The organism is Methylophaga sp. OBS1 (assembly GCF_026319365.1).
The window spans coordinates 1-115,343 of the sequence record NZ_JAPDMS010000003.1; the positions used below are offsets into that span (position 1 = coordinate 1).

At 51.3% G+C, this 115,343-nt stretch carries 106 protein-coding genes and 6 tRNA genes (1 of these 112 running past the window's edge); 48 read left to right on the plus strand and 64 right to left on the minus strand.

The genetic code is table 11. The features are described 5' to 3' along the window. Nucleotides 1-495 precede the first annotated feature (495 nt). Nucleotides 496-1,695, minus strand: coding sequence for a tyrosine--tRNA ligase (tyrS, locus tag OMQ46_RS09360; protein ID WP_266236508.1), 1,200 nt, complete (start codon nt 1,693-1,695; stop codon nt 496-498). Between the two features lie 129 nt (nt 1,696-1,824). On the opposite strand from tyrS, the gene OMQ46_RS09365 reads away from it, so the two are divergent. Further along, nucleotides 1,825-3,414, plus strand: a complete 1,590-nt coding sequence (locus tag OMQ46_RS09365) for an OapA family protein (RefSeq protein ID WP_266236509.1) — start codon at nt 1,825-1,827, stop codon at nt 3,412-3,414. A gap of 4 nt (nt 3,415-3,418) precedes the next feature. After that, complete coding sequence (locus OMQ46_RS09370) at nt 3,419-4,540, plus strand: anhydro-N-acetylmuramic acid kinase (protein ID WP_266236510.1); 1,122 nt, start codon at nt 3,419-3,421, stop codon at nt 4,538-4,540. Here the strand turns inward: OMQ46_RS09370 and gcvH are convergent. The 4 genes from gcvH to glgC are packed head-to-tail and all read right to left on the minus strand — an operon-like array spanning nt 4,516 to nt 9,290. After that, a complete protein-coding gene (gcvH, locus tag OMQ46_RS09375; RefSeq protein ID WP_266236511.1) occupies nt 4,516-4,902 on the minus strand; it encodes a glycine cleavage system protein GcvH in 387 nt (128 codons plus the stop codon). The two genes, OMQ46_RS09370 and gcvH, sit on opposite strands and share 25 nt — an antisense overlap. Next, complete coding sequence (gene malQ, locus OMQ46_RS09380) at nt 4,902-6,350, minus strand: 4-alpha-glucanotransferase (RefSeq protein WP_266236512.1); 1,449 nt, start codon at nt 6,348-6,350, stop codon at nt 4,902-4,904. Before malQ ends, gcvH begins: the two co-directional genes overlap by 1 nt. Beyond that, the gene (locus OMQ46_RS09385) at nt 6,350-8,032 is read right to left on the minus strand and encodes a glycoside hydrolase family 57 protein (RefSeq protein ID WP_266236513.1); all 1,683 of its coding nucleotides are present in this window, start codon (nt 8,030-8,032) and stop codon (nt 6,350-6,352) included. The genes malQ and OMQ46_RS09385 overlap by 1 nt, the downstream gene beginning before the upstream one ends. Next, nucleotides 8,022-9,290 carry a glucose-1-phosphate adenylyltransferase gene (glgC, locus tag OMQ46_RS09390; RefSeq protein ID WP_266236514.1) on the minus strand — a complete coding sequence of 423 codons (1,269 nt, stop codon included), beginning with the start codon at nt 9,288-9,290 and terminating at the stop codon, nt 8,022-8,024. Before glgC ends, OMQ46_RS09385 begins: the two co-directional genes overlap by 11 nt. 100 nt (nt 9,291-9,390) lie before the next feature. On the opposite strand from glgC, the gene glgB reads away from it, so the two are divergent. Both glgB and ppk2 read left to right on the plus strand, forming a co-directional pair. Next, nucleotides 9,391-11,571 (plus strand): 1,4-alpha-glucan branching protein GlgB, encoded by a 2,181-nt coding sequence (gene glgB, locus OMQ46_RS09395; protein ID WP_266236515.1) that lies wholly within the window; start codon nt 9,391-9,393, stop codon nt 11,569-11,571. Nucleotides 11,572-11,582: 11 nt separating this feature from the next. Beyond that, complete coding sequence (gene ppk2 / locus OMQ46_RS09400; protein WP_266236516.1) at nt 11,583-12,362, plus strand: polyphosphate kinase 2; 780 nt, start codon at nt 11,583-11,585, stop codon at nt 12,360-12,362. A 3-nt stretch (nt 12,363-12,365) separates the two neighbouring features. On the opposite strand, the gene pgi is transcribed toward ppk2, so the two are convergent. From pgi to ndk, 7 genes are read right to left on the minus strand one after another with little or no spacing between them, the layout of a single operon-like run. Continuing rightward, nucleotides 12,366-14,003: a glucose-6-phosphate isomerase gene (pgi, locus tag OMQ46_RS09405; protein WP_266236517.1), complete on the minus strand. Its 1,638-nt coding sequence runs from the start codon at nt 14,001-14,003 to the stop codon at nt 12,366-12,368. A 29-nt stretch (nt 14,004-14,032) separates the two neighbouring features. Beyond that, nucleotides 14,033-15,289 (minus strand): histidine--tRNA ligase, encoded by a 1,257-nt coding sequence (hisS, locus tag OMQ46_RS09410; protein WP_266236518.1) that lies wholly within the window; start codon nt 15,287-15,289, stop codon nt 14,033-14,035. Nucleotides 15,290-15,291: 2 nt separating this feature from the next. Then, a complete protein-coding gene (gene ispG, locus OMQ46_RS09415; RefSeq protein WP_266236519.1) occupies nt 15,292-16,416 on the minus strand; it encodes a flavodoxin-dependent (E)-4-hydroxy-3-methylbut-2-enyl-diphosphate synthase in 1,125 nt (374 codons plus the stop codon). Continuing rightward, the gene (locus OMQ46_RS09420) at nt 16,416-17,360 is read right to left on the minus strand and encodes a RodZ domain-containing protein (RefSeq protein ID WP_266236520.1); all 945 of its coding nucleotides are present in this window, start codon (nt 17,358-17,360) and stop codon (nt 16,416-16,418) included. Before OMQ46_RS09420 ends, ispG begins: the two co-directional genes overlap by 1 nt. Continuing rightward, nucleotides 17,360-18,124, minus strand: a complete 765-nt coding sequence (pilW, locus tag OMQ46_RS09425; RefSeq protein ID WP_266236521.1) for a type IV pilus biogenesis/stability protein PilW — start codon at nt 18,122-18,124, stop codon at nt 17,360-17,362. Before pilW ends, OMQ46_RS09420 begins: the two co-directional genes overlap by 1 nt. Then, a complete protein-coding gene (gene rlmN, locus OMQ46_RS09430; RefSeq protein WP_266236523.1) occupies nt 18,121-19,227 on the minus strand; it encodes a 23S rRNA (adenine(2503)-C(2))-methyltransferase RlmN in 1,107 nt (368 codons plus the stop codon). Before rlmN ends, pilW begins: the two co-directional genes overlap by 4 nt. Nucleotides 19,228-19,236: 9 nt before the next feature. Next, nucleotides 19,237-19,668, minus strand: coding sequence for a nucleoside-diphosphate kinase (gene ndk, locus OMQ46_RS09435; protein ID WP_266236524.1), 432 nt, complete (start codon nt 19,666-19,668; stop codon nt 19,237-19,239). 172 nt (nt 19,669-19,840) lie between these two features. Between ndk and OMQ46_RS09440 the strand changes: the two genes are divergently transcribed. Together OMQ46_RS09440 and recN are read left to right on the plus strand one after the other, a co-directional pair. Beyond that, entirely contained in the window at nt 19,841-20,716 is an 876-nt protein-coding gene (locus OMQ46_RS09440) for an NAD(+) kinase (RefSeq protein ID WP_266236525.1), read from the plus strand. Further along, nucleotides 20,710-22,383, plus strand: coding sequence for a DNA repair protein RecN (gene recN, locus OMQ46_RS09445; protein WP_266236526.1), 1,674 nt, complete (start codon nt 20,710-20,712; stop codon nt 22,381-22,383). The genes OMQ46_RS09440 and recN overlap by 7 nt, the downstream gene beginning before the upstream one ends. Here recN and fur read toward each other — a convergent pair whose 3' ends face one another. Beyond that, nucleotides 22,384-22,806: a ferric iron uptake transcriptional regulator gene (gene fur, locus OMQ46_RS09450; protein ID WP_266236527.1), complete on the minus strand. Its 423-nt coding sequence runs from the start codon at nt 22,804-22,806 to the stop codon at nt 22,384-22,386. Between the two features lie 78 nt (nt 22,807-22,884). Here fur and OMQ46_RS09455 point away from each other — a divergent pair, with 78 nt between their 5' ends. Continuing rightward, nucleotides 22,885-23,475 carry an outer membrane protein assembly factor BamE gene (locus OMQ46_RS09455; protein WP_266236528.1) on the plus strand — a complete coding sequence of 197 codons (591 nt, stop codon included), beginning with the start codon at nt 22,885-22,887 and terminating at the stop codon, nt 23,473-23,475. Between the two features lie 50 nt (nt 23,476-23,525). On the opposite strand, the gene OMQ46_RS09460 is transcribed toward OMQ46_RS09455, so the two are convergent. The 5 genes from OMQ46_RS09460 to OMQ46_RS09480 all read right to left on the minus strand — a co-directional run bounded on the left by OMQ46_RS09460 (nt 23,526) and on the right by OMQ46_RS09480 (nt 29,134). Beyond that, complete coding sequence (locus tag OMQ46_RS09460) at nt 23,526-24,158, minus strand: carbonic anhydrase (protein ID WP_323135154.1); 633 nt, start codon at nt 24,156-24,158, stop codon at nt 23,526-23,528. Nucleotides 24,159-24,165: 7 nt separating this feature from the next. Then, a complete protein-coding gene (locus OMQ46_RS09465) occupies nt 24,166-24,813 on the minus strand; it encodes an MBL fold metallo-hydrolase (RefSeq protein WP_266236529.1) in 648 nt (215 codons plus the stop codon). Between the two features lie 110 nt (nt 24,814-24,923). Further along, nucleotides 24,924-26,171: a hypothetical protein gene (locus OMQ46_RS09470; protein ID WP_266236530.1), complete on the minus strand. Its 1,248-nt coding sequence runs from the start codon at nt 26,169-26,171 to the stop codon at nt 24,924-24,926. A gap of 97 nt (nt 26,172-26,268) precedes the next feature. Next, a complete protein-coding gene (locus tag OMQ46_RS09475) occupies nt 26,269-26,616 on the minus strand; it encodes a hypothetical protein (protein WP_266236531.1) in 348 nt (115 codons plus the stop codon). Nucleotides 26,617-26,740: 124 nt separating this feature from the next. After that, entirely contained in the window at nt 26,741-29,134 is a 2,394-nt protein-coding gene (locus OMQ46_RS09480; RefSeq protein WP_266236532.1) for a Lon protease family protein, read from the minus strand. A gap of 80 nt (nt 29,135-29,214) precedes the next feature. On the opposite strand from OMQ46_RS09480, the gene OMQ46_RS09485 reads away from it, so the two are divergent. Next, the gene (locus OMQ46_RS09485; protein ID WP_266236534.1) at nt 29,215-29,520 is read left to right on the plus strand and encodes a PilZ domain-containing protein; all 306 of its coding nucleotides are present in this window, start codon (nt 29,215-29,217) and stop codon (nt 29,518-29,520) included. Nucleotides 29,521-29,531: 11 nt separating this feature from the next. Here OMQ46_RS09485 and coq7 read toward each other — a convergent pair whose 3' ends face one another. The 4 genes from coq7 to OMQ46_RS09505 form a co-directional block, all read right to left on the minus strand. Further along, the gene (coq7, locus tag OMQ46_RS09490) at nt 29,532-30,176 is read right to left on the minus strand and encodes a 2-polyprenyl-3-methyl-6-methoxy-1,4-benzoquinone monooxygenase (RefSeq protein ID WP_266236535.1); all 645 of its coding nucleotides are present in this window, start codon (nt 30,174-30,176) and stop codon (nt 29,532-29,534) included. Nucleotides 30,177-30,198: 22 nt separating this feature from the next. Continuing rightward, nucleotides 30,199-31,257 (minus strand): GGDEF domain-containing protein, encoded by a 1,059-nt coding sequence (locus OMQ46_RS09495; protein WP_266236536.1) that lies wholly within the window; start codon nt 31,255-31,257, stop codon nt 30,199-30,201. A 142-nt stretch (nt 31,258-31,399) separates the two neighbouring features. After that, a complete protein-coding gene (locus tag OMQ46_RS09500) occupies nt 31,400-32,347 on the minus strand; it encodes a chemotaxis protein (protein ID WP_266236537.1) in 948 nt (315 codons plus the stop codon). Nucleotides 32,348-32,674: 327 nt separating this feature from the next. Continuing rightward, a tRNA-Leu gene (locus OMQ46_RS09505) sits at nt 32,675-32,761 on the minus strand. A 42-nt stretch (nt 32,762-32,803) separates the two neighbouring features. On the opposite strand from OMQ46_RS09505, the gene rnr reads away from it, so the two are divergent. The 5 genes from rnr (at nt 32,804) to OMQ46_RS09530 (ending at nt 37,169) form a co-directional block, all read left to right on the plus strand. Further along, the gene (rnr, locus tag OMQ46_RS09510) at nt 32,804-34,972 is read left to right on the plus strand and encodes a ribonuclease R (protein ID WP_266236538.1); all 2,169 of its coding nucleotides are present in this window, start codon (nt 32,804-32,806) and stop codon (nt 34,970-34,972) included. A gap of 145 nt (nt 34,973-35,117) precedes the next feature. Beyond that, nucleotides 35,118-35,193: transfer RNA gene (locus OMQ46_RS09515), tRNA-His, on the plus strand. Between the two features lie 198 nt (nt 35,194-35,391). Then, nucleotides 35,392-35,467 (plus strand) — tRNA-Thr (locus tag OMQ46_RS09520). Nucleotides 35,468-35,778: 311 nt separating this feature from the next. Beyond that, nucleotides 35,779-36,306 carry a SixA phosphatase family protein gene (locus OMQ46_RS09525; protein ID WP_266236539.1) on the plus strand — a complete coding sequence of 176 codons (528 nt, stop codon included), beginning with the start codon at nt 35,779-35,781 and terminating at the stop codon, nt 36,304-36,306. A gap of 50 nt (nt 36,307-36,356) precedes the next feature. Continuing rightward, nucleotides 36,357-37,169: a CHAD domain-containing protein gene (locus OMQ46_RS09530; protein ID WP_266236541.1), complete on the plus strand. Its 813-nt coding sequence runs from the start codon at nt 36,357-36,359 to the stop codon at nt 37,167-37,169. Here OMQ46_RS09530 and OMQ46_RS09535 read toward each other — a convergent pair. The 15 genes from OMQ46_RS09535 to OMQ46_RS09605 form a co-directional block, all read right to left on the minus strand. Next, entirely contained in the window at nt 37,144-37,575 is a 432-nt protein-coding gene (locus tag OMQ46_RS09535) for an RrF2 family transcriptional regulator (protein ID WP_266236542.1), read from the minus strand. The two genes, OMQ46_RS09530 and OMQ46_RS09535, sit on opposite strands and share 26 nt — an antisense overlap. Before the next feature lie 45 nt (nt 37,576-37,620). After that, complete coding sequence (locus OMQ46_RS09540) at nt 37,621-39,348, minus strand: bifunctional protein-serine/threonine kinase/phosphatase (protein WP_266236543.1); 1,728 nt, start codon at nt 39,346-39,348, stop codon at nt 37,621-37,623. A 12-nt stretch (nt 39,349-39,360) separates the two neighbouring features. Beyond that, the gene (locus tag OMQ46_RS09545) at nt 39,361-40,827 is read right to left on the minus strand and encodes a NarK family nitrate/nitrite MFS transporter (protein ID WP_266236544.1); all 1,467 of its coding nucleotides are present in this window, start codon (nt 40,825-40,827) and stop codon (nt 39,361-39,363) included. A gap of 172 nt (nt 40,828-40,999) precedes the next feature. Further along, a complete protein-coding gene (locus OMQ46_RS09550; protein ID WP_266236545.1) occupies nt 41,000-42,238 on the minus strand; it encodes an EAL domain-containing protein in 1,239 nt (412 codons plus the stop codon). 134 nt (nt 42,239-42,372) lie between these two features. Continuing rightward, the gene (locus OMQ46_RS09555; protein WP_266236546.1) at nt 42,373-43,164 is read right to left on the minus strand and encodes an ABC transporter ATP-binding protein; all 792 of its coding nucleotides are present in this window, start codon (nt 43,162-43,164) and stop codon (nt 42,373-42,375) included. A gap of 10 nt (nt 43,165-43,174) precedes the next feature. Continuing rightward, nucleotides 43,175-44,197 (minus strand): ABC transporter permease, encoded by a 1,023-nt coding sequence (locus OMQ46_RS09560; RefSeq protein WP_266236548.1) that lies wholly within the window; start codon nt 44,195-44,197, stop codon nt 43,175-43,177. 72 nt (nt 44,198-44,269) lie between these two features. Beyond that, nucleotides 44,270-45,670 (minus strand): CmpA/NrtA family ABC transporter substrate-binding protein, encoded by a 1,401-nt coding sequence (locus OMQ46_RS09565; protein WP_266236549.1) that lies wholly within the window; start codon nt 45,668-45,670, stop codon nt 44,270-44,272. 291 nt (nt 45,671-45,961) lie between these two features. Then, nucleotides 45,962-46,567 carry an ANTAR domain-containing response regulator gene (locus OMQ46_RS09570; protein WP_266236550.1) on the minus strand — a complete coding sequence of 202 codons (606 nt, stop codon included), beginning with the start codon at nt 46,565-46,567 and terminating at the stop codon, nt 45,962-45,964. Between the two features lie 11 nt (nt 46,568-46,578). Continuing rightward, complete coding sequence (locus tag OMQ46_RS09575; protein WP_266236551.1) at nt 46,579-47,442, minus strand: hypothetical protein; 864 nt, start codon at nt 47,440-47,442, stop codon at nt 46,579-46,581. Nucleotides 47,443-47,861: 419 nt separating this feature from the next. Next, entirely contained in the window at nt 47,862-49,112 is a 1,251-nt protein-coding gene (locus OMQ46_RS09580) for a hypothetical protein (protein WP_266236552.1), read from the minus strand. Between the two features lie 342 nt (nt 49,113-49,454). Further along, the gene (locus OMQ46_RS09585; protein ID WP_266236553.1) at nt 49,455-52,103 is read right to left on the minus strand and encodes a nitrate reductase; all 2,649 of its coding nucleotides are present in this window, start codon (nt 52,101-52,103) and stop codon (nt 49,455-49,457) included. A gap of 14 nt (nt 52,104-52,117) precedes the next feature. Next, on the minus strand, nt 52,118-52,423 hold the full coding sequence (nirD, locus tag OMQ46_RS09590; protein WP_266236554.1) for a nitrite reductase small subunit NirD: 306 nt from the start codon (nt 52,421-52,423) through the stop codon (nt 52,118-52,120). Between the two features lie 8 nt (nt 52,424-52,431). Beyond that, nucleotides 52,432-54,864 (minus strand): nitrite reductase large subunit NirB, encoded by a 2,433-nt coding sequence (gene nirB, locus OMQ46_RS09595; RefSeq protein WP_266236555.1) that lies wholly within the window; start codon nt 54,862-54,864, stop codon nt 52,432-52,434. Nucleotides 54,865-55,081: 217 nt separating this feature from the next. Continuing rightward, nucleotides 55,082-55,519, minus strand: coding sequence for a YybH family protein (locus OMQ46_RS09600; protein WP_266236556.1), 438 nt, complete (start codon nt 55,517-55,519; stop codon nt 55,082-55,084). Nucleotides 55,520-55,572: 53 nt separating this feature from the next. Then, complete coding sequence (locus OMQ46_RS09605) at nt 55,573-56,076, minus strand: MarR family winged helix-turn-helix transcriptional regulator (protein ID WP_266236557.1); 504 nt, start codon at nt 56,074-56,076, stop codon at nt 55,573-55,575. 140 nt (nt 56,077-56,216) lie between these two features. On the opposite strand from OMQ46_RS09605, the gene OMQ46_RS09610 reads away from it, so the two are divergent. Further along, on the plus strand, nt 56,217-56,534 hold the full coding sequence (locus tag OMQ46_RS09610; protein WP_266236558.1) for a PepSY domain-containing protein: 318 nt from the start codon (nt 56,217-56,219) through the stop codon (nt 56,532-56,534). Between the two features lie 7 nt (nt 56,535-56,541). Here the strand turns inward: OMQ46_RS09610 and OMQ46_RS09615 are convergent, their stop codons facing one another. From OMQ46_RS09615 to OMQ46_RS09685, 15 genes are all read right to left on the minus strand, one after another. Then, a complete protein-coding gene (locus OMQ46_RS09615; RefSeq protein WP_266236559.1) occupies nt 56,542-57,864 on the minus strand; it encodes an ATP-binding protein in 1,323 nt (440 codons plus the stop codon). Beyond that, nucleotides 57,861-58,529, minus strand: coding sequence for a response regulator transcription factor (locus OMQ46_RS09620; RefSeq protein ID WP_266236560.1), 669 nt, complete (start codon nt 58,527-58,529; stop codon nt 57,861-57,863). Before OMQ46_RS09620 ends, OMQ46_RS09615 begins: the two co-directional genes overlap by 4 nt. Before the next feature lie 3 nt (nt 58,530-58,532). Further along, nucleotides 58,533-58,850 carry a PepSY domain-containing protein gene (locus OMQ46_RS09625; RefSeq protein ID WP_266236561.1) on the minus strand — a complete coding sequence of 106 codons (318 nt, stop codon included), beginning with the start codon at nt 58,848-58,850 and terminating at the stop codon, nt 58,533-58,535. 80 nt (nt 58,851-58,930) lie between these two features. Next, nucleotides 58,931-59,245 carry a DUF2845 domain-containing protein gene (locus OMQ46_RS09630; protein ID WP_266236562.1) on the minus strand — a complete coding sequence of 105 codons (315 nt, stop codon included), beginning with the start codon at nt 59,243-59,245 and terminating at the stop codon, nt 58,931-58,933. Between the two features lie 181 nt (nt 59,246-59,426). Continuing rightward, the gene (locus tag OMQ46_RS09635; protein ID WP_266236564.1) at nt 59,427-61,418 is read right to left on the minus strand and encodes a BCCT family transporter; all 1,992 of its coding nucleotides are present in this window, start codon (nt 61,416-61,418) and stop codon (nt 59,427-59,429) included. Between the two features lie 33 nt (nt 61,419-61,451). Then, nucleotides 61,452-62,843 (minus strand): hypothetical protein, encoded by a 1,392-nt coding sequence (locus tag OMQ46_RS09640; protein ID WP_266236565.1) that lies wholly within the window; start codon nt 62,841-62,843, stop codon nt 61,452-61,454. 117 nt (nt 62,844-62,960) lie between these two features. Further along, nucleotides 62,961-63,653, minus strand: coding sequence for an endonuclease/exonuclease/phosphatase family protein (locus OMQ46_RS09645; protein ID WP_266236567.1), 693 nt, complete (start codon nt 63,651-63,653; stop codon nt 62,961-62,963). Further along, entirely contained in the window at nt 63,650-65,785 is a 2,136-nt protein-coding gene (locus OMQ46_RS09650) for a VTT domain-containing protein (RefSeq protein WP_266236569.1), read from the minus strand. Before OMQ46_RS09650 ends, OMQ46_RS09645 begins: the two co-directional genes overlap by 4 nt. A gap of 571 nt (nt 65,786-66,356) precedes the next feature. Beyond that, entirely contained in the window at nt 66,357-67,631 is a 1,275-nt protein-coding gene (locus tag OMQ46_RS09655; RefSeq protein WP_266236570.1) for an O-acetylhomoserine aminocarboxypropyltransferase/cysteine synthase family protein, read from the minus strand. A gap of 184 nt (nt 67,632-67,815) precedes the next feature. Further along, nucleotides 67,816-67,891: transfer RNA gene (locus OMQ46_RS09660), tRNA-Gly, on the minus strand. Between the two features lie 14 nt (nt 67,892-67,905). Continuing rightward, a tRNA-Cys gene (locus OMQ46_RS09665) sits at nt 67,906-67,979 on the minus strand. 59 nt (nt 67,980-68,038) lie between these two features. Next, nucleotides 68,039-68,114, minus strand: a tRNA-Gly gene (locus OMQ46_RS09670). A 38-nt stretch (nt 68,115-68,152) separates the two neighbouring features. Further along, complete coding sequence (pgsA, locus tag OMQ46_RS09675; RefSeq protein ID WP_266237040.1) at nt 68,153-68,710, minus strand: CDP-diacylglycerol--glycerol-3-phosphate 3-phosphatidyltransferase; 558 nt, start codon at nt 68,708-68,710, stop codon at nt 68,153-68,155. A 101-nt stretch (nt 68,711-68,811) separates the two neighbouring features. Beyond that, nucleotides 68,812-70,653 carry an excinuclease ABC subunit UvrC gene (gene uvrC, locus OMQ46_RS09680; protein ID WP_266236571.1) on the minus strand — a complete coding sequence of 614 codons (1,842 nt, stop codon included), beginning with the start codon at nt 70,651-70,653 and terminating at the stop codon, nt 68,812-68,814. A gap of 9 nt (nt 70,654-70,662) precedes the next feature. Then, nucleotides 70,663-70,872, minus strand: a complete 210-nt coding sequence (locus tag OMQ46_RS09685; RefSeq protein ID WP_266236572.1) for a hypothetical protein — start codon at nt 70,870-70,872, stop codon at nt 70,663-70,665. Between the two features lie 267 nt (nt 70,873-71,139). Here OMQ46_RS09685 and mfd point away from each other — a divergent pair, with 267 nt between their 5' ends. The 8 genes from mfd to OMQ46_RS09725 all read left to right on the plus strand — a co-directional run bounded on the left by mfd (nt 71,140) and on the right by OMQ46_RS09725 (nt 80,881). Beyond that, nucleotides 71,140-74,625, plus strand: a complete 3,486-nt coding sequence (gene mfd, locus OMQ46_RS09690; RefSeq protein ID WP_266236574.1) for a transcription-repair coupling factor — start codon at nt 71,140-71,142, stop codon at nt 74,623-74,625. Beyond that, nucleotides 74,603-75,412 carry a methyltransferase domain-containing protein gene (locus OMQ46_RS09695; RefSeq protein ID WP_266236575.1) on the plus strand — a complete coding sequence of 270 codons (810 nt, stop codon included), beginning with the start codon at nt 74,603-74,605 and terminating at the stop codon, nt 75,410-75,412. Before mfd ends, OMQ46_RS09695 begins: the two co-directional genes overlap by 23 nt. Nucleotides 75,413-75,498: 86 nt before the next feature. Beyond that, the gene (locus OMQ46_RS09700) at nt 75,499-76,344 is read left to right on the plus strand and encodes an ATP-dependent zinc protease (protein WP_266236577.1); all 846 of its coding nucleotides are present in this window, start codon (nt 75,499-75,501) and stop codon (nt 76,342-76,344) included. A gap of 11 nt (nt 76,345-76,355) precedes the next feature. Then, complete coding sequence (locus OMQ46_RS09705; RefSeq protein ID WP_266236578.1) at nt 76,356-77,864, plus strand: inactive transglutaminase family protein; 1,509 nt, start codon at nt 76,356-76,358, stop codon at nt 77,862-77,864. Beyond that, entirely contained in the window at nt 77,864-78,856 is a 993-nt protein-coding gene (locus tag OMQ46_RS09710) for an alpha-L-glutamate ligase-like protein (RefSeq protein WP_266236579.1), read from the plus strand. Before OMQ46_RS09705 ends, OMQ46_RS09710 begins: the two co-directional genes overlap by 1 nt. A 41-nt stretch (nt 78,857-78,897) precedes the next feature. Next, nucleotides 78,898-79,617, plus strand: coding sequence for an SIMPL domain-containing protein (locus tag OMQ46_RS09715; protein WP_266236580.1), 720 nt, complete (start codon nt 78,898-78,900; stop codon nt 79,615-79,617). Beyond that, on the plus strand, nt 79,617-80,678 hold the full coding sequence (locus tag OMQ46_RS09720) for a PA0069 family radical SAM protein (RefSeq protein WP_266236582.1): 1,062 nt from the start codon (nt 79,617-79,619) through the stop codon (nt 80,676-80,678). The genes OMQ46_RS09715 and OMQ46_RS09720 overlap by 1 nt, the downstream gene beginning before the upstream one ends. Next, complete coding sequence (locus OMQ46_RS09725; protein ID WP_266236583.1) at nt 80,678-80,881, plus strand: DUF2905 domain-containing protein; 204 nt, start codon at nt 80,678-80,680, stop codon at nt 80,879-80,881. The genes OMQ46_RS09720 and OMQ46_RS09725 overlap by 1 nt, the downstream gene beginning before the upstream one ends. Before the next feature lie 207 nt (nt 80,882-81,088). Here OMQ46_RS09725 and OMQ46_RS09730 read toward each other — a convergent pair whose 3' ends face one another. After that, complete coding sequence (locus OMQ46_RS09730) at nt 81,089-82,096, minus strand: Gfo/Idh/MocA family protein (protein WP_266236584.1); 1,008 nt, start codon at nt 82,094-82,096, stop codon at nt 81,089-81,091. Between the two features lie 156 nt (nt 82,097-82,252). Between OMQ46_RS09730 and OMQ46_RS09735 the strand changes: the two genes are divergently transcribed. Next, complete coding sequence (locus OMQ46_RS09735) at nt 82,253-82,765, plus strand: peroxiredoxin (RefSeq protein WP_266236586.1); 513 nt, start codon at nt 82,253-82,255, stop codon at nt 82,763-82,765. Between the two features lie 82 nt (nt 82,766-82,847). Here the strand turns inward: OMQ46_RS09735 and rpiA are convergent, their stop codons facing one another. Continuing rightward, nucleotides 82,848-83,549, minus strand: a complete 702-nt coding sequence (gene rpiA / locus OMQ46_RS09740; protein WP_266236587.1) for a ribose-5-phosphate isomerase RpiA — start codon at nt 83,547-83,549, stop codon at nt 82,848-82,850. Between the two features lie 153 nt (nt 83,550-83,702). Between rpiA and OMQ46_RS09745 the strand changes: the two genes are divergently transcribed. The 3 genes from OMQ46_RS09745 to nhaD all read left to right on the plus strand — a co-directional run bounded on the left by OMQ46_RS09745 (nt 83,703) and on the right by nhaD (nt 86,596). Next, nucleotides 83,703-84,584: a fructosamine kinase family protein gene (locus OMQ46_RS09745; RefSeq protein ID WP_266236588.1), complete on the plus strand. Its 882-nt coding sequence runs from the start codon at nt 83,703-83,705 to the stop codon at nt 84,582-84,584. A 9-nt stretch (nt 84,585-84,593) separates the two neighbouring features. Further along, nucleotides 84,594-85,082 (plus strand): low molecular weight protein-tyrosine-phosphatase, encoded by a 489-nt coding sequence (locus OMQ46_RS09750; RefSeq protein WP_266236589.1) that lies wholly within the window; start codon nt 84,594-84,596, stop codon nt 85,080-85,082. A 95-nt stretch (nt 85,083-85,177) separates the two neighbouring features. Continuing rightward, nucleotides 85,178-86,596, plus strand: coding sequence for a sodium:proton antiporter NhaD (gene nhaD, locus OMQ46_RS09755; protein ID WP_416234841.1), 1,419 nt, complete (start codon nt 85,178-85,180; stop codon nt 86,594-86,596). Between the two features lie 37 nt (nt 86,597-86,633). Here nhaD and OMQ46_RS09760 read toward each other — a convergent pair whose 3' ends face one another. Then, nucleotides 86,634-87,320 (minus strand): MaoC family dehydratase, encoded by a 687-nt coding sequence (locus tag OMQ46_RS09760; protein WP_266236590.1) that lies wholly within the window; start codon nt 87,318-87,320, stop codon nt 86,634-86,636. A gap of 210 nt (nt 87,321-87,530) precedes the next feature. On the opposite strand from OMQ46_RS09760, the gene OMQ46_RS09765 reads away from it, so the two are divergent. The 18 genes from OMQ46_RS09765 (at nt 87,531) to OMQ46_RS09850 (ending at nt 102,867) form a co-directional block, all read left to right on the plus strand. Beyond that, nucleotides 87,531-88,589 carry a 3-deoxy-7-phosphoheptulonate synthase gene (locus OMQ46_RS09765; protein WP_266236591.1) on the plus strand — a complete coding sequence of 353 codons (1,059 nt, stop codon included), beginning with the start codon at nt 87,531-87,533 and terminating at the stop codon, nt 88,587-88,589. Between the two features lie 205 nt (nt 88,590-88,794). Beyond that, nucleotides 88,795-89,376, plus strand: a complete 582-nt coding sequence (gene rsxA / locus OMQ46_RS09770; RefSeq protein WP_266236592.1) for an electron transport complex subunit RsxA — start codon at nt 88,795-88,797, stop codon at nt 89,374-89,376. A gap of 4 nt (nt 89,377-89,380) precedes the next feature. After that, nucleotides 89,381-89,941, plus strand: coding sequence for an electron transport complex subunit RsxB (gene rsxB / locus OMQ46_RS09775; protein WP_266236593.1), 561 nt, complete (start codon nt 89,381-89,383; stop codon nt 89,939-89,941). Next, entirely contained in the window at nt 89,938-91,452 is a 1,515-nt protein-coding gene (gene rsxC / locus OMQ46_RS09780) for an electron transport complex subunit RsxC (RefSeq protein ID WP_266236594.1), read from the plus strand. The genes rsxB and rsxC overlap by 4 nt, the downstream gene beginning before the upstream one ends. A 4-nt stretch (nt 91,453-91,456) precedes the next feature. After that, a complete protein-coding gene (gene rsxD, locus OMQ46_RS09785; protein ID WP_266236595.1) occupies nt 91,457-92,491 on the plus strand; it encodes an electron transport complex subunit RsxD in 1,035 nt (344 codons plus the stop codon). Continuing rightward, complete coding sequence (rsxG, locus tag OMQ46_RS09790; RefSeq protein WP_266236596.1) at nt 92,488-93,123, plus strand: electron transport complex subunit RsxG; 636 nt, start codon at nt 92,488-92,490, stop codon at nt 93,121-93,123. The genes rsxD and rsxG overlap by 4 nt, the downstream gene beginning before the upstream one ends. Further along, nucleotides 93,120-93,806: an electron transport complex subunit E gene (locus tag OMQ46_RS09795; protein ID WP_266236597.1), complete on the plus strand. Its 687-nt coding sequence runs from the start codon at nt 93,120-93,122 to the stop codon at nt 93,804-93,806. The genes rsxG and OMQ46_RS09795 overlap by 4 nt, the downstream gene beginning before the upstream one ends. Continuing rightward, complete coding sequence (gene nth, locus OMQ46_RS09800) at nt 93,803-94,456, plus strand: endonuclease III (protein WP_266236598.1); 654 nt, start codon at nt 93,803-93,805, stop codon at nt 94,454-94,456. Before OMQ46_RS09795 ends, nth begins: the two co-directional genes overlap by 4 nt. Before the next feature lies 1 nt (nt 94,457). After that, complete coding sequence (locus OMQ46_RS09805; protein WP_266236599.1) at nt 94,458-94,889, plus strand: DUF1841 family protein; 432 nt, start codon at nt 94,458-94,460, stop codon at nt 94,887-94,889. Nucleotides 94,890-94,955: 66 nt separating this feature from the next. Next, nucleotides 94,956-95,954 (plus strand): zinc-binding alcohol dehydrogenase family protein, encoded by a 999-nt coding sequence (locus OMQ46_RS09810; RefSeq protein WP_266236600.1) that lies wholly within the window; start codon nt 94,956-94,958, stop codon nt 95,952-95,954. A gap of 91 nt (nt 95,955-96,045) precedes the next feature. Continuing rightward, the gene (locus OMQ46_RS09815; RefSeq protein WP_266236601.1) at nt 96,046-96,525 is read left to right on the plus strand and encodes a c-type cytochrome; all 480 of its coding nucleotides are present in this window, start codon (nt 96,046-96,048) and stop codon (nt 96,523-96,525) included. A 102-nt stretch (nt 96,526-96,627) separates the two neighbouring features. Next, nucleotides 96,628-99,447, plus strand: a complete 2,820-nt coding sequence (locus OMQ46_RS09820) for a monovalent cation/H+ antiporter subunit A (RefSeq protein ID WP_266236602.1) — start codon at nt 96,628-96,630, stop codon at nt 99,445-99,447. Next, nucleotides 99,447-99,818, plus strand: a complete 372-nt coding sequence (locus OMQ46_RS09825; protein WP_266236603.1) for a Na+/H+ antiporter subunit C — start codon at nt 99,447-99,449, stop codon at nt 99,816-99,818. Before OMQ46_RS09820 ends, OMQ46_RS09825 begins: the two co-directional genes overlap by 1 nt. Further along, entirely contained in the window at nt 99,818-101,341 is a 1,524-nt protein-coding gene (locus OMQ46_RS09830; protein WP_266236604.1) for a monovalent cation/H+ antiporter subunit D, read from the plus strand. The genes OMQ46_RS09825 and OMQ46_RS09830 overlap by 1 nt, the downstream gene beginning before the upstream one ends. A 1-nt stretch (nt 101,342) precedes the next feature. After that, on the plus strand, nt 101,343-101,831 hold the full coding sequence (locus tag OMQ46_RS09835) for a Na+/H+ antiporter subunit E (protein ID WP_266236606.1): 489 nt from the start codon (nt 101,343-101,345) through the stop codon (nt 101,829-101,831). After that, on the plus strand, nt 101,831-102,100 hold the full coding sequence (locus tag OMQ46_RS09840; RefSeq protein WP_266236607.1) for a K+/H+ antiporter subunit F: 270 nt from the start codon (nt 101,831-101,833) through the stop codon (nt 102,098-102,100). Before OMQ46_RS09835 ends, OMQ46_RS09840 begins: the two co-directional genes overlap by 1 nt. Before the next feature lie 3 nt (nt 102,101-102,103). Then, nucleotides 102,104-102,424, plus strand: coding sequence for a Na+/H+ antiporter subunit G (locus OMQ46_RS09845; protein WP_266236608.1), 321 nt, complete (start codon nt 102,104-102,106; stop codon nt 102,422-102,424). Further along, nucleotides 102,424-102,867: a YaiI/YqxD family protein gene (locus OMQ46_RS09850; protein ID WP_266236609.1), complete on the plus strand. Its 444-nt coding sequence runs from the start codon at nt 102,424-102,426 to the stop codon at nt 102,865-102,867. Before OMQ46_RS09845 ends, OMQ46_RS09850 begins: the two co-directional genes overlap by 1 nt. Nucleotides 102,868-102,935: 68 nt before the next feature. Here the strand turns inward: OMQ46_RS09850 and OMQ46_RS09855 are convergent, their stop codons facing one another. From OMQ46_RS09855 to OMQ46_RS09870, 4 genes are all read right to left on the minus strand, one after another. Then, entirely contained in the window at nt 102,936-105,035 is a 2,100-nt protein-coding gene (locus tag OMQ46_RS09855; protein ID WP_266236610.1) for a TonB-dependent receptor family protein, read from the minus strand. 113 nt (nt 105,036-105,148) lie between these two features. Further along, entirely contained in the window at nt 105,149-105,721 is a 573-nt protein-coding gene (locus OMQ46_RS09860; protein ID WP_266236611.1) for a YcnI family protein, read from the minus strand. Nucleotides 105,722-105,803: 82 nt separating this feature from the next. Next, complete coding sequence (gene rep, locus OMQ46_RS09865; RefSeq protein WP_266236612.1) at nt 105,804-107,828, minus strand: DNA helicase Rep; 2,025 nt, start codon at nt 107,826-107,828, stop codon at nt 105,804-105,806. Further along, nucleotides 107,825-109,330 (minus strand): YifB family Mg chelatase-like AAA ATPase, encoded by a 1,506-nt coding sequence (locus OMQ46_RS09870; protein WP_266236613.1) that lies wholly within the window; start codon nt 109,328-109,330, stop codon nt 107,825-107,827. The genes rep and OMQ46_RS09870 overlap by 4 nt, the downstream gene beginning before the upstream one ends. 179 nt (nt 109,331-109,509) lie before the next feature. Here OMQ46_RS09870 and OMQ46_RS09875 point away from each other — a divergent pair, with 179 nt between their 5' ends. Then, entirely contained in the window at nt 109,510-110,670 is a 1,161-nt protein-coding gene (locus OMQ46_RS09875) for a DUF481 domain-containing protein (protein ID WP_266236614.1), read from the plus strand. A 172-nt stretch (nt 110,671-110,842) separates the two neighbouring features. Beyond that, nucleotides 110,843-111,481 carry a hypothetical protein gene (locus OMQ46_RS09880; RefSeq protein WP_266236615.1) on the plus strand — a complete coding sequence of 213 codons (639 nt, stop codon included), beginning with the start codon at nt 110,843-110,845 and terminating at the stop codon, nt 111,479-111,481. 61 nt (nt 111,482-111,542) lie between these two features. On the opposite strand, the gene OMQ46_RS09885 is transcribed toward OMQ46_RS09880, so the two are convergent. From OMQ46_RS09885 to ubiK, 3 genes are read right to left on the minus strand one after another with little or no spacing between them, the layout of a single operon-like run. Beyond that, entirely contained in the window at nt 111,543-111,857 is a 315-nt protein-coding gene (locus OMQ46_RS09885) for a pyrimidine/purine nucleoside phosphorylase (RefSeq protein WP_266236616.1), read from the minus strand. Nucleotides 111,858-111,898: 41 nt separating this feature from the next. Beyond that, nucleotides 111,899-112,633, minus strand: a complete 735-nt coding sequence (locus tag OMQ46_RS09890; RefSeq protein WP_266236618.1) for a hypothetical protein — start codon at nt 112,631-112,633, stop codon at nt 111,899-111,901. Nucleotides 112,634-112,655: 22 nt separating this feature from the next. Further along, the gene (ubiK, locus tag OMQ46_RS09895) at nt 112,656-112,904 is read right to left on the minus strand and encodes a ubiquinone biosynthesis accessory factor UbiK (RefSeq protein ID WP_266236620.1); all 249 of its coding nucleotides are present in this window, start codon (nt 112,902-112,904) and stop codon (nt 112,656-112,658) included. A 175-nt stretch (nt 112,905-113,079) separates the two neighbouring features. Between ubiK and OMQ46_RS09900 the strand changes: the two genes are divergently transcribed. Together OMQ46_RS09900 and OMQ46_RS09905 are read left to right on the plus strand one after the other, a co-directional pair. Further along, entirely contained in the window at nt 113,080-113,484 is a 405-nt protein-coding gene (locus tag OMQ46_RS09900) for a YhcB family protein (RefSeq protein WP_266236621.1), read from the plus strand. A 47-nt stretch (nt 113,485-113,531) separates the two neighbouring features. Next, nucleotides 113,532-113,867, plus strand: a complete 336-nt coding sequence (locus tag OMQ46_RS09905) for a hypothetical protein (RefSeq protein WP_266236622.1) — start codon at nt 113,532-113,534, stop codon at nt 113,865-113,867. A gap of 71 nt (nt 113,868-113,938) precedes the next feature. On the opposite strand, the gene OMQ46_RS09910 is transcribed toward OMQ46_RS09905, so the two are convergent. Further along, on the minus strand, nt 113,939-114,307 hold the full coding sequence (locus OMQ46_RS09910) for a hypothetical protein (RefSeq protein ID WP_266236623.1): 369 nt from the start codon (nt 114,305-114,307) through the stop codon (nt 113,939-113,941). Next, nucleotides 114,304-115,343, minus strand: the 3' portion of a protein-coding gene (locus tag OMQ46_RS09915; RefSeq protein ID WP_266236625.1) for a hemagglutinin repeat-containing protein. 4,744 nt of this gene lie beyond the right edge of the window; 1,040 of the gene's 5,784 nt are visible here — the last part of the coding sequence; the start codon falls outside the window, past its right edge; the stop codon is at nt 114,304-114,306. The genes OMQ46_RS09910 and OMQ46_RS09915 overlap by 4 nt, the downstream gene beginning before the upstream one ends.

Genomic DNA, 115,343 nt, shown 5'->3' on the forward strand with positions numbered 1-115,343 from the left:
TGCCGCCAGCGTTCAATCTGAGCCATGATCAAACTCTTCAGTTTAATTTTGGCGAAACCTTATTTAAGTCAAGGCTTCAAAACTTTTGATTGACGTTAGCATGTAAATGCTATCCGTCAGGTTTTCTAGCAACCTAACGTAAGCACCCACACAAATTACTTGATACTGTTTTGTTAAAGAGCGTTGCTTGCAGAACTCGCTGCAGCAAAGAAGCGAGAATTATACAGCTCATCGCCAGACTGTCAAACATTTTTTGTTGCTTGGCTGCCTGATTGTGCTTAGCTGCTTAACAACGAAGAGGCGCATTCTACAGCTTAATCCGGACCGGTCAACAGGAAGAAATTCCCATTGTGTCAGTTAACAGCGTAGAGGCTTGAAATACCAAATTAAAATAAATTATTTTTGTGTAACTTTACACACGGAAAGATGCTTTTTACCTGGTTTAAAAACAAAAACGGCGGTTACATAACCGCCGTTTTGCAGACCGATTTTTAATTAAGCCGCGGTTATGCGGGCAAACTTGCGTTTACCTACCTGGAAGACGCCTTCGAGTCCTGCCTGGATCAACATCGATTTATCTGACACTTTTTCACCATCAATTTTTACCGCCCCCTGCTTGATCATTCTCATCGCATCAGAGGTGCTGCTGGTGAGCCCTGCCTCTTTGAGCACATTGGCAATCAACATACCTTCATCCCCCACAGCCAAGCTTATTTCCGGAATATCATCCGGCAGTTCGCCTTTCTTGAACTGATTTTCAAACCCCAGACGCGCATCGCTACCGGCTTGCTCACCATGGAAACGGGCTACCATCTCTTCAGCGAACTCTTTTTTGATTTCGATGGGGTTACGTCCCTGCTCGACCTGCTGACGCCACTCATCAATTTCAGTCACATTGCGGAAACTGAGCAGTTCGATGTAACGCCACATTAAATCATCGGAAATTGACATCAGCTTGCCGAAGATATCTTTAGGGCTATCGTTGATACCTATATAGTTGTTCAGCGACTTGGACATCTTCTGAACACCGTCCAGGCCTTCCAGAATCGGCATGGTCAATATGCATTGTGCTGGCTTACCATAAGATTTTTGCAGTTCCCGGCCCATCAACAGGTTAAACTTCTGATCGGTGCCCCCCAGTTCGACATCAGCTTCCAGCACCACAGAGTCATAGCCTTGTATTAAAGGATAGAGGAACTCATGAATCGCGATGGGCTGACCGTTCGTGTAGCGCTTATGGAAGTCATCGCGTTCCAGCATCCGGGCAACCGTGTGATTGGAGGCAAGACGAATCATGTCTGCAGACGACATTTCATTCATCCAGTGTGAGTTGAAGACGACCTCGGTTTTTTCACGGTCAAGAATTTTGAATACCTGCTCCTGATACGTGACTGCGTTCTGTTTCACCTGCTCTGGAGTCAGCGGTTGGCGGGTGACATTTTTACCGGTCGGGTCACCAATCATGCCGGTAAAGTCACCAATCAGAAACAGGATCTGATGTCCCATATCCTGGAACTGTTTCAACTTGTTAAGCAGAACTGTATGCCCCAGATGCAGATCCGGTGCTGTTGGATCGAAACCTGCCTTGATGCGTAATGGCTTACCTGATTCGAGCTTCTCAATCAGTTCTTTTTCCACCAGGATTTCATCAGCACCGCGGCGAATCTCTGCCATCGCCTCTTGAACAGGGATCATTTATGCACTCCGAGTATGTAATTGTGATGGCGGGCAATATTATCACAAGAAGGTTGCAGGAAGGGGTTCCAATTCTGCTGAAATGCTGCCAGAATTGAGCGAATTTATAATTTCACCAAGAGTTTGCATATGAAACGTAACAGACTTCTGAGCAATTCGCCTCATGCACGACTGTTTAGCAGTGAAAAAGCCAGCCATAGCAAACGACATCATATTCTTCTCTTATCCTTCTTGACTGTCATTGGTGTGTTTTTAACAACCATCGTATTGGCGACCAGCACACCGGTCAGCACCGATACGCAATCACAGACCATCCAACTCCCCGGTCAGAGCAGCCATCAGATTAAACCCAGCAATATCAGTCAGCAGGAGAGTCAAATTCAGGCGCTGCCAGAGAGAGCATCCGGAACTGAGGCTATGGGTGTCAATGCACCCGCTGTAAGCCGCGTACCCGTCCCTAATCGCGAAGACATCAATGTTGCTGAGCCCGCTCAGCTCGAGCAGATACATCTGGAAGAATCCAAGCTGGAATATGATGACAAAGCTTCCCTGGAAAACAGCGCACCTGAAGTCGACGTTTCAGCAGCCGAACTACCCGTCTCACCATTAGAGTGGCAGGAAATTACGGTTGAATCAGGTGACAATTTATCTCTGTTATTTCCCAGAGCCGGCCTGTCTGCCCGTGATGTTTACAACGTGGCTCAGTCTGGTGATGGCATTAAACCGCTGCTCAATCTCAAGCCAGGCCAGGTCCTCCGCTTTGGGCTGTCTCAGGTGGAAAACGTCCCCACACTGGAAAAACTTGAGCTGAAACTGAGCCCGGTAGAGACCCTGCAATTAACCAAAACAGAAAACGGCTACCAAACTGAAACTCTTACGCGTGAATTCGACAGCCGTCAGAAACAGGTCGCCGGTCAAATCGAAAGCTCATTATTCGAAGCCGGCCTTAAAGCCGGTATGTCAAACAAACTCATCATGGAAATGGCCCATATTTTCGGCTGGGATATCGACTTTGCGCTGGATCTGCGTCAAGGCGACAATTTCAAGGTCATCTTTGAAGAATCCTACCTTGATGGTGAGAAGTTTGATGACGGTGACATTCTGGCTGCGGAGTTTACTAATCGTGGTACGACCTTCCGCGCAGTACGCTACACTGACCCAGAGGGTAACAGTCATTTTTACACACCTGAAGGTCATAGCATGCGCAAGACCTTCACACGAACACCCGTTCATTTCTCTCGCATCAGTTCACGGTTTAACCCCAATCGCCTGCACCCGGTTCTGAAGACTTCTCGCCCTCACCGCGGTGTCGACTACGCAGCGCCCACTGGCACGCCTATTCTGGCTACGGGTGATGGTAAAGTTGAATTTGTAGGTACCAAAGGGGGTTATGGTCGGACAGTGGTACTGTCGCATGGCGGCAAATACACAACGCTCTATGCCCACATGTCACGCTTCAAGAAAGGCATGAGAAACGGACAGCGTGTAAAACAGGGGCAGACTATTGGCTATATCGGCAGCAGTGGACTTGCTACCGGTCCCCACCTGCATTATGAATTCCGTATCAATGGTGTTCACCACAATCCATTGACGGTCGCTTTGCCTAAAGCAGAACCGCTTAATGCCAAATACATGGCTGCGTTCAAACAACAGTCACACCCCTTGCTGGCACAACTGGAAGCGCTGAAACTGCCAGCACTGGCATTCAACCAGCAGTAAGCTTATGGCTCTCTATATTGGCGTCATGTCAGGCACCAGTCTGGACGGGATCGATGTTGCTATCGTCAACATTGATGCTCATGCTATCTCTTTGAAAGCGGCCGAGACCTTCCCCTTTAACGACAGCCTACGGAAGGACTTGCTCAAGCTCATCAACGCCGGCAGAGCGCACTTGCAGCAGCTGGGGCAAATAGATATGGCACTGGGTTATGCCTATAGCGATGCCATCAATCAGTTGCTTACAGAGACGCATATCCCGGCAGACGACATCGAAGCCGTCGGATGCCATGGTCAAACGGTCTATCACGCTCCCGATGCTGCCTATCCTTTCAGTATGCAAATCGGCAATGCCCATGTTATTGCTGAGAAAACCGGCATTGATACTGTCGCTGACTTTCGTCAGCACGATATGATCCTGGGCGGTCAGGGGGCACCCTTGGTACCGGCTTTTCATCAGGCCCTGTTTCAGCATTCAGAACGTAACCGGGTGATCGCCAACATCGGTGGTATCGGTAATATCACCGTTTTGCCTGTTGGCAATGCCGATGCCGTGACCGGCTTCGACACCGGTCCGGGCAACGTGCTGCTGGATCAGTGGTATCAGCAGCATCACAATGACCTCTATGATGACAACGGTCAGTGGGCGCGTGATGGTGAGGTCGATCCAGCCCTGCTGAATCTGCTGATGAATGATCCGTTCTTTTTTCAGGCAGCGCCCAAGAGCACAGGGCGTGAATATTTCAATCTCAACTGGCTGACACAGAAGCTGGCCGAACTGGATAAGCCGATTAAAGCAAAAGCAGTACAGAAAACCCTGTTACAGATGACCGCGAACTCAATGAGCGGGGCTATCCGGCAATATGCGGACAGTACTGATGAAGTGTATGTCTGTGGCGGCGGTGCTCATAACGAGGTGTTGATGCAGGCGCTGCGCGATTCACTGCCTGGCATGAAAGTGGAGACTACCGCTGATTTGGGCTTGGCACCAGACTGGGTAGAAGCCTGCGCCTTCGCCTGGTTGGCCCGGCAATACATGCATCATCAGCCGGGTAATCTGCCTTCGGTTACCGGTGCCCGAAAAGCGACGTTACTGGGTGCGCTTTATTCATCCAGCGCTGCATCGTAAGTAAAACTATCCAACAAGTGCTCACTGCTTGCCGTTTCATCGGCGCTGAGCTTGAATAACCAGCCTGCTCCAAATGCATCCTGATTGACTAGCTCCGGATCCTGTTCCAACTCCTGATTGACACTGAGTATTGTCCCCGTGACCGGCATGTGAATATCCGAAGCAGATTTAACTGATTCGATAAACATGCACACATCACCGGCCTCAAACTGACTGCCAGGCGTGGGTAAGGAAACGAAAACCACATCACCAAGCTGATCCTGGGCAAAGTCAGTGATGCCGACTGTCATTTCATTCCCCTCTTCCTCATTCACCCATTCATGAGTCGGTGCATAACGCAGATGATCCGGGTTGGCGTCCATCAGAGTCTCCCATACAAACCGTTAAGTGCATGCAATCTTGCCGCAATACTGCTATCGACGCTATCCCAGCTGAATTGCCAGCACCAGTTACCATCGGTTGTGCCGGGAATATTCATCCGATGAGCCCCATCCAGCGATAATAAGTCCTGCATTGGCACTACAGCGAGTTCTGACACCGAGGACAATGCGGTTCGAATCAGTAACCAAGGCATGTTTTCAGTACTGTCACCCATATAAGCGTGGAAGTGTGCTTTTACATGGGGCTCCAGTGACTGATACCAGCCCAGCGTTGTATTGTTATCATGCGTACCGGTGTACGTCACGCTGTCAACACATTGCTGATGTGGTAAGTAGGGATTACTGGCATCACCACCAAAAGCAAACTGCAGGATTTTCATCCCGGGCATCGCATATTTTTCCCGCAGGGCTGTAACTTCAGGCGTGATGATACCCAGGTCCTCGGCAACCAGCGGTAATTCGCCAAAGTGAGTCAGCAGGCTGTCAAACAGCTGCTCTCCGGGTGCTGCAACCCACTGCCCATCAACCGCCGTTTCGCAACTGGCGGGAATTTCCCAGCAGGAATCAAAGCCACGGAAATGATCGATACGAATTAAATCAAAACATTCAAGCTGTGTCTGCAGACGACGGTGCCACCAGTCAAAATGCTGTTCGATATGCTTTGACCACTCATAAAGCGGGTTTCCCCAGCGCTGACCGGTCTCTGAGAAGTAATCAGGAGGGACACCGGCAACACGGGTGGGCTGACCGCTATCATCAAGTGTAAAGAGCTCCGGTTCGGCCCACACATCGGCACTGTCATGTGCTACGAAAATCGGCATATCACCAAATAATTTGACGCCGCGTTCATTGGCATAAGCTCTCAGTTGGTGCCACTGACGAAAGAAAATAAACTGTTCAAAACGACGAATGGTGAGTGCATCTTTACGCTCGATTGCGACGCTCTCAAGGGCTTCAGGCTCCCGATCACGCAACTCCGGCGACCACTCAAACCAAGGTCGTGACTGGTTGAGATGACGCAGCTCACGGAATAGTACATAGTCATCCAGCCAGTACCGCTGCTGTTCGCAAAAACCATTAAAAGCTTCACGCTCAGTCTCGTCAGCACGCAAATCGAACTGACGATAGGCATGCGCCATCAGGCGCGACATTTTAGGGTCATTTAATTTGGCTGGCTCAGCCCAAGGCTGCGATTTCAGCAATTCACGACAGATCAGTCGGTTATTTCCAGCATGTGCAGAGAGACACTGATAGGGAGAGCGGTCATCATGGGTCGGCCCCAGCGGCAGCATTTGCCAGACGGTCACCCCTGCTGATTGCAGGAAATCGACAAAACGATAGGCGTCTGCCCCCATATTGCCGGATGGCAGACTGGTAATGTGGAGCAGCACACCACTGCGTCGCTGATCGAATATATGAGCCTGTTGCATTAATTACCGCGACGCATCGTGCCGGCCTGTTCCATAATACCTCCGCCATGCGAAATCACTTCTGACAGCTTCTGTGGAACCTCCTCACCCAGCATCTGATACAAATTGGAAAGATGCAAACGATACAGGCGCTCAAAATCACTGACACTGTCAGCAGAATTGTAGTCACCGAACCACCAGAACCAGTCCGAGCCTTCACAGATGGCCAATTGCCGCTCCAGTGCCTGTTGTGTCTCCTCGTCAAACGCCTGACTGGCCATCACCCGGTCGAAGGTTTTCTTGGCTTCGCTGAGTAAATCCCAGCCGCGATTTTTGTCCGGGTCACCAATCCAGGTTGAATAGGTACCAAAGACCCAGCTTCCGCCGACCATTTTGGGCAACTCGGCGGGCTGTACTCCGTTATGCAGACAATCACTGAAAGTGCAGAGTTCAATGTCCGGGTGTTCTGACAAACTTCGATACAGACTTTGCAGAAAGTAATAGCCGTTATAGGAGTAGTATTCCCATGCATTTTCACCGTCAAGAATGACCGATACGACCCGGTCAGGATCGCCCTCCGTGTTCTTTTTGATATTCAACAGGTGGTGGATAAAGTCGTTAACCGCATCATCCGCCCCCCACTTGGTGTAAATAAAGCCAATCATATCTGACAGACCATCATCACGGAAAAAGCAGGCCGGAGAAGCACCGGGCAATTTGTAGGGTTTATGGATGTTGGCATCAGCCATATCAGACAGTTTCAGACTGTTTCTGAGGACATTTTCGCCGGTAGCCGCCCATTCAAAGCCATGTTCGGCAATCACACTCAAAGTCTCTTCCGAGACGGCACCCTCTGAGGGCCAGCAGCCCTTGGGCCTGAAACCAAAGAAAGATTCAAATACCCTGAGCCCCTCTTCCATATGCCAGTGCGCACGCGCCTGACCACCGGGGTAGTGGGTGATCTCAGGCAGCACAGCATCGGGCATGGCTTCGAGCGTGGTATTAATATCCAGTAACAGAGGCACTATTGGATGAGCGTAAGGGGTGACGGAAAGCTCAACACGACCACTCTCAGCAAGGCGTTTATAGCGAGGAATCAAATCGCTCAACAGCTCACCGATGACCATCATCAGTTGTCGACGATCATGGAAGGTGTAGAGACGTCCTTTTTTCATCAACGCCTGAATCCGCACATCACTGCGACGAACCGATTCGGCCATCCACACCAGGTGATACCACACCAGCAGGTCGATCATGAACTGATCGTTGACGTAATTAAGGCGCTCTGGTTCTTCCAGTACCCAACGGGCCATTTCCACCAGTCGGGCGAAATGGGGGAAAGGCTCAATCAGTTTCTCTTCATTGGCGCGCAGACAAGCATTGATCAGTGTCTTGCGCTCTTCAGCATGCATGGGCTGTACTGGCGAGTCGAGCGCGATCAGCAATGGATCCTTGAGTCGGCCGGTTCCCTTGAAACGACCTTTGAGCTGATCGTCATAATCAGCCAGTTGTTCCAGCAGCGTAGGGGCAAAATTGACTACAGCCCTGGCGCCCGGAACATTTTCCAGGTGCCAGGCCATATCGACGTAATCTTTGATCGCGTGCAGATAGGTCCAGGGCAACTGATACATGCCGCCCATGGGCTCACTGTACTGCGGCTGGTGCATGTGCCAGCAGAGAACGACCTTGAGTTTATCTGACATAACGATAGTTTTGTCCTAACATTTCGGGTGTCACCAGAACGACACCTTTGGGTGAGACGTGATAGCGCTTGGCATCCTGTTCCGGGTCCTCACCAATGATTGTGCCTTCCGGAATCACACAGCCCTTATCAATCACGACTTTCTTCAAACGACAGTGACGGCCAATCGTGACATCCGGCAAGACGACGGCATCTTCAACCAGTGAATAGCTGTGTACTTCCACGTTAGAGAACAGCACAGAATGGCGAACTGTAGAGCCGGAAATAATGCAGCCTCCGGACACCATTGAGTCCACGGCCATACCACGACGATCATCATCATCGAATACGAACTTGGCAGGGGGCTGCTGTGCCTGATGAGTCCAGATAGGCCAGTCATCATCGTAAAGGTTGAGCTCAGGGGTGACGCCGATCAATTCCAGGTTGGCAGACCAGAACGCGTCTATGGTGCCGACATCACGCCAGTAGCCGGGATCGTTGCCCTGTACATCTTTGTAAGGAAAGGCAACGACTTTATAGTTTTTGATCAAACTGGGGATGATGTCATGCCCGAAATCATGCGTTGAACTGCGGGTGTCTGCATCCTTGATCAGTTGCTCGTAGAGAAACGCTGCATTGAAAACATAAATACCCATGGATGCCAGCGCCACATCATCACGCCCGGGCATTGGGGTTGGGTGTTCAGGCTTTTCATCAAACGCGACGATGCGTCTGTTGACATCCACAGACATAACCCCCAGCGCTTTTGCTTCGCTGATCGGCACCTCAATACATCCGATGGTCATATCGGCATTTTGAGCAACATGCTCTGCCAGCATATCACCGTAGTCCATTTTGTAAATATGATCGCCAGCAAGAATCAACACATATTCAGGACCATGGTTACGCAGGATATCGATATTCTGATAAACCGCATCCGCTGTCCCCTCATACCAGCCTTTTTCATTACGTTGGGATGCGGGTAGAAGCTCGACAAACTCGCCCAGTGCACCCCGCATAAAGCCCCAGCCCTGCTGGATGTGTCTAATCAATGAGTGAGCTTTGTACTGCGTCAAAACCCCCACCCGGCGAATACCTGAGTTCACACAGTTGGATAGCGGGAAATCAATGATGCGAAATTTACCACCAAAAGGCACAGCAGGCTTCGCTCTCCAGTCAGTCAACTGCTTGAGTCTGGACCCACGGCCACCAGCCAGAATTAGTGCCAAGGTATCCCGCGTCAGGCGACTGACAAAACGCGTGCTGTTGTTATCACTCATACGATAATTCTCCGGCCAAAGCCCTATGATTTGTGGTGTAATACTGTTAGCCTGCCATAAGCGTATGGCGGTCAGCAATTAAAAGATTATACGGGATATTATGGCGATGATTTTTGACAAGAATTTGAACGATGACATTATAAAAATCATTGAAGCGCGCCATCATGATCCTTTCAGTGTGTTGGGTTTGCATCAGCAAAATGACAAGGCCATCGTCCGTGCATTTCTGCCAGATACTGCGGAAGCAAAAATCGATAACACACTGCCGATGACTCGGATTGAGGGCACGGATGTTTTTATCTGGCTGGGGCATGCCAGCGAAATAAAATGGCCCTATAAAATCCATCGTCAGCGTCACAATGGTGAAGCCGTCGCTTTCCATGACGCCTACAGCATCATGCCACAGCTATCTGAATACGATTTGCATCTGTTTTCAGAAGGCAAACACTGGCACGCCTACAAAATTCTGGGCGCCCATACTTATGAAGTTGAGGGTATTAAAGGGACTTTGTTTGCCACCTGGGCACCAGGTGCTGAACGGGTCAGCGTCGTCGGTAATTTCAATCAGTGGGATGGCCGCAGACATCCGATGCGGGTTCGCGGCGACACCGGTGTCTGGGAGTTATTTATTCCCGAGTTGGAACCCGGTGAACTTTACAAATTTGAAATACGCAGCCGCCATGATGGTGCCCTGCATTTGAAAATGGATCCATACGGTCAGCAGTGTGAACTCCGTCCCGGCACTGCCTCAGTAGTCACCCGCCCCAGCCTGCATCAATGGCAGGACGAAGACTGGATGGATGCCCGCGAACATGCCGACTGGCTGCACGAACCTCATTCGGTCTATGAAGTCCACATGGGCTCCTGGAAACGTCATGCCGACGGCCGCTTTTACAGCTACCGGGAAATGGCTGAAGATCTGGTGCCCTATGTCAGCAGGATGGGGTTTACCCACATTGAATTACTGCCGGTCACCGAGCATCCACTGGATATTTCCTGGGGTTATCAGACCACTGGATATTTTGCGCCCACCAGCCGTTTTGGCAGCCCGGATGATCTGCGTTATTTCATAGACTGCTGCCACCAGCATAATATTGGTGTGTTACTCGACTGGGTACCCGGTCATTTTCCCAAAGATGCACACGGTCTGGCCCGTTTTGATGGCACGGCGCTCTATGAACATGCTGATCCACGGCGTGGGGAACATCAGGACTGGGGAACGCTGATCTTTAACTATGGCCGCAGCGAGGTGTTTAACTTTTTACTCTCCAGTGCCTTCTATTGGCTGGAGGAGTTTCACATTGATGGTCTGCGTGTCGACGCCGTCGCTTCCATGCTGTATCTGGATTATTCCCGAAAAGAGGGGCAATGGTTACCCAACCAGTATGGTGGCCGCGAAAACCTGGAAGTCATCGATTTTCTGAAGCACGTCAATAGCGTGCTGCACAAAGAACATCCGGGCTGCATTATTGCCGCCGAAGAATCCACGTCGTATCCGATGATTTCAAGGCCGACACATATGGGCGGTCTGGGCTTTTCAATGAAGTGGAATATGGGCTGGATGCATGACATTCTGGAGTATATGCAACAGGACCCGATCCATCGGCGTTATCATCATGACGCGCTGACTTTTGGTCTGCTCTACGCATTTACCGAAAACTTTGTCCTGCCGTTCTCCCATGATGAAGTGGTCCATGGCAAGCGCTCGATGCTCTACAAAATGCCCGGTGATGAATGGCAACGTTTTGCCAACCTGAGATTACTCTATACCTTTATGTATAGCTATCCGGGCAAGAAACTGCTGTTCATGGGCTGCGAGTTCGGTCAGGGCAATGAATGGAACTGCGAAACGGCGCTGGACTGGTATGTGCTGGATTATCCGATTCATCAGGGGCTGCAGCAACTGGTGTCGGATCTTAATCACCTCTACCGGGAAACCCCGGCGCTGCATGCGCACGATTTTGATCCACATGGCTTTGAATGGATTGACTGTAATGACCGTGAACATTCGGTACTGAGCTATCTGCGTAAAGATGCCAGCAGTCATATTGTGGCTGTGTTTAACTTCACACCGGTTCCTCGTGATGATTACCGCATCGGCGTCCCTGAAGCCGGTAGCTATGAAATTATTATCAATTCCGACTCGGAATTTTATAACGGGAGCAATTATCACAATTTGCCGGTCATCGAGAGTGAGAGTTTACCGAGTGCAGACCGCCCCCACTCCATCCGGGTTAACTTGCCTCCCCTGTCCGGTTTGATCCTCAAAAAACAACATTAAAGGGCCATCAGATGTCCCGTCCCAAGCGAATCTCACGCAGTTACTATCAACAGCAGAAAGAACGCTTGCAAATAGAACTGCTGAAGGTACAGGAATGGGCAGCTGAAAACGGCGAGCGTATTGCCATCCTGTTTGAAGGCCGTGATGCCGCCGGCAAGGGGGGCGCGATTAAACGCTTTGCTGAACACCTCAATCCGCGCGGCGCCCGCATTGTCGCGCTGGGCAAACCCAGCAATGTCGAGCAGGGTCAGTGGTATTTCCAGCGCTACCTGTCGCAGTTACCATCGGCAGGTGAAATCGTCATGTTTGATCGCAGCTGGTACAACCGGGCCGGCGTTGAGAAAGTGATGGGCTTTACCAACGAAGAAAAATATCAACTGTTTCTGCAACAGGCTCCCGAACTGGAGCGTTTACTGATTGACGATGGCCTCAGGTTGTTCAAATACTGGTTTTCCATCAGTCGCAAGGAGCAGGAAGCGCGGTTTGAAGCCCGGCGTAAAAATCCCCTGAAGACCTGGAAACTGAGCCCGGTGGATATCGCTGCGCAGGAAAAATGGGAACAGTACAGTGAAGCGCGGGATAAGATGTTTCAGTTGACGCATACCACTCACTCTCCGTGGACAGTCGTTGAAGCCAATGACAAACGCGCAGCACGCATCAATTGTATGCGGCACTTCCTGTATCACCTGCCCTATTCAGGCAAAGATAAAACCCTGGTGAAAATGCCGGATGATACGCAGGTCTACCTGCCGCCCTACCCGGCATTCAAGCGCCGGGCGAGCGATAAATAAGACTTATTGCCGCAGCTCACGAATCAGTTTAATCAAACTGGTGGTTGAACTGTCATGGGATGAGATTTCAGAACCATCCTGTAGGTCAGGAATGATCGCTTTTGCCAGCTGCTTACCAAGCTCCACCCCCCATTGGTCGAAGGAATTGATATTCCAGACTACGCCCTGAACAAAGACTTTGTGCTCATACAAGGCGACCAGCTGACCCAGCATTTCCGGAGTCAGTTTGGGGAATATAAGGACATTGCTGGGACGATTGCCCGGAAAGACTTTATGCGGCAACAGGGCTTCCAGCGCTTTACCTTCAAAGCCCTCTTTGACCAGTTCGGCACGGACTTCCTCAGCCGTTTTACCCTTCATCAGCGCTTCAGCCTGAGCAAGACCATTTGCCAGTAGGATAGACTGATGGTCACACTCCGGATAATGGCTGTTAACCGGCAGGACAAAATCAACCGGGATCAGTTGGGTTCCCTGATGAATCAGCTGGAAGTAGGCATGCTGACCGTTAGTGCCCGGCGTACCCCAAATCACCGGACCGGTTTTGTAATTGATGCGCGCCCCTTCACGATTGATAAATTTGCCGTTGCTCTCCATATCGAGCTGTTGCATATGACTGGGGAAACGTGCCAGTGAATGATCATAGGGCACAATGGCATGGGTCTGGGCATTGAAGAAATTGATGTACCAGATTCCCAACAGCCCCATGATAACCGGAATGTTCTCCGCCAGCGGCTGATTACGGAAGTGCTGGTCCATCTGGAATCCACCTTCGAGCAGACGTTCGAAGTTATCCATCCCCACATAGAGCACGATTGGCAGACCGATAGCACTCCAGAGTGAGTAGCGACCGCCAACCCAGTCCCAGATTTCGAACATATTCTCGGTGTCGATTCCAAACTTGGCCACTTCTTTGGCGTTGGTGGAAACGGCTACAAAGTGTTTGGCGACATCTTCCTGGCTGCCTGATTTAAGAAACCAGTTACGTGCCGACTGGGCATTCGTCAGCGTTTCCTGAGTGGTGAAGGTTTTTGAGGCGACGACAAACAAGGTCGTTTCCGGGTTGAGCTTTTCCAGTGTGGTACTGAGATCCGTGCCATCGACATTAGAGACGAAGTGCACACTGATACCTTCAATGCCATAAGGTTCCAGCGCATCGCAGATCATGGCCGGCCCCAGGTCGGAGCCACCAATCCCGATATTCACAATATCAGTCATTTTCTTGCCGCTGTAACCCAGCCAGCTGCCATTATGAACCTGCTCAGAGAAACGGCGCATCTTGTCCAACACCGCGTTGACTTCCGGCATCACATCATTGCCATCGACCATCACCGGTGTATTGGCACGGTTACGCAGCGCCGTGTGCAGCACGGCACGAACCTCGGTGTGATTGATAGTGTCACCCTTGAACATTTTCTCAATCCAGTCCTCAAGCTCGACGGCTTCAGCCAACTGAATCAGCTTGTCCATGGTTTCCTGGGTAATCCGGTTTTTGGAATAATCCAGCAACAGTTCACCGCTCTGGGCGGAAAAACGTTCAAAACGGCCGGAATCCAGGGCGAATTGCTCGCGCATTGAGAGGTATTTCAGGTCCTCATAGTGACGGACCAGAGATTGCCATTCAGGTATGTTCAAAGGTGTCATAGTTCTGCTATATCTTTAATTATTTATAATTATTGACGGAGGTGCGTTGCCAGGTCGCACCAACTGACGGTTTCCTGTTCACCGGTGGCCATGGTTTTGACACCGACCGTCTCGTTGTTGATTTCTTCCTCGCCCAGAATCAGCGTCCAGCGTGCACCACTGCGATCAGCCCGTTTGAATTGGCTTTTAAAACTACCACCACCACAGTGGCTAATCAACTTAAAGCCCGGTATCTGATCGCGCAGCATTTCCGCCAGCACCGGTGCCTGCTCGGCAGCCAGTTCACCGACGGCGACTAAATAAGCATCCAGTTGTGGCCTTTCAGGCAAGGCATCGGTCGCTTCAAGCAACGCAATCAGCCTTTCAATACCGATGGCAAAACCGATTGCCGTCGCCCCTTTACCGCCCAGTTGCGCAACCAGTCCATCATAACGCCCACCGGCACACACTGTACCCTGCGAGCCGAGTTGGTCGGTTACCCATTCAAATACGGTTTTGCCGTAATAGTCCAGACCGCGAACCAGCTTCGGATTGATTTCATAGCTGATGCCCGCCTTGTCGAGCGTCCTGCAAAGAGCTTCAAAGTGAGTTCTGGACTCAGAGTCGAGATGATGAATGAGTTTAGGCGCGGCATCATTCAATGCCTGCATATCCGGGTTCTTACTGTCCAGAATGCGCAGCGGATTAGTGTGAAGCCGACGCAGACTGTCCTCATCGAGCTGGTCCTGATGAGCCTGGAAATATCGGATCAGTTCTTCGCGGTAAGCCAGGCGGGCGTCAGTTGACCCCAGAGAGTTAATTTGTAGTGTGATACCGGTCAGTCCCAGCGCTTTCCAGAGCCTGGCTGTCAACAGAATCATCTCGGCGTCAATATCGGGACCGTCAAAGCCATAAGCTTCGACACCGACCTGGTGAAACTGTCGGTAGCGTCCCTTTTGTGGACGTTCATGGCGGAACATCGGCCCCATGTACCAGAGTCGCTGAGTCTGGTTAAGCATCCCGTTCTGCATCGCTGCCCGCACGCAGCCTGCGGTGCCCTCGGGTCGCAGAGTCAGGCTGTCGCCATTGCGGTCATCGAAGGTGTACATCTCTTTTTCGACGATGTCGGTAACTTCGCCGATGGAGCGTTTGAATAATTCGGTTTTCTCTACGATAGGAAAGCGGATTTCCTGATACCCGTAGCCGCTCAGTACGGTCTTCAGAATGTGTTCAACTGCCTGCCAATAGGGCGTCACATCGGGGAGGATGTCATTCATTCCCCGAATAGAACGGATAATCTCTGCCACGTTTAACTGATGTCCTTTATCGGAATAATTTTATCTTTATCTGCCTGTGGTTGGCGCAGTGCGATACGTTGACGAATTTGTTTTTCCAGCTCATCCACCAGTGACTCATTATCCACTTTATGATTGGGTTTGCCGTCAACATAGAGCAGGTTGGGGGTACCGCCGGTCAGGCCGATAGCTGCCTCTTTGGCTTCACCCGGCCCATTGACAACGCAGCCGATAACAGCCACATCCATAGGCTCTGTAATGTCTTCCAGCCGGGCTTCCAGTGCGTTGACGGTAGAAATCACATCAAATTGCTGGCGTGAGCATGACGGACAGGCGATAAGGTTTACGCCCTTGTTCCGGATTCGCAGGCTTTTAAGAATATCGAAACCGACTTTGATTTCTTCGATCGGATCCGCTGCCAGCGAAATACGGATCGTATCGCCAATCCCTTCTGCCAGAAGCATACCCAGACCGATAGATGACTTCACAGCACCACTGCGCAGCCCACCCGCTTCGGTAATGCCCAAATGCAGGGGCTGTTCGATCTGATCGGCCAGCTTGCGATAAGCATGAACAGTCATAAACACATCCGAGGCTTTCAGACTCACCTTGAAATCAGGAAAGTTCAGACGGTCAAGAATGTCAATGTGGCGCAGCGCCGATTCAACCAGCGCATCCGGTGTCGGTTCACCGTATTTTTTCTGCAGTTCTTTTTCCAGAGAGCCGGCATTGACGCCGATACGGATTGGAATGCCGTAATCGCGAGCTTTATCAACCACGGCACGAACCCGATCTTCGCGACCAATATTGCCCGGGTTGATCCGCAGGCAGTCAACACCGAGCTCTGCCACTCGAAGCGCGATTTTATAGTCAAAATGAATATCGGCCACCAATGGGATGTTGACCTGCTTGCGGATTTGGCCGAAGGCTTCGGCCGCATCCATTGTGGGCACAGACACACGGACAATATCCGCTCCGACTTTTTGCAAAGCCTGAATTTGTTTGACTGTCGCAGCCACATCGGTGGTGGTGGTATTGGTCATGCTCTGGACAGCGACCGGCGCATCACCGCCTACCGGCACGTTTCCCACCATAATCTGGCGAGATTTTCTACGCTTGATATAGCTTGTGGTTTCCATCAGGACTCTACCCCCAAAGTCAGTCTCGCAACATCCCCCTGAGTGTATGGTGTTAAATCAACCTGCTCGTCATTTAAAAATACGGTCGCCGCATTAGCTCTGCCCAACAAGATGTTGAGTGTGTGTTCAGACGACAGTTCGAGTGAATCATCAGCTTGCATAACCTGACTCACAAGGACATCAGCATCATCGCTGGTGACTTCAACCCAGCACTCAGCAGTAAAGCTCATTCTGAGCGTCATTTTTTGACTGGCATCTGATGAAAGCTGAGTCTCGATCTGATTGACTTGTTGTGTGCTGTTATCTGTCTCTGCGGTGCTCTCTTCTAACCCAGCGATATCGTTGGTTCCGGACTCAATGTCTGTCTCGGGTGCCTGAGCCTGAGGGCCAGATTCAGAATCTGATAATGCCTCAATGGGCTGTGCTCTGGTTGTGACATCAGATTCAACAGGTTCGACAATACCATCGGCAAAACTGTCCTGCTCGGTTTCCGCACTGACTTGAGGCGCGACAACAGCGTTGTTCTGTTGGGCCAATTGCGTGGTTTGCCATTGCTGATAGGCCAGCCAGGCTACCAGCATGACAATCGCGATCAATGCCAGCATAAACCAGGGAAAGCTGCTTTCTTCACTCACATGCTGTTGCTGCCTGAGATTGACAGCCGGCTCAGTGGCCGTGTATTCCAAGTTGAACACGGCCAGCATTTCATCGTAAGGGAGCCCCAGAAATTTAACGTAGCTGGCAAAGTAACCGCGCGCATAGGTTCGACCGTTAAGACGCTCCCATTCCTGATTTTCAAGATAAGACACAATATCTTTAGTCAGGCGAAGCTGTGCTGCCACCTCAGCAATTGTGTATTTTTTCGCTTCACGAGCCTGTTTCAGTCGCTCGCCCAGTGTTGGCGTTGTGCTGGTCATGACGGGCTCTTCATGTGTTTCGCTCATCAGTCTATCAACCCTTGATTAACTATCTGCAGCTCATCAGAGTCAGGAAAACGTGATCGCAGAATCAGTGTGTAGCTGGATACCGCGTCCTGGTCATCCAGTTTGTTTTCGTTTTTTATCGCCAACAGTAGCGCCTGAGGCGTCCAGCTAGCTGCAGACTGATAGCGCTGGATATAACCCCGGGCTTGTAGATAATTCTGCTGTTCGTAGCTCAACTCTGCCATTCGCAGCAGAGATTTGGGCAGTGTCGGCTCAAGTTGCAATGCTTTACGGAAAAAAGCCTCTGCCTTATCGGGACTCGGAATCATGTTTGCACACAGGCCTGCATTTTCATAGGCTAGTTCCGGTGTTTCGTACAATGGATTCTCTACCGCTTTCATAAACCGGGCTTCGGCATCGTCATAGCGACCCTGATTACAGAGAAAAACACCGAAATTATTCTGAGCCTGAGAATAATCCGGCGCCCGCTCAACCGCCTCCAGAAAATGGCTTTCAGCCTTGTCGGTCTCGCCCAGTTGCTGATAAAGCAATGCAATGGTGTTGTGGGCACTGGGCAAATTCGGATTCTGTTTTAGTGCCTTTTGCAGTTTTTCCAGCGCTACCGCATAGTCACCGCGCTGCATATAATTGAGACCCAGCCGCATATTGATTTCAGCTGCTTTGGGATCCGGCGCGACATACTCCGGACGCGTACCTGTGCTGTTACATGCAGTCAGAAATGACAGCATTAACGCAAACGACCACTTCTGCAAGCCTTTGCTCATCGATACAACACGACCTCTCGCTGTTGGGCCATTCGCACGCTGCGACGGCTTTTATCCTGTACTTCACCGGCCAGCTGACCACATGCGGCCACGATGTCATCACCGCGGGTTTTTCGCACTGTCGCAACCAGTCCTTTGTCCATCAGGTATTGTTTGAAGCGCTCAATCTGATTGCGGGAAGAACATTCATAGTCTGTACCCGGAAACGGATTGAAAGGTATCAGGTTAATCTTGGTGGGCAGATCTTTCAAAATTCTGACCAAATCTCTGGCGTCCTGCATCGAATCATTGATCCCGGCCAGCATCACATATTCCACCGTGATGTGGCGTCGTTTCTGGTCACCGGCGACATAGCGTTTGCAGGCAGCGAGTAACTCCGAGATGGGATACTTCTGATTAATGGGCACGATCTTATCGCGCAGTTCGTCATTGGCTGCGTGCAAAGAAATCGCCAAACTGACATGGCAATCTTCACGCAGCTTATCGATCATAGGCACAATACCGGACGTACTGAGCGTCAAGCGGCGCCAGGAAATCCCGTAGCCGAAATCATCCCGCATCAGGTTCATCGCAGTCACCACATTGCTGTAATTAGCAAGCGGTTCGCCCATGCCCATCATCACGACATTGGTGACGACGCGGTTACCTTTCGGGTCTTTGCCGAGCGCTTCGTTTGCAATCCAGAGTTGAGCCACAATTTCAGCGGCCTCAAGATTACGGTTGAACCCTTGCTGCGCGGTTGAGCAGAAAGTACAGGTCAGGGCACAACCAACCTGCGATGACACGCAAAGCGTCCCGCGGCCGTCTTCCGGGATGAAGACTGTTTCAATGGCATTGCCACAGGCGAGTTTGATAATCCATTTACGGGTGCCGTCACGCGAGATATGCTCATGCATGACTTCCGGTAGACGGATCTCAGACACAGTCTGTAATTTTTCCCGCAGGGCTTTACTGAGATTGGTCATCTCGGCAAATTCCGTCACGCGATATTTATGTATCCATTGGAGCAACTGACGCGCACGGAAAGGCTTTTCGCCGAGTTCGACGAAAAACGCTTCCAGACCTTTAAGGTCCAACCCCAGCAGGTTCGTGCATTTAGTCATTTGAGCCTCTTAGCGGGTACGGGCACAGACTTCATCAGCTGAGAAGAAGTAAGCCACTTCACGCGCTGCACTCTCAACAGAGTCAGAACCGTGAACGGCGTTTTCATCAATGCTTTGAGCAAAGTCAGCGCGGATAGTACCGGCAGCGGCATCAGCCGGATTTGTCGCGCCCATCAGGTCACGATTGGTCAGCACTGCGTTGTCACCTTCCAGTACCTGAACCATCACCGGGCCGGAAGTCATGAAGCTGACCAGGGCACCGAAGAAAGGACGCTCTTTGTGCTCAGCATAAAAACCTTCTGCCTGTTCCTGCGACAGATGCATCATTTTGGCAGCAACGACCTGCAGACCGGCTTTTTCGAAGCGGGTGTAAATCTCACCGATGACATTTTTTGCAACTGCGTCAGGTTTGATGATAGAAAGTGTACGTTCAATCGCCATTTTGTTCCTCTGTTGGTTTGGTTAAATATAATAAAATCCCGTTATTCTACCATTTCTGCAGCCGCTAATATCAATGTTATCGACGAAATCCAGCGGCCCCGGCTTTTCGCTTTGGATTTTATGACAAAAGCTTTACTATCAGATGACGATTTCTCAGCAACGGAAGCCAGTTTTGACCACTGACCTAACCTTCAAACGCATTGGCCTGTTTATCCGTAAAGACGACACGGTGATGGAAAATGCCGTCGAGCGCGTGAACGCGTTTCTCAGCCAGGCCGGACTTGAAGTCGTCTGTAATGAAAAGCTGAGCTTTCTGCCGGATTTAACGCTGGTACCGGCGACAGCATTTCCGGCGCATTGTGATTTGACCATTGCGATTGGTGGTGATGGCACCCTGCTGTCTGCATCCAGGGCGCTCGCAGGTACCGACATGCCGATTGTCGGCGTCAATGTCGGTCGCCTGGGTTTTCTGGCTGATGTCACCCTGAATAATCTCGAACAGCAATTACAGCAAGTGATAAGCGGCCGTTATCGTGACGATCGTCGCTTCATGCTGCAGGCCCAGATACAGGGTCATGATGAAGCCCCCGGCATCGCGATGAATGATGTTGTCATTCATGCTCACCAGAACCTCCACATGATTGAGTTTGAAACCTACATCAACGGCAAGTTTCTCAACAGTCAGCGCGCCGATGGCCTGGTGATTGCCACACCGACGGGTTCCACCGCTTATGCGATGTCTGCCGGTGGCCCGATACTGGACGTTGATCTGGACGCCATCGTTCTGGCGTCAGTCTGCCCTCATACATTGAGCAACAGACCTTTGGTTGTCGCGGCTGACAACCGGATTGAAATCACCTTAAGTGAAAATAATATCACTACCGGTATGGTCACCTGTGATGGTCGACCCGGGCAGATTCTGCGTCCTGGCGATACTGTCAGAATAGAACGCCATCAAAGTCAAATCCGGCTATTGCATCTGGAAGATCACGACCATTATTCTATCCTCCGGGCAAAACTGGAATGGGGTAGAAAACTGACATGCTGACCAGCCTGAGTGTACGTAATCTGGCCGTTGTCGAAGACCTGGCTCTGACATTTGATACCGGTATGACATCCTTGACCGGTGAAACCGGGGCCGGTAAATCAATGCTGGTAGACGCACTGAGTCTGGTGTTGGGTGACCGTGCGGATTCCAATATGATTCGTCATGGTGCTGACCGCGCTGAAATCGAGGCGGATTTCAGCCTGAATGATAATTCCGTTCTACGTGACTGGCTCATCGATCAGGAATTGGATGATGACGAGCAGTGCCACCTGCGCCGTACCATCAGTCGAGATGGCCGCTCCAAAGGCTACATAAACGGTCGGGTCGTCCCCTTGACACAATTACGTGAAGTCAGCGAGCGCAGTATCGACATTCATGGCCAGCATGCACACCAGTCTCTGGTAAGACCCCAGACACAGCGCGAACTGCTGGACATTGTGGCCAAAAATAAAGCACTGCTTGATGAACTTAAAATCAGCTATCGCGATTGGCAGAACCTCAAACAGCAACTCGATAATCTGCAGCAGCAATCCGAGGAACAAAAAGCCCGTCAGGAGCTGCTGCAATATCAGGTTGATGAACTGGAGGCGCTGAACCTGTCGGAAGACAGCATTGCCGCTTTGCTACAGGAACAGGGTCAACTTGCCAATGCCTCGCAGCTTATCAGCGTCGCCGAATCCGGCCTGCACCAGATTTTTGATGCCGACCAGGCGGCTGCCTATGATGTACTGAGTCATGTTTTAAGCGAGTTGGAAAAACTGCAGGATTATGAGCCACGCTTTGCCAGTGCGGTGGAAACCCTCAACTCAGCGGTGATCAATCTGGATGAAACGGCAACCGATCTGCGTCATTACCTGGATAATGTCGAACTGGATCCGGGCCGACTCAACGACATCGAAAACCAGTTGTCCCTGCTGCACGAGTTGTCACGTAAACACCATGTGGAAATTGAACAGCTGCCGGCTTTGTTTCAATCACTCAGCCAGGAATTAGAAGCACTTACCGGCAGCGATGTAACCCTGGCCGATTTAGAAAAGCAGGTCACAACAAAAGAAAAGCACTGCCAAGAGCTGTGTGAAACATTACATCAGCGTCGTCACAAGGCAGCCGCGCCGCTGGCGGAACAAATTACACACTCTATCCGGCAATTGGCGATTCCGGCTGGCAGTATCAGTATTGAAGTCGAGGCTATTCCAGACGGCAAAATCACTGAACACGGCGCCGATCAGATTCGATTGCTGGTGAAGACCAACCCCGGTCAGCCCGCCGGTGATCTGGCTAAAGTCGCCTCAGGGGGTGAATTGGCTCGGATCAGCCTGGCAATCCAGGTTGTCACTGCCGGCCAGAGAACAGTGCCTACCCTGATTTTTGACGAAGTCGATGTCGGTATTGGGGGCAGTGTCGCTGAAGTGGTGGGCCAGCATCTGCGCGAACTGGCTGCCACTCAACAGGTCATCTGTATCACCCACCTACCTCAGGTTGCCGCACAGGCACATCATCAATTACAGGTCAGCAAAAAACACCGGGATGACAGCACGCACATCACGGTGGATAAGCTGGATAAAAACCAGCGTGTGGAGGAAATTGCCCGCATGTTAGGGGGCGTGAACCTGACCCAGAAAACCCGCTCTCATGCAGAGGAGATGCTGGATCAGGCCCAAAACTGACTAACGGTCGTTCTTGCAGTCTTCGCTGTTGCAGATGCCATAAATGTACAGGCTGTGGTCAGTCATTTCGAAGCCTTTTTCTTTGGCAATGGCTTTTTGGCGTTCCTCTATCACTTCATCATAAAACTCAATAATGCGATTGCATTTTACGCAAAACAGATGGTCATGATGTTCACCGCTTTCCAGTTCAAATACGGCATGGCCGCCTTCGATATTCAGGCGCGATACCAGGCCCGCGCCCTCAAACTGGGTCAGTACCCGATACACGGTGGCCAGTCCGATTTCCTCTCCCATTTCCAGTAATGCCTTATAAACATCTTCAGCACTCATGTGGCGCTGCTCGGCAGTTTCCAGGATTTCCAGTACTTTCAATCGGGGTAAAGTGACCTTAAGTCCGGCTTTTCGTAGATCTTGTCTTTCCATTATTGTTATCGCCTCGTAGAAATGCTGCGAATAGAGTATCATCGCAATCTGGTAATCAACTACATCAAGTAATACTAAATGAAAAGTTTCATCGTTTACAGCCTTTCCGTGACTGCGTTTTTACTCCTGTCTGCCTGCAGCACCGATAATATCCCAGGTCTGTATCAGATTGATGTTCAACAGGGCAACAATGTTGATCAGGAGATGATCAATAAACTCGAGCCCGGCATGACCAAGAATCAAGTGGCCTATGTCATGGGCACGCCATTATTGATTGATACCTTTCACCCCAACCGCTGGGACTACATATACAGCTACCAGCCCGGCGGCGAAGAACGTGAACAGCGGCGTATTACCCTCTACTTCAATGATGATGAGACTCTGAGTCATGTTGAAGGTGATACCCGAATTGTTGCCAGCCGTGAAGAGCTGCCACAGGCCGACCGTCAGGACAAAAACGTTGTTGTACCACTCAATCAACAGAAAACCGGATTCTTCGGTGGTTTGATGAATCTGATTGGACTGGGTGATGATGAGGAAGTAGAGATCATCGATGACCCAGAAAACACTGAAGAAGAGGCGCAGGAGGCTGCTAACAAAGCGATGATGGAAGAAGCCGCCGGTGGCGAACTTGATAGCGATACCGGCGCTGCCAGCGCACCTGAATAAACAAAAAAGGCGCTCTGACAGCGCCTTTTTATTGCTCCCTCACTCTCCAGCTAGGCCTGCGGTGGTTCAAACTGGTCTTTCTCGGCGTTATAGCAAAACAGTTCCCCAGCCGCCAGGTCGAAATACCAGCCGTGTATCTTCACTGAGCCTTTTTCTACACGCTCTCTGACAAAATCAAACCCCATCAGATTCTTTAACGACACCAGTATCGAGCGTTGCTCACAGGCTTTTAACTGGGCGGCATGGCTGTCCCCAGCATGATTCACCTTAACCCATTCCTTGGCTTCCTGGGCAATAGAGACCCAGCGATGGATAAACTGTGAATCATCCAGGCTTTCACTCTCCCACAAACCTTTTATGCCACCACAGTTAGCATGGCCCATCACTACAATGCTTTCTACGCCCAGGCCCTTGACCGCAAACTCAATGGCGGAACTGGTGCCATGATAATGCTGATCTTCCTCACAGGGCGGCACCAGGTTGGCGACATTACGCACTGTGAAAATGTCACCGGGGTCACAATCAGTCAAGATTGCCGGGTCCACTCTTGAGTCACAACAGGCCACCATCAGAATTTTGGTTGGCTGCCCTTCTTTCATGCTTGCGTAAAGCTTTTTGTCATCACCAAAGTAATTATTCTTGAAGCGTTGAAAACCTTCTAAAAGTTTGTAAGTGTGCGCCATAATTATTTTAATGTGTGAAAGTTAAAAAAGGATTTGTTTCGCGTTCTTGTGCCAGCGTGGTTACAGGACCATGGCCACTGTGGACGCGTAAATGACCGGGCAGTAGCATGAGCTTTTCCAGGCTTTGTTGCATCAGCGCCGTATCACCCATTGGTAGATCCGTTCTGCCCACACTTCCGGCGAACAGCGTGTCACCGACAAAAATATCCTGCTCGTCGTAATAGCATCCCTGCCCGGGGGTATGACCCGGAGTCGAAATGAAATGCAGCGTGGTCTCACCCAATTGAATACTATCGCCGTCGTCGACATAGTGATCGATTCGACCACAAGCCCGGTTCATATGCGGCGCCCCGAACCAGTCACCTTGCTGCGGCAGGGTCTCAAACAACGGCTTTTCCAATCGTGGCAGATAAGTCGGGACATCAAAGCTCTGCTGAAGTCGCACCAGTGAGCCGGCATGATCAAGATGACCGTGGGTCAGCAGAATCATACGGATATCCGCCGGTGGCGCCAGAGACTCCAGATACTCGGCGAGTTCTTCTGTTTCCCCGGTATCAATGATGGCTGCCTGACCGGTCGCTTGATCTCGAACCAGGTAGGTATTGACCCGGAAGGCGCCCACCGTGATGCACTCAATCTCCATACCATTATCCATTCTAGATTTGCTGCTGAAATACCATTGTGAGAGTCATAGTAGCAGACACAAAAAGGCCGCCAGCAGAGTCCGGTTGAACACCACTGACGGCCTTAAGACGATTTCAGGAATCAGTCTTCAAACTGATCCCATTTTTTGCGTGCTTCACGGGCAATGATCATGTTCTGACGGAACCAGTCCTGCTTGACTCTCTGAGCACGAACCAGGTCAAGGTTGGCCTGCCACCATTTTTTCTTCAGTGACAGGTGCGGATCCGGATGCATATTGGCTTCATACCACTTGTGATGATTGACACGGGCCTGTTCCAGATTCGCTTTCCACCATTTTTTCTTGGTTTCTGTTGCCACCTCATCACTGATTTCATACCAGTGCTTCTCGGTCGGCGTGTTATCCAGGTTGGCTTCGTACCATTTGTGGCGTTTTTCTCGGGCCTTTCTGAGATTCTCCTCACGAAACGCCAGCTTCCAGTCTGTATCACCAGCTTCTTTGAAGTCATACCAGTGACGCGTGGTCGGCGTATGATCCAGATTGGCTTCGTACCACTTACGCTGATCACGCACTTTAGCAATCGCTTGTTGCAGATTCGCTTCGTACCACTTGTTCTTGGTCTGCTGATGCGCGACCTGGTTAGCTTCGTACCATGGTGTTTCTACCACTTTAGCCGGGCGCTGATTAGCCTCATACCACTTCTGATTTTCATGCGCACGATTAGCGCTCTCGGCGAAATATTTCTGCTTGGCACGCTGGGTACGAACCAAACTCAGGTTGGACTCACGCCAGCGTTTTTTCAACTCGGCATGAGGATCCGGATGGATATTGGCTTCGTACCATTTATGACGAGACACACGGGCCTGTTCAAGATTGGCCTGCCACCATTTTTTCTTGGTGTCTGTAGCGACCTCATCACTGATCTCATACCAGTGCTTTTCAGTCGGCGTGCTGTCCTGATTCGCTTCGTACCATTTGGTACGACGTTCTCTGGCTTGCTCCAGATTCAGACGCATCCAGTTTTTTTTCACATCGCTGTACATTTCTTCACTGAAATGCTGCCAGCGTTGTTCTACCTCAGACGGCTTCTTATTGGCCTCGTACCATTTGCGGGTAGCACGAACGGACTCAACAGCCTGATGCAGATTCGCTGCGTACCATTTATTTTTGGTCTCCTGATGTTTGACCAAATTGGCTTTGTACCAGGGAATCTCGACTTCTTTTGCCGGACGCTGGTTAGCGTTGTACCAAGGCTCAGCGGAAGTTGAAGCGGGTTTTTTATTCGCTTCATACCACTTGCTACGGCTTTCACGTGCTGTCTTTAAATTCGCTTCGTACCACTTTGTTTTAATATCAAGTGTGCTACTCATCTCTCATACCTCTTGGGGTAATTGCTATAGCTGATATTACATGAGTTATCATCAAAGCAACAACAAAATAGCTCGAAGTGTTGATCCTGATCAGGTCTTATTCGTAGCAGTGTTTTTCAGCTTTGACCCGCTGAAGAGAGGTAATCTGTTGTTCGACGTGAAGCTGTCTTCTGTCTTCTTTTTCATCGACTAGCGCCGAATAACCGAGATAGCCCAAACCAAGCCAGCCTTCGACCAGAGGCACACTGTCAAAAATCACCATAGCGGTGGCCAGTTTGTTGGTGCCATCTTCATAGAACTGCGGCTTGTAACTATAGCGATAGGGATGTAACTGATTGATGGCCATATCCAAATCATAGCAACTCAGCGCTTTGACTTCAGGTTCAGCGTGAACCACCGGGGGCTCAAAATAAATGGGTTCGGTGGGAACCGGCGGCAGCGACATGGCATTTGCCTCCAACCAGCATAAACTCCCAATCAAAAGCATGTATCCGCGCATATTGGCACTCCCGAATATTTCATCTTCAATCACCTTATCGGCACTGACACAGTTAGCATGAATTGCCTGATTAGTCCGACTGATTCTCTTTATCATGTCGGTGCAGGTCGGCCCATTTTTTCAGTCTTTCTGCGACGGCGGCATTAAAGCTGTTTGCGGTAAACTCACCCTGCTGATCCCGCTCTCCAGCATCGAGCCCCGATAACAGGCTGAGTGCATCATTGACATGATAAATCGCATGAATATGAAACTCGTCTTTACTGACAGCATCAATCACATCCTGGCGAAGCATCAGGTGCTGAGCATTGGAAGCCGGGATAATCACCCCCTGTTTGCCGGTCAGGCCACGCATCTTGCAGATATCGAAAAAACCCTCAATCTTCTCATTAACACCACCAATTGCCTGAACATGGCCATGCTGGTTCATGGAGCCGGTAATGGCATAGGACTGCTTCAGCGACACCCCGGCTACCGAGGACAGCAAGGCGCATAATTCGGCCACGCTGGCACTATCACCATCCACCTCGCCGTAACTCTGCTCGAAGACAATACTTGCAGCCATCGATAGCGGCGCATCGGCCGCGTAGGTTTTGCCCAGATAGCCACTCAAGATTAAAACACCCTTGCTGTGAATATCGCCGCCGAGTTCGACTTCACGCTCTATATCGATGATATTGTCATCGCCGAAACGGGCACTGGCGGTCACTCGGGATGGCTGAGCAAAACTGAAACCGCCGATACTCAATACTGATAGCGCATTGACCTGACCAACCTGGTTGCCGATAACGTCGATATCAATAACCTGGCGTTCAATTTGGCTGTAAATCTGTGATCGCAGCCTGTCCAGCCGTTGTTCGCGCATATTGATGGCCGTTTGCACATGTTCCCGGGCCACCAGTTTCGACTGGGTTTGCCTCGCAAGGTAAGACGACTCTCGCAGCAGATCCGTCATATCGCCAAGGTGTAAGGAAAATTTACTGTTTTCCTCAATCGACCTTGCACTGTGTTCTATGACCCGAGCCACAGCAGCCTTATCCAGGTGCAACAGGTTTTCCTTATCAATGGCACTGGCCATCATCCGCGCAAATAACATATCGTTATCGGCACTCCGGGGCATATGCTCTTCAAAGTCGGCAACAATCTTAAACAGGCCGGCAAATTCCGGATCCATCTCATACAGAAGGTAATAGAGATGCCGGTCCCCCAGCAGGACCACCTTCAAATCCAGCGGAATAGGCTCCGGCTCCAGTGAAACCGTCGCTACCAGACTATAAATACGTTCCAGTGTATCAAAGCGTACTTCTCGGGATTTCAATGCACGTTTCAGGCCTTCCCAGCCAAACGGCTGCATCAGCAATTGCTCGGCATCGACGATGAGGTAGCCGCCATTCGCGCGGTGAACGGCACCGGCTTTAATCAAGCTGAAGTCAGTGACCAACGCCCCCATCATCGCCATGTTCTCAACACAGCCCAGCAAAGTCTGGTGATGGGGCAGGTTTTCGTAGATGACAGGGGCACCCTGCGTTTGTGAATTATCTACCACCAGATTAATCTGATAGCGTTTGAGCAAACTATCCTCACCCGCAGCCTCTTCAGCGTTGCCGGCTTCCTGCTTCACAAAAGCATCGACATTGTCACGAATGTCTTTCAGCATAGCCTCAAAATAGAGCTGGAGCTTATTCGAGCTGGGATAGGCATGTTTGATTTTATTGATGTGCTTACTGATAACTTCCAGTGCGACTTCATCATTCAGCGCCTGCAGCTTGCGGAAATTATCCCGCTCCCATTCGCGTAATTCGAGCAGCGTGTGTTGCAGCTCTTCGTGCAGGTCGGCAATCGCGTCTTCCGTCTTTTCCTGCTCGTGGGCCGGTAATTGCTCAAATTCCTCGGACGTCATCGCCTGGCCATCACGCTGGGCAGCAAAGGCATAGCTGCCATCCTGCATCCGCAGCAACACCACGCCTTTCCTGTCAGCTTCTGTCTGTAATACGCCGAATAATCTGACCCGGTGTTTGCGCGCGGCCTCTTCCAGCGAGCGCATCCTTCCCCGATAGTACTCGTCATCAAAAGCCTGTGGTAACTCTGTCTCAAGATGACCGATAATGGTTTCTATGTCGTGTCTCAGTTGATTGCCCTGCCCTGCAGGCAGAGCGACAGCCCAGGGCTTTTGCGGATCGGCAAAATTATTGAGGTAGGCCCAGTCCTTACCACGCGGCTGATTTCGTGAGTGCTCATCAAGGAAACGTTTAATCAGGGTGTATTTACCGACACCGGCTGGTCCCATGATAAAGAGGTTGTATCCCTCAGCATCAATATTCACCCCAAAGTCGATGGCGGACTGGGCGCGATCCTGACCAACAATACTGGGCAAGGTTTCCAGGTCTGCTGTCGAATTAAATTGCCAATTACTGGGGTCACAATGCTGATATAAATCACTGACCTGAAGTTCGGTACGTCTCTGCATGGTGTTCCCTGTTTGAATGCGTTACCTTAAGCTTAGGTTAGCTGATACAGATAGGCAACAGAACAATTACGGAGTCGTCGATGTCTCAGGATTACGAGGAAAAACGTTCATTTACCAGAATGCGGGTTGAAACCAGCGTCCGTTTCAATGTGAACAAAAACAGTGATGTTACTTACCAAGGAGTGAGTAAAGATCTCAGTGCTACTGGCTTGATGATGCAGACTGACTATGCACCACCCGTAGGCGCTGAGCTCGATTTAGAGATGCATACGGACAATGACCGCTTCCCCCCTTTTATGGCCAAAGGCAAGGTGTTACGGGTAGAAACAGACCCCTCTGACAGTAGCAGGTACCTGATTTCAGTGGCGTTGAACAATATTCAGTAAGACTGATCCAATCAGATCCAGTAACTGCTTCGCGTCATCACCTTGGAAATCATCGCCATCAAATGAGTGATAGGCTGCGGTAACAATGCGCCCCCGGCTTCGAGCGCATTTGTGCCATGATGCGCTTCGTCAATTTTCATCTGCTCCAGCACGGCACGGCTTTTCTTGTCGTGTTCACTGATGACTTTCAAGTGACTATCGATATGCTCGACGACCTGCTTTTCAGTTTCAGCCACAAAGCCAAGGCTCCATTTATCACCGATTTTGCCTGCGATTGCGCCGAGCGTGAACGAACCGGCATACCACAGCGGGTTGAGCACACTGGTGTGTGATGACAAGTCATCCAAGCGTTGCTGACACCAGACCAGATGGTCATTTTCTTCCCTGGCCGCCAGTTCCATAGCTTCTCTGACCTGGGGTAGTTTTGCTGTCAGAGCCTGCCCCTGATACAAGGCCTGCGCGGATACTTCGCCGGCATGGTTAACCCGCATCAGGCCTGCAGATTGCTTGCGCTCAGCGGGGCTCAGCTCCGCCTCTTCAATATCATGACCGGGTATCGCCCGGGCGGTGGTTTCCGGTTTTCCGGCGACCGTTGTCAGGGCTTTATCGACTTCAATGATGAATTTATCGAACAGGCTGTAATGTCTCTGGCTCATGGTAATAACTGACTGATGAATTTCAGAATAATTCTACATCACCATGGGCGAGTTTTGACACTGGATGGATATGGCCGTCTGAAACCAGTTGTCTGTGACTCTGCACCTGGTTACGGCCGTTTTGCTTGGCATAATATAAGGCTTCGTCCGCTTCACCTATGACATCTGAAGGTGATTGCTGATGACTGATTTCTACAAAGCCGATGCTTGTTGTCACCTGCTTGAGCTGTGGAAAGTCATATTCGGCGATCATCTGACGTATGCGCTCGAAGGTGTTCATTGCATCATTTTCATCAGGTGCTCTCAGCACTACTACAAACTCTTCACCGCCATAGCGATAGACCAGATCATCATCACGAATCACCCCGGATGTCATGAGGCGCGCCACCAGTATGATGACTTCATCACCGTATAGATGACCGTAGTTGTCATTAATCGATTTGAAGTGGTCGATATCAATGACACCCAGCCAGTACTTGATAGAATAGGCGCGACGACGGGAATCGTTCGGAGAAGAGACCTCTTCTTCCAGGTGATCGCTCTGCCGCACCAGAATTTTGGTGATTTCATTATCCAGCGTTTCCCGGTTGTAGAGACCGGTAAGCTTGTCTTTCTGCGTTTTCTCGATCAAGGCCAGATAGTTCGAGTAGACACGAAGAATACCGTAGACAAGACGCTGATCACTGGCAGAAGGCAAGGTATCGGTAGAAATCAGGAGAACCGCAAATATATCGCCATGAGAATCAAAGGCTGGATACACCACATTCCACTCGCCTTTTTCCGTGCTGCTTAGTTCCACATCGCCAGTTTCTATGGCCCGGTTAATCGCATCACTGATCTCGGAATCACTGCCCAGCAGTTTGGGATTATCATCCGTCGAGACAATAACGCTGTTGACGCAGAAGGCCAGCAGGCTCAATTCATGACCGTCGGACTGCTCACGCACGCGAAAAAGCCGCAAATCCTGGGTTGGAAACAGTTCATTGAGCGTTTTCAATAAACTTTTTTCAAGTACATGTCGATCGTGGTGACTGGTAATTTCAGCCAGATTATCCACAATCCGGATACTGTTGTGGATCATGCCACGCGCCTTGTCTGCTTGTTATGCATCTTTCCCTTGCTCCGCATCCAAATGTGATGGATATCACAAAACGTGACAGGTTAGTCTAATTTCTGCCGCGTCGCAATTGTTACTGATTGATTTATTGGAAGTTTCCAAAGTTCTATCTTTTCAGGAAATGCTCCAAAGTATCCGCCAGCTCGCGTGGTTGGAACTTAGATACATAAGCATCGGCACCGATGCCACGGCCCATCGCCTGATTAGCCTGCGCTGTCAGGGACGAGTGCATGATAACAGGGAGATGTGATAGACGCGGATCAGCCTTGATTTTCTGGGTCAGCACGTAACCATCCATTTCCGGCATTTCCACGTCAGTCAGGATTGCCTGCACTTCGCTGGTGATATCTCGACCTTCCTGCTCACATTGATCAGCCAGTTTAATCAGCAGTTGCCAGGCCTCTGCGCCGTTTACTGCGCCAATATGGTCAACCCCCATCACATCCAGGGTCTTTTTGATTTGCTTTCTGGCAATATTGGAATCATCAGCGAACAATAAACGATACTGGTGGTGCTCACCGATATGCCGGATACCGTCGAACACAGTTTCATCATAGAATTCGCCTGCGTCGGCCAGCACCTTCTCAACGTCCATGATCATTACCAGACGTTTGTCACTGAGTTCAGCTACCGCTGTGACCAGCCCGCCCAAACGTTTAGAAATCAGTTGCGGCGGCTCTTTGACCTGCTCCCAGTTCAGTCGCTGGATGGTATCCACGGAGCTGACCAGAAAGCCCTGCACATGGGTGTTGTATTCGGTGATCATCAGAATCCGGGGTTCGTCCTTGGATTCAAGATGGCAAAACTTCTGCAGATTGATAATCGGCACCATATCACCGCGCAGGCTGACAAAGCCCTCGATACCATCAGGCATCTCAGGTGCCGAGGTGATTTCCGGTATGTTCAACACCTCACGCACTTTAAAGACGTTGATGCCGAAGACCTCATTACGACCAGTGGCATCACTGGTGCCCAGATTAAATAAGAGTACTTCCAGGTGATTGGTGCCAGCGAGCTTGGTGCGCTCGTCAATGGAATCGATGAATGTTGCCATAAAATTTCCCGCTATAACCGCTGCCCTGATGTGACAGACTTATCATAAATTTTATAACGGACAGTATCATGAAATCTTGAATCAACTTCGACAAAAGTTTACAAAAAGCTTTGGATAGGGAGATTGAAATAAAAGGCAAGCGTAGGCATATTGCTGTAACATACAGGCTATGCCAGAGAGCACTAAGCCCTGTCAGGGAGTCTGCGAGTGAAATTAAGCGCAGCATTCTTCTTTTCCTGCCGCATCAGATTAAGCCGATGGCGCGGGAAATAAATTACAATAATGATTTGGATGAAGCGGCAACTGAAGGTGTTGCCTATTCGGAAGTGGTGCCCAGGGGGAGACTCGAACTCCCACGTACATAAGTACACTAGCACCTGAAGCTAGCGCGTCTACCAATTCCGCCACCTGGGCTGAAGAAGGCGCAAAGATTACAGAGTGAATTTGAAACTGTCAATGACTAATAACAAGAAAAACGATCCCAACTTCGAACGCGAAGCCGAGAAATACGATAACCCCATCCCGAGTCGTGAGTTTATCCTCTCGATTTTAAAGCAAAATAATGTGCCCCTGACGCGAAAAAGCATCGCCAAATTAATCGGCATAAAAGGTGAAGAAGAAACCGAAGCGTTACGGCGTCGGCTCAGGGCCATGGAGCGGGATGGACAACTCTTGCGCAATCGCAAGGGCGCTTACGGTGTGGTCTCCAAAATGAATCTGGTCAGCGGCCGGGTCATGGGACACCCGGAAGGTTATGGTTTTCTCGTCCCTGACGAGGGGGGGGAAGATCTTTTCCTTGGCGAACGGGAGATGCGTAGTGTGCTGCACGGTGACCGTGCCCTTGCCCGCATTACAGGTATTGACCGCCGTGGTCGCAAGGAAGGCGCTATCGTAGAGGTTACTCATCGGGCTAATACCCATATTGTGGGCCGCCTGATTCGAGACGCCGGTATTTATTTCGTCATTCCCAATAATCGTCGTATCAGCCAGGACATACTGATCCCGCCTGAAATGCTGATCGGCGCCAAAGAAAATCAGATCGTCGAAATCGAAATTACTGAGAATCCCAATGTGCACCGTTCGCCATTGGGCCGGATCGTCGAGATTATCGGCGATCACATGGCTCCGGGCATGGAAATCGATATTGCCTTGCGCGATTTCGAACTGCCGCATGAATGGTCTGACAAGGCGCTGCAGCAGGCAGAACAGTTTGGTGACAGCATCCCTGAGAATGCCGTTGAAGGTCGCCTTGACCTTCGCGACATGCCTTTGGTGACGATTGACGGTGAAGATGCCCGTGATTTTGACGATGCCGTCTGTGCCGAACGCCTTGATAATGGCAACTGGCGATTGTGGGTCGCCATCGCCGATGTATCACACTATGTGCAGCCAGGTGACCCACTGGACCTGGACGCAGGCGATCGCGGCACCTCGGTCTACTTCCCCAGCCAGGTCATTCCTATGTTACCTGAGGCCCTGTCAAACGGCCTGTGTTCACTCAACCCGGAAGTCGACCGCCTGTGCATGGTCTGCGAAATGGAGATCAATCAGGACGGCAAAACCGAATCATACCGTTTCCACGAAGGCGTGATGTTCTCCAAAGCCCGGCTGACTTACGATAAAGTCGCCGCCATGCTGGTTGATAACGATCCCGCCTTGCGAGAACAATATCAACACGTCTTGCCGACACTGGAAACCATGTATGGACTGTTTAAAGCCATGCAAAAAGCCCGTGATCAGCGTGGTGCCATTGATTTCGAAATGACAGAAACTCAGTTCCTGTTTGACGAGAATCGTAAGATCCGTTCCATTCAACCTCGTGAACGCAATGATGCGCACCGCCTGATTGAAGAATTCATGATTGCTGCCAATGTCAGTGCTGCCCGCTTCCTGCTTGATCATGAGATCCCCGTTCTTTATCGGGTTCACGAAACCCCATCTGAAGAAAAACTCAGTGGCCTGCGTGATTTTCTGGGTGAACTGGGTCTGTTCCTGGGCGGCGGTGATGATCCGGAACCGCGGCACTATGCCTCTTTACTGGAAACAGCCAGCAAACGGCCCGACGGTCATCTACTGCAGACCGTGATGCTGCGCAGTATGAAACAGGCGGTATACAGCCCCGATAATATCGGCCACTTTGGTCTGGCTCTGGATGCCTATGCCCACTTTACCTCGCCTATCCGCCGCTACCCGGACCTGCTGGTCCACCGGGCTATCCGTCATATCATCAGTGGACGTAAAGTCAGCAAATGGCGCTATTCACACGAAGACATGGTCCATCTCGGCGATCACTGTTCTATGACCAGCCGTCGTGCGGATGAGGCGACCCGTGATGTGAGTGACTGGCTTAAATGTGAATACATGCGTGACCGCGTTGGTGAAACGCATCAGGGGGTCATCAGCGGCGTGACCGGCTTCGGCCTGTTTGTCGAACTCAGCGACATCTACATAGAAGGTCTGGTCCATGTCACCTCGCTGAAGAACGATTACTACCAGTTCGACGCAACGGGCCACCGTCTAACCGGCGAACGGACCCGCAAGGTCTACCGTCTCGGTGACACATTGACCGTGAAAGTGGTTCGTGTCGATCTGGATGAAAAGAAAATCGATCTGGAGCTGGTGTAGACAAAAGCCGCTTAGCAAGCGGCTTTAACGCTGATCAATTTGGCCGGAGACACAGATTTTCCTTGACCAGAGAAATAAAGACAGTAAAATTATCGTCTTTCCAAAGCACGGGGCTATAAAGCCTCGCTGTCTGCAAAAAATAATGGTGAGTGTAGCTCAGTTGGTAGAGTCCCGGATTGTGATTCCGGTTGTCGTGGGTTCGAGCCCCATCACTCACCCCATTTTTTGCTTATCCTGATTGGCTCCTCTTGATTCACGCGCAGTAATATCGCGTCCAGTTTCAGCGCTGGGAGCAGGTCATCTTGCACTCTTTTTATTTCAGATTTACCCAGCTTCAATAACTTAGCGATACTTTACAAAAGTGGCTGGCAAATGACTTGCAGAGTGATGGGCTCCTACGTATAATGCGCTTCTTCATTGCCGGTGTAGCTCAGTTGGTAGAGCAACTGATTTGTAATCAGTGGGTCGTAGGTTCAAGTCCTATCACCGGCTCCAGAACAAATAAAGGGTCATGCTTTTGCATGGCCCTTTTTTGTTTCTGCGATTCCTGAGATCCCACAGCCATAATTTTTTACTCACAATAACTGTGGATAAGTCTGTGAGTATCAGGCGCAAAAATCCTTAAGCTACTCTCAGCATGACACTTAATTGAACTGCTCAAAAAATCACCAATTATGAGCCGTACCCCCCCACCATTGCGGGCGTTGCATCTGACCTGCTGCCTGATTATGCTTGAACTGTCCGGCAACAATTGTCGCCTGAGTCTTCCCGATTTCTTCTGTTAGCTAGTCCGAGGTTGTTACGTTATGGTCGCTAAAACCAAACAAATCATGATCTTACGTCATGCTAAAGCTGAGACAGCTTCGCCAGCCGGTGATTTCGCCCGCCCCCTCACCGACAGCGGCAGGCAACAGGCGACTGATGTCGGTGCGGTCTTACTGGAACAGAAACTGATTCCACAAACGATATACAGCTCTTCAGCAAAACGGGCATTGGAGACTGCTGAGCGGGTCTGTGAACAACTGGCGATAGACAAACACGACATCGCAATGCGTGACGAACTCTATTTGGCTGACACAGAGACTTTCCTGTTACTGCTCCATAACATCAATAAACGGATCAATCGCGTGCTGATTGTGGGCCATAATCCGGCACTGGAGGACCTGGTAGAAGCTCTGAGCCACACTGACTTTGTCAGTGATCAACCCAATGGTAAGAGACTGTTGCCAGCGTCTATGGTCCTGCTTGAGTTTGACGGTGAATGGACGGATCTCAAAACCGGCAGCTGTGAACTCAAACAACGGCTTCACGGTAAACTGCTAAAAAAGCACTGAAAAGCAATGCTCCCGCCTGCCGGGCATTGCAGCAGCTACTCTTAAGTGAAGTGTCGGCCATCAGGCAGTGGCGCAAAGTTGCGATTAAAGGCAAAGACCCGGAAGGCGTGCACCAGCTCAGGGTCAGTCTCAGAAAAATGCGCAGCGCGCTGACAATTTTCAGCCCGGTCATCAATCCCACTTACCGAAAGTACTGGCGCAGGGAATTGAAAGCAATGTCGAAACAACTCGATGCGGCACGGGATCTGGATGTATTTATGCTGACCCATTTCCAGTCAAAAAACAGTGACTCTGATCTGCATCATGCACTGAAAAAGCAACAATCCAGGATATACAATCAGCTTTCAGAAAGCCTCAGGGGTAAGTTCAAACAGCGCCACCGTCAGCTCAAAAAAGCGTTAAAACAATCACGCTGGCCACAGCAGCATTGTCGCCAGCATAGCCTGTCACTGTCATCTCTGGCACAGCAACAACTAAACTGGTTGTATCAGAATGTATGTCAAAAAGCGCAGGGCCTGGATCTGAATGATGAAGCAGCCCTGCATCAGCTTCGCATTGCCTTTAAGCAACTGCGTTATGGATGCGAGTTCCTTGCCCCTGTGCTGGACAAAACCCAGAGTCCGGTTTTTATGAATATGGTGAAAGCCTTACAGGATCAATTGGGCGAGATTCATGACGCGGCCGTGCAGCAGGAAATGCTGGCCGTTCTGCCGTTGGCGGCGCATGATGAGCTTCAGGAAATCGTCAATCAAAGTCAGCGAAATAGTCAGCGCCTGAAAAAAACACTGACAAAGCAACTTAAGCGTTTCAACAGTATCACCGTGCCCTGGCAGCAGCTCAATTTGGCATCAGAATCTGTCTGAGCGGCGCTTTATCGACCAGTAAATCAGCCAGGGTATATTTGTCCAGCACCTGATACATTGCCTGCTGGGATTCTCGTAATATGCCAGTCAGCTTGCAGACAGGAATCAAACAGCAGTCGCCTTGCCCTTGCACACAGGGTAGCAGCCCCTCGGCACCTTCCGTTTTACGGATAACTTCACCCAGATTAATCTCTTCAACCGACCGATTCAGCATCAGGCCACCGCCTTTACCACGGATTGTTTTGATGTAACCGGCTTTAGCCAGAAAGTGCACTACTTTGGTTAGATGATTATCGGAAATCTGATATCGTCCTGCGATATCGCCGATAGTCACTCGTTGTCCCGGCTGTACGGCAAGGTACATCAGAACGCGCATGGAATAATCAGAGAAAGTGGTAAGGTGCATAGCTGAAGCGGCGATGGATATGTGAGTAAGACTATCTTACAGGCATCATCCGTGGCTCAGAAAATAAATCAGGATCAGGTTAGTGATAAACAACAATAGAGCCAGTCCTCGCCAAAATCCGACCGGGTTGCGCTCTATCAGCGGTAATTGTTCCTCGCGCAGGTAATCCGGGTTGGGTTTGACGAGGTCTGATTCAAACTCCGACAGGGCTTCATAGCGAGATTCGGGCGATAACTGTACCGCCTTGCGAATAGCCTTATCCACCCAGTGCGGAATATCGCTGATGGATTCGCTGACTGAGCGGTAACGCAACCGGTTCAGCCCTGCCTGGTCACGCACCCTTGCCAGCTTGTCTCCGTATGGCAGTTTACCGGTTAACATCTGGTAAACGATACAGCCCAGGGCAAATATATCGGACTGAGAAGATCCGGGTTTACCAACCAGGTATTCCGGCGCCGTGTAATGCTTGGTACCCAGGAGCTCGCGTCGCTCGACCGGCGTTGAAATATCGGCGATACCGGCGATTTTGGTGGAACCAAAGTCAATAATTTTAAGTACGCCATCATGACTGACCATGATATTGCCGGGCTTGAGATCCTGATGCAGCATATCCAGCCGGTGAAAAGCGCGCAGACCGGCCGCTATCTGTGGCACCAGTTCACGGACCGATTTCAGATCCAGCGTACCGACATCATCCAGCCACTGCTCCAGTGTTTTGCCATTGACGTATTCCAGCACGTAATAGAGAAAGCGACGAGGCCGCTTCTGCTCAATGGTTCTCACTACATGAGGACTGTCAATGCGACGACCAATCCATTCCTCCAGTTGAAAACGTTCCAGATAGGCCGGATCATCCTCGAAGTTGACTGACGGTGTTTTGATGACGACTTTCTCACCGGTTTCGGTATCCACCGCCAGATAGAGCTGACTGGTGGAACTCGCATGCAGCTCACGGCTAATCCGGTAACCATCAAGAATCACACCTTCATAGAGTTCCGGCGGAAAAGGTAGTGCCGTCAGTTGTGCAAAAACCTCATTGGGATCCTGGGTGGGCAGTTGCTCGACCTCAAGAATCAAACAGCTGACATTGTCCTGACTGTCCTGCTCCAGTGCCTGCTCACAAAACTGCTTCGCCAGTGCATCCAGATCATCGTGATCACTGCCCAGCAGACTGCGAAGCTGTTTGTGGCTGAGCACATCGTGAACGCCATCTGTGGTGAAAAGAAAATGGTCACCCGCTTCCACCGTCAGCGATTTGTAATCAATATCGAGACAATAATCGACGCCGAAAGCGCGCCCAAGATATTCCTTGTTGTCATCAATGCGAATGCGATGATCGGTCGTGAGTTGTTCAAGCTCACCATCACGATACAGATAAATCCGCGAATCGCCGACATGGAACAGATGCGCTGTGATCGACTTAATCACCATGGCACTGAAGGTACTGGCTAGGCCTCTTGAGGCATCCTTGAAATGATTGCTCTGGCCATGCAGCCAGGTGTTAATCGCGGTCAGCACTTTACCGCCGGACTGTTTTACCGACCAGGAATCAGGGGTGCTGAAATAATCACTGATAAAACCGGTGACGCAGGCCTGACTGGCCTGTTTACCTTCGGCGCTGCTGCTTATGCCATCAGCCAATGCACAGGCCACGCCCTTGGTCTCCAGCAGCGCCAGGTTGCCGGGCACGGAAAAGCCCAAAGAATCCTGATTTTCGACTTTACGGCCTTTATCAGAATACTGGCCGACCGTGACCTTTAACCTGGCTACCATCTGCGTTCCGTTTTAATGAACGTCAATCATCTGCACAGTCCCATCAGGCAGGATTTCCGCCATCTGGCCGCGCGGCTCATCCATAAACTGTACCGCAATCAGGGTCACTACGGCAGTCGCTGCAATCACAAAGAAGAAGGTCTGGGCCGAAACCAGTGACAAGACGGTCAGAAACGTCACCGCGCCGACATTACCGTAGGCACCGGCCATACCGGCAATCTGACCGGTCAGGCGACGCTGGACCAGTGGAACCACCGCAAATACGGCGCCTTCACCCGCCTGCACGAAGAAAGAACAGGCCATGGTCGCCAGTACCGCGAACAACAGCAACCATTCCGGTGTAATCATGCCCAGTACCATATACCCCACAGCGAGACCGCTGATACAGATTGTCAGTGTACGTTTGCGACCCAGCTTGTCACTGAACAGCCCACCGACCGGCCGCGACACCAGGTTCATAAAAGCAAAACCGGAGGCCAGCAGGCCTGCCTGAACGGCACTGATATCAAAGGTGTCACTGAAATACAGCGGCAGCATCGAGACCACCGCCAATTCAGAACCGAAGGTCGCGAGATAAGCCAGATCCAGTACTGCCACCTGTTTGAATTTATAGCGATGAATCTCCGGCACGGTTTTGGTGAAGACGTCTTTATTAACCTGATAGATGTGATACACCTGATAGCCAAATAAGGCCACCAGCCCGATATAGACGGCATAAGTGATGCCCTGTGACAGCAGTTCAACACCACTCGGCGACAGCTTCCAAGTCAGCAAAGCCAGGGCGGCATAGAGCGGAATGCTCATCAGGATATAGAGGAAAAAATCGCCTTTGCTGGTGACTTCCATCGCCCCGCTTTTTTTGGGCTTGAAGTAAGTCGAACCTTTGGGCGTATCTGACACGCTGTTGTAGTAGATAAATGCATAAATTAAAGCAATGGCACCGGTGGTCGCCAGTGCATAACGCCAGCCGTTGTCACCTCCGTACATCAGTGCCAGCGTAGGCAGCGTCATGGCTGCAGCGGCTGAACCGAAATTACCCCAGCCACCATAAATGCCTTCAGCCAGGCCGACCTGTTTGGCCGGGAACCACTCTGAAATCATGCGGATACCGATCACAAAACCGGCACCGACAAAGCCCAGCATAAAGCGGGCAACGGCCATCTGCTCAAAGCTGTCAGCAATGGCAAAGAAGAAACAGAGAAAACTGGAAATGCCCAGCAGCATGCTGAACATGATTTTAGGCCCGTATTTATCCACCAGCATGCCCACCACGATGCGGGCCGGGATAGTCAGCGCCACGTTGAGGATTAACAGGGTTTTGACCTGCTGATCATCAAGCCCCAGCGTGTCCCGAATGGCCACCATCAAAGGCGCGTGGTTGAACCAGACAACAAAGGTGATAAAAAAGGCCATCCAGGTTAGATGGAGCGTTCGGATGTTTCCGCTGAAAGACAGCAGGTTTAGCTTTTGACTAGACATGAATTCAGTTCTCTCTTTAGAACACGTTACCAACATTGGTTTGCGTTCTTAGTGCTGGAATCATGCCAGTTGAATAAGTATTTGTTTTATCGAAAGATGAGAGAATAAATAGGTATAACAGGCTCTGATTTAAGTCTAAATCGGTGCAAGCTGCACTACGATTGTGCGCGTTTCAGGTCGGTGACTCATCTTCATCTGGCCAGTCAAGATCGCAACAAAATACATAAACAGCGCTAGCGACCTCAACAGCCTGAGAGACAGTGACACACATGTGTGAACCGGCGACGGACAGATAAGGGCGGCTAACCTGGGTCACGGCGGGATTATGAATGGCGCGGTAATGGTAGTGACGGTGTGACCAGTTGGCATTTTCACCGGCCAGCAAAGGGGTAAAACGAATATCCAGCTTCGCGGTATACTGAGGCGAGTATAAGCTTTTACCAATCTGGAACCCCTTTTCATCCAGGAGGTAGCAACGGACTGCGCGTTCATCTTCAAATACAGAAGCACCGCACTGTTCAAACGGTGTCTGCTGTTTCAAAGCCGCTATCTCGATTTCATAACGATGTTTGAATTTCTCAAAGTGAGATTGCAGCTTTCGGTTGTACTGACTGCGGACATTGTTCTGACGGTGAAGCAGGTCCTCAAGCTTGCTGGCGAAGTCACGATCGCGCTTAATCTGTTTATCCGGTTTGGCGAAGTAAAAGCCCTGCACCATATCGGCGTTACTGGATATGGCGACCATCGCCTCTTTTTCGTTTTCCACACCCTCGATCACCACGAGACTGCCGGTTTCGTGAATCAACGAAACAATGCCTGTCAGGATCCGCTCGACTTTGAGTGAACGGCCGGCCTGTCTGACCAGGCTACGATCAATCTTGACGATATCCGGCTGTAGCTCCCATATGCGGTCAAAGTTGGAGTGGCCGGCACCGAAATCATCAATAGCAATCAGGCAACCCAGGTGGCGAAAGTGCTGGATCAGTTCTTTCAGATAAACCCGGTCGTCAATTTCACTCTCCAGAATCTCAATGACGATTCTCCTGGCAGCGATGCCGGTCTGGCTCATAAGATCGCGCATGAACCCGGCATCGGGCCGCTCTGTGACCAGACACTGGGAGTTGAGATTGATGAACAACCAGCTTTCGTTTTCACCGGCATGGGCAAAATTACGCGCGTGCAAAGCACGGCATGTGCGGTCCAGTTCCAGATGTTCACGACTGTTGCCCGGCCGCTGCATGACTTGAATGGGGCTGATATAGCGACCATCACTGTCGTACGCCCTCAGCAGCCCCTCGTAGCCTACGGGCTTTCGATGCGCAATACTGAAGATAGGCTGAAATGCAGACGACAGAAATAAACTATCGTATTCGGCAGCGAAGCCTCTCTCGCTGAAAGAAAGTTCTGTCATCCCAACCCGGACCTTTGTAGATGATTGCGCCCAACAGTCTAACATTTTGTCTATTTTTTACCCGGTGAATTTATCATTAATTATGTTGTGTTCTTAATAAAAAAGCCTGCATCAAAATGATGCAGGCCCAAAATCTAGGCTACTTTCCGGGCGTGTCGCTCATGCAGAAAGTGAATCACTTCAGAACGATAATGGTTGTAGTCTGGATTATCCGCCAGTGCCAGACGTTTACGGGGGCGGGGAAGGTCGACCTCCATGACTTCCCCAATGGTCGCTGCCGGCCCATTGGTCATCATCACAATTTTGTCGGATAGCAGAACGGCTTCATCGACATCGTGGGTAATCATGATGACCGTGTTATTCAAATCGGCCTGAATATCCATCAATGAATCCTGCAGGTGAGCACGCGTTAATGCATCCAGGGCACCGAAGGGTTCATCCATTAGAAGCACCTTGGGCTCCATTGCCAATGCGCGCGCAATTCCCACCCGCTGCTTCATACCACCGGAAATTTCTGAAGGCATTTTATGCATCGCATGCGTCATATGTACCAGCTCCAGATTATGTTCCACCCATTCACGAATCTGTTTTCTATTACGGGTCGAACCAAAGACCGATTTCACTGCCAGTTCCACATTCTGATAACAGCTAAGCCAGGGAAACAGAGAATGATTCTGAAAAACGATGGCACGGTCAGGACCGGGCTCATCAACTTCCCTGCCTTCCAGTATCACCCCGCCTTCTGTTGCTTTGTAGAGGCCACCGACAATATTCATCACCGTGGATTTACCACAGCCTGAATGGCCGATGATGCTGACAAATTCGCCTTTTTCAATTTTTAGATTGACGTTCTCCAGTGCTCGGAAGGGACCATTAGGTGTTGGAAAATCAATGCTGACATGGTCGATATTGAGATATTTGTCCATTGTCTGACTCCTAGCGAATAACAGCGTTTTTGTCGTATGAGAAAAATTTCTGGAAGCTCAGGGTGATGCGATCCAGAATGAATCCAATAATGCCGATAGTCAGCACTGCCACCATAATGCGACTCAGTGACGAGGAACTGCCGTTCTGGAACTCATCCCAGACGAACTTGCCCAGCCCCGGATTCTGCGCCAGCATCTCGGCAGCAATCAGCACCATCCAGCCTATGCCCAGAGAAATACGCAGACCGGTAAAAATCATGGGTATCGAAGCAGGAATAACGACCTTCCAGACGGTAGTAAAGTAATTCAGCCGAAGCACGCGAGCGACATTGATCAAATCCTTATCAATCGAGGATACGCCAACGGCAGTGTTAATCAGTGTTGGCCAGAGAGAACATAAAGTCACCGTCAGCGCCGAAGTGATAAAGGATTTTTCAAACATCGGGTTATCACTGACATAGACGGCACTCACCACCATGGTCACAATCGGCAGCCAGGCCAGCGGCGATACCGGCTTAAAAACCTGAATCAATGGATTCAAAGCTGAATATAAAGTGTCCGACAACCCTGCCACGATGCCGACCGGCACGGCAATGACGGTCGCTATCAGAAAGCCGACGAATACCGTAAACAGACTGGTCAGAATTTGGTCAAAAAAAGTCTCCTTACCGGTATAAGGACGAATCGTGACTTCGGCATCGGGGTTTTTCTCCAGCTTGGCGGCATTGCGCTGTTCCTGGCGCTCATAAAACGCCTGCTCGCGATCACGCGCCTCATAGTGCTCATCGACCAGCACATTGACCTGCTCCCAGACCTGGGTTGGCCCCGGCACCTGACCGAGACTGGTGATGACTTTCGCCGCGCCAAGATGCCAGAGAAACAAAAACACAGCGATGGCAAACAGCGGAACGCCGACCATCTTGCCCAGTTCCTGCATCTGATGCTTGGGGGACTCACCTGCTGACAGTCTGACCAGCGGTATAAACCAGGTAAAACCAGTCATTTCGAGAAAATAAATCAGTTTGTCTTTCATAGTGACTCTTTCGTTGGTTTGGACACAATCACCCTGCCTGCCAGGCAGACAGGGTGGCTTGCTGTTCCGGTGTTACTCGACAACCTCTTCACCCTTGAGGCCAATCGGGAACTGTTCCAGATAGGCATTAGGCTGGGTGCCGTCGTAAGCGATACCGTCGATAAACTCGGTTTGCGTCGGTTTGAAACCGGTTTCAGTTTCAAAATCGGGGAAGGCCGAGGCCGGCAGTTTGCCTTCTTCGATCAGCTCTTTTGCTGCCAGGGCATAGATATCGGGACGATAGACTTTCTTGGCGATATCCATATACCAGCTATCCGGTTTAGGCTCGGCAATCTGCCCCCAGCGGCGCATCTGGGTCAGATACCAGACGGCATCACTGTAATAGGGATAAGTCGCGTTGTAGCGGAAGAAGACGTTAAAGTCAGGCACCGCCCGCTTGTCTCCTTTTTCATATTCAAAGGTGCCGGTCATACTGTTGGCAATAACTTCATAGTCAGCACCGACATAACGACTCTGTGACAGGATTTCCACGGCTTCAGGACGGTTGGCATTGCTGTTTTCATCCAGCCAGTGAGCGGCACGGATCAGGGCTTTAACCACCGCGATATGGGTGTTGGGATTTTCTTCCGCCCATTGCTTGCTCACACCGAACACTTTTTCCGGGTTATTTTTCCAGATTTCATAGTCGGTAATCACCGGCACACCAATGCCCTTAAACACGGCCTGCTGATTCCAAGGTTCACCCACACAGTAACCGTAGATCGTGCCGGCTTCCATGGTGGAAGGCATCTGTGGTGGAGGGGTGACCGAGAGCAGCGCATCAGCCTGAAGCTGACCGCTGGTGTCACCTTTATGTGGCGCATAATAGCCGGGATGGATACCGCCTGCTGCCAGCCAGTAACGCAGCTCATAATTGTGCGTGGAGACCGGAAACACCATGCCCATATTGAAAGGTTTGCCATCGGCTTTATAGGAATCGACCACCGGCTTCAACGCTTCTGCACTGATTGGATGCACCGGTTTACCGTCTTCATCCATCGGCACATTGGGTTTCATCTGATCCCAGATTTCATTAGAAACGGTAATACCGTTGCCATTCAAATCCATACTGAAGGCCGTGATGATGTCAGCCTTGGTACCGAATCCGATAGTGGCCCCCAGCGGTTGCCCCGCCAGCATATGCGCTCCATCGAGAGTACCGTCAATGACACCGTCCAGCAGCACTTTCCAGTTGGCCTGCGCTTCCAGGGTGACGTAGAGCCCCTCGTCCTCAAAAAAGAATTTTTCATAAGCAATGGCGAGCGGCGCCATATCGGTGAGTTTGATAAAACCAAATTTGAGCTCCGGTTTTTCTACTTCACCGGGTGCGGCATAAGCACTGGTGAAGGACATCATGCCGGTACTGAATACCAGACTGGCAGCAGCCAGGCTTTTAACCAGATGACGGCGGGTGATGGATAACTGTTTTCGCATTATCTGCTCCTGAATTTTGTTCAAAAAAAAGACGCACTCACAGGCTTGACCTGCAAGGACGTCTTTATCCGGAATTGAAATTTTGATTTACCCGTCGTTGGGTTGTGACTCAGTGTAGCGTTTGCAGATAATATGCCAACTAGATACCTAAATAATTAAATAAACAATATCAATGACTTGAAAACGTTCCGCTTAACGTTTTTTTAGTGGTGCCTGCACACTTTAGGGTCATGGGGTGATTCACGCACAGGCGTGGTGCGACTCCAATTCGCGTGGCTGCTGAGCAGTCACTCAAACTGACTTTTGGGGTTCAAGCAGACTGGCGGTGGCAAGAATATTCTGTGCCAGTTGTGCCAACCGCATGTTCTGGTTCATCGCTGAAGTTCGCAGTAATCGATAGGCTTCATCTTCACTACAGTTCCGTTGCTCCATGATCAGGCCTTTGGCCCGGTCAATGACCTTACGATCAGCCAGCGATGTTTTCAGCTCTTTGATGTGCTTCTGCATCGATTGATACTGGCGGAATCGTGCCATGGCGGTTCTCAAGATAGGTAAAACCCGATCCTCACGAAAACCATCAACGATATAAGCACTGACTCCAGCCTGAATCGCCTGCTCGATGGCATCATCACGGTCATCATGGGTGAAGATCACAATCGGTAACGGAAACTGCTCGTTAATCACTTTGAACTTGCTGAGCATGTCACTATCACTGTTGTCCATTACCGCGATAATCAGTTCCGGTTCTACCGTCCATTTTAGAGTCAGCAACTGTTGCAGCGTCGAGCCTTCAAAAATAATCTTGTAAGGCGTTTCTGCCAGCGTCATTTTCAAGCTATGGCTGACATCGCTGTGTTCACTGATAACAATGGTATTAACGTTCGTCTCGGTGTGCATGGCAGCGCTGCTCATATCATTCTGGTGTGTTGTTGAGAGGCGTAATGGATAATGATGCCGAACACTTTCAGCACCTCATCAATCGCCCGGGTGGAAACATTGAAATAATCATTGGAGTCAACCTGCACACGGCCGTCGTGAAGCACATTGTGCTCAACCATTTCTATCAGTTTTCCGATACTCTCACTGATGGCTTTAGCGGCATTTTGCAATGTATGATGCAGATCCTCATTCTTGATACCGTTGATTTGCTTGACTAATTCGCTGGTCGTGCTTTGCACAGAAATGCGGAGGAAATCGAGGATAATGCGATCAGCACCTTCGCAAACACCACGAGCGCAGATACCGGAACCGATGGCACGGGTCTGTCCCACCGTTTCTGCCACACGCAAAGTGTCCAGGCAAACCTCAGAAACGCGTGTACAGCGGTCCAGCATCATACGATGCAGCTCGTGATCGCGCATCACATCGTCCAGTAGAGACAGCTGGCCATCTATCATCAGACTGTGCTGACGAACCAGATTCTGTGATTTGAGATCACCGGCGAGTGCATGCTTTTTCAGTCTCGGCCAGTGTTCAGTGAACGATTCCCATTGAGGAAAGCGTTTAAGCTGCAAGCTGTCACTGCTGGCAATTAACTGATCAATATCATTCTGAAGACTGGCCAGTTGGGGCTTCAGTTTGTCATTACCCTGACTGACAGCATTGCTGGTACCCCGATGTTTCTGGCAGCTGTCAATAATGCGTTTCATATGCACGGTGAGCAGAATACCCTGTTCAATCCGGCTTTGTTCCTGCCGCCGCAACACGGCAAGACGGCTGATAAAATAAATAAGGCACACAACGGTGAGGCCACCGATAAACATCGGATACATCTATGCTCTCCACTGAACAAGATAAGTGACGACCCGGCAGCGGTCTGATTTGATACAACCGGGCCCGGCAATTACTCCCAGGCAACTAATAAGCCGGCCATCAGCCCCAGCGGGGAAATCATGACCATAAAGAGTAGTTTCCCCAACTCTTTCAGCAGAAATACAAAATCGATGAGATAACCCATAATCTATCTCCTGTAGGTTGGTCTAGGCTTAAATCTGCATAAGCTGTGCCAAAGAAATAAACCATATATTTCATACAGTTAAGAAAAAAGCTAATTCACTCTATGCAACAAAATGGTGTCGACTCACGGCCACTGAACGAATATGGTGCACATATTGCTGAGGGTCTGCTGCTCATCAACAGCAAATAAAAAAGCCGGGCTAAGCCCGGCTTTTCATACGAACGCCCTGTTGATTCAGAATTTAACCTGTCCATACACCCAGAATTTTTCGGTATCGGTCAGTCCAAATTCATCATCCGCATTGTAGTCTGCGTATTTCACCCCCACGGTATAGTGTTCCTTGAAGGTCTTTTGCAGCATGATATCGAACTCGTCACCTGCGTCGAGGCTGCCTTCGTCGGTTTCAAAATCGTGATAAACCGCGACCAGTTTAGCCCCCAGCACATTCCCCACCAGCGTGACGTAGGTGTCTTCCAGGCCCTGAGCCGGCGTTGAGAGAAACTTATCTGCCCAGCCCTGATAGGCATGGTTGGTACCCAACGGGGTCCTGAAAGCATCTGTGCCATCGCCTTCCTGAACTTCATGAGACAACTTCAGCATCCAGCCTTTGTATTTTCCGCCCAGTTCCAGCAGGTAGTAATCCTGCTGTTCCATTTCGCCCTCAGCGTAATCATCCTGGGTGGCATACTCAGCAGTGTAGAGCACACTGAAAGCATCGTTGAGTGCCTGTGAGCCGGAGAATCTCAAGCCATAAGTGGCTGTAGAGTTCTTGTTATCATCCGGCGCGTCCTCATAATCCAGCAAATAAGCATAGCCTTCCAGTTTACCGACAGGCAGACCGCTGTACTGCAAATTGAACAGATGGCTATCCATATCAATGTCACCATCATTGATCAGCGGTGCCACATCACGGTCTTCACCGAAGATAGTATGAACCTGGTTCAGATAGGCATAGCTGAGGGTGGTATCAGGCAAAGATTGATTGACGATACTGAAGGCATCAAAAGTCTGCCAGTTCTGACGCCAGCCGACAGTGCCGATAAAACGGTGGAACGGCGCATCCCTGAATGTCACAATCTGCCGACCGAATTTAAATGTTGTATCGAAATTGTTGTAGGCCAGAAACGCCTGATTGACTTCCGTACCCTCCGGATCGGCCACAATCGGATAATCGGGCTCGCCGTTGGTGCCCGCGGCATTAAACTTATCGGACCCCAGATGAGAAACATCTTCAAACTCAACAAAGCCGCTGAAGCCATGGAATGCTCCTGTTTTATAGCCCAGTGTTGTGCGCAGCGTATAGGCATCCGCTTCTTTATCGATGCCATCCTGATCCACATTTTCATAACGGGCACGCGCAGAAAAGCTGACTTTTCCGCCGGTTAACGCTTCCATAAAGGCATCTTCAGCCTGGGCGATGGCAGGCACCATTGTCATGCTGCTCATGCCTGTCGCCAACAGACTCAGGGCCGTCAATTTTTTCATTTTTGGCATTGTTTATCCTCGTATAAAAAAAGCCATGCAGGTTGCCCTGTCATGGCCTCGTTACCTTGATTAATGAGTGATTAATATCGAAAAGAAAGATGGCTGCACCGTTGCAGAGTCACTGTCCCTATAATTGCAACCATAGTGCCAATTTAATAAGTGTCTGTTTTTATTTAATTATTTATATTTTCGTGAAAATATCGTGATGACAAATGCACCATTTAAATACTTATTTATCTCCTCATGCACTACAAGGTAACAATCAGAAAGATGTGAAGCCGCCACAAACAAAAACGGGACATCTGGAAGACGTCCCGTGACTGCAGGTATTGTGAGAGTACGTCAGTGGCCGAGCAGTTTCTTCAACTCAGGAACACAGGAGCCACAATTGGTTCCAGCATTAAGCTTGCTGCCAATATCATCCACATTCTTGACGTGCCCGCTGCTGATGGCGTCTTTCAGCGTGTTCTCTCCAACACCGAAACAGGAGCAGACAATCGCACCACAGTCTTTCTGGCCCTGACCGGGCTGTCCAACCAGCAAACTGTAGCGCTCGGCATCTGACAGGCTGGTTGAGCTAAATAGCTGTGATAGCCAGGAACGGGCCGGCAGGTCATGGCTGGGCGCAATAAATACCACCCCTTCCAGTTGATTACCGACAATCTTGCCGGCACGATAACGGCCCGCTTTTTTGTCGATAAAGTCTAACCATTCGCCTTGTGTGCCCAAGTGCTGCTGCGCCCAGGAAGCGGGCTGCGTGATCTCTTTTTCACCGGCAATTTCATAACGCCAGAACTGGGCGCCCCGAACTTTGACCCAGTAATTGGCATCTTTCACCGTAATGGGCTTACGCGATAAGATGAAGCCATGCCAATTAGGTTGATAAGGTCGGATTCTGACCGGGGTATGTTTGGATTCAGGCTGTCCTGAGATAGGGTCATACACCGCCGCGACCAGCGCATCGACACGCGCCATCGACGCATACTGATTACTCCAGTGAATCGGCACAAATACACTGCCCGGTCGTTGTTCATCAGTGAACACGACCCGCACAATCATTTTGCCCCACTGGCTGCTGACTTCGGCCAGTGCGCCATCGACCAGGTCCCAATTCTGTGCATCCACAGGGTGAATCTGCACCATCGGCTCAGGAATATGGGCATTCAGTCGCACCGCACGCCCGGTACGGGTCATGGTGTGCCACTGGTCACGAATCCGCCCTGTATTCAGCACCAGCGGATAGTCGTCCGAAGTCCGGTTCTGGGGCAGTTTAGGTTCAATCGGCACCATGCGTGCTTTGCCGGAAGGGGTAAAGAAAAGACGATCAGTAAACAGTCTCGCCGTGCCGCTGGGTGCTTCTGCAGTGACTGGCCACTGGATTGGCGCCAGGTTCTCATAAGCCTCATCCGTGATATCGGCAAGGCCACTCAGATCAAAGTCACGACTGCCCGCATTCTCAAATGCCGACAATCGCGCATGTTCACGGAACACATCAACCGGCTTTTCAAACGGAAAAGCTTTTTCAAACCCCATCCGTCGCGCCACCTGAGTCATCATCCACCAATCCGGCTTCGCCTCTCCCGGTAGTGGCAGGAAAGCCCGCTGATGACTGATACGTCGTTCCGAGTTAGTCACGGTGCCGTCTTTTTCACCCCAGGCCGCTGCGGGCAGCAGAATATCGGCCAGTTCCGTGGTGTCGGTATTACTCTCACATTCTGACACCACCACCAGTTCGCATTTTTCGAGTGCCGCTTTAACACTGTCTGCTTCAGGCAGACTCACCACCGGATTGGTCGCCATAATCCAGACAGCTTTGATTTTGCCATCGGCCACATCTTTGAACATATCGATGGCTTTGGCCCCGTTTTCGGTAGCGAGTCGATCGGTTTCCCAGAAACGGGACACGCGGTCATGATGCTCCGGGTTGGTTATCTCCATATGTGCCGCCAGTTGATTACTCAGACCGCCGACTTCACGGCCGCCCATTGCATTGGGTTGGCCGGTAAAGGAAAACGGACCCATCGCCGGTTTGCCCACCCGGCCGGTAGCGAGGTGGCAGTTAATGATGCTGTTGGTTTTATCGGTACCGGAGGTGGATTGGTTAATGCCTTGAGAATACAGCGTGACGACCTTCTCGGTTGAGGCAAACAACTGATAGAACTTAACAATATCCTCTTCGGGGAGTTCGGTAATTGAAGAAACCTGCGGAATGTTGCCGGCGCTCTCCTTGGCCACTTTAATCGCAGCCGAGAAACCTTCGGTATGCTGCTCCAGAAAATCCAGATCCAGGTAGTCTTCCTGCTTGAGAAAATTGAGCAAGCCATTAAATAAGGTCGCATCACTCCCAGGTCTCAGAGACAGATGCAGATCGGCAATGTCGCAGGTCGATGTCTTTCGAGGATCGATCACCACAATCTTCAGATCGGGCCGCTGTTGCTTGACCTGGTTGATGCGCTGATAAATCACCGGATGACACCAGGCCAGATTGGAACCGGCCATCACCAGCAAATCCGCCTGTTCCAGATCTTCATAGCTACAGGGCACCGAGTCACTACCGAATGCACGCTTGTAGCCGGCCACCGCCGACGACATACACAGACGTGAGTTGGTATCAATGTTGGCACTACCGATAAAGCCCTTCATCAGCTTATTGGCAGTGTAATAATCTTCGGTCAGGATCTGACCGGACACGTAAAAGCCGATCGCACTGGGGCCGTGTTTATCAATGATACTTTTGAATTTCCTGCTGACGGTGTTGAGCGCCTCATCCCAGGAAACACGTTTACCGGCGACTTGGGGATAAAGCAAACGGTTGTTCAGATCGACGGTTTCCCCCAGCGCTGAGCCTTTAGAGCAGAGTCGACCGAGATTAGCCGGATGACGCGGATCGCCCTCAATACTGACAGTGCCGTCCGGTTGCGGTGTCGCCAGGACACCGCAACCGACGCCGCAATAAGGACAGGTAGTCTGAATAGTGTGTTCTTTACCCAAAACAGATGACTCTTTTATAGCGAAATATAGACCACGCCATTTTCGATTTTGGTCTCAAATGTGCGTGTACAGCCTTCATCAGGCCCGGTTGCTTCACCACTTTCCATATCGATGACCCAGTTATGGAGCGGACAGGCGACCCGTTTATCATAGACGATCCCCTGTGATAGCGGGCCGGCCTTATGCGGGCATTGATCGTAGAGGGCAAACACTTCATCGCCTGCGGTTCTGAAGACAGCCACATCGCCATCCTTCGTCACCAACACCCGTGATCCTTTATTGGGAATATCGGCCAGCGGGCCAACTTCGGTCCAGTTCATGCTTACCTCTAGCTTACTTGTTTAATGGGGATATAGTTTTCTTTGTGCTTGGCAGCGTGCTCAGCCCACGGATCTGTCTGTGCATTTTCCTGTGATTCATAGAAACGCTGGGCCAGACGTTTGCGGTTGGTTTCATCTTCCACCACCAGCGCCTGTACGTGTTTCAAACCGACACGCTCAATCCACGGTGCGGTGCGTTCCAGGTAATGGCCTTCTTCACGGTAGAGCTGCATATAAGCCGCGATATACTCCATCGCTTCTTCTTCAGTAGCAACTTTGCACAGGAAATCAGTAGCCCGGACCTTGATACCGCCGTTACCGCCGACATGTAGTTCATAACCGGAGTCGACACAGACCACACCGATATCCTTAATGGTGGCTTCGGCACAGTTACGCGGACAACCGGACACGGCAATCTTGAATTTATGCGGCGTCCAGCTGCCCCAGGTCATTTTCTCGACCTTGATACCGAGACCAGTCGAGTCCTGGGTACCAAAGCGGCACCACTCACTGCCGACACAGGTTTTAACGGTCCGCAGCGATTTACCATACGCATGCCCGGAGACAAAACCGGCATCGCTTAAATCCGCCCACATTTTGGGCAGATCATCTTTTTTCACACCCAGCAGGTCGATACGCTGACCACCAGTGATTTTGACGGTGGGAACGGAATATTTCTCGGAGATATCGGCGATCGCACGCAGCTCTCTCGGGTTGGTCACCCCGCCCCAGATCCGCGGCACAACGGAATAAGTGCCGTCTTTCTGAATATTGGCGTGGACCCGCTCATTGATGAAGCGTGATTGTGGATCATCTGCGTACTCGTTAGGCCAGCTACTCAGCATGTAATAGTTCAGTGCCGGCCGGCAGGAATGACAACCATCAGGATTTTTCCATTCCAGTGCTTCAATCAGCTGAGGAATATTTTTCAGTTCCTGTTCTTTAATCGCGGTTTTGACCTCATCATGCGACATGTCGGTACAGCCACACATGGCTTTTTTGCTTGGCGTATCGTTAAAGTCACTACCCAGAGACGAGGCCAGGATCTGTTCTACCAGCCCGGCGCAGGACCCACAGGAAGCCGACGCTTTGGTGTGCGCTTTGACTTCGTCCAGGGTGTAAAGATTGTGCTGTGAAATCGCTTTGGTGATATCCCCTTTACAGACCCCGTTACAGCCGCAGATTTCAGCATCATCCGGCAGATTATCGGTAGAGTTGGCAGCGCCATGTCCGGAATCACCGATATGGTGCTGGCCAAACAACATATTTTCGCGGATGTCCGAGACATCGGTGCCGTCTTTCATTAATTGGAAATACCAGGTGCCATCGACGGTATCACCATAGAGCACGACGCCGATCAGGCGATCGTCTTTAATGACAAGTTTCTTGTAAACATGCCGTGCGGCATCCTTGAACACCAGATCTTCGGTATCCTCATCACCGTTGAAATCACCGGCTGAGAACAGATCGATACCGGTCACTTTAAGCTTGGTAGACGTCACGGTGCTGATGTATCGGGCAATCCCCATCTGGGCCAGATGATTGGCGCAGACTTTCGCCTGCTCAAACAGGGGCGCCACCAGGCCAAATGTCTGACTGCGGTGCTGCACACATTCACCCACCGCGTAAATGGTCGGGTCGAACGTCTGCATGGTGTCATCCACCACAATACCGCGCTCGCAGTGAATCCCCGCGGATTGGGCCAATTCAACATTTGGCCGGATACCCACTGCCATCACCACCAGATCGGCATCTATTTCACTGCCGTCCTTGAAATGGACTTTCTCCACCCGCGTATCACCGCTGATGGACTCGGTGGCGTGATTCATCAGGAAGTTAAGACCTTTGCCTTTCAATTCCTCCAGCATCAAATCCGAAGCCGCGCTGTCCAGTTGCTGGTTCATCAGCGTTTCGCTGATATGAACCACAGTGACATCCATACCCTGCAGCATCAGACCATTAGCCGCCTCCAACCCCAGCAGTCCACCACCAATCACGACTGCTTTTTTATGGGTCTTAGCCGTTTCCAGCATGGTGTCGACGTCTTTGATATCGCGGAAACTGATAACGCCAGGCAAATCTGCACCGGGAAGGGGCAGCATGAAGGGACGTGAACCGGTCGCCAGCAACAGACGGTCGTATGGTTCGGCTGTGCCATCGTCAGCGATGACCTCGCGTTTAACGCGATCAATCCGGGTCACTTTTTTACCTGAATGCAGCGTGATATTGTTATCTTGGTACCATTGCAGATCATTAATCATGATCTCGTTAATGGTCTTCTCACCTGCCAGCACCGGCGACAGCATAATACGGTTGTAGTTACCGTAGGGTTCTTCGCCGAACACGGTAATGTCATATTTCTCAGGGGCGAGCTTGAGCAACTCCTCCAACGTTCGCATCCCAGCCATGCCATTACCGATCAGCACTAATTTCTCTTTCATGGATCTCTCCGGTATTAACTAGTCATCAATATCGCAATCACCATGCCAATTTATAAGGTGTTGAAATTATTGATTATGGCTATTCCAGAGGGCCCTTAATTGGTGCGACAAATACTTATTTGCGCACCAAAATAAAACATCGATGCACCAGTTGGTGACGTAAAAAAGATCACGCCATTAACGGCAGTCACATCCTTGTGAACTGGATTGATATTAATCAGGGCGTGGCGTTCCAGACGTGGGACTGCAGTTGCCATTCACCGGCATCGTTCTGCACCAGCACAGTCACCAGCACACCACCAAAGCTTACCGGTTGTTGCTCAGCATCAACGCCATCAGCCTGCCAGTACCCAACCTGCGTGATTTGCTTGTCGGCCGCAATAATATCCACTGTTTCTATCTGATGGTTATGCACGCCGTTTTTAATAAACCCTGAGAACAAATTGCTGATTGCCTCATGACCTTCAAGCAGCTGGCCATTGCCGGGTGAAACCGTCGCCTCTTCGCCATACAGGGCCACAAGCTTATTCAGCTTGCCCTGATTCAATGCCTGATTCCATTGTTGATTGGCTTGCTTGACAATATTTTCCGGGCTCTCAGCGAGTACGGCGCCACTTAAGGTAAAAGCCGTTAAGGCCATTAACAACTGTTTCATTATTGTTTCTCCTTTATTTAATTAGGAAGCTAATTATTACGTTAAAATTAGACTCAGTCGAATACCTGAGCCTGCTGATTCAGCTTCATTAAAATCTGCATCAGCATGGTCCCCTCCTCATCACTGAGTGCGGTCATCAGTTGCCTGACCCGGCGATAGTACTCAGGCATGACTTCATCGAGTTTTGCCTGGCCTTTAGTGGTCAATTTGACCAATGTCTGTCGCCGATCCTTGGGCGACACCATGCGGGTAACCAGCTTGTCGCGCTGAAGACCATCAATCAACCCTGTCATGGTGGCGCGACTGACCCCGGCTTTCTCTGCAAGCTTGGAGGGACTGGAGCTGCCATCATCCTCGCGCATCAATAACACCAGCACCCACCAGCGCCCCTGCAATAGAGCGTGTGCGCCAAGATAACGATCCAGGCCGTTGGATAAATCGGTGGCAACGCGCAGAAACGTCAGAAACTGAATCACCCTGTCGATATCGGCATCGGGGTAGCGATCAGCAAACTTCTTGAGGATATGCGCATCCGGTAAGTCTTTAAGCTCCAGCATAATTCAAATTATAGTTAGCCTCCTAATTACTTTCAATACCTGAAATTAAATCAGATTCAGGTTCAGTTAATTTAGGCTTCAGCTTGATTTAAGTCCACCCCCCTAGTATGGGAATCGTTCACCAACAAAGGAGACTGAACATGAAATTAATGAGCGCCATTACTTTAAGCAGTGTTTTAACTGTATTGTCTTTGTCGGCATCGGTTCAGGCCGATGATGATATGCGTGAGATGAAAACGCTGTCTGAAGGCCTGGGTTTGATCTCGCTGGAAGAAGCAAAAACCAAAGCACTGGAAGCCAAACCCGGTGTGATTGAAGATGCCGATCTGGAAGATCGAGATTTCAGCAAAGGTTGGGACTATGAATTTGAAATCGTCGACGTTGATGGCAACGAATGGGAAGTTTACATTGATGCCAAGACCGGCGAAGTCCGTAAAATTGAAAAAGACTGGTTCTAATCTGCAGTCACGTCTGCAGGTGCACCGTCACCTGCAGACCTCCCCATTGCTCAGAACGCTGGAATGAAAGGCTGCCTGAGTAACTTTCCACGATATCCTGAACAATGGCAAGGCCAAGTCCACTGCCGGGCTTGGATTCATCGGCACGAAACCCCCGCTGACTCAGCGATGAGAGAATATCATCATCACAGCCGGGTCCATCATCCTCAACCACAAGACACAGTCTGTCGTCTACCATACTGATGTTGAGCGCTACCGCCTGGTGGCACCACTTGCAGGCATTATCAAGTAGATTGCCAAGTAACTCCAGCAGGTCTTCACGATCACCATCAAAACGGACTTTTTCAGCAAGCTGCCAGTTTATATTCAGCGCTTTATCACGATAAATTCTCTGCAGGGTTTCAATAAGTTGAGAAACCAGCTCGGCCAGATCAACGCCTTTCCCAGGTAGAGTGACACCGGCGATACGCGCCCTTTTCAATTCTCTGTCGATAATTTGCCTGACTTCGCCTGTCTGCTGATAGATATCAGCACGCAACGCCGCTTCGACTGAAGGAGCCGACTCGGCAATCTGATTAATCAGAGTAAGCTGTGTTTTAAGTCGATGTGCCAGGTTACCCAGCGCCTGCCTGGACCGACGCGTTTTGACCACCATGCTCTGCATCAGCCGGTTGAGTTCGACCAGTAAAGGTCTGATTTCATCGGGTGCGTTTTCATCAATGCGCTCAATCTCACCCTGCCCCAGCTTTTCAAGCTGACGCCGTGCTTTACTCAGCGGTTGCAGCGCTTGTCGGATCAAACCGGCCTGGAATAACAGCAGCAGCACAAAACCCGTTGCAGAGAGTAGCGTGAAGACAAACTGGAAATGCCGTTTGTCTTCCAACATCCAGGCAATATCTTCCGCGACCGTGATGGTCAGCAATTTATCCTGTTTCTGGTAAGTGGCCGATACTGCCAGCAGCGGCTGATCCTGCGGGCCAGTCTGGTAATGGACACGGCGCTGCCCTACGGCGACATCATCCGTGTCCAGGTTTGAGTCCCATAATGAACGTGAGAAGAGTTGCTGGTTTTCAGACTCAACAGTGTAGTAGAGACCGGAGAAAGTGCGTCTGTAATTACTGCTCAGCCTTTGGCTATCAAGCATTAATTGTCCGTCAGTTGCCACAGTCAAGTTGGCCAGCAGGCTCTCTGTCTCTTCCTGTAGCCGGGAGATAACCTGTTTCTCAATCAGTCGGTCGATGGTCAGGGTCAACCATAACCATTGCCCAACCAGTAATAATGCCAGCACCAGCGTCAAGCCGATGGCCAGTCGGCTGCGAATTGAGGTCATTGAGCTTCCCGGCCGAAAATATAACCTTGTCCCCGTCGTGTCTGAATGAACTCCTGCCCAAGCTTCTGCCGTAGCCGGTTGATATAGACTTCAATCACATTACTGTCTTTATCACTGTCAAGTTGATAGACATGTTCCGTCAGCGTGGTTTTGGACAAAAGTTTACCCGGGTTAAGCATGAAATATCGTAGTAGCTTGAACTCGGTGCCGGTTAGGCTGTAAGTCTCTCCATTGCTGAGTTTGACACGCTGTCCCGACTCATCCAGTGATAAGTCGCCATAAGTCAGCGAGCCAGGTTTCAGGCCGGCATAACGGCGCAGAACGGCGTTGATTCGAACCAGCAACTCTTCAATTTGAAAAGGTTTGGCAAGATAGTCATCTGCACCGGCCTTAAAGCCCGCGACTTTATCCTCCCACGCGTCTCGGGCGGTCAGTATGATCACCGGCGTCAGGTTGTCACGCTCTCGCCAGTTGCTGAGCACATCAAGCCCGGGCATCCCCGGCAGCCCCAAATCCAGCACAATGAGGTCATAAGGTTCGATGTCACCCATTGCCTCAGCATCAACTCCGTCAACCGATAGATCGGTGGCATAACCAGCACGGTTCAGGGCGTCCTGTAACTTCGGCCCCAGAACAGGGTCATCCTCAACCAAAAGCAGCCGCATGAACTAATCCTCGCTTTCCAGTTCAATCAGTTCCGCTGTGCTGGCATCAAGTTCCAACTCCCACACCTGACCACGGTCATCAAGGATTTCGAGTTCGTATATATAACGGCCATCTTCTTCATCAAGCTCTGTTTCCAGAATTTGTCCGGATTTAACCGCCATCGCAGACTCTATCACCTGCTCAAGGGGCAGAATATCACCACGCTGTTTCAGCATGCGTGCGTAATCAGAATCATCGTCTGCTTGCAGGCTCTGGCCGGGCAAAGCCACGAGGATCAATAAACAAGTGATACCGGTAAGTGCGTTAAAGATTTTCTTCATATCAGTTCTGCCGGGATTCAAGAATCAACGACAGTGTATAACTGATGACTTAATCCAAGATGAAAAATGGTGACCGTCAATTAGCGCACAGTAAAGATTCGCACGACCTCACCATTTTTGAAAATAACATGGGTGGCTTTACTGTTAGTGGTGCTGTACATCCACTTTTCAAAAAGATCATGACCTTCTTCGTCACCCAGCGCCGGTCTTTTGTGTTTACTGATATAGGAAGGCTCCCAGGCCTGACCGCAGGTTGACTTGATCTGTTGTGGGCTCATTCCAAGCTTAATAGCCTGGCTGCCACAGGGTAGGCTGGATAAATCAGCACTCCCGGCCAGTACAGCTGTGCTGAACAGGCCGGCAATGAGCATGATGGCGTTTGATGTCAGTCGCATGAATGTCTCTCCTCCTGGTGATGGATGCGACAATAGCATGATTTAAAAATAGTTTCTAAACCCGACTCACAGTCTCTCGCCAGAGCGGGACAGAGTGATTGAGTTCAAGCCTGTTCATCAAGAACCGAATCTCTCATTACTGTTGATACCGGACGCGGCACATGACACCGGTGACACCAATTTAACTCTCGCTGACAATATGCAAAAAGTGCATATGCTTCTCGTACTGAATCAGCACGTCATCAATGACCTGCTCTTGATTGTATCCATACAAATCATAATGCTGACTACCCTCAGCAAGATAGACCTCGGCACGGAAGTAGCGTTTGCTCTCATCGGTAATGGGGTCAAACTCCGGGAAAGCAAAACTCGGTATCAAATGTCCAACCGCATGAACGCCATAAATAAAGTCATCTTCACCATCATAGATAACCTTCAGCTCAATATAATCTTCTCTATCATTGATTTCGACGCTGACACCACCCTGTCGGATTTCGTCCGCCACCGCGGACAGTGACGGCTTGATTGTCTGCTGTAAAAAACGCGATATTTCGGACTTATTGGGATGACTGCTGAGATTTCTCAACCGTTGTTTCCAACTCACGCGGCGCCCGGTACTGACCGGGGTCTGGGGTACGCCCAATACCTGACGTTTAATGCCTTCCATTCTCAACCCCTTGTATAAGCCGTAACAGATCACCAGCATGACCATCACAAACGGCAAAGCCCCTGCAATCGCCGCAGTTTGAAGTGCCGCCAGCCCACCGGCCAGGAGTAGCACTGAAGCCACCAGCCCCTCAGTCACGGCCCAGAAGATGCGTTGCCATACCGGTGGTTTGGGATGCCCGCCTGAGGTGATGGTATCAATCACCAGTGACCCGGAGTCCGAAGAAGTCACGAAGAAAGTCACCACCAGCAACGTGGCAACACCCGATGAGATCATGCTGAGCGGCATTTGCTCGAACATGGTGAAAATCGCAATGGGCACATTATCAGCGACTGCGCCGGCAATAACGCCGGTCAACTCGCCAAGTTCCATATGAAGTGCCGTGCCACCGAAGAAGGTCATCCACATGAAGGTAAAGCCCACCGGCACAAACAGTACCCCCAGCACAAACTCACGGATGGTCCGGCCTCGGGACACCCGGGCGATAAACATACCGACAAATGGTGACCAGGCAATCCACCAGCCCCAGTAAAACAGGGTCCAGCCACCAATCCAGCTATTGGGTTCGTAGGCATAGAGATTAAAAGTCATGTCGACGACTTCACTCAAATACTGGCCAGTGTTTTGAACCAGTGACTGCATCAGAAACAATGTTGGCCCTGCCAGCAGCACAAATAGCAGCAACAGCACTGCCAGACCCAGATTAAGCACAGACAGGCGTTTGATCCCCGCATCGAGACCGGCAACCACGGAAACTGTGGCCAACAAGGTGATCAAGGTGATGAGTCCGATCTGGAGTGGCACTGACACCGGCAGATCAAATAGATAATTGAGCCCGGCATTGATCTGCAGCACACCCAGCCCCAGAGAGGTAGCGATGCCGAACATGGTTCCAAGGACTGCAAAAATATCCACAATATGGCCGATAGGACCATAGATACGTTCACCAATCAGCGGATACAGCGCGGAACGAATAGTTAAGGGTAAATTATGTCTGAAACCAAAGTAGGCAAGGGACAGGCCCACCACCGCATATATTGCCCAGGCGTGCAGCCCCCAGTGGAAAAAAGTGATAGACATGGCATGCCGTGCGGCTTCAACGGTCTCAGCCTCTCCCACCGGCGGGCTGGCATAATGCATGATGGGTTCAGCGACACCGTAAAACAGCAGACCAATACCCATCCCGGCACTGAACAGCATCGCGAACCATGAGGTGTAACCGTAATCCGGTTCAGAGTGATCGGGCCCCAGTTTAATTGCACCATAAGAACTGATAGCGAGGCCAAGACTGAAAATCAAAAAAACGCCCACAGCCAGGAGATAGAACCAGCCGAAAGACTCAACAATCCAGCTCTGAACATCGGCAAATAACCCTGCAGCAAAATCGGAGAAAGTGGCAGCAAATATAACCAGGGCGAGGATCAGAATCGCCGAGCCAAAAAATACCGGGGGATTGATTTCGACCTTACTTGCCGGATCGGTGTTGTGCTGTTTTGCTTCGCTCATAACGTGCTCACTTTGCTGCTTTTATTATTGTGTTCAGAAGTAATAACCGAAATTGATATTAAATCGGGTTTGCCAATCGTCATCCTGGTTCGCGCCCAGCCTGTCACCAAACGCGGCATCACCGCCAATGAACTCATTACCGTTGGAGGCACTCAGGTCGGTATAGATGTACCAGTTGTCCTTACCCCAGGCAGCACCCACAGTTGCCAGTTCACTGTCATTAAAACGACTCTCCTGTTTAATCACGCTGCTGTACTCTACGTAAGGGATGACATAATCCAGCCAGGCAATCTGACTGGTTTCCAGGGTATAGCTGAGTGAAACAGCGGGGATCCAGGCTTCAGCAGCTGCAGTGCTGGGGAAGTCATAAGCGCCCATCTGCACCAGCTTGTCCGTGCCCAGCGGCTGACTGGCATCCACATCAAAACGGTAGTAAGTCACCTGACTTGCCAGTTTGAACTGTCCCCACTGATTCACCATATGCAGGGAAGCAGCATAGCGGTCACCATCGTCCTGTGCGCCACGACTCGCCAATTCGCCGTATTGCAGCGAGACACCGAGATCAGTCTTTATGTCACTGGCTGAAAACTGATAAATGCCCCGGATATTGAACTGATTGCGCTCTTCGTAGCCTTCATCACTCTCATTGACGACATCGTAAGAATAACGGGCACTATCGTGAGAGGAACCAATGTAATTACCTTCATCAGCCAGATAAAAGGCAAAATCCCACTTCCAGTTACCAGCTTCATGGTGATATTTCGCCCCCAGGTCCATATCATCAGCAAGGCCCAGATAATAATGCTGATCGAAAAACCAACTTTGTGACACCCCATAGGGGCCGGGGCCGAAAGGAACACGGTTCACACCGACCTGAAGTTGTCGCTTGTCATCGAACTGATAACCCAGCCAGCCAGTGTGAAGAAAGTTGTAGCCGTTGTACCAGCGATACTCCACCTTGCCGATATAGGGACCATCGGCGTAATCAAGGTTGACGCGGAACGTATCCAGATTGAAATTGCCGCCATCATCAAATGAGCGGGAAGCGCCATCTGTTTCCGGATAGTCGCCAATGGCATAGTTGGCGCGCATCGCACCACCAACCCGTAACGGGCCAAACCGGATTTCTGCCGGCTGTACTTCAATAGCCTGCTCAGCTTCGGCCAGACGCGCTTTTCTGTCTTCAGCGGCCTCGGCAATATTTTTTTCGGCTTCGGCGAGTTTATTTTCAGTTTCTGATTTCTGCTGTTTTGTCTTTTGCAGCGCTTGTTTAGTCTGATTAAGCTCTGCTTCCAGCTGCTTGATTCTCGCTTCCAGTCTGGCGACTTCATCCTCTGAAGCCGCCCGGACTTCGGGCATGACAGCAATGAGGACAATCATTGGCAAGAACATACTGCAGAATGCCTGTCGGGCGAGTCTGGACATTGGGCTGCATCCTTAAATTGATGTGGCTTGCTGTCATACAGCGTCAGGTGATGCTCCAGCTAACGTTTAAGCAGGAACCTTATATTCACCTTACCAGAGTGAGGGTCAGGCTCCAACTCAGTCAAACGCAACCAAGGCAGTAACTGGCAGATGATCAGAGGCTATTTTTGCCAGCTTTGAACGGTGCGCAGCCACCGTTAACAGATGCTGGCGGGGCTGAACCCAGATTCGGTCCAGAGTGAGGATCGGCCAGGCCGAAGGAAAGCTTCTGCAGGCCGGTGTGGTATCAAAATAACGCTGCAGCCAACGCAATGGCCGGCCCCACAAAAACCACTCATTCAGGTCGCCCATCAGTACCGTGGCATCGGCTTGCTGTTGCTCAAACTCGGCAAGAATACTTTTGACCTGATGGCGACGTTCTACCGGTTTCAGGCCAAGGTGCGTGGCGTAAACCAGGATATGCCTGCCTTGATAATGGTACTGAACCTGTAAAGCGCCACGCGGTTCATGCGGTTCCAGGCTGAGGTCTATCAGGCGGTGAGACTCAATCGGTAGCCGTGACAGGATGGCATTGCCGTAATCGCGCGTTTCACGGAGCATTGTGGGACCAGCCAGGCCGGTCATATTGGTCTGCTGAGCCAAAAAGTCCAGCAAGTCCAGATCGTTGACGCGGTGATGCTCGACTTCCTGCAGGGCAATGATATCGGCATCCACTTCACGGATGACCTCGGCGATCCGGAAAGGATCAAAATGTCCGTCGGTGCCAACAGCAGCATGAATGTTGTAGCTGGCCAGTTTGAGCCGAATCACGGTGTATCGTTTTCCTCCTCAGCCTGTTTGCGGTTCAGCAGCATTTTCAGTCCCAGCATCACGCTGAAAACAATTAAAACTATCGTAATAAACAGGCCAATCTGAGTCGGGTCAGGTTCCTGAACGGTTTTGATCAGGGAGTCCGCAAAAACCGTAATGCCTAAAATGCCCGGTAGCATGCCCAGCACCGTGCCAATAATGAAATCACGGGTTTTGATATGTGAGGCACCGGCGACCAGATTAATCACGGCAAAGGGGGCAACCGGAATGATCCGCACGGTAATAACTGCCAGCGCACCATGATGCGCCAGTCGCCGACTCAGTTTGTTAAGGCTGGAGCCGGCCAGTTTCTGGACACTGTTCCGTCCCAGATAATGCCCCAGCCCATAGCCCAGCATCGCGCTGAGGAGTGAACCGGCGAGAGAGTAAAACGATCCCCAGACGGGCCCAAAGGTGAGTGCGACAGTGACGATCAGCAAGGTCACCGGAAAGGCTAAAAGACCGGCAATACTGAACACCGCTATCACGATCAGCGGCGTTAGCGGATAAGCCTCGATCGCCTGGGCTGTCACTTTCAGCGTTTCAGGATTAAGGTAGTCACTCAAAGGGGTCCAGCGCCATAATACGGTCAACAAAACAACCGCAAGCAAGACAGCGATGATCTTCCACCAATGACTGCGCGCTGATTTTGGCTGGTCAACCGGGATAAACATCTGCGCCATCTGCTCCGGGTCAAGCGGTCGCTCAGGGTCCACCACGGCAGAAGAAGGCAGCATCTGATTGGCGAAATCTGCAACCTCACAGTCCAGGTGCTGTAATGTTCGTGGCTTGCCCTGACAGTCATCAATCAAACTAATCAACGACCCGGACTGAGACAGTGACTGGCGCAGGGTTTCTCTGTCCATATCCAGATGCTCGGTCAACAAACGCTCACGGAAGGCACTGATTTGCTCACGCTCTTTGTCCGTACGGGCTTCGATAACCATATCGCATTCACTATCCAGCCCCATTGAGCGATTGCTGAGATTGGCGGAACCGATACGCAACAGCTTGTCATCAATAATGGTAATTTTGCCATGCAGGCTGATGTAACTCTCACCCAATGCAGCTTGATGTGGGTAGCAGATCCGCAGCCTCTTGTGTGTGTCAGCCTCTTTCAGGCGACAGGCTACCCGGTATCGTAAAACGTCCATGGTGACCTGCTCCAGCCAGCCACCGGTCATCAGTGGCAGTACCAAGACAATATCAGGGCCTTGCTCCTGCTGGAGACTGTCAGCGAGTAAATCAGCGACTTTCCAGGAAGTAAAATACTGATTCTCAATATAAATCAGCTTTTGAGCCGCCGGTATGCTGTCTATGAACAGCTGTTCGACCTCTCTGATTTCATGATTAGTCTGAAACTGTGGCAGGGTGCGCGCAATGCCGACCTCGGTATTCTCGAACCAGGTCTCAACCCCTTCAGGCCAGGCGGAGTCAGGTCTGGATGGTGGCACCGTCAGTTTCTCTCCCGTCGCCCGCCACCAGCGTTCGCGAGCAAGATCTGCCAGTGCGCTGGCCGCATCACCTGAGACCAGCATCTGTACATCATGAAAAGGCGGATAAGCCTGCTTGTCCGGATTCACTCGACGTGGGTCACCGGCTGCATGTTCAGAACTGTCCCAGCGGTTTTTACCCAAATCAAAACCACCGGAAAAGGCGATATCATCATCGATGACAACCACTTTCTGATGTTGAGAAGCGCCCAAGGGACATTCACCATCCAGTTTGAAATGGAGCCTGGCCTGAGATTTCCAGACCGGTTTATACATTGGCAGCCACTCGCGCTCCAGGGTATAGACCATGGCCCAGTCCCAGTTAAGGATATATACATTCAAGTCAGGTCGATGTTTCAGTAATGCACTGATAAAGGCACCCAGTTCGGTGGGCCAACCGTTGGCATCATCATCGCCCCTCACCAGACGCATCCGGCTGTCAATGTCCCAGGCCAGGATGTAGACACTGTGTCGGGCATTTTGCAGCGCACGGTGAATGGCACCAAAATAGTTTTCACCATCCACTAACAGCGCCACCCTGTCTGCATGAACTGACTGCCAGCAGTTTCGTCCGGGCTGTAATATCTTGTTGTCTGTCACATCAACATCCTGTCTTAATTGGGGCGAACTCAACCATGTATCACTGACTCAGCTCAGGGACTGATTAGTTGAATTGCTTGCTTGTATTGGGCTCTTCGCTGGTCTCACATTGCCATTCCGATAACGTCACTGTGACCCTGTTACCTTGATCAGGTTCACCGCGGTTGTCTATGCAAGCAGTATGCTCATGAACCATCCCTCTGACAATTGCCATCTCCAGCAGTCAGACAGCGCGAACTCAGCAAAATGGAATAACGCCGCTCGGTGGTTCCTGAGGATAATTCTAACAACAACGCATAAACGCGCTGCACAGGCAAACCGCTTTGCTGAAAATCACACTGAGCATCAGCACGGTTGCTCAACAGTTGAGAAGCGATAAACAGTCTGATAAAAAGCTCTCACCGTCAGCAAAGAAGCATGTAAACAGGCAATGCCACAAGCCTGTTACAGCGGCGCCTACACGCCACTTTCTGACAGCTTAGCTACAGACTCATAACATCCAGAAACAACATGACCGGAGAACCAAACAGCGCGCTCCGGTCATGCCTGCGTGGCTTAGTGCCTAGTCAGCTCAGCTCACCGCAGTAAAGGCCTGCTCAAGATCGGCAATAATGTCATCAATATGTTCAATACCAATACATAAACGCAGCATTTCCGGTGTCACACCGGCTGACTTCAGTTCATGCGGCTCCAACTGCCGATGGGTGGTTGAGGCCGGATGGCAGGCCAGGGTTTTGGTATCACCGATATTGACCAAGCGCTTGATCAGCTTCAATGCGTCGTAGAATTCGACGCCGGCGTCAAAACCGCCTTTGATGCCGAAAGTCAGAATCGAGGATGGTCTGCCATTGAAGTATTTCTGTGCCAACGGGTAATGCTTATCCCCTTCCAGCCCGGCATAATTGACCCAGTCCACTTTCGGGTGCTGTGACAGGTAACGGGCGACAGCAATGGCATTATCACAATGCCGTTCCATTCTGAGCGGAAGCGTCTCAATGCCCTGCAGCAACAGGAAAGCATTCATGGGTGACAGGGCCGAGCCCGTGTTTCTCAAGGGCACTGTCCGGGCCCTGGCAATAAAGGCGGCTTCTCCGAACTGCTCGGTGTAAACCACGCCGTGATAGGCCGGTTCCGGCTGGTTGAGCACCGCAAAGCGCTCCTTGTGCTCAGTCCAGGGGAAACGGCCCGAGTCAACGATGATACCGCCGAGGGTCGTGCCATGACCGCCCATGTACTTGGTCAGGGAATGCACCACAATATCAGCCCCATGCTCAATCGGGTTGAACAGCGCCGGCGTCGCGACTGTGTTATCAACAATCACTGGCACACCGGCTTTGTGGGCCATTTCGGCAATGGCCGCCATATCGACAATATTACCGGCCGGATTACCAATCGATTCACAGAAAACAGCTTTGGTTTTGCCATCAATCAGTTTAGCCATATCCTCGGCCTTATCCGATTCGGCGAAACGAACATCAATCCCCTGCTTGGGCAGCATATGGGCGAATAAGGTGTAGGTGCCGCCATAGAGCTGGGGCGTGGTGATGATGTTATCGCCGGCTTCAGCGATGGTCAGCACAGCGTAGTTGATCGCCGCACTGCCGGCTGAGGTAGCAAGCGCTGCCAATCCGCCCTCCAATGCTGCCACCCGTTTCTCCAGCACATCCCAGGTCGGGTTCATAATTCGGCTGTAGATGTTGCCAGGCACATCAAGATTGAACAGATCAGCACCGTGCTGGGCATTATCAAACTCATAGGCCACGGTCTGATAAATGGGAACCGCACAGGATTTGGTGACCGGATCGGTCTCATAACCTTCGTGAACACAGAGAGTTTCTTTACGCATGCTGAGCCGCCTTTTTCTTGTGATTAATCTAGCGGATTAAAACACGAAGATTTCGCTACAGGCAATGTTGACAGCGGCAAATCGGCGTACAAACAACCCCTGTTGCCTCGCAAACAGCCAACAAGTTGAAGCCGGGGAATGTAAATCAGGTCGGAATGTGGTGGTTTGTTAATGACTGGAATTCTGGAGCGGGAAACGAGATTCGAACTCGCGACCCCAACCTTGGCAAGGTTGTGCTCTACCAGCTGAGCTATTCCCGCAAAACAGTCATAATTGGAGGCTGGGGTCGGAATCGAACCGGCGTACACGGAGTTGCAGTCCGCTGCATAACCACTCTGCCACCCAGCCTGGGGGCAATACTAAAAAGCCGCAGTAGTGACTTGGACTGACCGCGGCTTTTTTAATTCTGGAGCGGGAAACGAGATTCGAACTCGCGACCCCAACCTTGGCAAGGTTGTGCTCTACCAGCTGAGCTATTCCCGCTGAGGAAGTGGTGCATTATAGGAGCTTAAATTTTTATGTCAAGCCTTATTCAGCAACAGAGGCAAGGCTGCTCGCAAATAATTCCACATCGACTGTAACGTCAACCAGGCCGCCAGATAAAGCAGCACCACACCGACTTCGAAAATTGGCAACCCCAGTAAGGGTTTATAGAAAATAAGGCAGCTGATGGCCACCATCTGAAAGGTAGTTTTCCATTTCCCCATCTTCGAGACTTTCACAATATTGCGTTGACCCAGCTCGGCCATCCACTCACGTAATGCGGAAACGGTCAGCTCTCTGGCAATAATCAGAATAACTGGAATCAGCACATACCAGACCGGGGTTTTGAACAGGATCATGACCAGTGCCACGACCACGATTAATTTATCTGCAACCGGATCGATGAAGGCGCCGAATGGTGAGGTCTGCTCCCATTTGCGTGCGAGGTAGCCATCCAGCCAGTCAGTAATCGCAGCGAAAACAAACACGATGGTTGCCCAGATGGTCGCTGTTTCAAACGGCAGGAAATACAGCAGCACCAGTACGGGAATCAGGATGATGCGAAGCAAACTCAGAATATTGGGCAAATTCAGCATGGTTTTCACTAGTTATTTAAATCCTGTTTATCTTAGCACTAAGCTTTTGCAGAAACAGTTGGCACTGTCTCAGTCGCTCTGCTGACTGTGTCATCAGCGTGCTATGCCGCGCCATGAAACACATCATAAATTTTCTGAGCCAGTGACGGACTGATACCATCGACTTTGCTGAGATCTTCCACCCCGGCCCGCTGCACTTCCTGCAGGCCGCCGAATTGTTGTAACAGCTTCTGTCGACGCTTGGGGCCCAGTCCTTCAATCTGCTCCAGGGTAGAGGTTTTACGTGATTTGGCCCGTCGCTGACGGTGACCGGTGATAGCAAAGCGGTGTGCCTCGTCGCGAACCTGCTGCAGCAAATGCAGGGCCGGCGAATCAGCAGACAGTGTCACCTCGCCTTCACGCCCCACCAGAAACAGGGTCTCTTCCCCGGGGCGACGTTCCGGGCCTTTTGCGATGCCGAGGATAGGCAGATCAGATAAATTCAGTTCGGCCAACACTGCTTTCGCTTCTTTAATCTGACCTTTGCCACCATCTATTAATAACAAATCAGGTCGCTTACCCTCGCCTTTCTGCAATCGGGTAAAACGCCGGGACAAGGCCTGGTTCATGGCGGCATAGTCATCGCCACCGGTGATCCCTTCAATATTGAATTTGCGGTAGTCAGCTTTAATTGCACCTTCCAGGCCGAATACCACGCAGGAGGCGACCGTTTTCTCCCCCCGGGTGTGACTGATATCAAAACATTCGATACGTTTGGGCAGCTCTTCCAGGTCCAGCGCATCCTGCAAGGCTTCAAACCGCTGCAGCAGGTTGGAGCGACTGCTGAGCCGGTGGGTCAGGCTGATATCGGCATTGGTCATTGCCATCCGCATCCAGCGGACACCCTGGCCCCGTTTGGGCAGACGCAGGCTGACTTTATGGCCGGAGTCGCTATGCAGCACTTCTTCCAGCAGGGTCATATCGGCCGGTTGATGACTGAGCAGGACTTCGGCGGGCACATTTTTACCCAGGTAATACTGTGGAATGAATGCTTCCAGCAGCTCTTCCGGTGTGCTGTCGGCTGAGCCCTTGGGGAAAAAACTTTTACTGCCCAGGTTACGACCGCCACGGATAAAGCAGACTTCGACCACGGCCATGCCATCGCGGACGATAGCGGCGAGCACATCGAATTCGCCTTGGGCGGAACTGACGTATTGACGTTCCTGGATCCGACGCAGTGCCACAATCTTGTCCCGGATAGCGGCCGCCTGTTCGAAATCCAGCCGCTGTGAAGCTGCTTCCATTTCCTTGCTCAGATCATCCATTACCTGCTGGTTTTTGCCTTCCAGGAACATAATGGTGTGTTCCACATCTTTTTTATAATCCTGTTCCGAGATCAGACCGACACAGGGTGCGGTACAACGCTTGATCTGATATTGCAGGCAGGGACGTGAGCGGTTCTGATAGTAGCTGTCTTCACATTGACGCACCGGAAACAGTTTCTGCAACAGGTTCAGACTCTCACGCACGGCACCGGCACTGGGATAGGGCCCGAAATATTTGCCTGCTTTGCGTTTGGCGCCACGATGCAGGCTGAGCCTGGGGAAACGGTCACCGGAAATAAACAGGTAGGGATAGCTTTTATCATCACGCAGCAGAATGTTGTAGCGCGGCATGAGTTCCTTGATCAGATTATTCTCAAGGATCAGCGCCTCATTCTCGGTATGAGTAACGGTGGTTTCAATGGCCGCAATCTGAGCCACCATAACCTGTGTCTTGGCAGTAAGCCCGGTTTTTCTGAAGTAGCTGGAGACCCGCTTTTTCAGATTTTTGGCTTTACCGACATAAATCACTGTCCCGGTGTCATCGAGCATGCGATACACACCGGGACGGCTGGTCAGATTTTTCAGAAATGCGGCTGAATCGAACCCCGTCTGGGCGTGGGATACGTTGGCTTCAGCCATAAATTATCGTTAATGCTTTACTTCATTTTTCTTGGGTGAATACTGACGCTGATAACATCTGTGCGCCTGGAAAAAACTGTTTGCTGACAAGCCCAGCAGAATCACACCACCAATCAGCGCCGGCACATCCTCGTGGAAAAAGTAGAACATGGCCAGGGCTGCAATCAGTTCCGCGCTGCCAATGACTTTTAGCAATACAACATTTTCTATTCTTTTCATTATAGTCTCTCTCACGCCTCCTTGCCGGGGTATCAACGGGGTTTGTCTGCTGACTGTTTATTATTTGGTATCAGCAAATGCCGGCAAGGTTCTGTCAGTTTACAATCAACCCCACAAATTGCAGGGACTAATGTGCCCTGATTTGCTGCTACTGACAAGCGCGAACAAGACTGCCGACATCATATTGAGAGCCTGTCCACGAAATCAGCGCTAAACAGAATCCGGTGTTTATGTGAAAATAAGCGCTTTTCCCGACACCGGATCATCGTGGCTCAATCCCAGAACACACTGCTAGACCCCAAGCTTCCTGCCAACAATAAAACCGCGCTCTACGCCGGACAGCTGTATGGTAGCGCGCAGGGGCTATTACTGGCTAAAGCTGCGCAACAGCATGAAGGTCCGCTGCTGGTCGTCACTGACGATATGGCCAGCGCGCATCGGCTGGAAATCGAAGCCAAGTTCTACCTCGGCGATAACAAACGAACGATTCTGCATTTCCCGGACTGGGAAACCTTGCCTTACGATACTTTCTCGCCGCATCAGGATATTGTCTCCGAACGTCTGCAAACCCTGCATCAACTGCCGGGTTTTGAGCAAGGCATTCTATTCGTGCCAATTGCCACGCTGATGCAGCGCATTGCCCCGCGCAGCTTCCTCGAGGGCAACACGCTGATGCTGGAAACCGGCGATCAGTTTGACATTGAGCAATGGCGAATGCGGCTGGAGAAAGCCGGCTACCGCAACGTCTCACAGGTCATGGAACATGGCGAATTTGCCGTGCGTGGCGCGATTATCGATCTGTACCCGATGGGCAGCAGACTGCCCTATCGTATTGATCTGTTCGATGATGAAATCGATACGCTGCGGACGTTTGATCCGGAAACCCAGCGTTCAATCAAAACCATCGACAAAATCCGTCTGCTCCCGGCTCGCGAATTCCCAATGACCGAAGATGGCATCCAGCTGTTCCGTCAACAATTCCGCCGCCATTTCGAAGGCGATCCGCAGCGCAGTTTTATCTACCGCGAAGTCAGCGAGGGCAACCTACCCGGCGGGATTGAATATTACCTGCCGCTGTTCTTCCAGGAGACCAGCACACTGCTGGATTACCTGCCGGAAAACACCCTGATTGTGAATGTGGCCGATCCCCATCACGGTGCTGACAGCTTCTGGCAGGAAGTCAGCGAGCGTTATCGTCAGCACCGTGTCTATGTGGAAAGGCCATTGCTGGAACCACAGGTGGTATTTGTACCGGTTGAAGACCTGTTTGGCCGCTTCAAGCAGTATCAGCGACTGCACCTGCAGAGCTTTGAACAGGAAAATAAGGCCGGACACAGCAACTACGGCAGCGTGACACCACCGCAGCTGACGATGAATGTACGCAGGGAGAAACCCTGCGAGGCACTGGAGCAGTTTATTGAGGGGTTTGACGGTCGCATCCTGTTTGCCGCCGAGAGCGCCGGCCGCCGCGAAACCCTGCTGGATATGCTGCGTCAGCATAATATCCAGCTGAAGCCGGTGAAAAACTGGGACGAGTTTATTGAAGGTGACGATAAACTCGCGGTGACCGTGGCGCCGCTTGAGCAGGGCCTGATTCTGCCAGAGACCGGCATTGCCGTTATTGCTGAAGCCCAGCTATTCGGGCAGCAGGTCATGCAGCGTCGTCGTCGCAGCCGCAAAAAGCGCGACACTGATGCCATCATCCGTAACCTCGCTGAGCTGTCAGTGGGTGATGCCGTGGTCCATGAGGATCATGGTGTTGGTCGTTACCTCGGACTGCAGACCCTGGATGTCGGTGATGTCACCGCTGAATATATGACCCTGGAATATGCCAAGGGTGACAAGCTCTATGTGCCGGTCGCCTCTCTGGACTTGATCAGCCGCTACTCTGGGGCCGCTCCGGAGCTGGCGCCTCTCCATAAACTGGGGACGGGACAGTGGGAAAAAGCGCGTAAGCGTGCTGCTGAAAAAGCCCGTGATGTCGCGGCCGAACTGCTTGATATCTACGCCCGCCGCGCCGCCAACAAGAAAAACCCGATGGCGATGCCGGGCGAGGATTATGCGGCTTTTGCCGCTGCTTTCCCGTTTGAAACCACGCCGGACCAGCAGGATGCCATTGATGCCGTGATCAAGGATATGCTGTCCGAACATCCGATGGACAGACTGGTCTGCGGTGATGTCGGTTTCGGTAAAACCGAAGTGGCAATGCGCGCCGCTTTCCTCGCGGTACATTCAGGTAAACAGGTCATGGTGCTGGTGCCAACCACCCTGCTCGCCCAGCAGCATTATGAGAACTTCAAAGACCGTTTCGCCGACTGGCCGGTGCGGGTCGAGGTACTATCGCGTTTTCGCTCCAAGAAAGAACTGGATCGGGTGAAGTCAGCCATCAGCGAGGGCCAGGCCGATATCGTGATTGGCACCCACAAACTGTTGCAGCAGGATATTGAACCCAAACGCCTGGGCCTGTTTATTCTGGATGAAGAGCATCGCTTTGGCGTCACCCAGAAAGAGCAGCTCAAGAAATACCGTGCCCAGATTGATGTATTGACGCTGACCGCGACCCCCATTCCACGCACCCTCAACATGTCAATTTCCGGTATTCGTGACCTGTCGATTATTGCCACGGCACCGGCACGGCGGCTGGCGATTAAAACCTTTGTTATGGGCTGGGACAGCGAACGGATCCGGGAAGGCATGCTGCGTGAAATCAAGCGTGGCGGCCAGGTGTATTTCCTGCACAACAAGGTCGAGGATATCGATCGCGTCGCCCGCGAAGTGGAAGCCATTCTACCCGAGGCCAAAGTCGCTGTAGCGCATGGCCAGATGCGCGAGCGTGAACTGGAACAGGTGATGCTCGACTTCTATCACCAGCGTTTTAACGTGCTGGTCTGCACCACTATTATTGAGACGGGTATCGACGTTCCGACTGCCAATACCATCTTTATTGACCGTGCGGACAAACTCGGTCTGGCCCAGTTGTATCAAATCCGTGGTCGTGTGGGACGTTCGCATCACCGCGCCTATGCCTATCTGATCACACCACCGCAAAAGGTCATGACCAAAGATGCAGTCAAGCGTCTGGAAGCGATTGAGTCGATTGAAGATCTGGGTACCGGCTTTACCCTCGCCACCCACGACATGGAAATCCGTGGGGCCGGCGAATTACTGGGGGATGAGCAAAGCGGCCAGATGCAGGAGATCGGTTTCAACCTCTACAACGAGCTGCTGGAGCGGGCAGTGCGGGCGCTGAAATCCGGCAAGGAACCAAGCCTGACCAGTGAAGGCCGCCATTTTGTTGAGATTGACCTGCATGTACCGGCGTTGATTCCCTCCGACTATCTGCCTGATGTACACACCCGCCTTGTGCTCTACAAGCGCATTGGTGCGGCATCAGATAACGAAGCCTTGCACGAACTTCAAGTGGAAATGATTGATCGCTTCGGCCTGCTGCCGGAACAGGTGAAAACGCTGTTCGCGATTCATGAACTGCGTTTTAAAGCCAAGGCCATCGGCATTCGTAAAATCGATGTCTATGATGCCGGCGGCCGTATGATCTTCGAGGAGGCGCCCAATATCGACCCGATGACGATCATCAACCTGATTCAGAAACAGCCGAAAAAATTCAAGCTGGATGGCCAGGACAAACTGCGTTTTGTCGAGGACATGCCGGAAGCCGAAGATCGGATCGTGGCGCTGGACCAGCTGCTTGATCAACTGATGCCGGAAAGCAATGAGCGCAAAACAGGATCGTAATTTTGATGATCTGATTGACCGCTTTGAAACCCGGATTTACGACACGGTCAAAGGCTCCTGGCGCCTGGATTTGCTGCAGCAGGATCTACATCAGTTTACCCTTCCCCCCTCGCTCAAAATCTGGGATGCCGGCTGCGGTCAGGGCCAGATTGCCCTCTGGCTGGCCGGCTTCGGTCATCAGCTGACCCTCTGCGATCTGTCATCCCGGATGCTGGATAAAGCCCGGGAAAAATTTGCCCGGGCCGGTCGCGAGGCCAAGTTTCATCACCAGTCAGCCCAATCGCTGGCGATTCAACTGGATGAATTTGATCTCGTGCTCTGCCATGCCGTGATTGAATGGCTGGCCGATCCGTTGACATCAATCAGGGCGATTGCTGAGAAAGTCCGACCCGGCGGCTACCTTTCGCTGCTTTTTTACAATCGCAATGCGATGGTCTACGGCAATGTACTGCGCGGTGGCTGGCGCCTCAAACCCATCCTGGAGGACAGTTATCTGGGCCAGGGCCACAAACTGACCCCGCCCAACCCTCAGTATCCGCATGAATTGATTTCGATAATGCACGCCCAAGGTTTTCAGGTTAAAGCTCACACCGGTATCCGCGTCTTCCATGACTATATGAGCAAACAAGCCCGTGAAAACAGTGACATGAGCGAACTGTTTGAACTGGAAAAACGCTATTGCCGGCTACCGGCATATCGCGATATGGGCCGATATGTTCACCTGCTTTTGCACAGGACCGATGATTCATCATCAGACGGGCAGGAAACTCCCGGCAGTATTTGCTAAAGTTCCTATTAATACACAGCTTTAATCCAATACACTCTGCTAGAATACAGCGTTATTTGTGTCGCCTTTTCACCTACAGGATTCACATGCTTAGACCGGTTACTTTCTGTCTGTTCGCTTCATCCCTGCTACTCAGTGGTTGCATTAACCGTACACCGCCCACACCCACCGTCACACCCACTCAGCTTAACGCCGCCCTCACCGAGACTGAAATGCGGCTTGTGCAGTCGATGAGTCAACAATGTGAGAAATGGGAAACCCAACAGGGCCTGCAAAGCGAGCAGTTGCAGCAGATTGAAAAGCAGCAGCGCGATATTGACAACAAACTGGCCTCTGTCGAAGAAAAACTGGACCGCAAACCCAATGTGATTCCGCCCCCCGCCCCGGCCAGGTCATCAACCAAAGCAGCAGCGTGTCCGCCATCGGCAGAAAACAGCGCCGGGGTAAACAATATCGGTAATAAAATCGTTGTTGGTCGGGTTGAATGGCTGTGGATTGAATCCATCAACCGCGTTTATGAAGCTCGTATCGATACCGGTGCCACCACCTCTTCCATCAGTGCGCTGGATATCACCCCGTTCGAAAAAGATGGTCAACGCTGGGTGCGTTTCCGCCTGGCGCCTGACGACAGTGATGACAGCTTCGAAATTGAAGCACCATTGATTCGCTATGTGCGCATTCGCCAAGCTTCTTCAGAGGACCTGGATCGTCGTCCTGTTGCTGCACTGACGGTGCGTCTTGGCAAGATGACTGAAGTCGCTGAGTTCACCCTGACAGACCGGACTCAAATGAACTATCCCATCCTGCTGGGACGTGAGTTTTTACGCGATGTCGCTGTGGTTGATGTGGCCAGACGTAATATTCAGCCCAAACCGGATATTGTGGCAGGACAAAATCAACCTAAAGCCGTCAGCAAAACCAAAAAACCATAAAGGACATCGTCATGGCATCCCGCAAACCATTTTATCTGCTGGTTGGCTTGCTGATTATTGCCGGTATCAGTCTCAGCCTGCACCGTCATTACACTTATGATATTCCGTGGCTGCCGGGCGAAAAACGTCAGACCTGGTCGGTGGAAGCCAAAGTTGAGTTTGAAGCCACAGGAGGCGAAGTATTGGCCTCTCTGGCTATTCCCAATACCCAGCCTGGTTTCACTCAGCTAAGCCAACATACGGCCAGTCCGGGTTATGGACTCGCCTACACTGAGAAGGAAAATGGTGGCCAGCGTGCTGAATGGTCGATCCGTGAAGCAAGCGGTGAACAGGCGCTTTATTACCGCGTGGATATGTTGCTGGACCCCTATGCGATTCCACCCAATCCCAGCCAGGCCCCCGATCTGAAGGTTAATATTGAAAAAGAACCCTATGCCACAGCGGCGAATCAACTGCTGGACCGGGCGCAGGAGCGTTCTTCTACGCCATACACGCTGGCACGTGAACTGATCCTGGAGTTCCAGAACCAGACTCAGAATGCGGAACTCCTGGCACAGCTCAAACCGCAAATCAGCTGGGTGGTGCAACTGCTGCAGCAGGCCGGTGTGCCTGCCCGTGCCGTTCATGCCCTGTCTCTGGAAGATGGCCGCAGACGGCAGGAACTGATTGATTACATTCAGGTATTTGACGACGAAGACTACAAACTGTTCAACCCGCAAACGGGTGAACAGGGTCGTCCTGACAACCTGCTTTTATGGGAGTATCACTCCGGCCCGGTACTGGAAGTCATCGGCGGCCGAAACTCGATGGTGACCTTTTCAATGATTGAGCAGGAGCAGCCATTCAGCGTCGCATTGAACCAGAAGTTTTCCGAGAGTGAACTGCTGAATTTCTCGCTGTACACGTTGCCGCTGGAAGAGCAAACGCTGTTCAAGGGTATTCTGCTGATTCCGGTCGGCGTACTTGTCGTGGTTCTTATGCGGATACTGGTCGGTATCAAGACCTCCGGCACCTTTATGCCAGTGCTGATTGCACTCGCCTTTATTCAAACCAGCTTGCTTACAGGCCTGGTTGGCTTTTTACTGATTGTCGGTATGGGGCTGATGATTCGCTCTTATCTGTCCTACCTGAATCTACTCCTGGTCGCACGAATATCTGCGGTCATTATCATGGTGATAGGCATGATCGCGCTGTTCTCGATTATCGCCTACAAACTGGGCCTGACTGAGGGCATGAAAGTCACCTTCTTCCCGATGATCATCCTGGCCTGGACCATCGAACGCATGTCGATATTGTGGGAAGAGGAAGGTCCGCATCAGGTGCTGATTCAGGGTGGTGGCTCCCTGCTGGTCGCGATTCTGGCTTACCTGGCGATGAATAATGAACTCATCCGCCACCTGACTTTCAACTACCTTGGCCTGCAGCTGGTGTTTATGGCACTGGTGCTGATGGCCGGTAACTACACCGGTTATCGCCTGCTGGAGCTGAAACGCTTTAAGCCGATGGTCGAGGATAAATAATGAGCGGACCGTTGCTGAATTGGTTCCAGGAAATCCGTGAGCGTTACGTTCACCCCAGCAGACTTGCCAAAAAAGGCGTGCTGGGAATGAACCGCCGTAATATTTCCTATATCAGCCGTTACAATCCACGCCATCTCTACCCACTGGTGGATGACAAACTGCAGACCAAAAAGATGGTACTCGAAGCGGGTGTCACCGCACCGGATTTATATGGTGTGATCCGCGAGCAGCATGAGGTAAAAGACCTGGGCGATCTGATTACCGAGCTGCCCGGTTTTTGCATCAAACCCGCGCATGGCAGTGGTGGAAAAGGCATCATGGTCATCACCCGCAAAGATGATCTCGGTTATCACAAAACCAATGGTCAAATCGCTTCTATCAGCGACCTGGAGCGACATGTCTCCAATATTCTGGCCGGACTGTTCTCACTGGGTGGCAAGGCGGATGTGGCAATTATCGAGAGCTTGATTGAATTCGATGACTGTTTCACCGGCTATACCTACGAAGGTGTGCCGGATACCCGCGTCATCGTGTTCAAGGGCTTTCCCGTGATGGCCATGATGCGCTTGTCGACTTCTGACTCTAACGGCAAAGCCAATCTCCACCAGGGAGCAGTAGGTGTCGGTCTGGATATTGGCGATGGCAGTGCCCTGAAAGCCGTTCAGTTTGACCGGCCCATTTTGCTGCACCCGGATACCGGCACCAACCTCCACAGCCTGCAGGTGCCCCACTGGGAACAATTACTCAATCTGGCAGCATCCTGCTACGAAATGTCGGGGCTGGGTTATCTCGGGACCGATATCGTCCTCGATCGCCAGAAAGGTCCCATGCTGCTTGAGCTCAATGCCCGCCCCGGTCTCAGTATTCAGGTCGCTAATGGGGAAGGCTTAGTGCCACGCCTGCGTCAGATTGAAGCGCTGGGGAATAAACATAAAATGAATGTGCAGCAACGGGTTGCCTATTCCCGAGAACACTTTTCCCGCAAGCCGTAACAACTGTTAAAATCAAATCCTCATTCTTTCTGGAGCGCGCTATGCAGAATATGGACAGATTCAATGCGCTGGCCCTGTCACTGGGGGTTTTCCTTGGACTTACGGCACTGGGCTGGCTGATTGCCAGTGCGGCCATCGATGTCAAGGAGTATGAACGCTCTGTCACCGTAAAAGGACTGGCAGAAGAAGAATTCACCGCTGATGTGGTCATATGGCCGATTCAATTCTCACTGGCCAGCAACAATCTGCCGTCGCTGTACCAGGACATTGATGCCAATACCGAGACGATTATTCAGTTTCTGACTGGCCAAGGCGTCACCCGTCAGGATATTACTGTTGGCACACCGGCCATTACGGACAAATCAGCACAGCAATATGGCAATCAAAACAGGGCTGAATTCCGCTACACCGGCATTCAGACGGTGACTGTCTATTCAGAAGACATCGACACCGTCCGTGAGGTCATGGGCAAGCTCTCAGAGTTGGGCAAACAGGGCATTGTTCTGACCGGCAATAACTATCAGTCGCAGACCGAATATCTGTTCACCCGTCTGAATGAAATTAAACCGTCCATGATTGAAGATGCCACCCGTAAAGCCAGAGAAGTGGCAGAAAAATTTGCCGAGGATTCAGACAGCCGCTTGGGTAAAATCCGCCGTGCTTCCCAGGGCCAGTTCAGCATCAGTCCTCGTGACAACAACACCCCGCATATCAAGAAGGTCAGAGTCGTCTCGACAATTCAATATTACCTCTCGGACTGATGCAGGGCGTTGTTAAAACTGTTAAAGGACGCGGAACACTAGATAACAGGGACAGTCGCTTCAGCGAGTTCGAACGCGAACAGATCGATGACGGCTGGTTTCAGGAAGAGGCTTTTCCCACCTTTCGAACTGACGTGTCGATCGAATCGCCGCGCAACATTATCACCCGTAACACTTCCCCCGATCTGCCCTTCAGTCAGTCGATTAACGCCTATCGCGGCTGTGAACATGGTTGCATTTACTGTTTCGCCCGCCCTTCTCACGCCTATCTGGGGCTGTCTCCCGGCCTCGATTTTGAAAGCAAACTGACCGCGAAACCGGATGCCGCGGCACTGCTGCGTAAGGAACTGATGGCGAGATCATATGAATGCTCACCGATTTCCCTGGGCGCCAACACCGATCCCTATCAGCCGATAGAGCGTCAGTATCAAATCACCCGTGAGATTCTGACCGTGCTGGAAAGCTTCAAACATCCCTGCACTATTGTCACCAAGTCGGCATTGGTCGAGCGTGATGTTGATATTTTGTCACGGCTCGCGGCTGATAATCTGGTTAAGGTGAACTTGTCTATCACCACACTGGATAAAGCCCTGGCACGGAAGCTGGAACCGAGGGCCAGCAGTCCGCAGCGGCGTTTGCAAACCATCCGCACACTGCGCCGGGCAGGGATTCCAGTCAGTGTCTTGATTGCGCCAGTGATTCCGGTGTTGACGGATACCGAGTTGGAACAGATTATTTCAGTCTGTGCCGAAGCCGGTGCAAACTCAGTCAGCTTTATTCTGCTGCGCCTGCCGCGTGAAGTCAGTGATCTATTCGAAAACTGGCTGCATAATCACTACCCCGATAAAGCTGAGCATGTGATGAACCGCATCAGGGACAGCCGTGGCGGCAAGACCAATGATCCCCGCTTCGGTCACCGTCTGCAGGGGCAGGGCTTTTACGCTGAAATGATTAAACAACGTTTTCAGCGAGCGATTAAAAAGCATGGTTTGAATCAGCGCTCAACACCGCTGAATCGCGATTTGTTTCGACCCCATCCACAACAAATGGATTTATTCTGATGGCCAAAACCCTGATTATCATCGGCCTGATATTGATTGCACTGGGTCTGATCTGGCAGTTCGCCCCCTGGCTACTTAACTGGTTTGGCAAACTGCCCGGCGATATCAATATCGACAAAGGTAACAGCCGGATATTTATCCCCATCACCTCCATGGCTGTAGTCAGCCTGGTGCTGACCATTATTGTTAATTTCTTTCGCTAATAAGCATTAACCACAGAGTCACAGTGATTTATTGAGTTCATCCGCAGATTACGCGGATTTTCACAGATTCGTTATTTGTTTCAGACAAATAAATGTTTGCCTCAATGAACATGAATTGTCCACTTGATGCTGAGGCTAAGTTTTTGTTGCTCAGAACATAAATCTGCGTTCATCTGCGTAATCTGCGGATAGTCAGATAGCAACTTATCAGCTGATTTTTATCGTTTTACCTTCTGCTACTGATTGCAACGCGGCATTGATGGCGGCGCAGTTGCCGCGGGCATCAGCCATACTGAGAAACGGCGCTTTATTATTCAAAATGCAGTCAGAAAAATGCTCGATTTCACGGTTGAAATGATTGGCCATCGGCAAGGACACCGTTTCTGACTCACCGGCATCGGTCCAGTAGGAAATCAGCGGCTGCTCGTCGTGTGGCTGCCAGACGGTGTGGCAGGTAATCCCGCCTTTGGTACCGATGATCTCATAGACACTGCGGCGGGCGTGTTCAAAACTCATTTCAAAATGACCATAGCGACCGTCACCGAAATCAAAAATACCGCTGAGACTGACATCAGCGCCATGCTCATTCAGCTTGGCCATCGCAGTGGCGGCGACTGGCTCATTGTCAAACCAGTGGCGAGCGGTATGAACGGCATAGGGACCGATATCCCACATGGCACCGCCACCATTAGCGATATCCCGGTTGATGCGATACAAGCGGGCCGGTTTCATTGGAAAAGCAAAAGCGGTTTTGACAGTCCGGACTTCGCCAATCTTGCCGGAATCAATCAAATCCCGGACAAAATCATGCTGGGTGTGGAAGCGGTACATGAAACCTTCCATCACGGTCACGTCATTCGCTTTTGCAGCGGCTTCAATGGCATCAATGTCTGCCACTTTCAGCGCCATCGGCTTTTCGATCAGCACATGCTTGCCATGATCAATCGCTTTCAAAGCCCACTCGGCATGCTCCTCATTCGCCATGGGCAGATAAATCGCATCAATATCATCACGCGCTAGCAATGCCTCTGGATCATCCAGCGCTTCAGCATCGGTCTCGTTTGGCGCATGCTTTTGCAGCGTCTCTGCTGCGGCACCCAGTCTACGGCTGGCAATCGCCACCAGTTTGGCATTCTCTGCCTCGACGATCGCCGGCATCAGTTTGTCATTGACCCGGGCCGCCCCCAGGATTCCCCAACGTAGTTGTTCAGCCATCGATAGTTTCCTTAATTTATTCAGCACTGCAGCTCATGATAACGACTGAAACGGTGAAAACCAAACTGACAAAACCCTAGCAAATAGGGTGTTTTTATCTGAGTTTGCCTGCCTTATGCTAGTGTGGTTTTACATACACAGAAAAAGGAGCCGGTTATGACTATTGAAGTTGGCCAAACCCTGCCTGCAGGTAAATTAAGCGAAAGTATCGGTTTTGACCCTGAAAACGGTTGTCCGCTCAAACCTGAGCCCAAAGACGTCGGTGAAATGGTGAAAGGTAAAACCGTCGTTATTTTCGGTGTACCCGGTGCTTTTACCCCTTTATGTTCTGCCGAGCACCTGCCGGGTTTTGTTAAGCATGCTGATGAGATCAAGGCAGCAGGCGCCGATGAAATCTGGTGTATGGCAGTCAACGACGCCTTCGTCATGGCCTCATGGGGGCGAGAAAATAATGTGGAAGGTAAAGTACGAATGATGGCTGATGGCAGCGCCGAATACAGCAAAGCGCTGGGGCTGGACCGTGATATGAGCGGCGGCGGCATGGGCATTCGCTGTTATCGTTTTGCGATGATTGTCGAAGACGGCGTGGTGAAATATATCGGTGTCGAAGGCTCCGGTGAGTTCGGCCGTTCCAAAGCAGAAACAATTCTGGAAGAGCTGAAAAAATAAGCGCTTCAGCGAGACACGGACTGACGCCGATTGTCATATCTAGCTATGATAATCGGCGTCAGCTGCTTTCATAAGGTGGGCCTTACGGTTCCTGGCGCCAGTGCTCTTCCACTTCGGTGTCTCCGCCTATAAACACGGCTGTCGCCAGGTCGCTGAAAATACCGTGCTCAACCACACCGGGAATGGTATCGAGGATCATCGTCAGTTCCAGGCTGTCGACATGATCAAAATACATATCCAACACCAGACTGCCATGGGCGGTCACCGCAACATTATCACCGCTGGCATTGAGTCTTAAATCACCACGTCCGCCCTGATGTTTGAGTTGATTGAATACCAGTTTCCAGGCCTCAGGCATCACTTCCACCGGTATCGGCGACTTTTCACCGATAACTTCCACCAGTTTGCTCTCGTCGACCATGACAAAAAATTGATCGGCGGCAGTGGCCAGCAACTTTTCCCTGACCAGATCCTGGCCACGTCCTTTGAGCAGGGTTAAATCCGGCGTCACTTCATCGGCACCATCTACATAGAGGTCAAGCTCGTCAAGGGAGTCAATCGACACCACCGGCAAACCGGCTTCCTTGGCCTTGATCGCGCTGATGGCTGAACTGCTGACTGTGGTGACATTGAGGTTTTCATTGCGATGTCGCTTGGCCAGCGCTTCAATGAACAGGTTGGCGGTGGAACCGGTGCCCAAGCCGACAACCATATCGGCTTCAACCAGGTTCGCGGCATGAAGAGCAACGCGCTGTTTGGGATTCATCGTAGTTTCCGCTGTCATAAACAACCTCCTTTTGTGCACCTGAATTTGAAGGGGCAACTTGGTCTTGGCAGAATGTAATTCAGCTTAACACTCAAACAGACCATGTCCAGCTGCGCCCGGTTCGGCTGAGCAGCAATTGAGGACAGCCCAATAATCAAACAGGAATTCATCATGGCACAGTTCAGTTCGATTATCAGTGAGATTGAGAAGGCCACCGGTAAAAATCTGCATAACGCCAATGTCACCAGTATCGGCGGTGGCTGCATCAACTCTGCTTTCCGGCTCGATAATGGTTCGGCTTCCTATTTCATCAAGGTTAACAGTCCGCAACTGGCATCCATGTTTGAAGCCGAAGCGCATGGACTGCATGAGATGCGGGCTACCGACTCCATCAGAGTGCCGGAAGTCATCAGCTATGGTGTCGCTGACGGGCACAGCTATCTGGCACTGGAATACATTCCACTGGGCAGCCTGCGCGGCAGCGCGTCGGCACTCATGGGCGAACAACTGGCCAGAATGCATCGCGTCCCACAGCCTTATTTCGGTTGGCATATGGACAACACCATTGGCAGCACCCCGCAAATCAATGATCAGAAACATGACTGGCTGAGCTTCTGGCGTGATGAACGTCTGGGCCAGCAATTACAGTTTGCCGCCGGAAACGGATTCGGTGGCCGTCTGCAAAGTCAAGGCGAAAAACTGCTGGAGAACCTGGATAAGCTGCTGGGAGGACATCAGCCGCAACCCGCTCTGCTGCACGGGGATTTGTGGGGCGGCAATGCCGCCGCAGATGATGCGGGTAACCCGGTCATTTTTGACCCGGCCTGTTATTACGGTGACCGTGAAGCCGATCTGGCGATGACCGAGTTATTTGGTGGTTTCGGCGGTGATTTCTTCGCGGCCTACAACGCCGAGTATCCGGTCGACAACGGTTATCAGATGCGAAAAACGCTTTATAATCTTTATCATATTATCAATCATCTCAACTTATTCGGTGGTGGCTATCTGGGTCAGGCCGAATCCATGATTGACCGTTTACTGGCACAGGTTTAAAGAGGAAAAATGAGTCAAATCAAAGTTTTGTTTGTCTGCATGGGCAATATTTGTCGTTCTCCCACCGCTGAAGGCGTGTTCACTCACCTGGTGGAAAAACACGGCACACTGGATCGCTTTATGATTGATTCGGCTGGCACCCACGCCTATCACATCGGCGAGGAGCCCGATGCCCGTGCCCAGCAAACCGCGCGTCAACGCGGCATTGACCTGTCGCATATCCGTGCCCGCAAGTTCGCCCGGACTGATTTCGACATGTTCGACCACATTCTGGCGATGGACACCGACAACTATGAGATCCTGCATGCCGCCTGTCCGCCCGATCTGAGAAACAAAATCAAACTGTTTCTCGACTATGCGCCGGAACGGGATGAAAATGATGTGCCGGATCCCTATTACGGTGGCCAGAACGGTTTTGATCATGTGTTTGACCTAGTCGAAGATGCTTCTGTCGGCTTCTACAACACGGTCATGACCAAGGTGACTACCCCCAATTAAGTAGTTGCTTTGATTGCTGGGCAGCGTATGATTGCGCGTTGACCTGAATTTCAATAAGGACCGTCCACGTGAACGCTCACCACAAAGGTCAGACAATGGTGTCTGCCTCCCTGCTGGGTATAGCTTTGTCTTTGATGCCGCAACTGGCAGCGGCAGCCACTGAAGTTAAATTACTTGATCTGACCACCCACTGGGTGGGTTATGCGGCCATCGCCCTGTTCATCTTCGCCTACGCACTGGTTGTGGTCGAAGAAGAAATTCATATGCGTAAATCCAAGCCGGTGATGGTCGCAGCCGGGCTTATCTGGGCGATGATTGCGCTGGTTTACGCGCAGCAAGCTGATACCGCTTACCATCACACCGCCGAAGTCATGATTCGGCATAACCTGCTGGAATACGCTGAGCTCTTCCTGTTCCTGCTGGCCGCGATGACCTATATCGGCACCATGGGGGAACGCGGCGTTTTCGATGCTTTACGAGCCTGGTTGATTAACAAAGGCTTTTCCCTGCGTACCATCTTCTGGCTGACTGGTCTGCTCGCGTTCTTCATCTCTCCGGTGGCTGATAACCTTACCACCGCATTGCTGATGGCCACCGTGGTCATGGCCGTTGGCGGCAATAACCTGGGCTTTGTCACTGTCGCCTGTATCAATATCGTCGTTGCCGCTAATGCCGGTGGTGCATTCAGTCCCTTTGGTGATATCACAACATTGATGGTCTGGCAGAAAGGTGTAGTTGATTTTCATGAGTTCTTCGCGCTGTTCCTGCCTTCATTGGTGAACTGGTTCATACCCGCGTTTTTGATGTCTTTGACAGTCAAAAACGTGACGCCGGAAGCCGGGAACGACACAGTCGTTCTCAAAGAAGGCGCCTTCGTTGTCATTGGTCTGTTCCTGCTGACGATCGCCATGGCAGTCTGCGCGCATAACTTCCTGCACCTGCCTCCGGTAGTCGGCATGATGACCGGGCTTGGCTTTCTCAAAATTTACGGCTACATACTCAAGCTGCGTGAATCACGACTGATGATGGAACTGGAAGAGGTCGGAGAGAACCGCAGGCCCTTTAATATTTTCCGCCAGATTGAACGCGCCGAATGGGACACATTGATGTTCTTCTACGGCATTATTCTTTGCGTGGGTGGTCTGGGCACCATCGGTTACCTGAGCCTGGGCTCGGAATTGATGTACGGTGACCTGGGCCCGACCACCGCCAATATCCTGATTGGCCTGATATCAGCCGTTGTCGACAATATTCCGGTAATGTTCGCGGTACTGTCGATGATGCCGGAAATGAGCCATGGTCAATGGCTGCTGGTGACGTTGACTGCCGGTGTCGGCGGCTCACTGCTGTCGATTGGCTCTGCCGCCGGTGTCGCCGTCATGGGACAGGCTCGTGGCATTTATACCTTCTTCAGCCATCTCAAATGGATTTGGGCGATTGCCCTGGGTTATGCCGCCAGTATCTGGCTGCATCTCTGGCTTAACGCCTCACTATTCGAAGTGACTGTGCATTAAATACAAAAAAGCGGCCTGATGGCCGCTTTTTTATTTGTCAGTCATAGAGCCTTAACACCAGTTCGGCAATGCAGGCTGCACGCTTGCTGTTCTCAACTTCAATCTTGACCTCACGCACCAGTTCCAGCCCTCTTCGCAGTTCGCGGATTTCAATAATCCGGGTACGGGCACGGATACGCTTTCCGGCTCTGACCGGTGCCGGAAACACCACTTTATTCATGCCGTAGTTCACGACAAGTCGTGCTTCAGGGTAGTCATTTTTTTCCGGGTTCACGGTATCGGTCAGCATGGGAATCAGCGATAGCGTCAAAAAACCGTGGGCTATCGTCGTTTTGAAGGGCGACTCCTGAGCCGCGCGCTCTGGATCAGTGTGGATCCATTGATGGTCGCCAGTCACATCCGCAAATTGATCAATGCAGTCCTGATCCAGTAAAAACCATTCGCCGACGTAACTTTCTTCGCCCAGCTCTGCTTCCAGACGCTGGCGCAGGGCGACGAATTTCTCACTGAGCGCTTTATCCTCAGGGATTGCCAGAGTTTCATCAGGCTCATGGAAGAAGTGAAAATACTGCGTCCAGGGCAAAGAGAGATTGCGAATATCCGAAACTTTCTTGTTTAACGTTTCCGGCCAGTTTTTCAGGGTGCTCTCCACCCGGCTTTTCAATTCGCTGTTCAAGGACTCGAGTTTTTCTTGCCCGTGTTTTAATGATTCGACCAACCGCATATGATTTCCTTTTTCCTGCCCCATCGCCCCAAGCTGAGACTTCGCTTCAATGCTGAAGTTTACGCTGCAATATCTGATCCAACTGGCGAACAATTCACATCATTTAGGGTCAGATCGAGTCCATTCCTTTCCGGCCACACCGCCGTAGCACAAAAGCGGCACAGCGAGTACAATTTAGCGTTTATTTATTGACGACTTTAAGCAACCATCATGCTCTACAGCACAGACGACTTGCGCATTATCGGCATACAGGAAGTTCTGCCGCCAGCGCAATTACATGAAGAACTGCCCATCACCGATCAAGCGTCGGAGACGGTATTTCTTGCCCGCCAGGCCAGTCAGGACATCCTGCACAAGCGAGATGATCGGCTGATTGTCATCGTCGGCCCCTGTTCTATTCATGATCCGGCCGCTGCCCGTGAGTATGCCACAAGACTGAAACCACTGATCGAAGAATTAAAAGCCGATCTGCATATCATCATGCGGGTTTACTTCGAAAAACCACGTTCGGTCGTTGGCTGGAAAGGGCTGATTAATGACCCGTATCTGGATGGCAGCTTCAAAATCAACGATGGTCTGCATATTGCCCGCAAACTGTTACTTGACCTGGCCGAGATGGGCGTCCCTGCCGCGACCGAATATCTGGATTTAATCAGTCCTCAGTACATCGCTGACCTGGTCTCCTGGGGCGCAATCGGCGCCCGCACCACCGAAAGTCAGGCACACCGTGAACTGGCTTCCGGTCTTTCCTGCCCGGTTGGTTTCAAGAATGCCACCGACGGCGGTCTGCAGATTGCTGTCGATGCCTGCCTGTCAGCGTCCAAGCCACACCACTTCATGTCGCTCACCAAGTCGGGCCGTTCAGCCATTTTCTCCACCACGGGTAATCCGGACTGTCACGTCATTCTTCGCGGCGGCCGCGCGCCCAACTTTGATGCAGAAAGTGTCAGTGCTGCAGCCGAAGTGATTGGTCGTTCCGGCCAGTCGGTGCGGATGATGATCGATTGCAGCCACGCCAACAGCGGCAAGAATCATATCCAGCAGGAAACCGTCTGTCGTGATGTCGCCGCTCAGGTCGCCAAGGGTGACAACCGCATCATCGGTCTGATGCTGGAAAGCCACCTTGTAGCCGGTCGTCAGAATGCTGAACCGGGCAAGGAACTGGTTTATGGTCAGAGCATTACTGATGCCTGCATGGCCTGGGACAACACTGAAGTCCTGCTACGGGAATTAGCTGCCGCAGTCCGCGAACGCCGTCAGCATCAATAATTCCAATCGACCCCAGCGGAATTTCCCGGCCCTGAGATTGTCGGTCTAGTGCGCGCTAAGTTGCTCTCTGACAAAGAGATAGGCTTAGCTGCAGCGTTTCGAAAATAGCTGTTTTTAGGCTATAATTAGTGATTAACGATTTGCAGCCGGGCCCCGCTCGCACTGAAATCAGAACGAATTCCTGAGAAAATCAGTAGGTTATTAAATGGCAGATTATGCCCTGATATTGCTAAGCACGATACTGGTGAACAACATTGTCCTGGTGAAATTCCTGGGGCTGTGTCCGTTCATGGGTGTCTCGCGCAAGCTGGAGACCGCTATGGGGATGGCCCTGGCCACTACCTTTGTGCTGACGCTGTCGTCCATCAGTAGCTATCTGATCAACCAGTACCTGCTGGCCCCGTTTGGTATCGAGTTCCTGCGGACGATCAGTTTTATTTTCGTGATTGCCGTGGTGGTGCAGTTCACCGAAATGGTCGTTCACAAAACCAGTCCGCTTCTCTACCAGGTACTGGGTATTTTCCTGCCGCTGATTACGACCAATTGTGCCGTCCTCGGTGTCGCCCTGCTCAACGTCCAGGAGCAGCATGGCTTCATCGAATCTGCTCTTTACGGTTTTGGTGCTGCGATTGGTTTCTCGCTGGTGTTGGTGATTTTTGCCGGCATGCGTGAACGTCTGGCCGCGGCTGATGTGCCGGTGCCGTTTCAGGGAGCTGCTATCGGTCTTATCACGGCCGGGTTAATGTCAATGGCCTTTATGGGCTTTGCCGGACTGGTGAAGGTCTAAGCCTATGTTGACAGCGATTATTGCCCTGACGCTACTGGCGTTACTTCTCGGACTGTTGCTCGGTTTTGCCTCGGTCAAGTTCAAGGTCGAAGGCGATCCGATTGTCGAGCAGATCGACAAACTGCTGCCACAGACTCAATGTGGTCAGTGCAGTTTCGCCGGTTGTCGCCCCTACGCCGAAGCGATTGCAGCCGGTGAAGTCGATATCAACCGTTGCCCGCCCGGTGGTGAATCCACCATTCAGGCACTGGCCGATCTGCTGGATGTTGAACCCAAACCGCTGGATGAAGAGTGCGGCGTTGAAAAACCCAAAATGCTCGCCGTCATTGATGAAGAGCGCTGCATTGGTTGCACCCTGTGTATCCAGGCCTGTCCGGTGGATGCGATTCTGGGTGCCGCCAAACACATGCACACCGTCATTGCCGATGAATGCACCGGCTGCGAACTCTGTGTTGAACCCTGCCCGGTCGACTGCATCGATATGGTGGAAATGGCGCAGAACCCGAATACCTGGCGCTGGCCGGATCCATCTCACCTGCAACTGGAACGTGGAGGTCAGGCATGAACCAGCCTTTAGGTGATTTTCCGGGCGGCCTCAAACTGCGCGGCCACAAAAAGCGCTCGACCCAGACACCAATTCGTAAAACGCCACTGTCACGTCATCTGATTCTGCCCCTGCAGCAGCATATCGGTGCCGCCGCAGTTCCGGTCGTGGAAGTCGGCGAAAAAGTACTGAAAGGCCAGCGTATTGCCCGCGCCGATGGGCATGTATCAGTCTGCCTTCATGCACCCAGCTCCGGTACCGTGGTTGCGATTGATGAACAGCCGATACCTCACCCATCCGGTCTCACTGCACCCTGCGTCACGATTGAGACCGATGGCGAAGATCAATGGATCGAACGTCACCCGGTCGAAAACTACCGTGATATTTCGCCGCATGAAATTCGCCAGATTATTCGCGATGCCGGTATTGTCGGCCTTGGTGGTGCGGGTTTCCCCAGCTTTATCAAGCTTAACCCCGGCGTTCACCACACGGTTGAAACCTTACTGCTCAATGGCGCTGAATGTGAGCCCTACATCTCCTGTGACGATATGCTGATGCGCGAACGTGCTGACGGTATTCTCGATGGTGTGGAAATCATGCAGCACGCCCTGCGGGCCCGTGATGTGATACTTGCGATCGAAGATAACAAACCGCTGGCGATTTCAGCGATGGAGCTGGCGCTGGCTGCCAGATCTCATCTCACCAACACCCGAATCGTCGTGATTCCCACCCGTTACCCCACCGGCGGTGAGAAACAAATCATCCAGGTTGTCACCGGCAAGGAGGTGCCAACCAATGGTTTACCCATCGATATCGGTATCGTTTCACACAACATGGGCACGGCCTATGCCGTGGGTCGTGCGATTAATCATGGAGAACCACTGATTTCACGTATCGTGACGGTCACCGGTACCGATGTGACCCATGCCGGTAATTTCGAAACCCTGTTCGGCACCCCGATTTCAGAACTGCTGGCTTTTGCTGAAACCCAGCGCGAACCGGATGAGCCATTTATCCTCGGCGGTCCTATGATGGGCTTCAACCTGTCCGGTGATAATCTGCCGGTAACCAAAACCGCCAACTGTATCCTGGTTGGCGTGGAAGATGCCGCGCCCAAAACCGAGCCATTGCCCTGTATCCGCTGTGGCGACTGTGCCTCTGTGTGTCCGGCGAGTCTGTTGCCGCAGCAGCTTTACTGGCATTCGCGTGCCAAGGATTTCGATCAGACGCGTGATTACAATCTGTTCGATTGCATCGAGTGCGGCTGTTGTGATTATGTCTGCCCCAGCAAAATTCCGCTGGTGTCTTATTTCCGTTTTGCCAAAACCGAAATCATGAACCAGGAACGTGAGCGGAAAAAATCAGACCTGGCCCGTGAACGCTTTGAAACCCGTCAGGCCCGGATGGAACGCGAACAGCGTGAAAAAGAAGAGCGCCAGCGCCAGCGCAAAGCCGCCTTAGCGGCATCCAAAGCCAAAAAAGAAAAAGAGGCTGCAGCCGAAACCTCGGCAGCAGACGACAAGGAGAAATGAAACCATGGCCCTATTCCGGATAAGTCCCCCTTTTCTGGCTGGGACTAACCGTGTCACGCTGCAAATGCTGCAGGTGATGCTGGCCATGGTGCCAGCCGTCATCGCCATGGTTTATTTCTTCGGCCCCGCCGTCATCATCAATATTGTGCTGGCCCTGGTGGTCGCGCTTTCGGTCGAGGCTCTGTTACTCAAAATTCGTCACCGCCCTATCAAGCCCTTTATCAGCGATGGCAGTGCGGCGGTTACTGCCGTTTTACTGGCCGTCTCTATTCCACCGCTGTCGCCGTGGTGGCTGACTGTGACCGGCGTGATATTTTCAATTGTGTTTGCCAAACACCTCTACGGCGGACTGGGCTATAACCCATTCAACCCGGCCATGGTCGGCTATGTGTTGCTACTTCTGTCTTTCCCACTGGAAATGACGACCTGGCTGCCAGTACTATCCTTGGCCGATAATCCGCTGGGGTTTGCTGACGCCTTTCACCTGATTTTCTATGGTGAAACCGTTGCCGGTCTGACTCCGGATGCAGTGTCCGGGGCAACGCCACTGGATACGATGAAAACCCAGATCGGACAACAAATTCAACCTGATCTTATCGTCAACCAGAATCTGTTTGGTTTTGTCGGCGGTGTGGGCTGGGAATGGATTAATATCTGGTTTCTGCTTGGTGGCCTGTATCTGCTGTATAAACGCGTCATCAGTTGGCAGGTACCGGTCGCGATGCTGGGCACCCTGTTTGTACTGAGCCTGGTGACTCAGTGGTTTGCACCGGATATTACCGGCTCACCAATGTTTCATCTGTTCAGTGGTGCGACCATGATTGGTGCTTTCTTTATTGCCACTGATCCGGTCTCAGGCTCTACTACGCCCAACGGCAGACTGGTCTTCGGCGCGGGGGTCGGTGCGCTGACCTTTATCATCCGCGTCTGGGGTGGTTATCCGGACGGTGTGGCTTTTGGTGTACTGTTGATGAACATGCTGGTGCCGCTGGTTGATTACTATACCCAGCCCAAAGTCTACGGAACCAGCAAGTCATGAAGGATTTGCAGAAACATATTATTCGGGTCGGCCTGTTGCTGGGACTGTTCGCGATTGTGGCGACGACACTGGTCGCACTGACCGAAGAAAATACCCGTGAACAAATTAAGGAAAACCAGCGGCAGGCCCTGCTGGATGGCATCAACGCGCTGATTCCGCATGAACAATATGACAACGCTATTCTCCAGGACACTGTGCTGCTGCCACCGACTGAGGCACTGGGGACTGAGGAACCGACGCTGGTCTATCGTGCCCGTGAGGATGGGAAACCGGTGGCCGCCGTACTGACCGTGATCGCGCCGGATGGCTATTCCGGCACGATCAAAATGCTGGTTGGCATCTATCACAACGGTCAACTGGCCGGTGTTCGTGTTATTGAGCACAAAGAAACCCCGGGGCTGGGTGATAAAATTGATGTCAAAAAAGACGACTGGATTTTGCAGTTTGAAGGGCTGTCTCTGGGTAATCCGCCGGCCTCGAAATGGAAGGTAAAAAAAGACGGTGGCGAATTTGACCAGTTTACCGGCGCTACCATTACGCCACGTGCCGTGGTCAGTGCTGTCAAAGAATCGTTGGAATATTTCCGCAAACATCGTGATGCGCTGTTCGCTGTCACGGAGGAAGTCAAATGAACGCTTACAAACAGATTATCGTAGACGGATTATGGAAAAATAACCCGGGTCTGGTGCAGCTCCTAGGCTTATGTCCACTACTGGCTGTGACCAATACTGTGATCAACGGACTGGGACTAGGCCTCGCGACTATCCTGACACTGGTCGCCTCGAACGGCATTATTTCACTGCTGCGCAATCAAATTCCGGATGAAGCCAGGCTGCCGGTGTTCGTCATGATCATTGCCTCTATCGTGACTATTATCGAGCTGTCCATGAATGCCTGGTTCCATGAACTGTACTTAATTCTGGGTATTTTCATTCCACTGATTGTGACCAACTGCGCCATTATCGGCCGCGCTGAAGCCTTCGCTGCCCGTAATTCGGTGGGACCGGCGCTCCTCGATGGCCTGATGATGGGGCTGGGATTTGCGGCTGTACTGATTGTGCTTGGCGCGATGCGTGAACTGCTGGGTCAGGGTACTTTGTTTTCTCAGGCTTATTTGATGTTTGGTGAGGGCTCGCGTGGACTAACCATCACAGTGATTGAAGACTACCGTGGTTTTCTGATGGCCCTACTTCCACCCGGTGCCTTTATTGGTCTGGGGCTGATCGTCGCGCTCAAAAACAGCATTGATATTCGTCTGGCTAAAAGGCAACCGCAGGCCAGTGTGGTCGAGGTTGAAACACCGGCTGCAGGATGAATCAGGCTCAACGGCGCGAGTTTTTTGCCACCCTGAAGGCGCACAATCCGGCGCCGACCACGGAGCTCAATTACAGCAGCCCATTTGAATTGCTGGTGGCTGTCATCCTGTCTGCTCAGGCCACCGATGTCGGCGTTAACAAGGCGACGGATAAACTCTATCCTGTCGCCAACACGCCGCAAGCGATTCTCGATCTCGGCGTAGAGGGTCTCAAGCACTACATCAAGACCATCGGCCTGTTTAACAGCAAAGCCGAGAACGTCATTAAAACCTGTCGCATGCTGTTGGAGCAGCATGGTGGCGAGGTGCCTCAGGACCGCGCCGCACTGGAAGCCTTACCCGGCGTCGGCCGTAAAACCGCCAATGTCATTCTCAATACGGTCTTCAAACAACCGGTCATGGCAGTGGATACCCATATCTTCCGTCTCTCCAACCGCACTGGTCTGGCCAAGGGCAAAACTGTGCGCGCCGTTGAAGATAAGCTGATGAAAGTCGTGCCCAGCGAATATATGCTTGATGCTCATCACTGGCTGATTTTGCATGGCCGCTATGTCTGTACTGCCCGTAAGCCCAAATGCGGTGAATGCTGCGTCAGCCATCTGTGTGATTTTTTCCGCGACCAACAGCGGCGTGCCGACCGCTGCGCCTGAGATGTTTGGACAAAACCGTCAACAACTGAGACAAGTCTTTTTCGACGTCTGGTCGAAAATGCAGACCAACCAGTCTCTGGAAGGCATCGAACGGGTACTGGCGCAGATTATTGAAATGCATCCTGAATATCATGCCCTGCTCGCTGATCCGGATAAACTCGATAAAGACTTCAGCGTCGAAGCCGGAGAGTCCAACCCCTTCCTGCATATGGCACTGCATATCTCCCTGCATGAGCAGGTCAGCACGGACCGCCCCGCCGGTATCCGCGAGCTCTATCAACAACTGCTGCAAAAATACGGCAATCATCATGACTGTGAACATGCGATGATAGACTGTCTGGCAGAAATGCTGTGGCAATCGCAACGTGATGGTCAGCCACCTTCAGAACCGGAGTATCTCAGGGCATTGCAGCGCCTGCTGGATAAGCCCTAGACTGAAACATTCTTCCTTTATGCTCTCTCAGCAAAAGGACTCGCTTAAACAGCCGGAGACCCGCTCATGAAAGCATACGGTTATACCGCGGCCGACGCCGCCCCGACACTGATTGAACGCGAACTGCCCGAGCCGGAAGGACGTGATCTACTGATCGCCATTGACGCGATTGCCGTCAATCCGGTCGACACCAAGGTCAAAGCTGGTATCCAGGGTGAACTGGAACAAGCCAAGATCGTTGGCTGGGATGCTGCCGGTACCGTGTTAGCTGCCGGCAGAGACTGCGAATTATTCAAAGTGGGTGACAAGGTGTTTTATGCCGGGGATATCAGCCGTGATGGTTGCTATGCCAGTCATCAGCTTGTCGACGAGCGCATTGTCGGCTTTGCCCCACGCAAGCACTCCGCGCCGGAAGCTGCCGCCATGCCATTAACCAGTATTACAGCCTGGGAAGCCCTGTTCTCACGGATGAAAATTTATCCCAACCTCGACAAGGGTAAAACCCTGTTGATCATTGGTGCTGCTGGTGGCGTCGGTTCCATTGCAATCCAGCTGGCCAAAAAAGTCGCTGAACTCAATGTTGTAGCGACCGCGTCCAGAGAGCAGTCTGCCGCGTGGTGTCGTGAACTGGGTGCCGATCATGTTATCGATCATCACGATCTCAGCGAAGAATATGGCCGACTCAATATTGCTGACCCCGACTATATTCTCTGTCTCGGCGATACGGATCCTTATTATGAAGTAGTCACCGATCTCATCGCCTCGCAGGGCCTGATTTGTTTTGTTGTCACCAGTCAGCAGAACCACAATATCGACAAACTCAAAACCAAGAGTGCCGGTATTGTATGGGAGTTCATGTTTACCCGTCCCATGTTCAAGACGGCCGACATTACCGCGCAGCATCAATTGCTCAACCGCATTGCTGAGATGCTCGACGAAGGCATGATCCAGTCCACACTCAAACAAACTCTGGGTCCAATCAATGCCGATAATCTGATCCGGGCTCACCAGCAATTGCAAGACGGACACACTCTGGGCAAAATCGCTCTGACAGCAATCGAGTAATCCACTGAATAGAACGGCTATTGGCGTGGCACTGCCTGTCTGATGACCGTATAATTGGCGCAGGTTTTCATTTTCTGCTTGAGGTTCAACGATGAATAAAAATAAATCGGGTACATTTCTTGTCGGTAGTCTGGTTACATTTGCCATCCTGTTTGGCATCGTCTTATTGATTCTGGATAACATGGAAAACGTTGCCAAGAACGTGACTGCGCCGGCTAGCATGGAACCTGAAGCGGTCCAGGAACGAATTGGTCCTGTCGCGGAAGTGAATATTGGTGAACCGCCTGCAGTGCAAGCGCCACCCGCTGAGGCTGAAACCGGCGGTGCCGGCGGTGTCGGTGAACAGATTGTGACCTCGGTCTGTGCTTCCTGTCATGCTGCTGGCCTGATGCAGTCTCCCAAGCTGGGCAGTGCTGATGACTGGGCTCCGCGTCTTGAAAAAGGCATCGAAACCCTCTACGACCATGCCATCAATGGTTTCAATGCGATGCCCGCCAAAGGCGGCCGTGCTGATTTGAGCGACGAAGATGTGAAAGCCGCTGTCGATTACATGGTGTCGGAATTCCAATAAATTTTATTAAGCATTCAGAGCGACACTGCCTGTTGTTTCGGGCAGTGTCTTTTTAACTCACAGAGACTGGGATAAGCCTCAGCGCGACGCCAGAAAAAGTTAATGAATCTGCTCGAATTTAATCTACCGCTTATTGCTCTTATTCCTTTCCTTGGCGCGCCACTGGCAGCCTGGGCTGCGAATATCAACCGTGTGGCTTCTGCCTGGACAGCGGGATTTGTGACGCTGGTTTCCCTGCTATTTCTATTACCGGCAATCCATTTACCCTTCGAGGGCCAAACGCTTATTCAGAGCTGGTCCTGGTTACCGTCTTTAGGTTTGCAATTTGCTTTCCGGCTTGATGGTCTGGCCTTACTGTTTGCTTTACTGATATTACTTATCGGGCTGCTGGTGATCCTTTACGCCCGCTACTACCTGTCGCCCAAAGATTCGATGGGCCGTTTTTTCGCCTACCTGTTGATGTTTATGGGCTCAATGCTCGGCATTGTGCTATCGGAGAACCTGATACAACTGGTCGTGTTCTGGGAGCTGACCTCGTTGACCTCCTTCCTGCTGATCAGTTACTGGCAGCACCAACAGGATGCCCGTGACGGTGCCCGCATGGCACTGGCAATCACCGGTGCCGGCGGTCTGGCAATGCTGGCCGGTGTCATCATGCTGGGCAATATTGTCGGCAGCTATAACCTCACCGAAGTGCTGGCGGCTGGTGACCAGATACGTCAGCATGACAACTACCTGACCGTACTGGTGCTGATTCTGCTGGGTGTGTTTACCAAGTCTGCCCAGTTCCCCTTCCATTTCTGGTTACCACATGCCATGGCAGCGCCGACACCCGTATCGGCCTACCTGCACTCGGCGACCATGGTGAAAGCCGGTATTTTTATGCTGGCGCGGCTGTTTCCGGCATTATCAGGCACAGAAGCCTGGGGTTGGCTGGTCGGTGGTGCCGGCATGTTTACCATGGTGCTCGGCGCCTACACTGCTTTGTTCAAACATGATCTGAAAGGCCTGCTGGCCTATTCCACTATCAGTCACTTGGGCCTCATCACCCTGCTGTTCGGCTTTAGTACCCAGCTGGCTGCTGTGGCGGCCATTTTCCATATCATTAATCACGCTACCTTCAAGGCATCACTGTTTATGGTGGCCGGTATTATCGACCACGAATGTGGTAGCCGTGATATGCGTATGGTGAACGGCATGCTCAAGTACATGCCTCATACTGCGGTGCTGGCGATGATAGCCGCCTCGGCAATGGCCGGTGTACCGCTGCTGAATGGTTTCCTGAGTAAGGAAATGTTCTTCGAACAGGCCGTCACCGCCACCGATGGCAGCATGATGACCTGGGCCATTCCGGTCCTGGTCACTATCGGCGCGATTTTCTCCGTCGCCTACTCACTGCGGTTTATTCACGACGTGTTCTTTAACGGTGAACCGGTTGGACTCACCAAAACGCCGCATGAACCGCCAAGGTTTATGAAAATTCCGGTCGATATTCTGGTTCTGCTCTGTCTGGGTGTCGGTATCGCCCCGATGATCCTGGTGGCACCGATTCTTTCAGTTGCGGTTTCCGCCAGTTTGCAATCAGCACCGCCTGCTTTCAGCCTGGCTATCTGGCATGGCTTTAACCTGCCGTTGATGATGAGTTTTATCGCCATGGGGATTGGCGTGATCGTCTATTTCAACCGCTACAAACTGTTCCGCTGGCATGATGAAAACCTGCCTCGGATTGATGCCCGCATTCTGTTCAATATGGCCTTGCATGGCGTGCTGGTCGCGACCGGTAAAATCAGCCGCCTGTTTGATCGGGGTTCATTACAGAACGCATCCAGCTGGGTACTGCTGACGGCTGCATTAGCTGTGATTTATGGTTATCTGCAGTTCAACAGCCCATTGCTGGGTCATCGTGAACTGATGCCTGTCGACTGGCTGACCGTGGCATTAGGTGCCTTTGTGGTTATTGCCAGTGTGCTTTGCGCCGTTTTACATCATCAGCGTCTTGTGTCGTTGATCATTGTCGGTGTCGTCGGCCTGATTGTCTCGCTGGGTTTTGTTAAATTCTCAGCACCGGATCTGGCCCTGACCCAGCTCTCAGTTGAAGTCGTCACCATTGTTCTGCTGTTGCTGGCTTTGTTCTTCCTGCCGCAGCACACGCCACAGGAACGCAATGCTAGAAGAATGACCCGGGATATCGCCCTCTCCCTGAGTGCTGGCGTCATTGTGATGCTGATGGCAATGGCTGTTATGAGTCGTGACTATGCCCCCATTTCCGACTTCTTTATTCAGAACAGTAAACCTGGCGGTGGTGGCACTAACGTCGTCAACGTGATCCTGGTCGATTTCCGTGGCTTCGATACCCTGGGTGAGATTGTGGTGCTGGCTCTGGCCGGACTGGGTATTTTTGCGATGCTCAAAAACCTGCGTCTGCCAGCCCCTCTGCGTGATATTCAGGGCCGGAAATGGAGCCATGACCCGCATCCGCCGATCATGCAGACATTAACCAGACTGCTATTCCCGTTGATGTTGCTGGTGGCCGTGTTTGTATTCCTGCGTGGTCACAATCTGCCTGGCGGTGGTTTCATTGCCGGTCTGGTCGCGGCAGTCGCACTGATATCACAATACCTTGCCAACGGTATCGACTGGACCAATGCCCGCATCAAGGCGAATATGCATATCGTGATTGCCTTCGGTCTGACTGCAGCGGTCGTGACCGGTGTGGTTGCGATGCTGCTTTCATATCCTTTCCTGACCTCGACCTTCACTTATCTGAAATGGCCGCTGGTCGGTAAATTCGAAGTTGCCAGCGCCATGGCATTCGACCTGGGCGTTTTCCTGGTCGTCGTCGGGGCAACGGTGTTGATCCTGGTTGAGCTGGGCAAGCTCAGCCATGCCTCACATCAAATGAGACATGAGGAGCATTATTAATGGAGTGGATAGTCGCTCTCGTCATCGGCGTCATGACTGCCAGTGGCGTGTACCTGGTCCTGCGGGCACGGACCTTCCCGGTCGTACTCGGTCTGACCCTGCTCTCCTATGCCGTTAACGTGTTCCTGTTCACAATGGGACGCCTGCAAGTGGGTCAGGCTGCGATTATCTCCCCTGATACCACTGCTTATACTGATCCTCTGCCACAGGCACTGGTGTTGACTGCCATTGTTATCGCTTTTGGTATGACAGCGTTTCTGATTGTGCTCTCACTCAAAGCCCGCAGCGAACTCGGTAATGACCATGTCGATGGCTTGAGTTATGTTGCCGAGGAACAAGCCGTAAAATCCAGACAAAAGGCGGGTAACTGATGAGTTCTGTCTGGCCTGTATTACCGGTTTTATTGCCGCTGATTGGCGGTATCGCCCTGTTATTCAGCCGTCTTGGCGGCCTGCAGTTACAGCGTAGCATCAGTCTGCTGTTCACGGCCGGCTTGATTGTTATTACGCTGCAAACGCTGTTTGTTGCCACTACTGAGGGACATCAGGTTTATCTGCTGGGCAACTGGCTGGCGCCTTACGGCATTGTGCTGGTGCTGGATCAACTATCTGCGCTGATGGTGCTGTTAACCGCGGTATTATCACTATTTGCCCTGCTGTATGCGATTGCTCAGGACACCGACAAGCAGGGTGAGGATTTCCATACCCTGTTCCAGATCCAGCTGTTCGGCCTCAACGGCGCCTTTCTGACTGGTGACCTGTTTAACCTGTTTGTATTCTTCGAAGTTTTGCTGCTGGCTTCTTATGGCTTACTGCTGCACGGCGGTGGCAGATTAAGAACCAAGGGCGGTCTGCACTATGTCGTCATCAACCTGGTCGGTTCCAGTCTGTTCCTGTTTGCGGTAGGTACGCTTTACGGTGTGCTCGGTACGCTCAATATGGCAGATCTGGCGGCCAAGATGGCAACGGTCAGTGCCGATGATCAGGGGATTGTCGCTGCCGCAGCATTACTGTTACTGGTTGTTTTCGGTATCAAAGCTGCGATTTTCCCGCTCTATCTCTGGTTACCCGGCGCCTATGCCAACACCTCGGCTGCCGTGGCGGCGTTGTTCGCTATCATGACCAAGGTCGGTCTCTACGCCATCATCCGTGTTCACGGCACCTTGTTCGCCGAACAGGCGGGTCCGCTGGCCGGTTTGCACACTGATCTGTTGCTGTGGCTGGGTATGCTGACGCTGATTCTGGCTGTGTTCGGTGTGTTCGCGGCCAGAGGTCTGAAAGAGCAAGCGGCCTTCCTGATTCTGGCCTCAGTTGCCACCTTGCTGGTGGGTATCGGTATCGATAACAGCGCGGCATTATCCGCCAGTTTGTACTACCTGGTGCACTCAACCCTGATTGGGGGTGCGATGTTCCTGCTGGCCGACCTGGTTGCTCGCGGCCGTGGCAGTTATGCCGACAGACTGCGCAGTGCACCGGCCATGTCACGGGCGATTTTGATGGGGAGTCTGTTTCTGCTATCGGCGATTGCGATTGCCGGTGTGCCGCCCCTATCCGGTTTCTTCGGTAAGGTCCTGATTCTGGACTCGGCTATCGGCCATCCTTCCCAGGCCTGGATTTTCACTATCGTGCTCTTGGGCAGTTTGCTGATGATGATTGCCCTGGCCAGAAGTGGCTCAATTCTGTTCTATCAAGTCAGTGATGATGGAGAAAATGATGGTCAAGCATTCAATACCAGAGCGACCACGGTCATGATCGCCCTGCTGATGCTGAGCCCGGTTCTGGTTGTCGCCGCGGGGCCGATGACGATGCTGACTGAGCAGATTGCCGAGCAGTTATCAGACAGCGGGGCTTATATTGATGCAGTGCTCGGTCAAGCGGCGGTAACGGGAAAATAATATGTTGAGAAAAGTGTTTCCCCATCCCTTGCTATCAGTGGCTCTATGGCTTATCTGGCTGTTATTGAACAATACAGTCTCATTCGGTCATATGGTGCTGGGCGCCTTACTGGCAACATTTATTCCCTGGTTCACCTCCGCCTTCTGGCCGGAAAAAGTTCAGATCCATCGCCCCTGGCTGCTGGCCAAATTCGTGGCAGTGGTTATTTATGAGATTCTGGTTGCCAATGTGGTGGTCGCCAAACTGATTCTGACCCGTCAGGATAAATTGCAGCCGGGTTTTCTGCATGTCCCGCTGGAGTTGAAATCGCCGGTGGCGATTGGGCTGTTAGCCAATACAATCTCACTGACTCCCGGTACCGTCACCTGCGACTTGTCTGAGGATGATCAAAGTCTGCTGATTCATGCCCTGCATATAGAGGATGCTGAAGCGACCGTCGCCGATATCAAAAATCACTTTGAAAAACCACTGAAGGAGATATTTGACTAATGCTGGAATACGCTATCATCATCGCCTTCATCATGGTCTGCGCAGCATTACTGTTGAGCCTTTACCGACTGCTGGCAGGCCCGGATATCCCGGATCGCATCCTGGCTCTGGATACCCTTTACATTAACTCTATCGCCCTGCTGATCCTGCTCGGAATTCACCTTAACAGTATGTTGTATTACGAAGCCGCACTGCTTATTGCGCTGATGGGCTTTATGGGCACTTTGGCGCTCAGTAAATATCTGCTTCGCGGCGACATCATGGAATAAGCGATGCTTGAAATTATTCTGTCTGTACTCATTATCCTGGGTGGTTTTTTCACCCTGGTCGGTTCCCTGGGCCTATTCAAACTGCCTGATTTCTATATGCGGCTTCATGGCCCTACCAAGGCCAGTACACTGGGCGTGGGTGCGGTATTGATCGCCTCAGCAATCTACTTCAGCTTCAGCACCGATGAAATCAGCCTGCACGAAGTGCTGGTCACCCTGTTTCTGTTTATTACTGCCCCGGTCAGTGCTCACCTGATGGCTAAAGCCGCGCTGCATATCAAGGTCAGACAGGATAAACGCACCCTCAACAAATCAGATCAGTAATGCATATCTGGGTTGATGCCGACGCCTGCCCGACTCCTATTCGTGAAATCTTGTTTCGCGCCTCCAGACGCACCGGTCTGCCACTGACCTTTATTGCCAACCACCCACTGAAAATGCCGGCTGACAGTCAGATCAACTTCAAACAGGTCACTGCCGGTTTTGACAAAGCCGATGACGAAATCGCTTCGCTGGTGAGTCAGGGTGATCTGGTCATCAGTGCCGATATTCCGCTCGCCAGCACCGTCATCGATCTGGGCGCCTTGTGCCTGAGTCCTCGCGGAGAACTGCTGGATAAAACGAATATTGCTGCCCGCCTCAGCATGCGTGATTTTATGGATACCCTGCGTTCCAGCGGTGTTGAAACCGGCGGCCATAAAAGCTTCCATCAACGGGATCGGCAACAGTTTGCCAATCAACTGGATCGTATTCTGGCTGGCAGATAAGCTTGTCTCGCTCTAATAAAAAAGCCGCTGCCAAATGACAGCGGCTTTTTTGTAGATGAAGCGCTGTGTTACATCCGGTATTCAATACCGACATAGGCTGAAAGCGGCGCGCCCGGATTAAGAATTGCATCAGACTCTGAAGCGACTGCCCTCACACCATGGCTGGCAATGTAGTCACGTTCAAACAGATTACGTACTTCGGCAAACACCTTGAAGCTCTGATTGGACCAGCCACTCTTCAGCCCAAACAGTGTGTAATCATCAATCTTGTAGCTATTGGCAAAGTCGGCATAGCGCTCTCCCACATAATCCACGGTAGGGCCGAAATAGAAACCGTTTTTATGCCGGTAGAGCATTTCACCTTTCATCGAGAATTTGGGTGCTGCCGGCAGCGTGTTTTCACCGAAACTGTCGTCATCGTCAAAACGGAATCGATTCCAGGTGAGGCTGACTAAGGGAGTCAAGCGGTGATGACGATTTTCGGTCAGTGCGATATCAGCACTCAGCAATGCCTCAATACCGGCATGGATCGTATCTTCAGCATTACTGGTGAGGAATCTCCCAGGTTGCTGAGGATTTTCCACTGATAGAATTTCATTATCCAGCTTGGCGTAATAGGCGGAAATATCCCAGCCCCACTGGCTGTTATCGGTGATAGCCTGATGACCACGACTGCCGACCTCAAACACTTCACCTTCCATGGCATCCAGCGCATCATTACTGGCGGTCGTGCCATCATCCAGCTGATAGGTTGTCGGTGGCTCATAAAGACGACTCAGATTAGTGTAGAGGCTGGTGTTCTGATTTAACTGATAAATAATCCCCAGACGCGGGTTAATGCTGTTGTAATCATCTTCTACCTGTTCCACAGCCCCTGAGTTGGAATCAGTGCCACGTACTTCACGATTAGCTTTGACTGCCTGTGCACCAGCAACGAGTGTCCAGTCATCCGCAAACTGCCAGCGATCCAGCACCACCAGTTCCAGCGTATCGGCATCATTATCGTTGACCTGCTGTTTAGCGCCTTTCACTCCGCCGGATTGGAAGTAATTCCCACCATCAACCCAGGTGACACCATAGTTCACACCTATCAGCCAATCATGATTGCCCACCTTGTGATGATAGCGGGCCATAGTACCCAGGTTGCGCTGACGATTATCAATCAACAGACTGAAAAACTGCCCGGCAACAATGGGATGAAACAATTCCTGTTCTTCATAAGACACGCCAAACTCGAAGCGACGGTTGTTATCAATTTCCCAGGTGGTTTTATTGGCAACACGCCAGGTATCAACATCCAGTTGAAAATGGCCCTGGTCACGTCCGTTAAGAGTGCCCGTCTGATCACGATCCTCTCGTACCTGAGCACGGGTCAAACCGCCAGCCAGCTCTTCATCACTGTCGAGCCTGGTGAAGTAAAAACGGGTAGAAACATTATCACTCAGACGCACTCCAGCATTGGCATAAATCCCAGTGCGGGTGTGCTTGGAATGATCCCGGTAGCCATCCCACTGTTTATTTTCGATAGTAACCAGACCATCCACATTTTCATTAAACACCTGCGCCGCTGTCATACGGGTGAGTCTCTCTCCATGACTGCCACCGGAGATCGATAAGGTAAGTGGCGACACATCGTAAGCCGTCTGACTGATGAAGTTGACCGCGCCGCCGAGTGTGCTGGCACCATATTTCATTGCATTCGCACCACGGGAAAATACCGCGTACTTCGCACTCAATGGGTCAATAAATCGATTATGGTTGTTGCCATCGGCAGCCGTGACCGGAAGCCCGTCCTGCAATAGCTTGACCCCATTGGTATCGTAATTGACGGCATCGAGGTTAGAGCCACGACTGGACAGGAAGATACTGTCTGTGCCGGTCGGACTGGCTGCCCAGACACCGGGTACATAACGGAATGCATCTTCCAGGCTAGAGACCTGACCTTCGGTCAACTGGTCGATATCAATCAGGCTGACACCGCCCGGGGTCTGGCGGATTTCCTGCTTGTCGGCCTCGATACCGACGTTGCCCGGCGCTATCGCCTCGGCCGTCACTTCGATCTGTTCCAGAGAGATCATGCCATGCTCGGCATAGGCCTGGGCAGACATCGCCAGTAAACAGGCAGCAACCAGTTTGGTGAGAGGTCGATTCAGTGGGGTCAAAGACATGGTTGGTCCAATCGTTATTATTGAACCCGGCAGTCTAGAGCAGTGAGTTTCGAGAAAAATAAGGGATTTCACGCAGTCCGCGTGAAATCCCTCAATAAAAGGCTGTGCCAGGTTTAATGGTGATGTGTGCCTGTACCATCCACAACTCTGACAACCGGTGCCGGGTATTCCAGCTTGGCTGCACCATGCCCGGTATGATTGTTATGACCATGGTGTTCGCCATGATGGTCATGTCCTTTTGGCTTATCACCCGGCTTCTGATCCCAGCTCACTTCGCCGACTACACATTCCTGTTTAACCGGAAAATACAATCTGGTGGTTGTCCCCACCCCGATCTGCCCCCGGAAAACAAATTCATCGTAATGGTCGCTTTCCAGTACGCCGCCATACCAGGTAATTTGCGTCACATCCTCGGTAACGGTTTTGCCGTGAGACTGATAAGGCTTTTCCAGTTCAGATTTAACCACATCGAGCTTCCAGCCCGGCTTGGGCATTGGCTTAGCTCCCCGAACACCATAAGGAATGCTGATAGTGACCTTCGTTGTGGCAGATCCTTCACAGCCGTGACTGATACCAATCACCCCTTTGTAATAACTGCCACTTTCAGCGTCCTTCTGCAGAATCTCGGCATGGGCACCTGCCAATGAGGGGACAGCCAGTAACAGCATAGGGATCAATTTTTTCATTGTATTTTCTCGTTTCATGGGATTTTGTCAGACAATAAGTACAGAAAAATGACTGCAGGCTGAAGGACAGATGCGCGTCCACTCAGGCATCGGCTTTGAGCATGGCACGGATATTCGACATATGCGCATCTTTACGTGCCTTACGCTCTTCCGGATCAGCCTTGGTTTTTTCTGACATCCAGATCAGGTCCTCAGAGGGCAACTCACGCAGGAAGCGGCTTTCCTCACATTCGATTTTCTCACCATAGCGCTTGCGACTGTTGGCCAGCGTCATCACCAGGCTGCGCTGGGCGCGGGTGATGCCGACATAACAAAGTCGCCGCTCTTCCTCGATACCGTCTTCTTCAATACTGGTGCGGTGTGGCAGAATTTCCTCTTCCATACCGATCATAAACACATGCGGAAACTCCAGCCCCTTAGCAGCATGCAGCGTCATCAAATGGACGGCATCAGCCTGATTTTCATCTTCCTGCCGGTCCATAATATCCATCAGGGTCAGTCTGGCAGCGATATCAGCGATACTTTTGTCTTCGGTATCCTGCTCGATTATGCGGTCAATCCAGCTCAGCAGTTCCTCGACATTTTCCATCCGCCGCTCGGCCTTATTGGGGTCGCCGCTGACCTCTTCCAGCCAGCCCCGGTACTCAATTTCCTCGACCATATCGCGGATGGCACTCATCAGATCGCCACGTTTGGCTCGGTCAGCAATATCCACCAGCCAGTGGGCAAAATGCGACAGGTTGGCGACAGCTTTTTCCGATAACTGCTCGGCCAGGCCCATTTCAAAACAGGCCCCGAACAGGCTGGTATTTCGCTCACCCGCATAGTTGCCCAGTGTCTGTAGCGTGCTGGCCCCGATACCACGCCGCGGCGTATTAATGACGCGCAGAAAGGCGTTGTCATCATCCTGATTGGCCAACAGGCGCAGGTAAGCCATGATGTCCTTGACCTCAACCCGCGAGAAAAACGAGGTACCACCGGTCAGGAAATAAGGCACATTATGCTCGCGCAGTACTTTCTCAATCAGACGCGACTGATGATTACTGCGGTAGAGAATCGCATAATCTTTAAAGCTCGCCTGATGCTTGAGCTTGTGATAGAGCAGCTCGGAGACCACTTTCTCGGCCTCATGCTCGTCGTCACGGCAACCAATCACCCGAATCGGATCCCCCTCACCCATCGCACTCCACAGCTGCTTCTCAAATACGTGGGGGTTATTGCTGATGAGGGTATTAGCGACCCGCAGGATACGGCTCATAGAGCGGTAATTCTGCTCCAGTTTGATCAGTTTCAAGCGCGGGAAATCAGTTTGCAGTTGTGCCAGGTTTTCAGGTCTCGCACCCCGCCAGGAATAGACTGACTGATCATCATCCCCCACCACGGTGAGGGCTTCACGGATGCCGACCAGTTGTTTCACCAGTTCGTACTGGCAGCCGTTGGTATCCTGATATTCGTCGACCAGCAGATAGTGAATCCGGGCTTGCCACTTTTTCAATACCTCGCGGTGTTCACGAAACAACAGCACTGGCTGCAGAATCAAGTCATCAAAATCCACAGCATTGTATGCCTTGAGTGCCTGCACATAACGCGGATACACCTTGGCAGCAGACTGCGGTGTGCCGGGCTCGGCAATCTGCATTGCCTGCTCCGGCGTTACCAGCTGGTTTTTCCACTCGGAAATATGCCACTGCACTTTCTCAGCATGATCACTGTCGGCGGCAAAATCACGCCCCATGATGTCACGCAGCACTGATAAGCTGTCCTGGGCATCAAAGATAGAAAAGCCGCTGCGGTAACCCAGGGATTTAAATTCACGCCGCAGAATATTCAGGCCCAGCGTATGAAAAGTAGACACCATCAAGCCACGTGCCGAGACGCCCTGTTTGCTGCCCATCAACTGGGCGACACGCTCTTTCATTTCACGGGCGGCTTTATTGGTGAAGGTCACCGCGGCGATATGGCGGGCAGGAATGCCGCACTGCTCGATCAGGTAAGCAATCTTGCGGGTGATCACGCGGGTCTTACCGGAACCGGCACCCGCCAGCACTAACAAAGGTCCTTCGATGTATCGAGCAGCTTCCCGCTGCTGTGGATTCAGATCATTCACAGCCCGACAGACTCAAAGCGTCTGTAGCTGATAGCTTCACTGAGATGTTCAGTGCGAATATCGTGACTACCGGCAAGGTCAGCAATCGTGCGCGCCACTTTGAGAATACGATGATAAGCACGTGCCGACAGGCCGAGACGAGTAATTGCTTTTTCCACCAATTGATAATCGCTGTCGCTCAAGGGACAAAAAACCTCTATTTCTTTCTGTTCCAACACATTATTCGCTTTGCCCTGGCGAGCCAGTTGTTTCTGACGTGCCCGGCTCACCCGATGCCTGACCTGCTCGGACGTTTCTGCCGTGGCATCCTCAGCCTGACTGCGCAGTAGTGTTTTATCCACTGCTGGCACTTCCACCAACATATCAATACGATCCATCAAGGGACCTGACACCTTGCCACGATAGCGACGTACCTGCTCGGCAGTGCAGTGACAACGGGATTCACCGAAATAGCCGCATGGGCAGGGGTTCATGGCCGCGACCAACTGAAACCGAGCCGGGAATTCGGCCTGATTGGCTGCTCGCGAAACCGTGATCTTGCCAGATTCTAATGGCTCACGCAGCACCTCTAAGACGTGGCGGTCGTATTCGGGCAGTTCATCGAGAAAAAGCACGCCATGATGCGCAAGTGAGATCTCACCGGGACGAGGCTGACTTCCCCCACCGACAAGTGCTGCAGCAGACGCAGTATGATGTGGTGCCCTGAATGGACGCTGTTGCCATTGCTCAACGTCAAAGCCTCTGGCTGAGATCGAATGTACCGTTGCCGTCTCTACAGCTTCCTGTTCGGTCATCTCGGTCAGAATCCCCGGCAAACGGCTGGCCAGCATTGTTTTGCCCGTCCCCGGCGGTCCGGAGAATAGTAAACTGTGATGACCTGCTGCCGCGATTTCCAGTGCTCTTCGTGCATGTCCCTGACCACGCACATCAATCAAATCCGGGTAGGCCGGGGAGACATGCCGGGTATCAGTCTGACTGATGCTGAGGGTCTGTTGCCCATGCAGGTGGGCACACACGGCCAACAGACTCTCGGCACCAAAGTTGCTGCCCTGCTCCACCAACCCGGCTTCCTGTGCATTATCAGCAGGCAAAATCAGCGCATGTTGCGCATTCGCTGCAGCCAATGCGGTGGGCAGTACACCCTGTACCGGACGGCATTCGCCAGTCAGCCCCAATTCACCGATAAACTCTTTATCTTCCAGCGCCTTCGCAGGAATTTGACCCGAGGCTGCGAGAATCCCCAAAGCGATAGGGAGATCGAAACGTCCACCCTCTTTAGGTAAATCAGCCGGCGCCAGATTTATCGTGATGCGTTGCTGGGGAAAGTTGAACTGGGAGTTCAGCAATGCGCTGCGAACCCGATCTTTGCTTTCTTTAACCGCAGTTTCGGGCATTCCGACTATCGACAGACTCGGCAAACCATTGGAGAGGTGCACTTCCACTGTCACTGACTGCGCTTTGACGCCGGTCACCGCCCGGCTTTTTACCGTTGCAATACTCATTCACCATCCTTGGGAAAATCGATTATTCGATCTTAACTGATATGTCTTTTTCGATGTAGTGAACTCTTTCGGATATTGCCTGACGTAAACAGGGATTGTCAGGGCAAACTTTTTATTTACAACATGCTTGTGTTAGCTTTTATAGCGCGCAACCCATCTGAATAAATAATGGAGATATCATGGACAAGCCCAGCTTGAGGACTTTATTCTTTTTAATTTCAAGCACTTTATCCGCTCCCCTGCTCGCCGACCAGGTCACCCTGGATGACGGCAGCCTGCTTAAAGGCACTATCAAAGAAGTCGCAAACGGTCAGCTCATTATCAATACCGCTTTTGCCGACGATGTCACCATCGACTACAGCCGTGTCAGCCGGATCTCAACCGACAGTAAGTACGTGGTCGAACTCAACAGCCGTGATCGCATCGTGGGTCAGTTGACCGTTGATCAGAATGGTCAGCACAAAATGACCAACACCGCTTTCGGCACGGTGAATGTTGACCCGGCCAATATCCGCAGTGTCTGGGCCACCGATGCAGCCAAGCCACAGGTGGCAGCGGTTGAAGCTGAATACCAGCAGGAAATTGCCGATATCAAGGCTTCCAAGGAGCAGGAAGTGGCTGAAATGAAAGAATCCTACGAACAGGCGATGAGCGCAATTCGTGAAGACCGTGATCGCCTGCGTGACCCATGGAGCGGCAGCCTGGCGCTGGGTGCGACCGGTTCATCCGGTAACACCAAACGATTCGGTGCACACGCCCGCGGTGATCTGCATCGTGAAACGGATCTGGAACGCATGGATCTGTATTTCGCCTTTAACTTCCAGAAAGAAGACGGCGAACAAACTGTTAATGAGAAGCTGGCGGGTCTGTCCCTGGAACGTGACATCAGCGAAATGTGGTTCGTCCGTGGTGCGATGGACTTTGAAATTGATGATTTTGAAGAATTGGATCTGCGTGCCATCGCCACGACCAGTATTGGTCGCTTCTTTATCCGCGAAGAGGACCTGAAATTCAAAGGTTTCGCCGGTCTGGGTTACCGTTACGAGGGTTACTCTGACGGCACCACTGAAAAAGATCCGACCGGTGTACTGGGTTATGCCGTCGACTACCGCATGAACAGTCACCTGAAAGTCTTTCATGATTTCAGTTATTACCCATCGTTCAGCAGCCCGGGTAAAAACTACCTGGTTGTGACCAACTTCGGCGGTGAAATGCCATTAGCTCAGGACAACTGGAAACTGCGTGCCAGTGTCCGCTCTCAGTACAACAGCCAGCCGGCGCCGGATGCTGAAAAGACTGATACCACCTACCTGATGGATTTGGTGTACGACTGGGAATAAGCTAAGTTAATCCTCGATCAAGGCGCCTGCGGGCGCCTTTTTTATTTGCATGATTGTCAGTGGCTGTGAACTGTAAGCCCACTCGCCTGTCTTTTCAGCACAGGCAGTTTAAAGCCTGCCCGGTTCAGGGTATCCTGCCCCCTTTAATTGTTCTGAAAGGAAGTCCACATTGATGAAACCATTTGCTCTGTTGTTCGCCTTGCTGATGCCATTGTTGTTAACCGCCTGTGGCAATGATGAGTTTCAGGGCCGATATGTCGCCACCGATGGCATCACCAGCTATGAATTTCTGCCCGAAGGTAAGTTGATCATTCTCGACGGCGATAAGGTTATCAGCGCGCAATACGATTTCAATAGCAATGACCGTACCCTCAGCCTGGAATCGGAACAGGCACTGCGTAGCGACACGCTGACTGTCAACGACGAAGGCAACCTCCACTTTGACGACACGACCCTGGTTAAAAGTGTGGATTACCAGATGCTGGAAGATGCCACCTGGATTGGGCATGAAGGCCAAAACACCTTCGCCCTTACTTTCACCAAGACTGAAGCAGGTATGGAGACCTACTCAGAGCTTGTCACTTATTACGATGATGATATGACCTATGTCTATCAGACTGATGACAGCATCACTCGCCTGGCCGGTGACAAACTGCTCCTCGACCGTACCCAGTATCGGGTGTCGGACGTCAGCGAAGACAGCATCACCCTGTCAATCGGCAGCAACAGTATGCAGCTCAGAAAATATCCCAAAGGGACTGAAATCGAATTCCGCGAGGGCTACCAGTCCGAAGACGACATTCCCAAGTAATAAATCATCAGGCAATAAAAAAGGCGCTTCAAGCGCCTTTTTTATTGCTGAACAATCAGGTTCAGTCCAGATAAGTACAGCAGTAATCCACCAGCTCGGTGATTTTAATATCAAAGGAAGAGTTCGCCGGCACATTGAAAGACTCACCGCCCTTGATGTGATGCCACTCGGTGGTATCTTTAAGACGGTAACTCAGCTCACCAGCCATGATTTCCATCAACTCCGCTTTCTCAGTGCCAAAGGTATAATCACCCTGCATCATGATGCCCAGCGTTTTATAGCTGCCATCTTCAAAAGTCACTTTGCGACTGGTGACCTTGCCATCAAAGTAGACATTAGCCTCACGGGTCACGGTTACATTGCTAAATTCAGACATCGCTTTTTTCTCAGCTCAAATAAGCGCAGCACTATACGCCGCTACTGCTGCCCTGTCATCCAGTCTTTCATCTCTCTAAAGCCTTTGGGCGGCTGGTATTCTCTGAGCGTCTCTGTCTTGGTTTCAGACCAGGTCGCGCCGTTGCTGTCGACATAATAAATGGTATCGCCGTCGCGCCTAATCGCGTAATGCAGATAATCATCCGATGCTTTGGGATTAGTAAAGACAAAGCCATTGACTATCTTCATTGGCACATCCTCGTCGAGCCCCTTCTGGAAGCTGCCATAGCCCGGATTCACTTCCCACCAGTGAAAATCATAGCGACTGGCCTGGTCTTTGTATTCCATCGCCCGCACTTCAAGGGTATTGCCTGTCTCAGTTTCTTCGTACCAGTAGCCATCCAGTTCCTCTGGCTTAATCTGCGGCGCCGGAATAAATTTGTAGCGATCCCGGTTCAGGCTCAGCACCGGTTTGTCCCAGTCAATCGTGGTAGTCATCGTTTTATTAAACTTGTTGCTACCCTTTGCTGGCGTCAGTGTCAGCGCATTTCCCTTAAGCTCGACGTTGTAGAGCTTTTCCAGGTTCAAATCACCCTTAGCGGAAAATGTCGCCAGATCACCATCAATCGCCAGCACACCGTGACCAGATGTTTCAACCCAAAAACCATTGATTTGTTCAGCTTTTGCCTGTGACTGACCGGCTTCTGCCAAAGTGATATTACCGAGCGGCATCAAGGTCACAATCGCTGCTGCCAGTAGCTTGAATCCTTTTTTCATAAAAACTCCCTGATATCTATGTTTATTGCTGTTTTTGCTGTTCCATCTCGGCCACGCGCTTTTCTAGTGCTTCCAGTTTTTCGCGGGTGCGATGTAAAACCTGTGTTTGCACGTCATATTCTTCGCGGGTCACCAAATCCAGCTTATTGAATGTCGCAGTCAGCGCAGAACGGATATTCTTCTCAGCATCAGCCTGCATCTGCACCAGACCGGGTGGCAAAGCATTGGTGATGCTATTGACGACTTCCTCAATTTTTTTGGTATCGATCATTTTCTTTCCCTTTAATCATCATCAGTCTTCATTCTACGGTAATCATAGACAGACTCAATTTGTTATTTGCTGCAACAATCCCACTCCAAGCTCGGAACACCAGTGAAAACTGTTTGTCATCAACAGGGAGCCTAGCTAGACTAAATGTAACTTTTTAATCACAACGGAATGAATCATGAGCACAGCGACTATCTGGACCATTTTTGCACTTGGCGTGATTTTCGCCGCCCTGATCGGCTTTGCTATCGGTCGCCGGCAAGCACCGGGCGGCTCAGCCCAACTCAAAGACCTGCAGGAAGAACACAACGAACAACTGGCGCAAAAACAACTGGAGCTGGAAGCCTACCAGCAGGAAGTGCACGAGCATTACCACAAGACCGCCAGCCTGTTTAAAGAGATGGCCGGCTCTTACAAAGAACTGTTTGACCACCTCTCAACCGGTTCCGACAAACTCGGCGACTTCTCCGATCAGCGCATTCTGCCGGAACGTGCGGGTGCGCTGTTGGATGGCCCGGATCTGCAGCCTAGAAGTGATTTTATGAATCCCAAGGATAAGGATGAGGATTCATTAACGCGCTGAGCGTTATTTAAAAACTAATTTCCTCCAATATAAAACAAGGATGTTTTATGAAAAAAAGACACTGGATTGTTTTTACTTTATCAATTCTTCCCGCCTGCGCCACAACAAGCCAAGCTGTACACTTTGAAGGTCAAAGCCTGGCCAATCAGGAACTCAAGTCGGACACCATGGAGTGGGTGTCTATCTATACCCAAGCGCAAGGTTGTAAATCTATTTATCAAGTGGACACCATGGTCATAACTATGCCAAAAGGTGAACTGCTTTCTCAGCAATATGAAGAACGCTGGGTCGCACATGGCTGCAACAAACAGTTTCCATACACTATCGGCTACAGAGGAGACGGCGTCGGCGGGACTTATATTTCTGTCAAAAAGGCAGAGTAATTTATTTTTGTGAGTAGGCTGATAGGGTGTCGTTTTTGTTGAAGCTACTTGAATCAACGGCCTGAGTGCTTTTAAAACTTGTCAATCAACAGTATCCACTCTTCGCTGACACTATAGCCTTTAGCTAGCATGCATCTCTGCCACTGCGCTCTGAGACGTTTTTCCGTGATGATTTTTTCTTCTCCCAGACGCTCCATTGTTTGGTAATCATTCTGACTAAAGACAGGGTAGCCATCAGGATTGTCTTGCAAGCTTGTAGAGATAGCACCGCAATCTTCAGAGTCACGTCTTCTCTCGATATAGTCAACGCCTTCTTTTTGCCAATATTCCAAATAAGGTTTAGGTGGTGTCGTGTAAGGATTTCCAGTCATCCAGTGCCCTCCGATTCCGCAGCCACTGATGAACACCAACATTATCAGGTATATAAATATTTTAATCATTTAGCATGCTTCAGTAACATAGATACCCCGTTCCAGACCTCTGGTGGCAATAACTCAGCCATAGCAAAGGGAGTTGAAGGTGCTATGGCCATGACACTCCACGCTTCTTGCATCAACTTCTTACTTTTGTTTCGATTCTGTCTAGCGTTACCCTCATCATCATATAGAGCACTAAACTGACCACCAATCATGTCATGGGTGCCACTAAAAGCCTCAACGAGCTTATCTTGCCAACTCCCTGGCTCATATGGCATTCCAAATAATTCACCCTTTCCACCTTGCAAGCCCCCTGTTAAACCAATTAATTTTCTACCCTCGTCAGTTTCTAAAAAAGCTGTCAAGTCCTCCTTAAAAACCACTTGCTGTTTACTGTTGCGATATAGTGTTCCATCCTCTTTTGTTACACATCTTTGATAATTTGTTCCACATAATTTATCAATATCAAACCTAGTTCCACCCAACTTAAATGAATCGCCTCTAACACCCTCACTCGTGCCGGAATCATTTGAAAGTGTGACTTCACCATCTGTTACACCACCAAACTCTCTCGACTGTGCAATCATGATCTTTCTCATTTCACTTGCTGCTACCGATAAGCTCTCTTTAGTTACAGCTGACCCTCCATTTCCTGATAGAGCACCTATCAAAATATTCATAACTCTCTCTTGAAGGAGTAAATCATCAAGTTGTTTCTTAACTGCTGCTTTTTCAGTTTCAGTTTGAACACTCGCGAGTTCTTCTAGCAAATTTCCTCGCCTAGTTCGAACATAGTCTCCCACCACTTTGTATGCTTGCTGACCAAATGCTTGGGTAATTTCAACCTGAGCGTTAATCTCGTCAGCAACAGCTTTTGCGTCAAAAATGGAATCAATTGAATTTGCAGTGTTAACCCCAGATGAAGTGACTACTTGTCCTGCATCATTAACATAGACATCCCGATTGATTGCAACAGTATCTGACTCATCAGGCTTCCCAGTGAGGTCTTTTGTAGCGTTGTTATCTCTAACTTTCAAAACTCCTTCGCTAATTGAGTTTG

Bases quoted from the DNA above. Each gene is read 5' to 3' on its own strand.
- tyrS (WP_266236508.1), bottom strand. From the start codon at position 1,695: ATGATCCCTGTTCAAGAGGCGATGGCAGAGATTCGCCGCGGTGCTGAT.
- OMQ46_RS09365 (WP_266236509.1), top strand. From the start codon at position 1,825: ATGAAACGTAACAGACTTCTGAGCAATTCGCCTCATGCACGACTGTTT.
- OMQ46_RS09370 (WP_266236510.1), top strand. From the start codon at position 3,419: ATGGCTCTCTATATTGGCGTCATGTCAGGCACCAGTCTGGACGGGATC.
- gcvH (WP_266236511.1), bottom strand. From the start codon at position 4,902: ATGGACGCCAACCCGGATCATCTGCGTTATGCACCGACTCATGAATGG.
- malQ (WP_266236512.1), bottom strand. From the start codon at position 6,350: ATGCAACAGGCTCATATATTCGATCAGCGACGCAGTGGTGTGCTGCTC.
- OMQ46_RS09385 (WP_266236513.1), bottom strand. From the start codon at position 8,032: ATGTCAGATAAACTCAAGGTCGTTCTCTGCTGGCACATGCACCAGCCG.
- glgC (WP_266236514.1), bottom strand. From the start codon at position 9,290: ATGAGTGATAACAACAGCACGCGTTTTGTCAGTCGCCTGACGCGGGAT.
- glgB (WP_266236515.1), top strand. From the start codon at position 9,391: ATGGCGATGATTTTTGACAAGAATTTGAACGATGACATTATAAAAATC.
- ppk2 (WP_266236516.1), top strand. From the start codon at position 11,583: ATGTCCCGTCCCAAGCGAATCTCACGCAGTTACTATCAACAGCAGAAA.
- pgi (WP_266236517.1), bottom strand. From the start codon at position 14,003: ATGACACCTTTGAACATACCTGAATGGCAATCTCTGGTCCGTCACTAT.
- ispG (WP_266236519.1), bottom strand. From the start codon at position 16,416: ATGGAAACCACAAGCTATATCAAGCGTAGAAAATCTCGCCAGATTATG.
- OMQ46_RS09420 (WP_266236520.1), bottom strand. From the start codon at position 17,360: ATGAGCGAAACACATGAAGAGCCCGTCATGACCAGCACAACGCCAACA.
- pilW (WP_266236521.1), bottom strand. From the start codon at position 18,124: ATGAGCAAAGGCTTGCAGAAGTGGTCGTTTGCGTTAATGCTGTCATTT.
- rlmN (WP_266236523.1), bottom strand. From the start codon at position 19,227: ATGACTAAATGCACGAACCTGCTGGGGTTGGACCTTAAAGGTCTGGAA.
- ndk (WP_266236524.1), bottom strand. From the start codon at position 19,668: ATGGCGATTGAACGTACACTTTCTATCATCAAACCTGACGCAGTTGCA.
- recN (WP_266236526.1), top strand. From the start codon at position 20,710: ATGCTGACCAGCCTGAGTGTACGTAATCTGGCCGTTGTCGAAGACCTG.
- fur (WP_266236527.1), bottom strand. From the start codon at position 22,806: ATGGAAAGACAAGATCTACGAAAAGCCGGACTTAAGGTCACTTTACCC.
- OMQ46_RS09455 (WP_266236528.1), top strand. From the start codon at position 22,885: ATGAAAAGTTTCATCGTTTACAGCCTTTCCGTGACTGCGTTTTTACTC.
- OMQ46_RS09460 (WP_323135154.1), bottom strand. From the start codon at position 24,158: ATGGCGCACACTTACAAACTTTTAGAAGGTTTTCAACGCTTCAAGAAT.
- OMQ46_RS09465 (WP_266236529.1), bottom strand. From the start codon at position 24,813: ATGGATAATGGTATGGAGATTGAGTGCATCACGGTGGGCGCCTTCCGG.
- OMQ46_RS09470 (WP_266236530.1), bottom strand. From the start codon at position 26,171: ATGAGTAGCACACTTGATATTAAAACAAAGTGGTACGAAGCGAATTTA.
- OMQ46_RS09475 (WP_266236531.1), bottom strand. From the start codon at position 26,616: ATGTCGCTGCCGCCGGTTCCCACCGAACCCATTTATTTTGAGCCCCCG.
- OMQ46_RS09480 (WP_266236532.1), bottom strand. From the start codon at position 29,134: ATGCAGAGACGTACCGAACTTCAGGTCAGTGATTTATATCAGCATTGT.
- OMQ46_RS09485 (WP_266236534.1), top strand. From the start codon at position 29,215: ATGTCTCAGGATTACGAGGAAAAACGTTCATTTACCAGAATGCGGGTT.
- coq7 (WP_266236535.1), bottom strand. From the start codon at position 30,176: ATGAGCCAGAGACATTACAGCCTGTTCGATAAATTCATCATTGAAGTC.
- OMQ46_RS09495 (WP_266236536.1), bottom strand. From the start codon at position 31,257: ATGATCCACAACAGTATCCGGATTGTGGATAATCTGGCTGAAATTACC.
- OMQ46_RS09500 (WP_266236537.1), bottom strand. From the start codon at position 32,347: ATGGCAACATTCATCGATTCCATTGACGAGCGCACCAAGCTCGCTGGC.
- rnr (WP_266236538.1), top strand. From the start codon at position 32,804: ATGACTAATAACAAGAAAAACGATCCCAACTTCGAACGCGAAGCCGAG.
- OMQ46_RS09525 (WP_266236539.1), top strand. From the start codon at position 35,779: ATGGTCGCTAAAACCAAACAAATCATGATCTTACGTCATGCTAAAGCT.
- OMQ46_RS09535 (WP_266236542.1), bottom strand. From the start codon at position 37,575: ATGCACCTTACCACTTTCTCTGATTATTCCATGCGCGTTCTGATGTAC.
- OMQ46_RS09540 (WP_266236543.1), bottom strand. From the start codon at position 39,348: ATGGTAGCCAGGTTAAAGGTCACGGTCGGCCAGTATTCTGATAAAGGC.
- OMQ46_RS09545 (WP_266236544.1), bottom strand. From the start codon at position 40,827: ATGTCTAGTCAAAAGCTAAACCTGCTGTCTTTCAGCGGAAACATCCGA.
- OMQ46_RS09550 (WP_266236545.1), bottom strand. From the start codon at position 42,238: ATGACAGAACTTTCTTTCAGCGAGAGAGGCTTCGCTGCCGAATACGAT.
- OMQ46_RS09555 (WP_266236546.1), bottom strand. From the start codon at position 43,164: ATGGACAAATATCTCAATATCGACCATGTCAGCATTGATTTTCCAACA.
- OMQ46_RS09560 (WP_266236548.1), bottom strand. From the start codon at position 44,197: ATGAAAGACAAACTGATTTATTTTCTCGAAATGACTGGTTTTACCTGG.
- OMQ46_RS09565 (WP_266236549.1), bottom strand. From the start codon at position 45,670: ATGCGAAAACAGTTATCCATCACCCGCCGTCATCTGGTTAAAAGCCTG.
- OMQ46_RS09570 (WP_266236550.1), bottom strand. From the start codon at position 46,567: ATGCACACCGAGACGAACGTTAATACCATTGTTATCAGTGAACACAGC.
- OMQ46_RS09575 (WP_266236551.1), bottom strand. From the start codon at position 47,442: ATGTATCCGATGTTTATCGGTGGCCTCACCGTTGTGTGCCTTATTTAT.
- OMQ46_RS09580 (WP_266236552.1), bottom strand. From the start codon at position 49,112: ATGAAAAAATTGACGGCCCTGAGTCTGTTGGCGACAGGCATGAGCAGC.
- nirD (WP_266236554.1), bottom strand. From the start codon at position 52,423: ATGAACTGGACCGAAGTTGGCCCGCTGGCCGATATTCCCAATAAAGGA.
- nirB (WP_266236555.1), bottom strand. From the start codon at position 54,864: ATGAAAGAGAAATTAGTGCTGATCGGTAATGGCATGGCTGGGATGCGA.
- OMQ46_RS09600 (WP_266236556.1), bottom strand. From the start codon at position 55,519: ATGAAACAGTTGTTAATGGCCTTAACGGCTTTTACCTTAAGTGGCGCC.
- OMQ46_RS09605 (WP_266236557.1), bottom strand. From the start codon at position 56,076: ATGCTGGAGCTTAAAGACTTACCGGATGCGCATATCCTCAAGAAGTTT.
- OMQ46_RS09610 (WP_266236558.1), top strand. From the start codon at position 56,217: ATGAAATTAATGAGCGCCATTACTTTAAGCAGTGTTTTAACTGTATTG.
- OMQ46_RS09615 (WP_266236559.1), bottom strand. From the start codon at position 57,864: ATGACCTCAATTCGCAGCCGACTGGCCATCGGCTTGACGCTGGTGCTG.
- OMQ46_RS09620 (WP_266236560.1), bottom strand. From the start codon at position 58,529: ATGCGGCTGCTTTTGGTTGAGGATGACCCTGTTCTGGGGCCGAAGTTA.
- OMQ46_RS09625 (WP_266236561.1), bottom strand. From the start codon at position 58,850: ATGAAGAAAATCTTTAACGCACTTACCGGTATCACTTGTTTATTGATC.
- OMQ46_RS09630 (WP_266236562.1), bottom strand. From the start codon at position 59,245: ATGCGACTGACATCAAACGCCATCATGCTCATTGCCGGCCTGTTCAGC.
- OMQ46_RS09635 (WP_266236564.1), bottom strand. From the start codon at position 61,418: ATGAGCGAAGCAAAACAGCACAACACCGATCCGGCAAGTAAGGTCGAA.
- OMQ46_RS09640 (WP_266236565.1), bottom strand. From the start codon at position 62,843: ATGTCCAGACTCGCCCGACAGGCATTCTGCAGTATGTTCTTGCCAATG.
- OMQ46_RS09655 (WP_266236570.1), bottom strand. From the start codon at position 67,631: ATGCGTAAAGAAACTCTCTGTGTTCACGAAGGTTATGAGACCGATCCG.
- pgsA (WP_266237040.1), bottom strand. From the start codon at position 68,710: ATGCTGAATTTGCCCAATATTCTGAGTTTGCTTCGCATCATCCTGATT.
- uvrC (WP_266236571.1), bottom strand. From the start codon at position 70,653: ATGGCTGAAGCCAACGTATCCCACGCCCAGACGGGGTTCGATTCAGCC.
- OMQ46_RS09685 (WP_266236572.1), bottom strand. From the start codon at position 70,872: ATGAAAAGAATAGAAAATGTTGTATTGCTAAAAGTCATTGGCAGCGCG.
- OMQ46_RS09695 (WP_266236575.1), top strand. From the start codon at position 74,603: ATGAGCGCAAAACAGGATCGTAATTTTGATGATCTGATTGACCGCTTT.
- OMQ46_RS09700 (WP_266236577.1), top strand. From the start codon at position 75,499: ATGCTTAGACCGGTTACTTTCTGTCTGTTCGCTTCATCCCTGCTACTC.
- OMQ46_RS09705 (WP_266236578.1), top strand. From the start codon at position 76,356: ATGGCATCCCGCAAACCATTTTATCTGCTGGTTGGCTTGCTGATTATT.
- OMQ46_RS09710 (WP_266236579.1), top strand. From the start codon at position 77,864: ATGAGCGGACCGTTGCTGAATTGGTTCCAGGAAATCCGTGAGCGTTAC.
- OMQ46_RS09715 (WP_266236580.1), top strand. From the start codon at position 78,898: ATGCAGAATATGGACAGATTCAATGCGCTGGCCCTGTCACTGGGGGTT.
- OMQ46_RS09720 (WP_266236582.1), top strand. From the start codon at position 79,617: ATGCAGGGCGTTGTTAAAACTGTTAAAGGACGCGGAACACTAGATAAC.
- OMQ46_RS09725 (WP_266236583.1), top strand. From the start codon at position 80,678: ATGGCCAAAACCCTGATTATCATCGGCCTGATATTGATTGCACTGGGT.
- OMQ46_RS09730 (WP_266236584.1), bottom strand. From the start codon at position 82,096: ATGGCTGAACAACTACGTTGGGGAATCCTGGGGGCGGCCCGGGTCAAT.
- OMQ46_RS09735 (WP_266236586.1), top strand. From the start codon at position 82,253: ATGACTATTGAAGTTGGCCAAACCCTGCCTGCAGGTAAATTAAGCGAA.
- rpiA (WP_266236587.1), bottom strand. From the start codon at position 83,549: ATGACAGCGGAAACTACGATGAATCCCAAACAGCGCGTTGCTCTTCAT.
- OMQ46_RS09745 (WP_266236588.1), top strand. From the start codon at position 83,703: ATGGCACAGTTCAGTTCGATTATCAGTGAGATTGAGAAGGCCACCGGT.
- OMQ46_RS09750 (WP_266236589.1), top strand. From the start codon at position 84,594: ATGAGTCAAATCAAAGTTTTGTTTGTCTGCATGGGCAATATTTGTCGT.
- nhaD (WP_416234841.1), top strand. From the start codon at position 85,178: ATGGTGTCTGCCTCCCTGCTGGGTATAGCTTTGTCTTTGATGCCGCAA.
- OMQ46_RS09760 (WP_266236590.1), bottom strand. From the start codon at position 87,320: ATGCGGTTGGTCGAATCATTAAAACACGGGCAAGAAAAACTCGAGTCC.
- OMQ46_RS09765 (WP_266236591.1), top strand. From the start codon at position 87,531: ATGCTCTACAGCACAGACGACTTGCGCATTATCGGCATACAGGAAGTT.
- rsxA (WP_266236592.1), top strand. From the start codon at position 88,795: ATGGCAGATTATGCCCTGATATTGCTAAGCACGATACTGGTGAACAAC.
- rsxB (WP_266236593.1), top strand. From the start codon at position 89,381: ATGTTGACAGCGATTATTGCCCTGACGCTACTGGCGTTACTTCTCGGA.
- rsxC (WP_266236594.1), top strand. From the start codon at position 89,938: ATGAACCAGCCTTTAGGTGATTTTCCGGGCGGCCTCAAACTGCGCGGC.
- rsxD (WP_266236595.1), top strand. From the start codon at position 91,457: ATGGCCCTATTCCGGATAAGTCCCCCTTTTCTGGCTGGGACTAACCGT.
- rsxG (WP_266236596.1), top strand. From the start codon at position 92,488: ATGAAGGATTTGCAGAAACATATTATTCGGGTCGGCCTGTTGCTGGGA.
- OMQ46_RS09795 (WP_266236597.1), top strand. From the start codon at position 93,120: ATGAACGCTTACAAACAGATTATCGTAGACGGATTATGGAAAAATAAC.
- nth (WP_266236598.1), top strand. From the start codon at position 93,803: ATGAATCAGGCTCAACGGCGCGAGTTTTTTGCCACCCTGAAGGCGCAC.
- OMQ46_RS09805 (WP_266236599.1), top strand. From the start codon at position 94,458: ATGTTTGGACAAAACCGTCAACAACTGAGACAAGTCTTTTTCGACGTC.
- OMQ46_RS09810 (WP_266236600.1), top strand. From the start codon at position 94,956: ATGAAAGCATACGGTTATACCGCGGCCGACGCCGCCCCGACACTGATT.
- OMQ46_RS09815 (WP_266236601.1), top strand. From the start codon at position 96,046: ATGAATAAAAATAAATCGGGTACATTTCTTGTCGGTAGTCTGGTTACA.
- OMQ46_RS09820 (WP_266236602.1), top strand. From the start codon at position 96,628: ATGAATCTGCTCGAATTTAATCTACCGCTTATTGCTCTTATTCCTTTC.
- OMQ46_RS09825 (WP_266236603.1), top strand. From the start codon at position 99,447: ATGGAGTGGATAGTCGCTCTCGTCATCGGCGTCATGACTGCCAGTGGC.
- OMQ46_RS09830 (WP_266236604.1), top strand. From the start codon at position 99,818: ATGAGTTCTGTCTGGCCTGTATTACCGGTTTTATTGCCGCTGATTGGC.
- OMQ46_RS09835 (WP_266236606.1), top strand. From the start codon at position 101,343: ATGTTGAGAAAAGTGTTTCCCCATCCCTTGCTATCAGTGGCTCTATGG.
- OMQ46_RS09840 (WP_266236607.1), top strand. From the start codon at position 101,831: ATGCTGGAATACGCTATCATCATCGCCTTCATCATGGTCTGCGCAGCA.
- OMQ46_RS09845 (WP_266236608.1), top strand. From the start codon at position 102,104: ATGCTTGAAATTATTCTGTCTGTACTCATTATCCTGGGTGGTTTTTTC.
- OMQ46_RS09850 (WP_266236609.1), top strand. From the start codon at position 102,424: ATGCATATCTGGGTTGATGCCGACGCCTGCCCGACTCCTATTCGTGAA.
- OMQ46_RS09855 (WP_266236610.1), bottom strand. From the start codon at position 105,035: ATGTCTTTGACCCCACTGAATCGACCTCTCACCAAACTGGTTGCTGCC.
- OMQ46_RS09860 (WP_266236611.1), bottom strand. From the start codon at position 105,721: ATGAAAAAATTGATCCCTATGCTGTTACTGGCTGTCCCCTCATTGGCA.
- OMQ46_RS09870 (WP_266236613.1), bottom strand. From the start codon at position 109,330: ATGAGTATTGCAACGGTAAAAAGCCGGGCGGTGACCGGCGTCAAAGCG.
- OMQ46_RS09875 (WP_266236614.1), top strand. From the start codon at position 109,510: ATGGACAAGCCCAGCTTGAGGACTTTATTCTTTTTAATTTCAAGCACT.
- OMQ46_RS09880 (WP_266236615.1), top strand. From the start codon at position 110,843: ATGAAACCATTTGCTCTGTTGTTCGCCTTGCTGATGCCATTGTTGTTA.
- OMQ46_RS09885 (WP_266236616.1), bottom strand. From the start codon at position 111,857: ATGTCTGAATTTAGCAATGTAACCGTGACCCGTGAGGCTAATGTCTAC.
- OMQ46_RS09890 (WP_266236618.1), bottom strand. From the start codon at position 112,633: ATGAAAAAAGGATTCAAGCTACTGGCAGCAGCGATTGTGACCTTGATG.
- ubiK (WP_266236620.1), bottom strand. From the start codon at position 112,904: ATGATCGATACCAAAAAAATTGAGGAAGTCGTCAATAGCATCACCAAT.
- OMQ46_RS09900 (WP_266236621.1), top strand. From the start codon at position 113,080: ATGAGCACAGCGACTATCTGGACCATTTTTGCACTTGGCGTGATTTTC.
- OMQ46_RS09905 (WP_266236622.1), top strand. From the start codon at position 113,532: ATGAAAAAAAGACACTGGATTGTTTTTACTTTATCAATTCTTCCCGCC.
- OMQ46_RS09910 (WP_266236623.1), bottom strand. From the start codon at position 114,307: ATGATTAAAATATTTATATACCTGATAATGTTGGTGTTCATCAGTGGC.